Annotated in this window: 105 protein-coding genes, 1 tRNA gene, 1 other RNA gene and 2 pseudogenes (1 of these 109 cut by a window edge); 40 read left to right on the top strand and 69 right to left on the bottom strand. The window is 60.0% G+C overall.

Annotated features, from left to right (window positions below):
* From RMQ97_RS11510 to RMQ97_RS11480, 7 genes are all read left to right on the top strand, one after another.
* Positions 1-1699, top strand: partial view of an efflux RND transporter permease subunit gene (locus RMQ97_RS11510; RefSeq protein WP_413661027.1) — the 3' portion only. Its footprint begins 1505 nt before the window's first position; only the last 1699 of its 3204 coding nucleotides appear in the window; the start codon falls outside the window, past its left edge; its stop codon occupies positions 1697-1699.
* Between the two features lie 90 nt (positions 1700-1789).
* Positions 1790-3862, top strand: a complete 2073-nt coding sequence (locus RMQ97_RS11505) for a M13 family metallopeptidase (protein WP_413661026.1) — start codon at positions 1790-1792, stop codon at positions 3860-3862.
* A gap of 171 nt (positions 3863-4033) precedes the next feature.
* The gene (locus RMQ97_RS11500) at positions 4034-6166 is read left to right on the top strand and encodes a M13 family metallopeptidase (protein WP_413661025.1); all 2133 of its coding nucleotides are present in this window, start codon (positions 4034-4036) and stop codon (positions 6164-6166) included.
* Between the two features lie 125 nt (positions 6167-6291).
* Positions 6292-7086 (top strand): hypothetical protein, encoded by a 795-nt coding sequence (locus RMQ97_RS11495; RefSeq protein WP_413661024.1) that lies wholly within the window; start codon positions 6292-6294, stop codon positions 7084-7086.
* Positions 7087-7184: 98 nt separating this feature from the next.
* Positions 7185-8777, top strand: coding sequence for an AbgT family transporter (locus RMQ97_RS11490; protein WP_413661023.1), 1593 nt, complete (start codon positions 7185-7187; stop codon positions 8775-8777).
* A gap of 216 nt (positions 8778-8993) precedes the next feature.
* Positions 8994-9953 (top strand): hypothetical protein, encoded by a 960-nt coding sequence (locus RMQ97_RS11485; protein ID WP_413661022.1) that lies wholly within the window; start codon positions 8994-8996, stop codon positions 9951-9953.
* 116 nt (positions 9954-10069) lie between these two features.
* The gene (locus tag RMQ97_RS11480; protein WP_413661021.1) at positions 10070-10669 is read left to right on the top strand and encodes a gamma-glutamylcyclotransferase; all 600 of its coding nucleotides are present in this window, start codon (positions 10070-10072) and stop codon (positions 10667-10669) included.
* Positions 10670-10709: 40 nt separating this feature from the next.
* Here the strand turns inward: RMQ97_RS11480 and RMQ97_RS11475 are convergent, their stop codons facing one another.
* Positions 10710-12356 (bottom strand): aminotransferase class V-fold PLP-dependent enzyme, encoded by a 1647-nt coding sequence (locus RMQ97_RS11475; RefSeq protein WP_413661020.1) that lies wholly within the window; start codon positions 12354-12356, stop codon positions 10710-10712.
* 105 nt (positions 12357-12461) lie between these two features.
* On the opposite strand from RMQ97_RS11475, the gene RMQ97_RS11470 reads away from it, so the two are divergent.
* The 6 genes from RMQ97_RS11470 to RMQ97_RS11445 all read left to right on the top strand — a co-directional run bounded on the left by RMQ97_RS11470 (position 12462) and on the right by RMQ97_RS11445 (position 19187).
* Positions 12462-12923: an Lrp/AsnC family transcriptional regulator gene (locus tag RMQ97_RS11470; RefSeq protein ID WP_413661019.1), complete on the top strand. Its 462-nt coding sequence runs from the start codon at positions 12462-12464 to the stop codon at positions 12921-12923.
* An 83-nt stretch (positions 12924-13006) separates the two neighbouring features.
* On the top strand, positions 13007-14989 hold the full coding sequence (locus tag RMQ97_RS11465; protein WP_413661018.1) for a methyl-accepting chemotaxis protein: 1983 nt from the start codon (positions 13007-13009) through the stop codon (positions 14987-14989).
* Between the two features lie 571 nt (positions 14990-15560).
* A complete protein-coding gene (locus tag RMQ97_RS11460) occupies positions 15561-16925 on the top strand; it encodes an ammonium transporter (protein WP_413661017.1) in 1365 nt (454 codons plus the stop codon).
* A gap of 110 nt (positions 16926-17035) precedes the next feature.
* Positions 17036-17194, top strand: coding sequence for a hypothetical protein (locus RMQ97_RS11455; RefSeq protein WP_413661016.1), 159 nt, complete (start codon positions 17036-17038; stop codon positions 17192-17194).
* 29 nt (positions 17195-17223) lie between these two features.
* A complete protein-coding gene (locus RMQ97_RS11450; protein ID WP_413661015.1) occupies positions 17224-17889 on the top strand; it encodes a TorF family putative porin in 666 nt (221 codons plus the stop codon).
* 419 nt (positions 17890-18308) lie between these two features.
* Entirely contained in the window at positions 18309-19187 is an 879-nt protein-coding gene (locus RMQ97_RS11445; RefSeq protein ID WP_413661014.1) for a hypothetical protein, read from the top strand.
* 12 nt (positions 19188-19199) lie between these two features.
* Here the strand turns inward: RMQ97_RS11445 and RMQ97_RS11440 are convergent, their stop codons facing one another.
* The 7 genes from RMQ97_RS11440 to RMQ97_RS11410 all read right to left on the bottom strand — a co-directional run bounded on the left by RMQ97_RS11440 (position 19200) and on the right by RMQ97_RS11410 (position 27570).
* Positions 19200-19481: a hypothetical protein gene (locus tag RMQ97_RS11440; RefSeq protein ID WP_413661013.1), complete on the bottom strand. Its 282-nt coding sequence runs from the start codon at positions 19479-19481 to the stop codon at positions 19200-19202.
* On the bottom strand, positions 19429-20652 hold the full coding sequence (locus tag RMQ97_RS11435; RefSeq protein ID WP_413661012.1) for a hypothetical protein: 1224 nt from the start codon (positions 20650-20652) through the stop codon (positions 19429-19431). The genes RMQ97_RS11440 and RMQ97_RS11435 overlap by 53 nt, the downstream gene beginning before the upstream one ends.
* Positions 20653-20656: 4 nt before the next feature.
* Positions 20657-22990, bottom strand: coding sequence for a putative bifunctional diguanylate cyclase/phosphodiesterase (locus tag RMQ97_RS11430; protein ID WP_413661011.1), 2334 nt, complete (start codon positions 22988-22990; stop codon positions 20657-20659).
* A complete protein-coding gene (locus tag RMQ97_RS11425) occupies positions 22990-23625 on the bottom strand; it encodes a methylamine utilization protein (protein ID WP_413661010.1) in 636 nt (211 codons plus the stop codon). The genes RMQ97_RS11430 and RMQ97_RS11425 overlap by 1 nt, the downstream gene beginning before the upstream one ends.
* A gap of 217 nt (positions 23626-23842) precedes the next feature.
* Positions 23843-23919: transfer RNA gene (locus RMQ97_RS11420), tRNA-Arg, on the bottom strand.
* A gap of 127 nt (positions 23920-24046) precedes the next feature.
* On the bottom strand, positions 24047-26482 hold the full coding sequence (locus RMQ97_RS11415) for a glycoside hydrolase family 3 N-terminal domain-containing protein (RefSeq protein WP_413661009.1): 2436 nt from the start codon (positions 26480-26482) through the stop codon (positions 24047-24049).
* Positions 26483-26580: 98 nt separating this feature from the next.
* Complete coding sequence (locus tag RMQ97_RS11410) at positions 26581-27570, bottom strand: P1 family peptidase (RefSeq protein WP_413661008.1); 990 nt, start codon at positions 27568-27570, stop codon at positions 26581-26583.
* A gap of 64 nt (positions 27571-27634) precedes the next feature.
* On the opposite strand from RMQ97_RS11410, the gene ggt reads away from it, so the two are divergent.
* Complete coding sequence (gene ggt, locus RMQ97_RS11405; protein ID WP_413661007.1) at positions 27635-29383, top strand: gamma-glutamyltransferase; 1749 nt, start codon at positions 27635-27637, stop codon at positions 29381-29383.
* 69 nt (positions 29384-29452) lie between these two features.
* Here ggt and RMQ97_RS11400 read toward each other — a convergent pair whose 3' ends face one another.
* Positions 29453-29806: a MerC domain-containing protein gene (locus RMQ97_RS11400; RefSeq protein WP_413661006.1), complete on the bottom strand. Its 354-nt coding sequence runs from the start codon at positions 29804-29806 to the stop codon at positions 29453-29455.
* 149 nt (positions 29807-29955) lie between these two features.
* Between RMQ97_RS11400 and RMQ97_RS11395 the strand changes: the two genes are divergently transcribed.
* Positions 29956-30582, top strand: coding sequence for a ZrgA family zinc uptake protein (locus RMQ97_RS11395; RefSeq protein ID WP_413661005.1), 627 nt, complete (start codon positions 29956-29958; stop codon positions 30580-30582).
* A gap of 22 nt (positions 30583-30604) precedes the next feature.
* Here RMQ97_RS11395 and RMQ97_RS11390 read toward each other — a convergent pair whose 3' ends face one another.
* The gene (locus RMQ97_RS11390; RefSeq protein WP_413661004.1) at positions 30605-32146 is read right to left on the bottom strand and encodes an ATP-binding protein; all 1542 of its coding nucleotides are present in this window, start codon (positions 32144-32146) and stop codon (positions 30605-30607) included.
* 206 nt (positions 32147-32352) lie between these two features.
* Between RMQ97_RS11390 and rpmH the strand changes: the two genes are divergently transcribed.
* From rpmH to dapD, 7 genes are all read left to right on the top strand, one after another.
* Positions 32353-32487, top strand: a complete 135-nt coding sequence (rpmH, locus tag RMQ97_RS11385; protein WP_413661003.1) for a 50S ribosomal protein L34 — start codon at positions 32353-32355, stop codon at positions 32485-32487.
* Between the two features lie 18 nt (positions 32488-32505).
* Positions 32506-32907, top strand: a complete 402-nt coding sequence (gene rnpA / locus RMQ97_RS11380) for a ribonuclease P protein component (RefSeq protein ID WP_413661002.1) — start codon at positions 32506-32508, stop codon at positions 32905-32907.
* A gap of 27 nt (positions 32908-32934) precedes the next feature.
* Entirely contained in the window at positions 32935-34725 is a 1791-nt protein-coding gene (gene yidC / locus RMQ97_RS11375) for a membrane protein insertase YidC (protein ID WP_413661001.1), read from the top strand.
* A gap of 95 nt (positions 34726-34820) precedes the next feature.
* The gene (gene yihA, locus RMQ97_RS11370; RefSeq protein ID WP_413661000.1) at positions 34821-35390 is read left to right on the top strand and encodes a ribosome biogenesis GTP-binding protein YihA/YsxC; all 570 of its coding nucleotides are present in this window, start codon (positions 34821-34823) and stop codon (positions 35388-35390) included.
* A 29-nt stretch (positions 35391-35419) separates the two neighbouring features.
* Positions 35420-36424, top strand: coding sequence for a DUF1036 domain-containing protein (locus RMQ97_RS11365; RefSeq protein ID WP_413660999.1), 1005 nt, complete (start codon positions 35420-35422; stop codon positions 36422-36424).
* Between the two features lie 61 nt (positions 36425-36485).
* Positions 36486-37166 carry a pyrimidine 5'-nucleotidase gene (locus RMQ97_RS11360; protein WP_413660998.1) on the top strand — a complete coding sequence of 227 codons (681 nt, stop codon included), beginning with the start codon at positions 36486-36488 and terminating at the stop codon, positions 37164-37166.
* 2 nt (positions 37167-37168) lie between these two features.
* Positions 37169-37993: a 2,3,4,5-tetrahydropyridine-2,6-dicarboxylate N-succinyltransferase gene (gene dapD, locus RMQ97_RS11355; RefSeq protein ID WP_413660997.1), complete on the top strand. Its 825-nt coding sequence runs from the start codon at positions 37169-37171 to the stop codon at positions 37991-37993.
* Here dapD and RMQ97_RS11350 read toward each other — a convergent pair.
* On the bottom strand, positions 37974-39176 hold the full coding sequence (locus RMQ97_RS11350; protein WP_413660996.1) for an NAD(P)/FAD-dependent oxidoreductase: 1203 nt from the start codon (positions 39174-39176) through the stop codon (positions 37974-37976). The two genes, dapD and RMQ97_RS11350, sit on opposite strands and share 20 nt — an antisense overlap.
* Before the next feature lie 117 nt (positions 39177-39293).
* On the opposite strand from RMQ97_RS11350, the gene RMQ97_RS11345 reads away from it, so the two are divergent.
* Both RMQ97_RS11345 and RMQ97_RS11340 read left to right on the top strand, forming a co-directional pair.
* Positions 39294-39632, top strand: coding sequence for an aspartate decarboxylase (locus tag RMQ97_RS11345; protein WP_413660995.1), 339 nt, complete (start codon positions 39294-39296; stop codon positions 39630-39632).
* 8 nt (positions 39633-39640) lie between these two features.
* Positions 39641-40243 carry a hypothetical protein gene (locus RMQ97_RS11340; protein WP_413660994.1) on the top strand — a complete coding sequence of 201 codons (603 nt, stop codon included), beginning with the start codon at positions 39641-39643 and terminating at the stop codon, positions 40241-40243.
* 7 nt (positions 40244-40250) lie between these two features.
* Here RMQ97_RS11340 and RMQ97_RS11335 read toward each other — a convergent pair whose 3' ends face one another.
* On the bottom strand, positions 40251-40715 hold the full coding sequence (locus RMQ97_RS11335) for a cupin domain-containing protein (RefSeq protein ID WP_413660993.1): 465 nt from the start codon (positions 40713-40715) through the stop codon (positions 40251-40253).
* A gap of 51 nt (positions 40716-40766) precedes the next feature.
* Between RMQ97_RS11335 and dapE the strand changes: the two genes are divergently transcribed.
* Positions 40767-41936, top strand: coding sequence for a succinyl-diaminopimelate desuccinylase (gene dapE / locus RMQ97_RS11330; protein WP_413660992.1), 1170 nt, complete (start codon positions 40767-40769; stop codon positions 41934-41936).
* Complete coding sequence (locus tag RMQ97_RS11325) at positions 41930-42502, top strand: hypothetical protein (RefSeq protein WP_413660991.1); 573 nt, start codon at positions 41930-41932, stop codon at positions 42500-42502. Before dapE ends, RMQ97_RS11325 begins: the two co-directional genes overlap by 7 nt.
* Here the strand turns inward: RMQ97_RS11325 and truA are convergent.
* The 3 genes from truA to RMQ97_RS11310 form a co-directional block, all read right to left on the bottom strand.
* Positions 42499-43266: a tRNA pseudouridine(38-40) synthase TruA gene (gene truA, locus RMQ97_RS11320; protein ID WP_413660990.1), complete on the bottom strand. Its 768-nt coding sequence runs from the start codon at positions 43264-43266 to the stop codon at positions 42499-42501. The genes RMQ97_RS11325 and truA overlap by 4 nt on opposite strands.
* Positions 43266-44198: a methionyl-tRNA formyltransferase gene (gene fmt / locus RMQ97_RS11315; protein WP_413660989.1), complete on the bottom strand. Its 933-nt coding sequence runs from the start codon at positions 44196-44198 to the stop codon at positions 43266-43268. The genes truA and fmt overlap by 1 nt, the downstream gene beginning before the upstream one ends.
* A 93-nt stretch (positions 44199-44291) precedes the next feature.
* Positions 44292-44873, bottom strand: coding sequence for a hypothetical protein (locus tag RMQ97_RS11310; RefSeq protein WP_413660988.1), 582 nt, complete (start codon positions 44871-44873; stop codon positions 44292-44294).
* A gap of 127 nt (positions 44874-45000) precedes the next feature.
* On the opposite strand from RMQ97_RS11310, the gene RMQ97_RS11305 reads away from it, so the two are divergent.
* A complete protein-coding gene (locus tag RMQ97_RS11305; protein ID WP_413660987.1) occupies positions 45001-45975 on the top strand; it encodes a glutathione S-transferase family protein in 975 nt (324 codons plus the stop codon).
* Positions 45976-46005: 30 nt separating this feature from the next.
* Here the strand turns inward: RMQ97_RS11305 and def are convergent, their stop codons facing one another.
* Positions 46006-46530, bottom strand: coding sequence for a peptide deformylase (def, locus tag RMQ97_RS11300; protein WP_413660986.1), 525 nt, complete (start codon positions 46528-46530; stop codon positions 46006-46008).
* Positions 46531-46584: 54 nt separating this feature from the next.
* Entirely contained in the window at positions 46585-48030 is a 1446-nt protein-coding gene (gene rmuC, locus RMQ97_RS11295) for a DNA recombination protein RmuC (RefSeq protein ID WP_413660985.1), read from the bottom strand.
* Positions 48031-48161: 131 nt separating this feature from the next.
* On the opposite strand from rmuC, the gene RMQ97_RS11290 reads away from it, so the two are divergent.
* Both RMQ97_RS11290 and RMQ97_RS11285 read left to right on the top strand, forming a co-directional pair.
* A complete protein-coding gene (locus RMQ97_RS11290) occupies positions 48162-49292 on the top strand; it encodes a GNAT family N-acetyltransferase (protein ID WP_413660984.1) in 1131 nt (376 codons plus the stop codon).
* A 93-nt stretch (positions 49293-49385) separates the two neighbouring features.
* Positions 49386-50534, top strand: a complete 1149-nt coding sequence (locus RMQ97_RS11285; protein WP_413660983.1) for a PQQ-dependent sugar dehydrogenase — start codon at positions 49386-49388, stop codon at positions 50532-50534.
* A gap of 69 nt (positions 50535-50603) precedes the next feature.
* On the opposite strand, the gene recR is transcribed toward RMQ97_RS11285, so the two are convergent.
* From recR to RMQ97_RS11260, 5 genes are all read right to left on the bottom strand, one after another.
* Complete coding sequence (gene recR, locus RMQ97_RS11280; protein ID WP_413660982.1) at positions 50604-51212, bottom strand: recombination mediator RecR; 609 nt, start codon at positions 51210-51212, stop codon at positions 50604-50606.
* 9 nt (positions 51213-51221) lie between these two features.
* The gene (locus RMQ97_RS11275) at positions 51222-51545 is read right to left on the bottom strand and encodes a YbaB/EbfC family nucleoid-associated protein (RefSeq protein ID WP_413660981.1); all 324 of its coding nucleotides are present in this window, start codon (positions 51543-51545) and stop codon (positions 51222-51224) included.
* Complete coding sequence (locus tag RMQ97_RS11270; RefSeq protein WP_413660980.1) at positions 51542-53356, bottom strand: DNA polymerase III subunit gamma/tau; 1815 nt, start codon at positions 53354-53356, stop codon at positions 51542-51544. Before RMQ97_RS11270 ends, RMQ97_RS11275 begins: the two co-directional genes overlap by 4 nt.
* Positions 53357-53385: 29 nt before the next feature.
* Positions 53386-53484, bottom strand: an RNA gene (ffs, locus tag RMQ97_RS11265) — signal recognition particle sRNA small type.
* Positions 53485-53559: 75 nt separating this feature from the next.
* Complete coding sequence (locus RMQ97_RS11260) at positions 53560-53784, bottom strand: hypothetical protein (protein ID WP_413660979.1); 225 nt, start codon at positions 53782-53784, stop codon at positions 53560-53562.
* 125 nt (positions 53785-53909) lie between these two features.
* Here RMQ97_RS11260 and nudC point away from each other — a divergent pair, with 125 nt between their 5' ends.
* On the top strand, positions 53910-54827 hold the full coding sequence (nudC, locus tag RMQ97_RS11255; protein ID WP_413660978.1) for an NAD(+) diphosphatase: 918 nt from the start codon (positions 53910-53912) through the stop codon (positions 54825-54827).
* 96 nt (positions 54828-54923) lie between these two features.
* Here the strand turns inward: nudC and RMQ97_RS11250 are convergent, their stop codons facing one another.
* Together RMQ97_RS11250 and RMQ97_RS11245 are read right to left on the bottom strand one after the other, a co-directional pair.
* On the bottom strand, positions 54924-55493 hold the full coding sequence (locus tag RMQ97_RS11250) for a carboxymuconolactone decarboxylase family protein (RefSeq protein WP_413660977.1): 570 nt from the start codon (positions 55491-55493) through the stop codon (positions 54924-54926).
* Between the two features lie 368 nt (positions 55494-55861).
* Entirely contained in the window at positions 55862-56371 is a 510-nt protein-coding gene (locus RMQ97_RS11245) for a porin family protein (RefSeq protein ID WP_413660976.1), read from the bottom strand.
* A gap of 388 nt (positions 56372-56759) precedes the next feature.
* Here RMQ97_RS11245 and RMQ97_RS11240 point away from each other — a divergent pair, with 388 nt between their 5' ends.
* On the top strand, positions 56760-57512 hold the full coding sequence (locus tag RMQ97_RS11240) for a c-type cytochrome (protein WP_413660975.1): 753 nt from the start codon (positions 56760-56762) through the stop codon (positions 57510-57512).
* Between the two features lie 66 nt (positions 57513-57578).
* Here RMQ97_RS11240 and RMQ97_RS11235 read toward each other — a convergent pair whose 3' ends face one another.
* From RMQ97_RS11235 to RMQ97_RS11225, 3 genes are read right to left on the bottom strand one after another with little or no spacing between them, the layout of a single operon-like run.
* Positions 57579-58454: a C40 family peptidase gene (locus tag RMQ97_RS11235; RefSeq protein ID WP_413660974.1), complete on the bottom strand. Its 876-nt coding sequence runs from the start codon at positions 58452-58454 to the stop codon at positions 57579-57581.
* A complete protein-coding gene (locus RMQ97_RS11230; RefSeq protein WP_413660973.1) occupies positions 58394-58795 on the bottom strand; it encodes a MarR family transcriptional regulator in 402 nt (133 codons plus the stop codon). Before RMQ97_RS11230 ends, RMQ97_RS11235 begins: the two co-directional genes overlap by 61 nt.
* Positions 58796-58831: 36 nt before the next feature.
* Positions 58832-60181 (bottom strand): leucyl aminopeptidase family protein, encoded by a 1350-nt coding sequence (locus RMQ97_RS11225; protein WP_413660972.1) that lies wholly within the window; start codon positions 60179-60181, stop codon positions 58832-58834.
* A 112-nt stretch (positions 60182-60293) separates the two neighbouring features.
* On the opposite strand from RMQ97_RS11225, the gene RMQ97_RS11220 reads away from it, so the two are divergent.
* Positions 60294-61103: a tetratricopeptide repeat protein gene (locus RMQ97_RS11220; protein ID WP_413660971.1), complete on the top strand. Its 810-nt coding sequence runs from the start codon at positions 60294-60296 to the stop codon at positions 61101-61103.
* Between the two features lies 1 nt (position 61104).
* On the opposite strand, the gene RMQ97_RS11215 is transcribed toward RMQ97_RS11220, so the two are convergent.
* The 10 genes from RMQ97_RS11215 to RMQ97_RS11170 form a co-directional block, all read right to left on the bottom strand.
* On the bottom strand, positions 61105-61602 hold the full coding sequence (locus RMQ97_RS11215; RefSeq protein ID WP_413660970.1) for a hypothetical protein: 498 nt from the start codon (positions 61600-61602) through the stop codon (positions 61105-61107).
* 62 nt (positions 61603-61664) lie between these two features.
* Positions 61665-62657, bottom strand: a complete 993-nt coding sequence (locus RMQ97_RS11210; RefSeq protein WP_413660969.1) for a type II secretion system F family protein — start codon at positions 62655-62657, stop codon at positions 61665-61667.
* A gap of 3 nt (positions 62658-62660) precedes the next feature.
* Positions 62661-63650 (bottom strand): type II secretion system F family protein, encoded by a 990-nt coding sequence (locus RMQ97_RS11205; protein ID WP_413660968.1) that lies wholly within the window; start codon positions 63648-63650, stop codon positions 62661-62663.
* A gap of 3 nt (positions 63651-63653) precedes the next feature.
* Complete coding sequence (locus tag RMQ97_RS11200; RefSeq protein WP_413660967.1) at positions 63654-65108, bottom strand: ATPase, T2SS/T4P/T4SS family; 1455 nt, start codon at positions 65106-65108, stop codon at positions 63654-63656.
* Positions 65109-65114: 6 nt separating this feature from the next.
* On the bottom strand, positions 65115-66605 hold the full coding sequence (locus tag RMQ97_RS11195) for an AAA family ATPase (RefSeq protein WP_413660966.1): 1491 nt from the start codon (positions 66603-66605) through the stop codon (positions 65115-65117).
* Positions 66606-66624: 19 nt separating this feature from the next.
* A complete protein-coding gene (locus RMQ97_RS11190; RefSeq protein WP_413660965.1) occupies positions 66625-67305 on the bottom strand; it encodes a CpaD family pilus assembly protein in 681 nt (226 codons plus the stop codon).
* Positions 67306-67316: 11 nt separating this feature from the next.
* Entirely contained in the window at positions 67317-68777 is a 1461-nt protein-coding gene (locus RMQ97_RS11185) for a type II and III secretion system protein family protein (RefSeq protein WP_413660964.1), read from the bottom strand.
* Between the two features lie 11 nt (positions 68778-68788).
* Entirely contained in the window at positions 68789-69616 is an 828-nt protein-coding gene (gene cpaB, locus RMQ97_RS11180) for a Flp pilus assembly protein CpaB (RefSeq protein WP_413660963.1), read from the bottom strand.
* Positions 69617-69733: 117 nt separating this feature from the next.
* Complete coding sequence (locus RMQ97_RS11175; protein WP_413660962.1) at positions 69734-70228, bottom strand: prepilin peptidase; 495 nt, start codon at positions 70226-70228, stop codon at positions 69734-69736.
* A 149-nt stretch (positions 70229-70377) separates the two neighbouring features.
* Positions 70378-70536 (bottom strand): Flp family type IVb pilin, encoded by a 159-nt coding sequence (locus RMQ97_RS11170; RefSeq protein WP_413660961.1) that lies wholly within the window; start codon positions 70534-70536, stop codon positions 70378-70380.
* Between the two features lie 272 nt (positions 70537-70808).
* Between RMQ97_RS11170 and RMQ97_RS11165 the strand changes: the two genes are divergently transcribed.
* The 3 genes from RMQ97_RS11165 to RMQ97_RS11155 are packed head-to-tail and all read left to right on the top strand — an operon-like array spanning position 70809 to position 72353.
* Complete coding sequence (locus tag RMQ97_RS11165; protein WP_413660960.1) at positions 70809-71276, top strand: pilus assembly protein N-terminal domain-containing protein; 468 nt, start codon at positions 70809-70811, stop codon at positions 71274-71276.
* Between the two features lie 14 nt (positions 71277-71290).
* Complete coding sequence (locus RMQ97_RS11160) at positions 71291-71824, top strand: TadE/TadG family type IV pilus assembly protein (RefSeq protein ID WP_413660959.1); 534 nt, start codon at positions 71291-71293, stop codon at positions 71822-71824.
* Positions 71817-72353, top strand: a complete 537-nt coding sequence (locus RMQ97_RS11155; RefSeq protein WP_413660958.1) for a TadE/TadG family type IV pilus assembly protein — start codon at positions 71817-71819, stop codon at positions 72351-72353. Before RMQ97_RS11160 ends, RMQ97_RS11155 begins: the two co-directional genes overlap by 8 nt.
* Here RMQ97_RS11155 and RMQ97_RS11150 read toward each other — a convergent pair.
* The 8 genes from RMQ97_RS11150 to RMQ97_RS11115 all read right to left on the bottom strand — a co-directional run bounded on the left by RMQ97_RS11150 (position 72350) and on the right by RMQ97_RS11115 (position 79623).
* Positions 72350-73099: an aminotransferase class IV gene (locus RMQ97_RS11150; RefSeq protein ID WP_413660957.1), complete on the bottom strand. Its 750-nt coding sequence runs from the start codon at positions 73097-73099 to the stop codon at positions 72350-72352. The two genes, RMQ97_RS11155 and RMQ97_RS11150, sit on opposite strands and share 4 nt — an antisense overlap.
* Positions 73099-74439: an aminodeoxychorismate synthase component I gene (gene pabB, locus RMQ97_RS11145; RefSeq protein ID WP_413660956.1), complete on the bottom strand. Its 1341-nt coding sequence runs from the start codon at positions 74437-74439 to the stop codon at positions 73099-73101. Before pabB ends, RMQ97_RS11150 begins: the two co-directional genes overlap by 1 nt.
* Positions 74436-75206 carry a tyrosine-protein phosphatase gene (locus tag RMQ97_RS11140; RefSeq protein WP_413660955.1) on the bottom strand — a complete coding sequence of 257 codons (771 nt, stop codon included), beginning with the start codon at positions 75204-75206 and terminating at the stop codon, positions 74436-74438. Before RMQ97_RS11140 ends, pabB begins: the two co-directional genes overlap by 4 nt.
* A 39-nt stretch (positions 75207-75245) precedes the next feature.
* Positions 75246-75782: a hypothetical protein gene (locus RMQ97_RS11135; protein WP_413660954.1), complete on the bottom strand. Its 537-nt coding sequence runs from the start codon at positions 75780-75782 to the stop codon at positions 75246-75248.
* Between the two features lie 81 nt (positions 75783-75863).
* Positions 75864-76637, bottom strand: coding sequence for a MipA/OmpV family protein (locus RMQ97_RS11130; protein ID WP_413660953.1), 774 nt, complete (start codon positions 76635-76637; stop codon positions 75864-75866).
* Between the two features lie 56 nt (positions 76638-76693).
* Positions 76694-77953, bottom strand: a complete 1260-nt coding sequence (locus RMQ97_RS11125) for a helix-turn-helix domain-containing protein (protein WP_413660952.1) — start codon at positions 77951-77953, stop codon at positions 76694-76696.
* A gap of 12 nt (positions 77954-77965) precedes the next feature.
* A complete protein-coding gene (locus RMQ97_RS11120) occupies positions 77966-78601 on the bottom strand; it encodes a hypothetical protein (protein ID WP_413660951.1) in 636 nt (211 codons plus the stop codon).
* A gap of 137 nt (positions 78602-78738) precedes the next feature.
* Positions 78739-79623: a LysR family transcriptional regulator gene (locus tag RMQ97_RS11115; RefSeq protein ID WP_413660950.1), complete on the bottom strand. Its 885-nt coding sequence runs from the start codon at positions 79621-79623 to the stop codon at positions 78739-78741.
* Between the two features lie 111 nt (positions 79624-79734).
* On the opposite strand from RMQ97_RS11115, the gene RMQ97_RS11110 reads away from it, so the two are divergent.
* Entirely contained in the window at positions 79735-80106 is a 372-nt protein-coding gene (locus RMQ97_RS11110) for a VOC family protein (protein WP_413660949.1), read from the top strand.
* 56 nt (positions 80107-80162) lie between these two features.
* On the opposite strand, the gene RMQ97_RS11105 is transcribed toward RMQ97_RS11110, so the two are convergent.
* A complete protein-coding gene (locus RMQ97_RS11105; RefSeq protein WP_413660948.1) occupies positions 80163-81626 on the bottom strand; it encodes an AMP nucleosidase in 1464 nt (487 codons plus the stop codon).
* A 182-nt stretch (positions 81627-81808) separates the two neighbouring features.
* On the opposite strand from RMQ97_RS11105, the gene RMQ97_RS11100 reads away from it, so the two are divergent.
* On the top strand, positions 81809-84385 hold the full coding sequence (locus RMQ97_RS11100) for a bifunctional aspartate kinase/diaminopimelate decarboxylase (RefSeq protein ID WP_413660947.1): 2577 nt from the start codon (positions 81809-81811) through the stop codon (positions 84383-84385).
* Between the two features lie 104 nt (positions 84386-84489).
* A complete protein-coding gene (locus tag RMQ97_RS11095) occupies positions 84490-85557 on the top strand; it encodes an acyltransferase family protein (RefSeq protein ID WP_413660946.1) in 1068 nt (355 codons plus the stop codon).
* 63 nt (positions 85558-85620) lie between these two features.
* Here RMQ97_RS11095 and RMQ97_RS11090 read toward each other — a convergent pair whose 3' ends face one another.
* The 4 genes from RMQ97_RS11090 to putA form a co-directional block, all read right to left on the bottom strand.
* Entirely contained in the window at positions 85621-86655 is a 1035-nt protein-coding gene (locus RMQ97_RS11090; protein WP_413660945.1) for a ribonucleotide-diphosphate reductase subunit beta, read from the bottom strand.
* Between the two features lie 203 nt (positions 86656-86858).
* The gene (locus RMQ97_RS11085) at positions 86859-87761 is read right to left on the bottom strand and encodes a lipid A-modifier LpxR family protein (RefSeq protein ID WP_413660944.1); all 903 of its coding nucleotides are present in this window, start codon (positions 87759-87761) and stop codon (positions 86859-86861) included.
* 184 nt (positions 87762-87945) lie between these two features.
* Positions 87946-89835: a ribonucleoside-diphosphate reductase subunit alpha gene (locus RMQ97_RS11080; protein WP_413660943.1), complete on the bottom strand. Its 1890-nt coding sequence runs from the start codon at positions 89833-89835 to the stop codon at positions 87946-87948.
* 283 nt (positions 89836-90118) lie between these two features.
* Positions 90119-93244, bottom strand: a complete 3126-nt coding sequence (gene putA / locus RMQ97_RS11075) for a bifunctional proline dehydrogenase/L-glutamate gamma-semialdehyde dehydrogenase PutA (protein ID WP_413660942.1) — start codon at positions 93242-93244, stop codon at positions 90119-90121.
* A gap of 240 nt (positions 93245-93484) precedes the next feature.
* Here putA and RMQ97_RS11070 point away from each other — a divergent pair, with 240 nt between their 5' ends.
* A complete protein-coding gene (locus RMQ97_RS11070; protein WP_413661236.1) occupies positions 93485-94552 on the top strand; it encodes a glycosyltransferase family 4 protein in 1068 nt (355 codons plus the stop codon).
* A gap of 88 nt (positions 94553-94640) precedes the next feature.
* Here the strand turns inward: RMQ97_RS11070 and RMQ97_RS11065 are convergent, their stop codons facing one another.
* From RMQ97_RS11065 to phnC, 4 genes and pseudogenes are all read right to left on the bottom strand, one after another.
* A complete protein-coding gene (locus RMQ97_RS11065) occupies positions 94641-95693 on the bottom strand; it encodes a substrate-binding domain-containing protein (RefSeq protein ID WP_413660941.1) in 1053 nt (350 codons plus the stop codon).
* Between the two features lie 155 nt (positions 95694-95848).
* The gene (phnE, locus tag RMQ97_RS11060; RefSeq protein WP_413661235.1) at positions 95849-96646 is read right to left on the bottom strand and encodes a phosphonate ABC transporter, permease protein PhnE; all 798 of its coding nucleotides are present in this window, start codon (positions 96644-96646) and stop codon (positions 95849-95851) included.
* A 333-nt stretch (positions 96647-96979) separates the two neighbouring features.
* Positions 96980-97867, bottom strand: a pseudogene (gene phnD, locus RMQ97_RS11055) (phosphate/phosphite/phosphonate ABC transporter substrate-binding protein); the annotation flags it as partial.
* On the bottom strand, positions 97867-98682 hold the full coding sequence (gene phnC, locus RMQ97_RS11050) for a phosphonate ABC transporter ATP-binding protein (RefSeq protein ID WP_413660940.1): 816 nt from the start codon (positions 98680-98682) through the stop codon (positions 97867-97869). The pseudogene phnD and the gene phnC, both read right to left, overlap by 1 nt.
* 69 nt (positions 98683-98751) lie before the next feature.
* Here phnC and RMQ97_RS11045 point away from each other — a divergent pair, with 69 nt between their 5' ends.
* Positions 98752-99234: a prepilin peptidase gene (locus RMQ97_RS11045; protein ID WP_413660939.1), complete on the top strand. Its 483-nt coding sequence runs from the start codon at positions 98752-98754 to the stop codon at positions 99232-99234.
* Here RMQ97_RS11045 and RMQ97_RS11040 read toward each other — a convergent pair.
* From RMQ97_RS11040 to RMQ97_RS10970, 15 genes and pseudogenes are all read right to left on the bottom strand, one after another.
* Positions 99231-99791 (bottom strand): hypothetical protein, encoded by a 561-nt coding sequence (locus RMQ97_RS11040; RefSeq protein WP_413660938.1) that lies wholly within the window; start codon positions 99789-99791, stop codon positions 99231-99233. The two genes, RMQ97_RS11045 and RMQ97_RS11040, sit on opposite strands and share 4 nt — an antisense overlap.
* Positions 99763-100515 (bottom strand): type II secretion system protein N, encoded by a 753-nt coding sequence (gspN, locus tag RMQ97_RS11035; RefSeq protein ID WP_413660937.1) that lies wholly within the window; start codon positions 100513-100515, stop codon positions 99763-99765. Before gspN ends, RMQ97_RS11040 begins: the two co-directional genes overlap by 29 nt.
* Positions 100516-100517: 2 nt before the next feature.
* Positions 100518-101018, bottom strand: a complete 501-nt coding sequence (gspM, locus tag RMQ97_RS11030) for a type II secretion system protein GspM (protein ID WP_413660936.1) — start codon at positions 101016-101018, stop codon at positions 100518-100520.
* Positions 101015-102238: a type II secretion system protein GspL gene (gspL, locus tag RMQ97_RS11025; RefSeq protein WP_413660935.1), complete on the bottom strand. Its 1224-nt coding sequence runs from the start codon at positions 102236-102238 to the stop codon at positions 101015-101017. The genes gspM and gspL overlap by 4 nt, the downstream gene beginning before the upstream one ends.
* On the bottom strand, positions 102235-103242 hold the full coding sequence (gene gspK / locus RMQ97_RS11020; RefSeq protein ID WP_413660934.1) for a type II secretion system minor pseudopilin GspK: 1008 nt from the start codon (positions 103240-103242) through the stop codon (positions 102235-102237). The genes gspL and gspK overlap by 4 nt, the downstream gene beginning before the upstream one ends.
* Positions 103239-103901, bottom strand: a complete 663-nt coding sequence (gene gspJ / locus RMQ97_RS11015) for a type II secretion system minor pseudopilin GspJ (protein WP_413660933.1) — start codon at positions 103899-103901, stop codon at positions 103239-103241. Before gspJ ends, gspK begins: the two co-directional genes overlap by 4 nt.
* Complete coding sequence (gene gspI / locus RMQ97_RS11010; RefSeq protein WP_413660932.1) at positions 103901-104260, bottom strand: type II secretion system minor pseudopilin GspI; 360 nt, start codon at positions 104258-104260, stop codon at positions 103901-103903. Before gspI ends, gspJ begins: the two co-directional genes overlap by 1 nt.
* Positions 104260-104775 carry a Tfp pilus assembly protein FimT/FimU gene (locus tag RMQ97_RS11005; protein ID WP_413660931.1) on the bottom strand — a complete coding sequence of 172 codons (516 nt, stop codon included), beginning with the start codon at positions 104773-104775 and terminating at the stop codon, positions 104260-104262. Before RMQ97_RS11005 ends, gspI begins: the two co-directional genes overlap by 1 nt.
* Complete coding sequence (gspG, locus tag RMQ97_RS11000) at positions 104775-105224, bottom strand: type II secretion system major pseudopilin GspG (protein WP_413660930.1); 450 nt, start codon at positions 105222-105224, stop codon at positions 104775-104777. The genes RMQ97_RS11005 and gspG overlap by 1 nt, the downstream gene beginning before the upstream one ends.
* A gap of 9 nt (positions 105225-105233) precedes the next feature.
* Positions 105234-106481 carry a type II secretion system inner membrane protein GspF gene (gene gspF, locus RMQ97_RS10995; protein ID WP_413660929.1) on the bottom strand — a complete coding sequence of 416 codons (1248 nt, stop codon included), beginning with the start codon at positions 106479-106481 and terminating at the stop codon, positions 105234-105236.
* The gene (gene gspE, locus RMQ97_RS10990; RefSeq protein ID WP_413660928.1) at positions 106468-107979 is read right to left on the bottom strand and encodes a type II secretion system ATPase GspE; all 1512 of its coding nucleotides are present in this window, start codon (positions 107977-107979) and stop codon (positions 106468-106470) included. Before gspE ends, gspF begins: the two co-directional genes overlap by 14 nt.
* A 1-nt stretch (position 107980) precedes the next feature.
* The gene (gspD, locus tag RMQ97_RS10985) at positions 107981-109939 is read right to left on the bottom strand and encodes a type II secretion system secretin GspD (RefSeq protein ID WP_413660927.1); all 1959 of its coding nucleotides are present in this window, start codon (positions 109937-109939) and stop codon (positions 107981-107983) included.
* Entirely contained in the window at positions 109939-110808 is an 870-nt protein-coding gene (locus tag RMQ97_RS10980) for a type II secretion system protein N (RefSeq protein ID WP_413660926.1), read from the bottom strand. The genes gspD and RMQ97_RS10980 overlap by 1 nt, the downstream gene beginning before the upstream one ends.
* A 438-nt stretch (positions 110809-111246) precedes the next feature.
* Positions 111247-113922 (bottom strand): TonB-dependent receptor domain-containing protein, encoded by a 2676-nt coding sequence (locus RMQ97_RS10975; protein WP_413660925.1) that lies wholly within the window; start codon positions 113920-113922, stop codon positions 111247-111249.
* Between the two features lie 73 nt (positions 113923-113995).
* Positions 113996-114223 (bottom strand): annotated as a pseudogene (locus tag RMQ97_RS10970) (hypothetical protein); the annotation flags it as partial.

Raw genomic sequence — 114223 nt, 5'->3', positions numbered from 1 at the left:
TTTCCTGACCGGTATTCAAAAGGGCATTGCCGACAGCCTACTGGTTGTGGCCCGCCGCATCTACCGTCCGCTGGCCAAGCTGGCCATTCGCGGGCGTGGCATCACGACATCCCTGTTCCTCTTCTTCTGGCTGGGATGTTTTGGCCTGCTGTCGACGGGCTGGGTGGGCACATCCTTCATGCCGGACATTGAAAGCGAGATGATCCGAGCCAGTGTCTCCCTGCCGGAAGGCACACCGTACTCGCGTTCCCTGGAAATCCGCGACCAGCTGGATTACGCCATGAACACGACCCGGGACGAGATCGCCCAGGAGTATCCGGACGCTGTTCCGATCTTCGAAGGCTCGGCCTCCATCACCAGTGATGGTCGGGTACAGGCCTGGATCATGGTCGCCGCACCGGAAATCCGGCCTGGTGGCATGGCTACCTCCGATGTGGCCCAACGTATCCGTGACCATATGGGTCCGGTTCCGGATGCCGAAAGCATCTCGCTGCGTTCGAACATGAATGCCCAGAATCCGGGCATCCAGTTCGCCATCTCGGCCGCCAATCTGGACGATCTACGCTCTGGCATGGAAGATCTGAAGAACCAGCTGCGCGAATACGCCGTGCTGTATGACATCACCGACAATCTGCAATCGGCCCAGGAAGAAGTCCGCTTTTCCCTGCGCCCCGATGCACAGGCCCTCGGCCTGACCCTGTCTGATGTCGCCAATCAGGTCCGCCAGGCCTATTACGGCATCGAGGTCCAGCGTCTGCCGCGTGACGGTCAGGATGTGCGTGTGATGGTCCGCTATCCGCGTGAAACCCGGACCTCACTGGACAGTCTGCGGGATCTGCGGATCCGCACGAATGATGGCCGCGAAGTGCCGCTGGGTGCTGTTGCCGACCTGGAATTCGCCCCGGGCCTGGCCCGGATCAATCGCCGCGACCGCATGCGGACGGCTGTTGTCAGTGCCGAAGCCCGCGATGGTGAAGTTCTGGGTGATATCCGCCGCGAACTGGATGCAGACTTCTTCCCAGAGTGGGATCAACGTCATCCAGGTGTGAACCGTCGTGTCACTGGTGATGCCGAAGGTGAGGCGGACTTCCTCGCTGAGGTCGCCATCCTGCTGTTGTTCATGGTTGGTGCCATGTATCTGCTGCTGGCCGCCGCGTTCCGGTCCTACTTCCAGCCGCTGCTGATCATGTCAGCCATCCCGTTTGCCTTCGCCGGCGCCGTGGTAGGCCATGTTGTCATGGGGCTGAAAATGGACCTCTTCTCGGTCTTCGGGGTCGGCGCCGCAGCCGGCGTGGTCATCAATGACAACCTGGTTCTGGTGGATTTCGTCAATCGACTGCGCCGCGAGGGTGTGGGAGCCTTCCAGGCTCTGGTGGATGCGGGTGTGGCTCGTTTCCGCCCGATTCTGCTAACCTCGGTCACCACCTTTATCGGCATCCTGCCGATGATGATGGAAAACTCCACCGACGCCGCCTTCCTGAAATCGATGGTGGTCTCCCTGGCCTACGGCGTCTTGTTCGCCTTCTTCCTGACACTCTTCTTCGTGCCGGCCCTGTACGGTATTGGGGTCGACATTGCCCGCTTCTTCCGCGGTCTGTGGAGAGGTGAACGCCAACCGGCGCTGGGTGAGAACTACAGCGATACCGATTTTGATCACGGCGAAATGCCGGGTCATCTCAAAGACGCGCCTGCGGAATAATTCGGCGCTTCAACCCGCCCCGCCGATCCCCATCAGGGTCGGCGGGGCTTTTTTCACTTTTGTCTAGAGATCTCGTGGGGAGAGACGACAATGAAGAAACTTCTGACAAGTGCCGCTGCGGTGGCAATCATCGCGGGCGGTCTGGGTACCGTCGCACTGGCGAACAACGCCGCCAACACCACCACCACTCGAACCGTCGCCGCCGATATCGGCGAATGGGGCTTTGATATCGCCGGCATGGATACCGGCTATGCGCCGGGCGATGACTTCTATCGTTACGCCAATGGCAGCTGGCTGGACTCGACCGTAATCCCGTCTGATCGCTCGAATTACGGCATGTTCACCGAACTCGCCATCGAGGCGGAAGCGGACGTCAAGGCGATCATTCTCGACCTTGCCGCCAGTGGCGGCGCCGAAGGCACTGTGGGCCAGCAGGTCGGCGACCTCTACGCCTCCTGGATGGATACCGAGACCATTGAAGCGCGCGGCCTGACCCCCGCCCAGCCTTATCTCGACGAGATCGCTTCCGCCGAAACCCTCGACGATATCCGCGCCCTTTTTGCGACGACCTATCACCAGTCGCCATTTGGTGCGGGCATTATCCCTGACCCGGCCGATACAACACGCTACACGGTCTTCGTGGGACAAAGCGGACTCGGTCTGCCGGACCGCGAATACTATCTGGACATGGATAGCGAGCGTTTTGGCGAATACCGCACCGCGTACATCGCCTATATCGCGCAAATTCTAACTCTGGCCGGCATCGCCGATGCCCAGACCAAGGCCGAGGCCATCATGGCTGTGGAAACCGCGATCGCGGAAGGCCACTGGACCCAGGAAGACAGCCGCGACATCCAGAAGATCTACAATATGCGCACCCTGGAAGAGCTGGACGCCCTCGCTCCCCAGCTCGATTTCCCGGGCAGCATGGCCGCCCTGGGCCTGGACAGCGTGCCGGCCTATCTCGTCGCCCAGCCCAGCGCCCTGACGGCTGCGGGTGATGTCTTCGCCAACACGTCGGTGGATGTCTGGAAAGACTATCTGACCTTCCATTTCCTCTCGTCTTTCGCGGGCAATCTCCCGGCCGCCTATGACGAAGCGCGTTTCAATTTTTACAGCGCTACGCTGAACGGCATCGAGGAACAGCGCCCGCGTGACCGTCGAGGCGTCAACCTTGTCGGTGGACAGCTCGGCGAAGCCGTCGGCCAGGTCTATGTCGAGCGCCACTTCCCGCCGGCCAGCAAAACCGCAATGGAAGAACTGGTTGCCAATCTGACCACCGCGTTCGAGGGGCGGCTGGAAAATCTCGTCTGGATGGATGAGGCCACGCGCGAACAGGCGCTTTTGAAACTGTCGACCTTCGAGCCCCGGATCGGTTATCCGGATGAATGGACCGACTACTCCGAGCTGACAATCGAAGCCGATGACCTTTTCGGCAATACAATGCGTCTGGCCGAATTCGGCTGGAATGAGCAGCTGGAAGACCTGCAGGGTCCGGTTGATCGTGATGCCTGGCCTTACCCGCCGCAGACGGTCAACGCCTCCTACAATCCGTTGATGAACCAGATCACCTTCCCCGCCGGCATTCTTCAGGCCCCCTTCTTTGATGCCGAAGCTGACCCGGCCATCAATTACGGTGCCATCGGAGCCGTGATCGGCCACGAGATCGGGCATGGTTTCGATGATCAAGGCCGTCGTTTCGATGAAGCCGGCCGCATCCGCGACTGGTGGTCGATGGACACCAATGCCCAGTTCATGGAACGCGCCGGCCGTCTCGGTGCTCAGTATGACGGTTACTCGCCGATCGAGGGCTATAGCGTGAACGGTACCTTCACCATGGGCGAGAACATCGGCGATCTGGGCGGCCTGCAAATGGCCTACACAGCCTATCGTCTGTATGTGGACGAGCATTATGATGGTGAAGCTCCGGTGATCGACGGCTTCACCGGAGATCAGCGCTTCTTCCTGGCCTGGGCCCAAGTCTGGCGCCGTCTCTATCGCGAGGACAATCTGATCTCGCGCCTGACAACCGACCCACACAGCCCGTCACAGTATCGCACCAATGGCGTCGTCCGCAATCTGGACGCCTGGTATGAGGCCTTCGGTGTCACCGAAGAGAATGCCCTTTACCTGCCGCCTGAAGAGCGCGTCAAAATCTGGTAGGGTCCGACCCTATCCAACCGAAGAACCCCGGCCCTCGCGGTCGGGGTTTTTTGTGCCCGAAGACTCGTCTGGTCTGGTGATAAAAGTGACGTATCCGTCATTTGCCACGCTAACGACGCGCACTAGTGTAGAGGTGGGGATTTCAAAACCGATTTTTCGGGGGAGATAGATATGAAACAATTCCTTATGGCTGGCACCGCGCTGGCCTTCATCGCGGCCTGTGCGCCTGCGAGCGAAGACACGACGGCTGAGACCACAACGGCTGAGACCACAACGGCTGAGACCACAACGGCCAACACCGAAGTCGAGACCGCCCAAGTGGGCGTGGGCGATCCGTCCACCGGCACACCACGGCTTGGCACCTGGGGCATCGAGACGGAAAATGTCGACGCCGCCATTCATCCGGGCGACGACTTCAACCGCTTCGTCAACGAGGCCTGGCTGCAAAACACCGAAATGCCGACCGGCTTCTCGCGCTTCGGCTCCTTCACCGAGCTCTATCTTCTCTCGGAAGAGCGGATCGAGGGCATTATTTCGGACGCTGTCTCCGCCAATGGCGCCGCAGGCACTCCGGAACAACAGATCGGCGATCTATACCAGTCCTTCATGAACCAGGATTTGCTGAGCGAGCTGGGTTTTGAACCGGCCCGCCCGAAACTGGATCTCATCGCGGCCGCGGTCTCGCACACCGACATCGCCGACCTCATGGGTCAGCCCGGCATTGCCTCCATCTTTGGCGCAGGTGTAACCCGCGACCAGGGCAATCCCGACCGTTACATCGTGGCCATGAGCCAGTCCGGTCTCGGCCTGCCGACCCGCGACTATTATCTGGAAGACAACGAACGCTACCAGGCCTTCCGTGACGCGTATGTCGAATACATTTCCGATGTGTTCGAGATGATCGGCATGGATGGCGGTGATGATCGGGCAGCGCGCATTCTCGAGCTCGAAACCGCAATCGCGGAGATCCACTGGACCCGTCAGGACAGCCGCGACCGGACCCGCACCTATAACCTGATGAGCATGGACGATCTGGCCGCCCGCGCGCCGGGCTTCGATTGGCCGGTCTTCTGGGAAGCCATGGAGTTTGCCGATCAGACCGAGATCGTGATCCGCCAGGACACGGCGATTGACGGCCTGGCTGCACTGTTCACGGATATCCCCGTGGACACCTGGAAAGACTGGATGACCTATCGTTACATGTCATCCAACCGAAACCGTCTGACGCCGGAATTCTACGAGCGTTCATTCGACTTCTGGAACCGCACGCTGTCGGGTGTGGACGCTCCGCGCCCGCTGGAATCGCGCGGTATCCAGTACGTCAATGGCTCTATGGGCATGACCGTCGGCCAAGTCTATGTCGACCAGTATTTCCCGCCGGAATACAAGGCACAGATGGAAGTACTGGTGGACTATCTCGGCCGTGCCCTGCGCGAACGGATCGAGACGCTAGAATGGATGGATGACGAGACCCGTGAAGGTGCCCTCTACAAGCTGGAGAACTTCACGCCGAAAATCGGCTATCCGGATCAGTGGCCGGACTATTCTTCCATCGAGATCAGCGCCGATGATCTGTTTGGCAATGCCGAGCGCATCGCAGCCTGGGCACGCGCTGACAGTCGTTCACGTCTCGGTGGCCCGATCCGTGACTGGGAATGGGGTATGAGCCCGCAGACGGTGAATGCCTATTACTCCTCCACGGCAAACGAGATCGTTTTCCCGGCCGCCATCCTGCAAGGCCCCTTCTTCGATCCTCATGCTGACCCGGCCGTCAATTTCGGCGGTATCGGCGCGGTGATCGGCCACGAAATGGGCCATGGCTTTGATGACCAGGGCAGCCGGTCTGATGGCGATGGCGTTCTGCGCGATTGGTGGACAGCCGATAGCCGCGCCAATTTCGACACACTCACAGATCGCCTTGCGGCCCAGTACAGCGAATTCTCCCCGATCGAGGGCGAGTTTGTGAACGGACGCCTGGCTCTGGGTGAAAACATCGGTGATGTGGGCGGCCTCTCCATGGCCTTCCGCGCCTACCAGCTCTACCTGGAAGATCATGGCGGTGAAGCCCCTGTGCTGGAGGGTTTCACGGGTGAGCAGCGCTTCTACATGGCCTGGGCCCAGGTCTGGCGGAACCTGATGACGGATCAGGCCATGCTGCAGCAATTGCGCCGTGGTCCGCACTCTCCGGCCCAGTACCGCATCAATGGTGCTGTCCGGAACCAGCCGGGCTGGTATGAAGCCTTCGGCATCACCGAAGAGCATGAGCTGTACCTGCCGCCGGAAGAGCGTGTCTCCATCTGGTAAGGCGCACCTCGCACTGACACACAGAAATCCCGGCAAGCTGGCTTGCCGGGATTTTTTCTTGGTTTGGCCCGCATTCCGCCCGGTTTGACCGTTTCTCTCCACCCGGGCTGGGATGGAGGGACATGATGAAACACCTTATGATAGTGGCCTGCGCTGCAGCTGCCCTTGGGCTCGCAGGCTGCGAAACGGTTCAATACACATCCGGCGACGACTATCTCGCCCGCTATGCAGCGGGACCTTATGAGACCGGCCAGCCGGGTGAGAACGCCTACTCATCCACCGATCTCGACGCCGAAATCCGTGAGATCGCGTCGATCAACCCGCACATCATCCTGCCGGCCCGTTTTGGCCTTGCCCGGATCGAACGCGGACAACTGACCCAGGCCTCGTTGGCGGAAATGCAGCTCTGGCAGGAGTTTGCAGAGCAAGACGCCGCCGGCATGGGCGATTTTGTTCCGCTGAGCCCGCTTATCATGAGCTCTGTGGCCCAAACGGATGTGCACGGAGCCAATCGCAATCGGCTCCTGATGGACAATCTCCGTCGTGGTGCCGCGCGCCAACACATCGACTATCTACTGGTCTATGAGGTCGCCTCCAGCACCGATACACGGCAAAATGCGCTGTCGGTGACCGATTGGACGGTAATTGGCCTGTTCATGGCGCCGTCACGCAATGTCACCATCAATGGAACCGCCTCGGCTATCCTGCTGGATGTGCGCAACGGCTATCCCTACATCATGGCCAGCGGCTTCTCCGAGGACAGTCGCACCACAACCGCCACCCGGGCCTGGGACAGCCAGGCCCAGCATCACGAAGCGATCCAGATGGTGGCCATCAGTGATTTGATGAGCGATCTCTCGCAGGGTTTCATCACGCTGCAGGAACAGGCACAACTCGCCCACCAAACCGCGCAACCGTGAGGTTTCAACTGTTTCCCCTTGTATCGCACTGTTGATTTTGCACCGCAGACGCGGTGCACTCACCCTCAAAGAGTATGCGGAACAAGGGGAGACCGCTCATGGCCGACGCATCCGCACCGGAACCGCGCCGCAATCTGTTCACCCGCTTTCTCGACTGGGTCGAGTGGATGGGGAATTTGTTGCCGCACCCGGTGAGCCTGTTCGCCCTGCTGGCGATCTTTGTCATCCTGCTGTCCGGCGTTGTCGGCTGGCTCGAGCTGGCGGTCGTCGACCCCCGGCCGGCGGGCGCCCGGGGTGTGGCTGAAGACGGCATGATCCGCGCGGTCAGCCTGTTAAACGCTGACGGTTTCCGCCGGATCTGGACCTCAATCACCGCGAATTTCACAGGCTTTGCACCGCTCGGCGTGGTGCTTGTCGCCATGCTGGGTGTGGGTGTCGCGGAGAAATCCGGCCTCCTCTCAGCCGCGGTCCGGGGCATGGTGCTCGGTGCACCGCGCCACCTGGTCACTGTGGCCATCGTCTTCGCCGGCATTGTGTCGAACACCGCCTCGGAAGTGGGATATGTCGTCCTGATCCCGCTGGCGGGTGCGATTTTCTACGCACTGGGCCGTCATCCGCTGGCCGGCATGGCCGCTGCCTTTGCCGGTGTATCGGGCGGGTATAGCGCCAACCTGCTGATTGGCACGATCGATCCGCTCCTTGCGGGGATTACCCAGGAAGCCGCCCAGCTGGTCGATCCGGACTATATCGTCCTGCCCACCTCGAACTGGTATTTCATGGTCGCTTCGACCTTCCTGATCACGCTGGTCGGCTCACTCGTCACGATTTTCATCGTCGAGCCCAAGCTGGGCGCGTACGACAAATCCGGCGCGGATCAGACCCTGCTCGACGAGCGGATGATGGAATCCCTCACCGCGCCAGAAAAACGGGGCCTGTGGTATGCCCTTGCCGGCTTCATTCTTGTGCTGGCCCTGATGGCGATCACACTCATTCCCGAATGGGGCATTCTGCGCAATCCGGACACGGGCGACCGATTCAATTCGCCTTTCTTCCGCGGATTTGTCGTGTGGATCCTGATCTTCTTCGTGATCACCGGATTTGCCTATGGGCGCGGAGCCGGCACGATGAAAAACGACCGGGACATTATTGACGGCATGGCCACGGGACTCTCCAGCCTCGGCCTTTACATCGTCCTGGTATTTTTTGCGGCGCAGTTCGTCGCCTTCTTTGGCTGGACCAATCTGGGTTCGATTACCGCTGTTGCCGGAGCCAATTTCCTGCAGAGCACGGGCATGACCGGGCCATTGATCTTCTTCGCCTTTATCCTGATCTGTGCCGTGATCAACCTGTCCCTCGGATCGGCCTCGGCGCAATGGGCGGTGACCGCCCCCATCTTCGTACCCATGCTGATGATTATCGGTTTCTCGCCTGAAGTGATCCAGGCGGCTTACCGGATCGGCGATTCCTCGACCAATATCGTGACCCCGATGATGAGCTATTTCGGGCTCATCCTGGCCTGGGCGACCCGTTACAAGAAGGATCTTGGAGTGGGCACCATGATCGCAATGATGCTGCCCTATTCAATTGCCTTCCTGGTGACCTGGAGCAGCTTCTTCTATCTCTGGGCCTTTGTTCTCAAACTGCCGGTCGGGCCCGGCTCTCCCACCTTTTACCTCATTCAGGCACAATAGACGCGAACCTCCCCTGAGGAGAAATACAGTCAATCAACAAACAGAAATTGTTGTTTGATATACTTCTCAGGGGAACACGCAATCAAGCCAAACAACCATCAGGTGAAACTCGAGTGGTTTGGCGAAATTTTCCTTCCGATTGCGGATTAATTAAGGTTAACGTCTCCCCTGTTTCAGGCTGTCTTGGCGCACGCCATAGTATTCGGGGGAATTTACATGAAACGTCTTGTCTTGAGCGCGGCTATCGCGCCGCTTTTGCTGACCACTGAAGCCTTTGCTGGCGATCGTGAATGGCTACCGCCGAACCCGCCTGCAGAAGCCATGCAAGGCGAGTGTTATGCCCGCGTGCGGATCGCGCCAGAATTTGATGCCTATACCGAAACCGTCACCACACGTGATGCCTACGAGCAATACACGGCCCTGCCGGCGAGCCTTCGCACGGAAGTTCGCGAATACATCGCCCGTGAGCCCGGTTTTCGCTACATTGTTCACGAGCCGGTCTATGAAAACGTGACCGAGACTGTTCTGGTGCGCGAAGGTTACACCGAATATGTGGTCCAACCGGCCCAGCACGAAACCGTCACTGAAACCATCATGGTTCGCGAGCCGCAAATGGTCTGGCGCCGGGGTTATGTCCAGGGTGCCTCCATGACCCGCATCGATGAGGAAACCGGCGAAGTCTGGTGCCTTGTCGAGGAGGAGGGCGAATATCGCACGGTGACACGCCAGGTCATGGTGCAACCGGCCCACATCCAGGAAATCACCCACGATCCGGAATACTCCTCTGTGACCCGCGAAGTCCTGGTCCAGGAAGCGCGCGTGGAAGAGGTTCCGATCGATCCGCTCTATGACAGCTATTCTGTCCAGGTCGTCGACCAGGCGGCCCGTCTCGACCGCCACACGGTTGATGGTCAGACCGAGAACGTCACCCGCTACACCATGCGTTCGCGCGAGCGCTGGGAATGGCGTCTCGTGGATTGCAACGACATCGATCTGCCAGGTTACAATCCGCCGTCCCACGGGGGGCATCCCGCCGTGGCCCAGAGCCAGCCGCAAGCTCCGGCCAGCCAGGGCAATACCTATCTCTATGGGACCAATCAGACGGTTGAAACCGAAACCTATTCGGAAGAACTTCCGGTCGCCCAATCAAGCTATCGTCGGTCGTCGCGCCACTAATCGCGCCACTAATCGCGCCGAGTGCGCCGAACACAACAGGCCGCATGCCCGAAACCGGGTGTGCGGTCTTTTTTTGTCCGGGCGTGCAGCTTAGATGATGGAAACAGGAGTCTGATATGTCTCGATCCGACTACATTCTAGGGTATGGCAGCCTGCTCAGCGCCTATAGCCGTCAAACCTATTCCAACATGCACGGTGACGCCGTACCGGTGACCGCCAAGGGCTGGGTGCGCGGCTGGACTGCGACGTATCCCGACGAAAACGCCACCTATCTGGGGGTTCGGCCCGACCCGTCCTCCTCCATGCGAGCAGCCCTTATGCCCACGGTCATCGATCCGGCGCTGCGACTTAGAGAGCGCGGGTATGATTTTGTCGAACTGGAGCAGAGCAGTCTCACCCCTGACCAGCCGGACATCTCTCTACCCGATGGACGGTACTGGATTGTTGTCAATCGCGACCCCGCCCCCGCACCGGCCGCCTGCCCGCTTCCACAAACCTATGTGGATACGTGTCTGATCGGTTGTCTGGAAATGGGCGGCGAAGACCTGGCCCGACATTTCATCGAAAACACCGAACACTGGACAACGGCCTGGCTGAATGATCGCGATCATGCCGAGAAACGCTATCCGCGCCACTCACCCCTTGATGGTTCGACGCGCGATCTGATCGATCAGCTGCTGGATAATGCGGGCCATCTTCATCTGCGCCAGGGATAGAGCGCCCCGACCGCTCAAACCACAATTCAGCGTCCAGGCCCTAGGCGGGTGTCCGCTCCGGGTTTTCCAATCCTTGAACCAGACCCGCAGCTTCAGAAAATGCGGTATTGAGACGCTGCTCCAGCGATCGCGCCTGCTCCGGGCGACACCGGCAGATCGGGTCGTCCGCGCGCGCGGCCTGTTCGCCCAGTACATGCGTCGGCAGTCCGGGCAAGGCTTCATCCATGGCTTCGGCAAGCCGGCAGACCCAGCGACCGGTTTGCGGTGTGTAGTCGTAGAGCGCTTCGAGCGCATCTGCATGATCGGCCAGCATATTCACGGCCTGAACCAGATAGGAGATTTCAGCCTCGGACATCACCCAGTGCAGGCTGACCCGGCACCAGCCCGGGCGTGCTCCGGCCTCACCGCCCAGCACACGTGCCCGCAATTCCCGGCTCATCGTGTCATCCAGGTCCAGTAGATCATGCCCGTAAGGTCCTGCACACGAACACCCTGCCCGGCTCTGGATACCGAACACGTCATTGAGCAAAACCGTCACGAGGCGTGGATGAAGCCGCTCACCACTGGATTTCAGGAGGGTGAACGAAACAATTCCGATCCGCGCTGCAGGTTCAAGTGGCCCGAGAATTTCAATGCGGTCATTTTCGCTCCAGCTCTCGAACGCCCGGGCCACCGCCGCATGCTCGCGTTGCTCGATCACCTCATGGCCGATATCGGCTTGTAGCTGCAGGGCCAAGGCCGCTCGAACCAGTTGCGGCACGCCCGGTGTCCCCGACATTTCCCGGGCTTCTGCGCTCTCGATAAAATCATGGCTCTCGCGCGACACCCAGACCACCGTTCCCCCAGCCGCCTGGGTGGGAGGCAGGTCAGATCGATAGAGGTGAGGCGCCATAACCAGCACACCGCACGCGCCGGGGCCGCCGATGAATTTGTGCGGAGAGAAATACACCGCATCAATAGACGCTTCGGCATCATCGAGCGGGCACATCTCGATTTTCTGGTACGGCGCGCTGGCCGCACAATCGAGAAGAATGACAGCCCCATTCCGGTGCGCCAGACGCGCGATCGCCGCGATGTCTGTACGGACACCGGTGACATTTGATGCAGCAGAGACCGCAACGATCTTGCGACGCCCCTCATAGATCGGGTCGGCGAGATGCTCCGCCATGGCGGCCATATCCAGACGACCGCTTGCATCCAGCGGGACCCGCACGACATCGGCGAGGCTCTCCCGCCACGACAATTCGTTGGAATGGTGCTCATACGGCCCGATAAACACCACCGGGCGCGCCTCACATGTCACATCATCAAGCCTGTCCCGGGTGGCAGGCGGCAGAGCCAGGCCCAACACCTCCTGCAGCTTGTGAATAGCTGAGGTCGCACCGGCGCCACATGTCATGACGATATGCTCGGGACTGGCTCCCAGATGCTGCTTGATCCGCGCCTTCGCATCGCGCATCCAGCTGCCGCTCACGCGGCCCGTCCAGCTGTCTTCGGTATGAGGATTGGCATAGAGCCGGGCCAGGGTGTCCAGCGCCTCGTCAATGGGGGTGAAGTTCCGGCCCGACGCCGTGTAATCGGCATAGATGAGGGGTTTGATGCCAAAGGGGGTCCGCAAGACATCACCCCGGCCGACCAGCCCCGCCTGAACCTCTTCGACACTCGCACCCATGACATTGCCCTTCATTCTCAAACTGAGAGCCATCCAATCATGGAAAGAGGAGTGCATGTTGCCAAAATCCGGCCAAATCAGGATAGAATATAGTGATGACAACTACCGGAAGGGCATCTTATGGACATTGATCACTATGACCAGGCGATTTTGAGGTTATTGCAAACTGATTCCGATCAGACCCTGCAAACCATCGCCGAGACGATCGGCCTGAGTGCCACGCCGACGGCCCGGCGGATCCGCTTGCTGAAAGAGGCCGGCTATATCCGCAAGAATGTCACGCTCCTGGATGCCGACACGCTCGGCCTCAATGCCACGCTGTTTGTCTTCATCAAGACCAGTCATCATGATGCGAGCTGGCTCGACCAGTTTGCAAAAGGTGTCGCGAGAATGCCCGAGGTGCTGGAATTCTACCGGATGAGTGGCGATGTCGACTATCTGGTCAAGCTGGCCCTGCCCGATGTGGCGGCTTATGACGATGTCTATAAAAAACTCATCGCCATCGCCCCGCTGTCAGACGTCAGCGCCTCCTTCGCCATGGAAGCGATCAAGAACACGACAGAGCTCCCGGTATACCCGTAAATCTGATATTGGTTATCAGGCGTTAACCCCTTGAAAACCACAGAGGCGAAGACTTCGGCCCAAATCATGAGTCGGAGACGCCCATGCTTGACCCACAGATCGCGGATTCCCGAACCGCCGACACTCGCCCGCTGATTGAAGCATTGATGGCATTCCTGATGCCGGGCGGCCCAGACACAGATACCTCCCACACGATCTGGGACACGCTATCTCCCCGCCTGCCCGACCATCTAAACCACTTCTATCAAGCCGTTCGTACGACACCGGAACTGGCCAGCTTTATTCCCCCTGAAGCCGTAGACCGGCTTAAATCCGCTCAGACCCGCCACTGGGGGCACCTGATCAAGGATGATCCGGACATCAGTTTTGAAGGGCGTGCAGCCCGGATTGGCGAGGCTCATATCCGGATTGGCCTGCCAACCTCCTGGTACGTCGCCAGCTATGGCCGCATCTTACTCAACCTGACGGACGACCTCATCGACTCGTCCGGACGCAATCCCAAACGGCTGCGCAGTGAACTCAAGACCCTGATTGGACGGTTTATCCTGGATATGGCCTTGGCCCAGGATGCCTATGATAATGGCGTCGCGCGCGAACATCGCGACACGACACAACAGGAGAATGATCTCGCCAGCCTGACCAGTGTCGCCAACACCATTGTTGATCTCAATGACGTCACCCTCAACATGGCCGTCTTGTCCAACAACTCCAATGAAGCCATTGCCAACAGCCAGGCGATTGCCGCCGCAGCCGAGCAATTGGTCGCTTCGGTCGAGGAGATCGCGTCGAACTCAAATGGTGCAGCCCAGGATGCAACCCAGACACGCGACAGTGTCCGGGAGAGCATGGAGGCCATGCAACGCGCATCCCAATCCATCTCGGATGTCGCGCGGGCGTCCGATGAGAGCACGGCCAGTCTGAGCGCGCTGCAGGAAGCCTCTGAACAGATCAGTGGTTTTCTCGGGGTCATCCAGAGCATTGCCGATCAGACCAATCTTCTCGCTCTCAACGCCACCATCGAAGCCGCACGTGCTGGCGAAGCCGGCAAGGGCTTCGCGGTCGTCGCATCGGAAGTGAAATCTCTCGCCACCCAGGCGGCCAAGGCGACGGATGACATTGCCCAGCGCATCACAGCGTTGCAGGCCGGAATGGCCTCGATCCAGGACAGTGTCGACAGTTCCCGCGGTGCGGTTGAGAGCGGACAGTCCACGATTGACGCCGCCTCCTCGACCATCAACGCAGTCGGCAATCAGGTTCAGCTCGTCACCGAGCGCATGCAGGATATTTCACAGATCCTGCACCAGCAAAAAACGTCCAGCCAGGAGATCTCGAGATCCATCAACGGGGTGGCTGAACTGGCGACGGATAATGGGGAACGCCTGTCGGATATGAACCGGGCGCTTCAGACCTCAAATGACAGCTTCCTGAAAAATGCCGAAGGCTGGTTCCGGGCAGATAGTCACAGATCACTGTGTCAGATGGTGAGAATTGATCACATCATGTTCCGCAAACGTGTCGTGGATGTCGTTCTGGGACGCGATGACTGGCAGGCCCAGGACATGCCGGACCATCATGGCTGTCGTCTGGGACGCTGGTATGATGCAATGGATAACGCCGCCATACGCAATCACCCCGCCTTCAAGGCTGTGGAGGAACCCCACGCGCGCTTCCATGAGCTGGCCATCCAGGCAGTTGATACATTCCGGGCGGGAGAGCAACAGGCCGCGTTCGATATGCTGGCGGATCTCGATCGGGAATCGAAGATCGTCCTGGCCGAGCTGGACACGCTCTCCAAGGCCCTCGACGACGAATTGGCAGGTGCCGACAAGCGCGCCCATATGCGTGAGCCATCGGACCAGGAAACCCTCCTTCTGGTTCGCAAGGGGCAGGAATGCCGGGTCAATCTGATCAATCGCTCGCCCGGAGGGTTGTGCATTGATGGCCTGCGCGGGGCGCAACCCGGTGAGACACTCCGACTGACGTCAGAAGGACAGGACTGTCTGGGTGAGATCGTCTGGATAGACGAGGATCGCGGCGGCATCCGGATCATCAAGGGTCAGATCTAACCCGAAACCTGGCCGATGCGGTCGAAACCAGGTTCTGAGCGCCCTTCTGCTGCATAAGGTGGCAGGAGGGCATTCTTTTTGGGCATTCCCGAAACCACCACCCACGACACGAGCATGAGGTTTGACGCCTGCCGTATTCTTGCCAAGAGTTTTAACGTTCGGATAACACTGCGCTGCAGCAAAGCGCCCTAAAACGACGTTTCCTGACGCCAAAAACCCTCACCTCCCGCCCAGTGGATTCGAATATTTTTTCGAATGGAACGCCTTTGTGGCATTTTTGCGCCTATAATATTTTGCATATCTTCATTTATGAGAATTTTGTTGCGGCGCACCACGCCCCCGTCTAGCGTCGTCACATAAGAGATGCAAAAGCACACTTATCCACAGATCGCACCCTGATCATCCGGCCTCTCCCACGGGATGAGGTGGATTTTGACCCGGTTCTGGCGCGACGCCGCGCCGTCCACTGGTCGGATCCCGATTGAGAAACCGTGACCCGCGCCGGGAGGCGTGGACGGCCATGCTGCGCGGACTTGCAGTGGGCCACCGCAAGAAAGACCAGGGGGATCATATGTTTGATCGTAAATCTCAGCTCAAGAAGCGTTTGCTTCTGGGCGCTCTCGCCGCCACCGGACTGGGCATTCTCGCCTCAGCCCCGGCTTCGGCAGAGGTCTCTGAAGAGACCGCATTCGTCTTCAATACGCTTCTTTTCCTGATTGGCGGATTTCTGGTGATGCTGATGGCCGCGGGCTTCGCCATGCTGGAAGTCGGATTTGTGCGGACCAAGCACGCCGCTGCCATCTGCCTCAAGAATATCGCGCTCTACTCCATTGCAGGCCTGATGTTCTTCGCCGTCGGCTATAATCTGATGTATGGCGGTGATACGCCCTTCTTCGGCCATGCCTGGCCGTGGTCGCCATCGGAAACGGCTGCGGATGAAAGCATCGCCCTGGATACGGGATATGCGGCCGCCTCGGACTGGTTCTTCCAGATGGTGTTTGTCGCTACTGCAGCGTCCATCGTTTCCGGCACAGTCGCCGAACGCGTCAAGCTGGGCTCCTTCTTTATCTTCGTGATCGCCCTGACCGGCTTCATCTATCCGATCCAGGGTGCCTGGGAATGGGGTGGCGGCTGGCTGGATGCCGATTTCGGCTTCTCTGACTTCGCCGGATCCACGCTTGTTCACTCGACCGGTGGCTGGGCCGCCCTGGCCGGCGCCATCCTGATCGGTGCCCGCTCTGGCCGTTTCGGTCCGGATGCCCAACCCATGGAACCGTCCTCCCTGCCGCTCGCCACACTAGGTACATTCATTCTGTGGTTCGGCTGGTTCGGCTTTAACGGTGCGTCGCAGCTGGCCCTGGGATCCGCTGTTGATGCCGTGGCTATTTCGCAGATCTTCGCCAACACCAATATGGCTGCAGCCGCAGGTGTCGTGACCGCCTACGTGCTGTCTTTGCTGCTCGGTCGAGGCAAGGCCAATCTCGCCTATTGCCTGAACGGTGCCCTGGCCGGTCTTGTCGCCATCACCGCCGAACCTCTGACACCGACCATCGCTGACGCGATCTGGATTGGTGCGATCGGTTCGGTCATCGCCACCTTCGGCGCCAAGCTCCTTGAAGCCGTGCGTATCGATGACGTGGTCGGCGCCATCCCGGTCCACCTCTTCGCCGGCATCTGGGGCACAATGGCCGTACCCTTCACCAATGGCGACGCCACCTTCTTCGGTCAGGCCGTGGGTGTGCTGGCGATCGGTGCCTTTGTCTTCGGTACAAGCTTCGTCATCTGGCTGCTTCTGAAGATGACGCTCGGCATTCGCCTCTCACCGGAAGCGGAAGTTGTCGGCGGTGACATCTCCGAACTCGGACACGCGGCTGGTGCCGTCTTCCTGAACGCCGGCACGCCGGCCCCTGCGGGAAAATCCGAGGCTCTGGACTAGCCGGGGCTGATGGACAGGCAACCGGTGCGGGATTTCCCGCACCGGACGCCACCCAGGCCAGAGCCGCTGAACTCGCCCCAGACATCAACGCTGAAGGATCAATGGAAACCATGATGGAACCAGATACCGCATCGCAAAAGGCCACGGCCTGGCGTCGTTCTGCTCCCAAATCCGGTCCCGGTCTGAAGGCCAACCGCATCGCGCTGAAACGCACTCCGGACCGCGTGTCCAGCCCCAGCGCGCCGCGTTTTCCCACTGCAACCCGCTAATCATCTGTTTCAAGTTCTAGGAGTTTGTCATGAAAAAGACCCTGACCCTTGCCGCCCTGTCCGCCGCCCTGCTGACCGGTGCCGCCTCTGCCCAGATCACCGGCAATGTGGCTTTGAGCACCGATTATGTCTTCCGGGGCATCACACAAACCGATAACGGCCCGGCCATTTCCGGCGGTTTCGACTATGAACACGAGAGCGGCTTTTATGCCGGCACCTGGGCGTCCAGCGTCGATTTCGGCGACGACACCACCATGGAGATCGATTTCTATGGCGGTTACACCTTCTCTGCTGCCGGCTTCGACTGGGACATCGGCGGTCTGCTCTACGCCTATCCCGACAGCCCGGACGACCAGAACTTCTTCGAAGCCTACGGCAATGTGAGCAAGGATATCGGACCGCTCACCTGGTCGGGCGGTGTGGCCTATTCCCCGGAATTCTATCTCGACACCGGTGAAGCGGTATACCTGTCCACGGGACTGGCCATGGAGATCTTCGAAGGCATCACCCTGGACGGGGCCATCGGTGTCTCCCGCTTCTCCGATGAATTCGATTTCCTGGACTATGAAGACTATCAGATCGGTCTGTCGGGCACTGTGCTCAACGATATCGGATGGGATCTGCGCGTACACGAGCTGTCAGATGGCGGCAATGAAACCGTGGTCTTCACAATCTCCCAGTCTTTCGGCGGTTAAGTCACAGAACCACACGAAAGACGGCCCCGGATGGCAACATCCGGGGCCTTTTCGTTGAGTTTAGGTGATCACCTGTGCCATTGCCAGTCGACCAGAGACAGGACACACGACCGGAGGGCGGATCGTGTGCGCGCCCAGCACAGTGCGGGGTAAGGGGCTCCCGAATACCGGCGCTCGCGGCTGTGAGATCACGGGGAGATAAATCCCGACCGAGAGCGGCGCAGTTGCACTGTGTGGACGCGTACCCGAGACGCGGTGGCATGGCCTGCCTGTATCGCCACCGCAATCAGTCTCATGACGAAAGTATTAACCACGAGACAGGTGCTGGCAAGCTGAATTGAAACGTTTGCATCCCGTATCCAAAGAATGATTTATGCGTGGAGGAAATACACCCTGTGGCGCGGGTTCGGGAGACTACCATGCTGTCCTGGCTGAAATACCTTTTTGGAACGTCCGAGACCATCCCAGCACCTCGCGATCCGGACGACACCAAACCTCCCTATACGACCATCACCCGATATGACCCGGCAAGCGTCAAATCCTTCTGCCCGCTAATGTGTCCCGGTTATGAGGTGACAGGCAATTTCACCCTCCAGGAGATCGAGATCATTGTGCGCGAGACGGCCCCCCGCCATCCCGGCGCCTACCTCCTGGCAACACTCGATGACCTGCACCAGGCCTTCTACACATCAGGCCACGCCATCCACGCCCACGATCTCGACAGGACGGATGGCCATGACATCTCCGGTCTCCCGGCCTCCTGTTTCGAAGCGGGAGAACACAGAGGTCATTTCTCTACGCCGGAAGAATTACCCATTCGGCTGGCGAATATGGAACACCAAATCGGTGCTATCCAGTTTCGCGACCTCAAAACCCGGAGATACTGGACCCCGCCGGACGGCCCGATACCCAGTGTGTTGAGTGTTGATCTCAGTTCTGTGCCACGGGAGAAACGATCTCTGATCCAGATTGTACCGGTTTCGCGCGCCGCGGATGCTCTCGTCGCTTTGCCGAATGGCTACTTCCACGGTGACTTCAGCCCCGCCGAGAACCTGGTTCTCGCACGTTACCTCGAAGAGGAGCATGGCTGGCGACTGTTCGGGGTCGGTGCGACCTATCTGGGTTTTCTGCGCGACACGCCCATGCCTCAGACACAGCTGGCTCGCCTGAGCTCGGATCTGGCCGAAATGTACAAACCCGCTGATCCTGCAACGACAGACGCAGAAGCACCGGCCATCGCCATTCAAGAGATGCTGGCCGGTCGTACCGTCTTCTATCTGGGTTATGGAGACCGCTAGTCCTGTTTTGTATTAGACCGGGAAACAGATGAATTTAGCCACCGTGAAGGGAACGACGAACAAAGTCAGCGCCACGATCACGCCAGCAAGGACCATATAGGCCATACCATTCATCTTCAGCTCGCCCAGCTTCAGGCGTTGGGACAGCCAGCCCGACACGATGAATGTATCGACCGCGATCGGTGGCCATAACACCCAGTGGGAGAACTCGGCCGCCGCCCGAATGCCCTCAACCCCGGCTTCAGTGACGCAAACGCCATCCGACCTGCAACTGGGTCCGTGACTGGTCTTCATCCAGACCGAAACTGGCAAACCGCGGACGATCAGTCTCGATGTGAAGGAGTTCGACAGACAGGGCCTGACCGTTCTCACGACGATAGCGCCAGGCCGCCAGCCCGGACCAACCGTCTTCACCCCAATTGGCGACACCCGCAGAACTGTGATCCTCGATCTCGAATACTTCGGCACGGACAGACACTGTGTGCTGGTCCATCTGCGTCACCCACATGACATAGGCTGAGGCAAAATCGAGGTCGATCTCGTGTCGGCCGGGAAGGAGCTGCTCTCCCACACGCGTGGACCCGCGCATGGCCTGGGCCAGAACACGCTGATCCGCTGTCCACTCCCAGTCCAGACCCATGTTTACAAAGTCGGTTCTCCACGCCCGGCTGGTCCGCGTGCGCGTCGCCAGGTCGGCGTTATTGTCCCAGTGGATCGCGTAGAGGTTCACGCCCGGTCGTGGAGACCAGTCGAGGCGCAGGTAATGCCCCGGCTGATCATCGCTCTCTTCGAACGGGCGCACGGTACCGATATGTCCGGGATAAACGACAACCTTGTAATCACCGCCAAAATTGGTCTTCACATCGTGAAGCCCCCAGCCGCGATACCGCAAGAAGACCCCGGATATGTCATTATAGCCAAACAGTCCGCCCGTGGCCGACAGGAGATGGTCGCCGAGTTCGCGCTCGACCGAGACTTCTAGCCCGGCCCCCTTCACCTCCTCGCCAATCCAGCTATTGATCGCGGAGGGCGTCAGGGAGAACTCTGTCGCCCACGCCTCTTCCTCATGCTCGAGCGAAACGGGTGGATAAAAAACACCGGCCCGACCCGACCAACGCCAAGCTGAACGCGGAACCGGGCGATACCGAACAAAACCCTCGACCAGGCCGACAGGGTCGGATTGGTGCTCATCATACTGCACATGAACATAGCCACTCAGCGACCAGTGGATCTGGGGCCGCCAGACCAATCCGGCCTCCGCGAGATGAAGGGATGCGTCTGTCCCTCCGTCTCCAAACCGGGATTTGCCGATCCCGTCCTCGGTCCAGCTGGCCGGCCCATCCGTGACCGCGGCCCGCAGATCAAGATACGTCGCCACACGCTCTTCACCCCACCAGTCGGACTGGGCCTGCGCGACCGAGCTGACCAGCACCCCGGCCAGCACTCCACTTACAGCGCGTTGCATCATGTTATCCCCGTGCCTCCAAAAGCGGGTTGTCGGCGTCCGCGGACCCGGCACGTTCGTTCCAACTGTGTGCGAAGGCCTGAAGTGCATCTGCCGGGATGGCCTTGGAGATGTAATAGCCCTGGGCGTAGTCGCAGCCGAACAGCTGCAAGGCGGTCAGGGTTTGAGCATCCTCAACCCCTTCAGCCGTGACTTTCAGACCCAGGCTGCGGGCCAGCTCGACCGTTGAACGCACCAGAACACGGTCCTGCTCATTGGAGGCCAGCTCCATGACAAAACTCTTGTCGATCTTCAGCTCGTCGACGGGAAGGTCCTTGAGATAGGTCAGGGATGAGAACCCAGTGCCGTAATCATCTATCGACAGCGAGAAACCCGCATTGCGCAGGCGGTGCAATTGCACCAGAGCTGTTGCGGGATCGTCCATGACCGCCGTTTCGGTGATTTCCAAAACCACCCGCCCGGGTTCGGCATCGCCCGCCCGAACAGCATTGATCACAAAATCTGTGAAGCTGGCATTGGCCAGAAGACGCCCCGACATGTTGATACCGATGGTCAGATCCAGACCTGCCGCCGACCATCGCTGTTGATCCAACAGAGCCTGCTCCACGACCCATTCTGACAGGGCGATGATGTGACCGGTTTCCTCTGCCATCTCGACAAACACGTCCGGCGGTACAAAACCGCGCTGAGGGTCGATCCAGCGCAGCAGGGCCTCGACTTCTGTCACTCGTCCGGATCGGGTCTCGACCTTGGGCTGGTAGTGCAGCTGCAATCCCCCGGCCTCAAGAGCCGCGCGCATATCGCTCATCAAGGACAGGTTTTCGGCCGGATCCTGAATGCGTTCAGGATCATGTACGATGCTCTGCAGACCCTCCGCCTCAGCATGGTCCAGTGCCAGTTCCAGACTTTGCACCAGACGGTCCACGCCCTCATCCACCACCCCGATCTCGACCAGGGCCAACGTGGCATTGACGTCCACACAGACATCATCCAGCGCCACCGCGACACCGAGGGTGCGATGCAGTTCCGCCGCCAGAACCGTCAGATCTGCATCCGGTTCACGCGGAATAAGGGCAACCAGCGTGTCCAGGCTCAACCGGGCCACCTCCGCCTCGCCTTGGCGCAGACGCTCGGCGATACAATTGAGATAGTCTGCCGAGAGATCATATCCGATCGCCGCGCGCACATTGGCAAATCGTTTCACCCGAAGGCCCAGAAGCAGAGTGCCGGCCTTGCGTTCGGCCTGTTCCAGTACAGACAACAGGCAGTCCTGCAGACCCCGGCGGTTGGGCAGCCCGGTTTCCGCATCGTGCAGGGCCATGTGGGTCATGGCATCCTCGCGGGCGGAGATCTCTTCTGACATCGTGTTGAATCCGGCTGCGAGTTCGGCAAACTCGTCATGACTGTCGACGCGCACGGACGTTCGCTGTCCATGTTTCAAACGGTCCACAGCCCGGGTAAGGGCCGCAAGGGGCCGCGTCACCCGTGCGGACAGGAACCAGCTCCCTCCCGCCAGAATGGCCATGCCGACCACGCCAAGCCCGCCAATAATCCAGAACATCTGGCGATAGGGCGCAAAGGCCACATCCCGCGGGTGGGTCAGGACAAGCGTAATCGGCGCACTGGTCTCCATGACCGGCAATGCCACAAAATGAGCGAGAACGGACTCACCGTCCATCTCGATTGAGCTCACCGGGTGATGCCCGCCTTCCAGGGTCTGCCCCAGTGCCTGATCGGCGAACTCTGCATCGGCTCCATGACGGATACGTGCCTGGATCTGAACGGGAGAGAGGCCTTCCAGCTCGGTGGTTGCTGCGGCATCGAGCTCCATCGCGAACACGACCCACCCCGCAAGCAGCGGCGTGCGCACCGGTGCAGACACCAGAATGTGCGGCCGTTCATCCAGAACCGCGGCACCCGAAACCGTGAACGCCTCGTCGAGCTGGTCAAAATAGTCAAATACCTCGCCGGTCCACCCGTCCGTTGAGGCGGTGATCTGTCCATCGAGGTCCACGACAAAACCCCGGCTCGCACCGATACGGTCGATGATATTGAACAGCGCTGACTCAATCGTGGCCGCATCCTCGGTGGCGACCGCCGCGCGGAAGCCGAAATCACCGGACAGAACCAGGGCGTTTTGTTCCAGCTGAGCACCGCGCAGGGCCAGCAGGCGTTCGAACACAGCACCACTGGCGTCCAGCTCACGCTCGACAGACCGTGTTACTCCGTTCACGACTGCGGCCTGAACAATAGCAATCACCGGCAGGAAAATGGCCAGAAACAGGACCGAATACAACAAGGTGAGCTTGGGCTGGAAACGCCATTTGAGAGAGACCATCAATAACGACTCCGGCGTTGGCGGGATCGGCGCAGATCCAGCTCATAATCCATCACGACCCGCTCACCGCTGAGTTCAATCTGGGCCTCGTAGACCTTGTCACGGCCGCGCAGATCGGGATGGTGGATCTGGAGCCGGTATCGGCCATCGGGCACGTCCGGAATTATGACTAGCCCGCTGTGATCGGACATCACCGCCCAGGGTGTATCCACCACATGGATGAACCCCACCATATTGTCGTGAATATTGCAGCCAATAGCGACGGGACCGACCTGGTCAAACCGGACCGCTTCGGACTGCCCGCCGGCAATCAGGCGCAGGTCAAACACTTTCGCCGGCGAGAAAGAATAGACGTGGTGGCCGGTATCATCATCATTTGGAAAGGAGACGGCGCTGCCCACGGGCGCGATCAGGATACCCGGATCAAACTGCAAATGCCTCTGGCGCACTTCCAGATCCGGCTGTGGCTCAACACTCGGGGTCTGCACGTCCAGAGCGTGGAGCGTGACCAGAGCCGCACCGACGCCCTCATTCTGGGCATTGCGCAAAAAGAGCGAATAGTCGTCAGCCTCGGCCACGGGCCGGGCAAGCATCACGAGGGCCAGGCTGACCCAGAGCACGAACAGGTGTTTCATGCCCCCGTCACTAGGGTAAATTGTTTAATGTCGACTTAGGCTGCCCCCTCCCGGACCGAGCTGGGGCGAGTTCAAGGATCAAGTTTGCGTGAAATCGGGAAATGACACGCCGGCCGGTACAGACTTTACACCCCATAGCCTTGAGACGACCGCGCCGGGCGGTCAACCCGCCTCATCGGAGGCGTGAGCGAAGCGAATTGCCGTGAGAGCGAAGTAATGGCGCACCGGGGAGGATTCGAACCCCCGACCCCCAGATTCGTAGTCTGGTGCTCTATCCAGCTGAGCTACCGGTGCAGGCCGTGTTTCCGGGATGTGTCCCGAAGAGGCGCGGAACCTACTCGGGGTCCGGGGGCTTGGCAAGGCCCCTTTCCGCTCGATTGCAGCTGATCGTGTGATCTTCTGCAGTCCCTTGAACACGGGCCTATTCTTGCGCTCCATCCGGGGCAATCGCCTCGAACGACGCCGTTTGACCCGACTGGGAATCCGAGGCGGCGATCACAGTGAACCGCCCCGGTTCCACCACGCGCTGCATGTCGAGATCCCAGACCCCCATCGCCATGGGCGAGATCTCGAAGGTCACGGTCCGCGTCTCGCCAGGTTCCAGGTGGAGGCGCTCAAAACCGACAAGCTCCCGGATCGGCCGTGTCACAACCGAGGCCTCGTCTCGCAGATAGAGCTGAACGACATCCTCTCCCGCTCGGCTGCCGGTATTGGTGATATCCACCTCGACCCGAGCGGGATGGCCGGCCGTGATGCGCTGCGCAAGCGGGCGAGGCGCCGAGATCTCGAACCGGGTATAGGACAGCCCGTACCCGAAGGGATAAAGCGGGGTGTGGTCGTCAAACAGATAGCCGCGCCGCGCTGACGGTTTGTAGTTATAGAAGACGGGCAGCTGTCCCACACTGCGAGGTATGGAGACCGGCAAATGCCCGGCCGGATTGACATCGCCCAGGATGACATCCGCCACGCCATGCCCGGTTTCCTGACCCAGATACCAGCCTTCCAGAAGGGCATCGGCCCGTTCGGCCAGTTCTGTCACCGCAAGCGGGCGGCCGTTCAGCAGGAGGACAATAACGGGTTTGTCGAGCTCAAAGAGTGCCCGGGCCAGGTCCATTTGCTGACCAACAAGCTGGAGATCTGCCCTGTCGCCCAGATGCCCGTCAGACCAGGCCTCACGGGAGAGCTGCTCATTCTCCCCCAGGACCAGCACGACCACATCGGACTCGCGCGCAATCGCGACCGCCTCTTCGATCAATCGAGCATTGATGTCGGGATCGACAAGATCCACCTCATCCGCAGCCCATTCCCGGCTTTGTGTCACACGGACGCCTTCGGAATACACGACGTCAAAGCGACCCTCGCCGGCTGACTGCAAACCTTCAAGCACGCTGACAACATGGCGTGGCTGGTCTGAATAACCCCCGATCGGGGTATCCACAGCATGCGTGCCAATCACCGCCAGCTGCCCCAGCGTATCGGCATCCAGGGGCAGGGTTTCATTGCGATTCTCGAGAAGAATGATCGAGCGCGCCGCCGCGCGCCGCGCCAGTGCCAGGGCGTCTGCATTGGCCGTCAGCACCTGCGCCCGGTCTGCATCAGCATAGGGGGTTTCAAACAGGCCGGCCTGGAATTTCAGATACAGGATACGGCGCACCGCTTCATCGATCTGCGCCTCGTCCACACGCCCCTCCTCGACAAGCCGGGACAAGGTGAGGAATGCATCGCCGTGCGGTAATTCAACATCAATTCCCGCTTCGAGTGAGCGCAAGGCGGCCTCATCAAGCGTTTCAAACATGCGGTGCCGGGTCAGCGTCTCGCGAATACCGAAATAATCACTCACGACCAGGCCTTCATACCCCCACTCCTCGCGCAAAACATCGCGCAAGAGCCAGGAATTCACATGGCTGGGGACACCGTCGATCTCGTTGTACGAGGCCATGATCTGCTGGACAGGCAATTCCCTGACGAGCCGCTCAAACGGAGGGAAGAAAATGGTCCGCAATTCCCGCTCGGACACCTGGGCCGGACCCGTATTGATCCCGTTCTCCGGCTGACCATGCCCCGTCATGTGTTTCAAGGTGACAAACACCCGATCATCCGCCAACGGAAGAGCTTCACCTTGATAACCGCGCACGGCCGCGAGCCCGACCTCAGAGACCAGAAACGGATCCTCACCATAGGTTTCCTCAATCCGTCCCCAGCGCGGATCTCGTGCCACATCTACCACAGGCGCCAAGGTGGAATGCACTCCGCGGACCCGCATTTCCCGAGAGGCCACAGAAAACACGTCTTCGATCAGCGCCCGGTCCCAACTAGAAGCAAGCGCCATGGATTGCGGGAAACTGGTCGCATTAGGCGCGGCATAACCATGCAAGGACTCTTCATGAAAGAGCAGCGGAATGCCCAGGCGCGTCTCCTCCACGGCCCAGCGCTGGGCGGCGTTGACGTAAGCCACCGTTTCCGCCTCATCGCGATTGGACACGCCGGCATTTGCGCCGGCTGCGGTGGTCGCTGTTTCGATGCCCTGACGATCCGAAGGGCGTGAGATCTGCCCCAGACCATGCGGATAGTTGGCCCGGGCCTGCTCTGCCGAGAACTGCCCGTCGGGGGTCTGGATTTCGTTCTTGTTCTGCCAGATTCCGATCATCTGGGCGATTTTCTCGTCCAGCGTCATGCGCGAGAGCAGGTCTTCAACGCGGACCTCCACAGGAAGGGATGCATCGCGATACGGCACGAGTTCATTCTCTGTCTGGAACGACGACGCCTCCCCGCACGATGATAGCGGTATCAAAACCAGTCCCAAAAAAAAGGCCCATCCCCTGCGCGGCAGGCGGACCAGACGGTGTGTGTTGGTCATGATCGGTTCTCCCTCCCCGGATCACCTCTAAGCGGATAGTAGATTGACTACGTTGTCAATTGCAAACACGAACCCTGAAATCTGAAGGTGGCGCGGTCCTAGCGCCGCGCTTCATAAACACCGCGGGCGACAGCCCGAGCCAGACAGTCCGCGGCGATGGAGCCCAAGCGCGCGAGTGTCAGCTCGGCCGCGTCTCCCAGCACCACCTGCCCCGTGGACAATGCGAAGACCACATCACCATCAAACGGAGTGTGGATGGGACGGATCGCGCGAGCCAGCCCGTCCTGGGCCATAATGGCAAAGCGCTGGGCCTGGGCCGGTGTCAGCGCCGCATCCGTGGCCACACAGGCAATCGTCGTGTTTTCACGCGCGCCCGGATTGATCTTGGCCGCCCCCCAGTCATCCAGTGACAGGCATTGCTGAGCAGCTACATCCGGTCGGCGGCCGCCGAATTCGCCATTCTGCTCGACAGGCCAGGCCCAGTAGATATTGTCCTGTCCCGGCAGGGTCACAGACCCGAAAGAATTGACACACACCAGTGCACCGACCGTGAAGCCGTCATCCGTGACCCAGCTGGCCGATCCCGTGCCACCGGCATGCGCCCCCGCACGTGCACCATGGCCCGCACCATGGGCGCCTTGTGAAAAATCCACATCAACACGATCCAGCGCCTCACGGGCTAAGCGCCGATAAGGCAGGTCCTCGCCCCAGTCCTTGTCCCCGCCATTCGCCAGATCATAGAGAATGGCGCCGGGAACCACTGGCGATCGCGGAACGCCGGGCAATTCCATAAGCCCAAATCCACGCCCTCGCGCACCCAGCGCCGCCACGACGGCATCCCCCGAGGCCAAACCATAGGAGGATCCGCCGGACAGGACGACGGCATCCACCGCATCCACCAGCGTATGTGCGGCCAGGGCGTCCGTTTCACGCGTTCCCGGCCCGCCGCCGCGCACATCCACGGCACACACAGCGCGCTCATCCGGCAGGATGACCGTCACCCCTGTTTTCACACGCGTGTCCTCGGACTGACCGACTTTCAGGCCTGCCACATCAGTCAGACTGTTTCGAATACCTGGCGCTGCCATAATCGGCCTCTTATCTGTGAATGAACCGCGCTATGGTGCCGGGAGTTTGGCGAGGGGCAAGTCCATGAATCGTTTTTTCTACACGCTTTCTGTCAGCGCACTGGCATTGGGTCTGGCGGCCTGCGGGTCTGCCGATACGCCACAACCGGTGGACAACACCCCGGGCACGCCGTCGCAACCCTCGACAATGGCGGGACCAGCCATGGTGTCCGCTGCCAATCCACACGCTGTGGAGGCCGGTCTAGAGGCCCTGCGCCAGGGTGGTGATGCGATTGATGCCGCCATAGCCGTACAGAGCGTATTGGGTCTGGTCGAACCGCAAAGCTCCGGTCTCGGGGGTGGCGCGTTTTTGCTCTATTTCGATGCGCAGTCCGGTGATCTCACGGTCTATGATGGTCGTGAAACGGCGCCCGCCACAGCCGGCCCCGACCTATTCCTGGACGAAACGGGGCAACCCCTGGGCTTTTTCAATGCCATCTTCTCGGGGCACTCGGTGGGGGTTCCTGGTGCCATTCCCATGCTCGCCCGCGCCCATGCCGATCATGGTGAACTCGACTGGGCCGCCGGATTTGATCACGCTGAAGCGCTCGCCGATGAGGGTTTTGAAATCTCGCCCCGCCTGGCCGGTTTTATCGCGCGCATGGCCCCCCGCACGCCGCTGGATGAATGGCCCGCCCCGCGCGCCTATTTCTTTGATGCAGAAGGCGATGCCCTGCCTGCCGGACATGTCCTGAGCAATCCGGCCTATGCCGACACCGTCCGGGCACTGGCTGACGATCCTCGCGCCCTGCATGAAGGGCCCATTGCGCAGGAGATTATTGCGGCTGTCCAGGCCGAGCCACGCCCGGGCACACTGACACTGGCAGACCTGGCGGCATATGAGCCGCTGGTTCGCGAACCGGTGTGTCGGACTTATCGCAGCTATCAGATTTGCGGCGCCCCTCCGCCTGCCTCTGGCGGCACCACCGTGAATGAGATTCTGGGTCTTCTCGAAGCCTATGACATGTCCGCAACCGGGCCGGACACGCTGGAAGGTTGGCGCCGTTTCATCGAGGCCAGCCGCCTGGCCTATGCTGATCGCGATGCGTATGTCGCCGACCCGGCCTTTGTTGATGTGCCTGTCGAAGGGCTTCTGGACGCCGACTATATCAACCGCCGCTCTGCCCTGATCGATCGCGACACGGCCATGGACACAGCGCTTGCGGGCATTCCGGACGGGGTAGACGCACCTGCAGAGGATGCAACTCCCGATGTCCCGGGCACCAGCCACTTTGTGGTCGTGGACGCGGATGGCGATGTCGTTTCCATGACGACGACCGTCGAGAGCGTGTTTGGCTCCCACCGCATGGCCGGCGGATTTTTCCTGAACAATCAGCTCACCGATTTCTCCCGCACACCTGTGGATGCCGCCGGTCGCCCGATCGCCAACGCACCGGAAGGCGGCAAGCGGCCGCGCTCGTCCATGTCACCCACGATCGTGTTTGATGAGAACGGAGATTTTGTTCTGGCGACAGGGTCGCCGGGCGGATCATCGATCATCGCCTACACGGCCAAGACGCTGGTCGCCATGCTCGATTGGGGCCTGACACCCCAGGAGGCCATCGACTTGCCCAACGTCGTGGCCCGCGGTGACGTCGTGCGTATCGAAGACGGCATGGACCCGGCCATTCTGGACGGCCTAGCAGAGCTCGGCTTTACGCTCGATGCCAATCGCGGTGAAAACTCCGGCTTACATATCGTCCGGCAGATGGATGACGGCACGCTGATCGGCGGGGCCGACCGTCGCCGCGAAGGTGTCGCCCGGCAGCCCTGATCCCGTCAGGACCGCCCCCGCTCCATCGGCGTTCCACGACCGCGTCTGGGACTGTATTTAGGACAGTGTTCAGGATCGGCGAAACATGGCATCGCCACGCTGCCCGAAGAAGTGTGCCAAGGCCAGGCCGCTGGCACCTGCTACAGTGATGACACGTTCGACGGTCTCACTGACTTCGGCCAGCGCGCCCGTGAACAGGAGCGCCAGACCCGCAAAGGCGAGAAGCTTGAGCACCAGACCACGCGACCAGTTGCGCATGGCCCAGAGCGTCACGACGAGCGCCAGGCAGGCCAGCAGGAGGTGAACCCATTCCTGCTCCATCCAACCCAGGGCGGGGCTCAAGGCAATCAGGATCGGTATCCCGAGACAGTGCACCACACACAGACCGGACAGGCAGATACCGAGAGTGTCTTCACGTCGCATGGGATACCCCTGTTGAACGAAACGCTGTAAGGTTGTGATCGGCACCGCCAATACGGCTGATCGCCTTGAATACGCCTTTCGTTATAGTGTAACATCCCGTGGTTACAAGGCCGGAGATCCAGCCGCCACAGTTTCAGATCGAGGTTTTCATGTTCCTCCCGCTTGCCCTGACCGGGGCTGTTTTCGCGCTTCAGCACGTCCATGGGGTCGGCACGGCCGGCATCGCAGCCGATGCCAATGGTCGCGTCGAAATCCTGCTGGAATTGCCTTCAGACACAGCTTTTGGCTTCGAACGCGCTCCGCGGTCCGAGGAGGAGATGGAACACATCCAGTCCGTGACAGCGAGCCTGACCCGACCGGAGATTTTCGGGTTCAACACTGATGCTGGATGCCAGTTCGTCAGCGCGCAGGCCCGTAGCGTTGATCCGGAACCGCTGGATATTGCTCCGGCCACTGACGCTCACGAGACACATGACCATCACGACGGGCACGACGAGCATGCTCATGAGGAGCACGGCCACGACGACCATGCTCATGAAGAACATGGCCACGACCATCACGGTCATGATCATGCGGCCCCAGCCGAAACCACCCACTCCGATCTCGGCTTGAGTTATGTCTTTCAGTGTGAAAACGCCCTGCGCAGCCTGGACCTGACAGGCGTGTTCAACACCCTGCCGCGTCTGGAGACGCTGGACGTGACCTATCTGGATGATCGCCGTCAGACTGCAGCGGAACTGACGCCGACACGCACGCGCATCGATCTGGGTCGCTGATCCCGCTTACGGCTGCGCTTGACTAATCACGGCGGGCGGTGTCCGGCAGGCAGACTGCAAACACCGTCCCGCTCGGGCCGGTGGAAACCAGTTCAAGCTCACCGTCATGGGCCCGGCTGAGCTCACGTGCGATGGCAAGCCCCAGGCCCGTACCGCCCTTGCGACTGGATCCCGTGAAGGCCTGGAAAAGATTGTCCTGTGCCTTCTGGGGCAGACCCGGTCCGGTATCCTCGATTTCGATCCGCCAGATCTCGCCGACCCGCTCTGCCCGCGCACTCAGCGCCAGGTCTCGATCGGGTTCGCGCACGGCCGCGTCCCGCATGGCCTGAATGGCATTACGGAAGAGATTGAGAAAAATCCGGTGGGCCTGGTCCGCATCCAGGGAAAGCTCCAGGTCGAGATCAACATGGTTTGACCATGCGACCTGCCCCTCTGACATCATTGCATCCCCGGCGGCTTCATCGAGCAGGTCGCTGACAGCCACCCACTCAGGATCGGGCGGTGTCTCGTCAGCACGACCGAATGCCAGCGTCGCTTCACACAGGCGCACCCCGCGATCGACGGCGCGCACCAGGCGTTCGCCCATTCCCCGTACGCGCGGATCAGAATCACCCGCAAGCCGGTCGGATACGAGCTGGGCACTGGTCAGAACATTGCGAAGATCATGATTGATCTTGGCCACCGCTGCTCCCAGAGCCGCGAGCCGTTCGCGTTCACGCAGGGCGAGACGGATATCCACCTGCATGTCCGCCAATTCCTGTTCGGCCTGGCCGATTTCGTTCGGACGCCCCGTGGGACGGATCATCCGGTCCGGATCGTCCGGGTCCGCACTGAAGCGAACCATCGCCCCGGCCAGTCCGCGCATCGGGCGCACAAAAAACGCAAATAGCGCCCCGTAGACGACGCCCCCTCCTCCCAGGGCCACAAAGATCCCGACGAGCCAGAAACGACGGGTGTAAGCCTGCAGGTCCGTCTTCAGCGGCGCCTCCACCACAATCACATCCAACACTTCCTCGGGCGCATCATCCTCAATGTTTTCCGGGTAGGCGCGGATCCGCAGATACCGGCCATCAGGCGCAAACAAGGTATCGATGGTGTCGGTGACATGGGTCCAGAAACCAGCTGTGCGAAGATCGCTTTCCACCAGGGGACCATCGATCGGACCGCCATAAAGCACGAGCTCATTCATTCCACCCCGCACCCGCGCCACGGCTATCGCATCGGCGCCACGTAGCAAGGTGCGCACATCCATATCGCCCGGACCATTTCCAGGCGCCAGGTCTGCGGCAAGCGCTGTGAGGTGGGCCGCCTCGATCCGCTCCATCATCCATTGCTGACGATACACCGCAGCGGTCATGAAATAGACAAGGATCAGGCCGACCGCGAGAAACCCCAGCGTGACCCACAACAATTGCCCGGCCAGGCTTTCGAACGCGGCACGGAAGGTCGACCGAAGCGCCTTTGACAGCCCCGCTCTGCCCGAGCGCACCGGCGACACCGCTGCGGTATCGGAAAGACCCTCAACGGACTGACCTGACTCGGATTTGGAATGGGTATCGTGCATGACTCCCTGCGCAATAGCCTACGCTCGCGGTCTCAACAAGCCTGATCCCTTCGGGAGCGGGGCGAAGACAAGGGGTGACATGACAGGCACAGACTGCAAAAATGCCCTTCACTCTGCTGCGCTCAACGGTGCAGCCCCTTGACGGCAGGCTCTACCCCGCGTATTAGCCGCCGCTCGCATTTTTGATCGCCTGTAGGAGCGCGCCCGTGAAACGCACATTTCAACCGTCCAAGCTCGTCCGTAAGCGTCGGCATGGCTTCCGTGCGCGCATGGCCACCAAAGGTGGCCGTAAGGTTCTGGCTCGCCGTCGTGCCAAGGGCCGCGCACGCCTGTCCGCCTAAGACAGCTTCTGCCTGACGATGACACTCACGCCGCCAGCCCTCACTCGGCTGAAAAAGCGGCGTGAGTTTTTACATGCCGCAAAGGGCCGCAAGGCGGTCCGGTCCGGCGTGGTGATCCAGGTCAATGCCAATGGCACACCGGATCAATGCGGGGCCGGCTTCACCGCAACCCGCAAGATTGGCAATGCCGTGATCCGGAACCGGGCAAAAAGACGCCTGAGAGAGACCGCGCGGCTGCTACTCCCTCTCCACGGACAGCCCGGCTTTGACTATGTATTCATTGCGCGGGCCTCAACGCCTGATCGCGACTGGCTACGCTTGCTGGCCGATGTGGAGAGCGCATTGACCAGCTTGGCCCCGTCGGGGGGCGGGACAAAGCCAGATCAGACATCATCCAGACCGCAAGGTCCGGGGCGATAGCCGACCAAGAAGGGGCCGTGTCGTAACATGGGCGAACACCGCAATCTATTTCTGGCCATTGGCCTGTCCGCGATCATTTTGCTGGGCTACCAATTCCTGGTCCTTGGACCACAGGCCGAACGTCAAAGAGCCGAGCGTGCCGCCGAACTGGCACAACAGGCGATGGAACAACAAGACGGTGAACTCGCGGAAGGTCTGACCGATGGTCTAACCCAGGCCGCAGACTCCCGCCCCACCGGTTTCAATCCCAACGGTGCCCGGATCAATATCGACGCGACGGACGTGGTCGGCAGTTTCGCTCTGACAGGAGCCCGCCTCGATGATCTGCGCCTGCGCCAATACGCTGTCGCGGTGGATGATGAGACGCGTGTGACCCTGCTCAGCCCGGAAGGCCTGGACAATGCCTATTTCGCCCGCGATGGCTGGTCCCGTGTCGAGGGCAGTCAGTTGTTCGACATCACCCGCGCCGACAGCGAGTGGGAGATCATCTCCGGCGACACGCTAACGGAAACAACACCGGTGGTGATCGGTTTCACCGCCGACGGGGTCGAGATCCGCCGCACACTGACCATCGATGAACACTATATGGTCACCTATGAGGACACGGTCACCAACACCACTGACAGCCCGATCAGCCTGGCACGGTTCGGTGAAGTGCGCCGCTATGGTGTGCCGGAGTATTTCCAGAACTTCTTTATTCTCCACGAAGGCCAGATCGGCGTTGTGGATGGTCGTCGTCACCAGGTGAAATACAACAATATCGATGCCGGCGATGAAGAGACCTGGATCGGCAATGGCGGCTGGATGGGAATTACCGACAAATACTGGCTGGCGGCCGCGATTCCGGACCAGACGGTGCGCTTTGGTGGCGAGTTCAGCGCCAGCTCGGAAAATGGCGAACTGGTCATTACCTCACGCTATGTCACCCAACCGATCGCGCTTCAGCCCGGCTCCAGCCACAGCTCCACATCACGTGTCTTCGCCGGTGCGAAGGAAGTGGACGTATTGCAGGCCTATCAGAGCGATCTGGAGATTGATCATTTCGATCTGGCCGTTGACTGGGGCAATTTCTGGTTCCTGACCCGCCCGTACTTCATTTTGCTGAACTTCTTCAGCGGCTGGTTGGGCGGTATCGGTGCTGCCATCCTGGCCGTGACCGTACTGGTCAAGCTGATCTTCTTCCCGATCGCCAACCGTGCCTATGCCTCGATGGCGAAAATGAAGGCCGTGCAGCCCAAGGTGCAGGAAATCCGCGAACGCTTCGCCTCTGACCAGCAAAAACAGCAACAGGCGATGATGGAGCTCTACCGGAACGAAAAGATCAATCCGGTTGCCGGGTGTCTGCCCATCCTCATCCAGATCCCGATTTTCTACGCGCTCTACAAAACCCTGTTCGTGACCCTTGAGATGCGTCACCAGCCATTCGTGGGCTGGATCAACGACCTGGCCGCTCCGGACCCGACCACGATCTGGAACATCTTCGGTCTGATTCCGTGGGATCCGAGCGGTGTCTGGCTGATCGGCGGCTTCCTAGCTGTGGGACTGTGGCCGATCCTGATGGCGGTCTCCATGGCCGCGCAGCAGGCGCTGAACCCGCCGCCGCCGGATCCGATGCAGGCGCGTATCTTCGCCTTCCTGCCCTGGGTCTTCATGTTCATGCTGGCCAATTTCCCGGCGGGTCTGGTGATCTACTGGACGTGGAACAACCTGCTCTCGGTGGGGCAGCAATATGTGATCATGCGACGCCACGGGAATGAAACCCAGCTGGACAAGCTGATCGCGCGCTTGCGCAACGGCTCCAAGGGAGATGAGTCCTGACTGATAAGGACACGGATTCCGATAACGCAGACCTGCCGTTCGGCCTGGATCGCCAGGCCGGACACCAGCTCTTTGCGCGTCCCTCCACCTTTCTGATGGGTGCGGTATCGCTCGACCACCTGCCTGCGCCGGACAAGGTGGAGGTTGCCTTTGCCGGTCGCTCCAATGTTGGCAAATCCTCGCTGATCAATGCCATCACCCGGCAAAAAGCCCTGGCCCGGACGTCCGGTGAACCCGGCCGAACTCGCGAGCTTAACTTCTTCGAGACCGCGGGTGGCGAGATGCGCATTGTCGACCTGCCGGGCTATGGTTATGCGCGTGCGCCCAAGGATGTGGTGGAACGCTGGACCCGACTGACCAAGGCCTTCCTGCGCGGTCGTGTGAACCTCAAGCGCGCCTTCGTGCTCATCGACAGCCGTCACGGCATCAAGGATGTCGACAAGGGCATTATGGACGTTTTTGACGAGGCGGCCGTGAGCTATCAGATAGTCCTGACCAAGCTCGACAAGCTGAAACCCGGCCAGGCCCAGCGTATGATTGAGGAAACAGAAACCGCAATCATGAAACGCCCTGCAGCCTTCCCTCGCCTTGTCGCCACTTCCAGTGCAAAACGAACAGGACTGGATATGATACGGGCTGAAATTGCGGCTCTGATCCAGCAATAGGCGCGTTCGGCAAGTAAGGAATTGGCATGATGGCGTTTCGTTTTCTCTCCCTCGCCCTCTGCCTGTCTGCACTCATTGTCTGGGCTCCATCGTCCGCCCGGGCCGACGAGATGTGCAATGAGACCAGCTATATCGTACAGGTCGCCACGGCCTGGCCCGTGGAAAACGGTGTCACAGTGCGTGGCTGGACACGGGTGCGGCCCGATGAGTGCGAGGAATTGCCCGGCACGGAGGACCTCGACCCGGACATTCCGGTTTACATCTATGCCAAAACCTCGGCGGCCTATCTCGGTGGCGTACGCGAATGGCGTGGCACCGTCTCGCTCTGTGTCGACGAAACCGATTTTGATATCCTTATGAACACCCAGTGTTCCGCGCTTGGTCTGGCCACCCGCGAGTTTTTTGTTCGTGAGGGTGAGCAGCGCAATCGTACGATTCTGGCGGAACCTGAGGATTTCGGACGCCGCGCCGATGAGGCGGGCCTGCAGCGCCTGCTCCAGGCCGCCGGCTTCGAGGTTGCCTCCGTCGATGGTTATGTCGGACGGCGCACCAATAACGCCGCCGCGGCCTTTCGTCGTCAGCAAGGGCTGGGGTCCGGTGTCACAGGGCCTGCCCTGCTTGATGCTCTGGAAGCGGCGTCCTTGCAACGCAATGCGCGTTCGGGTCTTACCGTGTGCAATAATAGTGGCGGTGATGTCTCTGTGGCTATTGCCCAACGCCGCGAGGATATCTGGGAAGCCAGAGGCTGGTGGCGCCTGTACATTGGCCAATGTGCACGCGTCTCGGCCGATCACCTGGGCACCGACAGCATGTTTGTCTACGCCCAGCGCGAACGTGATGACGCTGTTCTTCCCCTGTTGGGTGGAGAGGATGTGTTCTGCATGGCGCCGGCCCGCTTCTTGGCGGAAGGACGCGATGAGTGTGAAAGCCGCGGATACCAAGCCGTCAATTACCGCCGGATTCCCGCTCCCGAAGACGGGGGTGTGCAGATGACGCTGACGGAGATTGATTTTGTCGCCACAGGCGATAACTGATCCAAGCTATCCTGGCTCCTTACGCCCGTCATCTGGAAAGGGTGCGCCCATGTGCGCCGACATGACCCATATCACCCACTGGGTGTTCGATCTCGACAATACGCTCTACCCCTCCGATGCGGCGGTGATGAGCCAAGTCGATCAACGCATGACAGACTATGTCTCGCGGCTGCTGGATGTGGACCGTGAAACAGCCCGCGCGACCCAGAAGCATTACTGGCGCACGTATGGCACCACGCTCTCCGGTCTGATGAAACACCACCAGGTCGACACTCGGGAGTTCATGGATTTTGTTCATGATATCGACGCCACGGTGATCACACCGGATCCGAGATTACGAACCCATATCGAACGCCTGCCGGGTCGCCGCCTGATCTATACCAATGGATCGGTGAAACACGCCGAAAACATTCTCGGTCATCTGGGCATTGCCGATCTGATGGAGGATATTTTCGACGTCGAGGCCGCCGACTTCATTCCCAAACCGCATCCCGACGGATTTGCGCGCTTCGTGGACCGGCATGCCCTGCCAACGGCAGAATCGGTGATGTTCGAGGACAGTATCCGCAATCTTAAAACAGCCCACGAACTGGGCTTCACCACCGTATTGGTACGTGCCAAACCCGGGCCGCGCGACGAAGAAAGCGCCGCCCCTGACGATCACCCGGACCATGTTCACTTCGCAGTGGACTGCCTGCCAAGTTTTCTTGGCGAAATCCGGACGGCTGAAACGAAAGACTGATCATGACCCAAGACCTGCAAACCACCATCGAAACCGCCTGGGATAACCGCGACGCCGTCACCGCCGAGACGACCGGCGAGGTGCGTGACGCTGTTGAAGCTGCCATCGGCCTTTTGGACAGCGGTGAAGCCCGCGTCGCCAGCCAGTCCGGAAACGAAGACTGGGTGGTCCATCAATGGCTCAAGAAGGCCGTCCTGCTCGGTTTTCGCCTCAACCCGATGGGGCTGGTCGAGGGGGGGGTCGCCAACGGAAAATGGTGGGACAAAGTTCCGTCCAAGTTTGAAGGCTGGACCGAAGCCGAGTTTGCGGCAGCGGGTTTCCGCGCCGTTCCGCCCTGTGCTGTACGTCGGGGCGCTCATATCGCCAAGGGCGCCGTCTTGATGCCGTCCTATGTCAATATTGGCGCCTATGTCGGTGAAGGCACGATGGTCGATACCTGGGCGACGGTGGGAAGCTGTGCACAGATCGGTAAACGCGTCCATATCTCTGGCGGCGTGGGCATTGGCGGGGTTCTCGAACCGCTTCAGGCAGGTCCGGTGATCATTGAGGATGATGTCTTCATCGGAGCGCGCTCGGAAGTCGCCGAAGGCGTGATCGTGCGCGAAGGCGCCGTCCTGTCCATGGGCGTTTTCCTGGGTCAATCCACCAAGATCGTCAATCGCGAAACTGGTGAAATCACCCGCGGCGAAGTGCCGGCCTATTCCGTCGTCGTGCCGGGCTCCCTACCCGACCCCAAGGGTGGTCCCTCACTGGCCTGCGCCGTGATCGTGAAGACTGTCGACGCGCAGACCCGTTCGAAAACCGCGATCAACGAGCTTTTGCGTTAAGCCAGTCAAGCAAACCGTTCGCGGCGGCCCGGCCTGTCGCGAACGTGGCTTGCAGTAGATATCCGCCGGTCGGAGCGTCCCAGTCGAGCATTTCTCCGGCCGCAAACACGCCCGGGCGATCGCGCAGCATCAATGTCTCTCCAAGCGCATCGCGCCTGACACCTCCAGCGGAGGAGATCGCGCGCTCCAGTCCCCGCATGCGTTCAACGTGCAAGGGGATGGCCTTGATCCGCCGAGCAAGCTCCAGCTCATCACGCGGCGGCATCCCCGCCTCACGCACCAGGCTGGCGGCCTGAGCGCTGAGACCCAGCGTCTTGGTCAAACGGGTGGAAAGACTGGCCCCCTTGCGGGCCCGGGTCAGCTTGGCTGTCACCGCCTCCACGGTCTGTTGCGGTCGAAGATCGACCGAAATCTCGCAATCCCCACACGCCAGACCCGCTCGCAAGCTCGCACCCAGCGCATAAATAGCACCGCCTTCAAGACCGTATTCCGCGATCACCATCTCACCCTGGCGTGAAACCTCTCCGCAGCGCACGGCGATGTTCTTGAGCGGTGCCCCGGCAAAGCGGGTCTTATGAACCTCACTCCAGCCAATCTCCACGCCGGCATTCGAAGGCTCGAACGGCGTCACCTGATCCGCGCCCAGACGGGCCACCCAGCCTCCGTCCGCCCCCAGTCTCGGCCAGCTTGCGCCCCCCAGTGCCAGGATCAGACCGTCCGCCTCGACGCGAGTCTGTCCATCCGGTGTCTTAAAAACCAACTCCGCCCCGTCCCAGCCCTGCCAGTCATGACGCAGGCGAAACACCACCCCCTGGTCTTCCAGTCGCCGCCGCCAGGCTCGAAGGAGCGGAGAAGCCTTCATGGCTTTGGGAAACACCCGGCCGGACGATCCAATAAAGGTTTCCGCGCCCAGCTCATCAGCCCATGCGCGCAGATCCTGAGGGCTGAACGCCTCGATCATGGGCTCCAGCCAGTCCGCGGCATCATGATAACGCGACAGGAAATCCCGCCGCTCCTCGGAATGGGTGAGATTGAGCCCGCCGCGCCCCGCCATTAGGAATTTGCGTCCCGGAGTAGGCATGCGGTCATAGATCTCCACACGCTGGTCCTGCGCGACAAGTGTCTCGGCGGCCATAAGGCCGGCGGGACCCGCTCCAATAATGACAAGAGGACGATCGGACATACCTCTAACTATGCGGCGTCGGGGGCGTCTGCCAAGCATGCTGCGCTGATGCGCCGCTACACCGACAAGCTCGAATCTGATCAAGTGGGATCAAACACCGAAACAAAGAGGGCTGCCATGACTGATGAGACCATCCAGGATAAATCCAAGACCGATCCGTCTGCCCCTTATGGGTCTGCGGTCAACCCGTCAGAGTTCGACGTGATCAGTCGCCTTGGACAGGACGAACCCTATTTCATCATTCGCGGCGGAGATCCGCTGTCTGATGCCCTGGTTGAACTGCACGCCTATATTGGCGCCGGACAGTCGGGTGCCGCCCATGACACGCTGGAGCGGATTCTGGCCCTGACCGCCGAGAATCCACCGCGCCCGGTTGGCTCTCCCAAATATCGTGAGACCTTCAAGATCTCTGTCTCCATGGAACGCTATCGCGAGACCCATGGCCGATCCCACTAGGTGACATCATGACACTGGATGACCTGCTGACCCATGCCCGAACACGGGATCAGGACTGGGTGGAAAACACCGACGGGTATTCGGGTGTCCGGTGTCAGGCCTATCTGGACAATGGTGGTTTTCTGCCTTGCCTCCGATTGATGGACGGCAGACATCACATCACGGATCTTGTCGAGCGTCTGGATGGAACAGCGCCAGACGCCCCCAGTCCTGATCGCGCAGCGTTTGAGAGCATGCTTTCCAATGAGATCTGGAGCTCCAACGCCATTGGCTACTGGATGATTGAGCGGGTGGAACCTAGTCCGAACGCCCTTCCCCTGGCTTTGCGCGAAGCCATTGGACCCCCGATAAACCGGGATTTATGGGCCTGGGTGTTCGAAATGCAGGATGGCGCTCGGTTCAATTACGGGTCCTGCGGGGCGTTCGATTTCCTGCAATTGCCCGATGGCTACGGGTTTCAGGATGTAGCGAAGGTACTGCCGCGCAAAGTGGTCGACCAGCGCGGCAAGCTTCGAACCTTCAATTCACAGGACAAGAGTTTTCAGGGCCTGCCGTTTTACAGCGAGATGAAGTCCATGCGCTGTTGGCTCCCGCTTTCTGAGACGTCATGAACGCGGCCTAGAGCGGGTCATCCGCCTTGTTAGTGAAGATCGCCGGGCTGGAATACCGTCCCGGACGCACGCCCAGATCCACGTCGGGATAATAGGCCCGATCCACATCACTGCGGGTTCCGACCGCCAGAAAGACACAGTCAGCCTCACTGCGGTTTTGCAGATGGTGGGCATTAGCCTCGCCCGCCGGAAACAGGGCAACATCGCCGGCCCGCAAGATTTGCTCACCGTCATCTGTCACGAGTACTGCCTCGCCAGCCAACACATAGACCGCTTCATCCTCATCCGTGTGCCAATGGCGTTGCGATGACCACGCGCCCGGTGCCAGCCGAACCTGGTTCAGGCCGAATTGCGTCAACCCATCCTGGGCACTCAACCGTCGCGTATGACGCTGTTCACACGCCGCGCTGAAGGGGGCCGGATAACCCGATCCGGATTGTTCACTGACAGAATTGGCCGCAAATACTCGCATATCCTGCATCCTCCTGCTGGCGCGCCGCGATGAAGCGACTATCTTGCGGATATGGATACGCACTTTGACCTGCACAACCCTCTCCCTCTGGCCCGCCGCCTGATTGAACGTCCGTCTGTGACCCCCGTCGATGCGGGGGCGCTCGACGTATTGCAAACCGCCCTGGAACACCTCGGATTCGACTGCCGTCGCATGCCTTTCGGCGAAGTGGACAATCTCTATGCCCGCCGGGGTCAGGCCAAACCCTGTTTTCTATTTGCCGGACACACTGATGTAGTGCCTCCGGGCCCGGACGCGGAGTGGCAGCACCCCCCGTTTGCCGCACATACGGATGCGACCCAGCTGTGGGGGCGCGGCGCCGCCGACATGAAGGGCGCCATTGCGGCCATGGTCGCGTCAGTCGCCCGGTTCGATGCCAAACACCCGAACTTTGCCGGCTCTCTTGCTTTCCTGATCACGGGCGATGAAGAAGGGCCGGCCGAAAACGGGACGCGCGCCGTGCTCGAAGCCCTCGCTGCGGAAGGCGAACGCTGGGACCATTGCCTGGTAGGCGAACCCACCAATCCCAATCAGATGGGGGATACGATCAAGTCCGGTCGCCGGGGCAGCTTGAACGCCTGGCTCACGGTCAGGGGACGCCAGGGCCATGTGGCCTATCCCGAACGCGCGGAAAATCCGGTGCCCGTGCTTATTCGTCTGCTCGACAAACTGCAGTCACGTCATCTCGATGATGGTCATCCCCCCTTTCAACCCTCCAATCTGGAGGTCACCACAATCGATGTCGGTAATATGGCGACCAATGTTATTCCGGCCGAGGCACGGGCCCATTTCAATATCCGGTTCAATGTCTCCCACACCGGTGATGAGCTGAAACGCTGGATCGAGGATGAGACGGCTCTGGTCGACATGAATTTCGACGGCGAGATTGATCTCTTGATCAAGATTTCCGGCGAGGCCTTTCTGACCCCGGCGGGCGATTTCACCGACCTGATCCAGGACGCTGTGGAAGGCGCGACGGGACGCCGCCCTGCCCTGACCACGGGTGGAGGCACTTCGGATGCCCGTTTCATTCGCTATTATGCCCCCGTCGCAGAGTTTGGCTTGGTCGGCGCCACCATGCACCAGATCGACGAACGCGTGGATATTGCCGATATTGAAACGCTTTCGACGATTTATACTGATCTTCTCAGCCGTTATTTCGAGACACCGCCCGCATGCTGAAACTGATTGCAGAAGCTGTTCTTTCCATACGCGGCGTCGAGCGCATGCTCACCTTCAAACCCGACTGGACAGACTATTTCGGTTTCACAGAAGGTGCCGTCTGGCGTTCGTTCCGGGCTGTCTGGATCGGATTGATCTTTCTCTGCGTGATGATCGCCGCAGACTGGCAAGCCGATGGGGCCGTGGATGTCCTGTTGTACCTGACCGTCTATTCGGCCAACTGGCTCGTCTTTCCCATTGTGGCCGCCTTTGCTGCGCGACTGCTGGGACTGACGCAGGGGTTCGGGCGTTGGTTGATCCTGCATAACTGGACCGTGCTCGGACTTTATAGCCTGTTGGCCTTGATGGCTCTTTTGCGCCTGTCAGGCTTGGCGGCGCCGGACATACTGTTCCTGCTGACCATCGCCTATCATGTCTTCCGGATGTATGCGCACTGGCGCGTCGCCCATGCTGCCCTGGGGCTTAACCCGTTCCAGGCCGGCATCGCCGCCCTTATGCCCTTCCTGGCGGGCAATGCTGTGCACGAAGCCGTTCTGACGCTGATGACTTCTACCCCGGCGGGTTAGCCGTCAGGCACGGCTGACTGCGCCTCAGGATAATCCACCGCCGTCAGATACAGGCCATCGGGTGGTGCGACCGGGCCGCACCGCTGCCGGTCAGCTGCATCCAAGGCCGCCTTAAAATCGGCGGGTGTCCATTTCCCCGTGCCGACTTCCACAAGCGACCCCGTCAGAGATCGCACCTGGCGGTGCAGGAATGAGATCGCGCTGACCGTGATCTGGACTTCCTCGCCATACCGCGCCACCGCGACCTTATCGATGCTTTTGACCGGACTGTCCGCCTGGCACTGCGCGTCGCGAAACGTCGTGAAATCATGCTGGCCGATCAGGGCCTGTGCAGCGACATGCATGGCATTCGCATCGAGGGTCTGGGAGACGCGCCAGGCCTGTCCCCGATCCAGGGTCAGCGGCGGACGCCGGTCTATGATCCGATAGAGATAATGCCGCTGAACGGCCGAGAACCGGGCGTGAAACGCATCAGACACGGCTTCGGCCTCAATGACAGAAACGGGATGCGGTTTGAGGTGGTAGTTGAGGGCATCACGCACCTTGTCGGCACCAAGGTCCTTGACCAGATCGACATGTGCCACCTGTCCCAGCGCATGCACACCGCTATCGGTCCGCCCGGCGCCGTAAACGAGAACATCAGACTGGTCGAGCTTGTGCGCGGCCTCTTCCAGACACTGCTGGACAGACGGATGTTGATCCTGCCTCTGCCAGCCCGCGAACGGGCGTCCATCATACTCGATTGTCAGCTTGTAGCGAGGCATCAGTCGAGTTCTGCTCCCACAGCCACAGGTGTTCCCCGCAGGAAGTCTTCGGCCATCATTGCGCCCTTGCCCTCACGCTGCAGACGCACCAGCCGCAAGGCCCCCTCACCGCAGGCAATGGTCAGATCCTCATCGAGAACCCGGCCCGGATCTCCGGACCCGTCGACCGCTTCAGCCATCAGGAGTTTCACGCGCACCGGGCCTTTCTCACCCGCCAGCTGGAACCAGGCTCCGGGAAACGGCGACAGGCCTCGAACATGACATGACAGCTCGCTCGCTGATCGTGACCAGTCAATCCGCGCCTCGTCTGACGAGATCTTGCGGGCATAGGTCACACCCTCAGCCGATTGGGGCACCGGTTCCAGTGACCCCCGCGACAGCGCCGACAGGGTCCGTGACCACATCAGGGCACCGGTCTCCATCAAACGGTCATGGAGCGTGGATGCCGTGTCATTCGCCTCGATCGGCACCGTTTCAGAGAGCAGGATCGGACCGGTGTCCAGACCCGCTTCCATCTGCTGGATCTGCACGCCCGTCAGGGTGTCACCCGCCATGATGGCACGCTGGATCGGAGCCGCTCCGCGCCAGCGCGGCAACAGGGAGGCATGCAGGTTCAAACAACCATATCGCGGAGCGTCCAGCGCAGCCTGCGGCAGGATCTGACCATAGGCCACCACCGCTGCCACATCGGCCTCCAGCGATGCCAGGTGGTCGATCACCTCCTGAGACCTGAAGCTCTGGGGCGTAGACACCGGAATACCCAGCACCTCGGCCAACTGGTGCACCGGTGTTTTCTGCTCGCTTTGCCCCCGCCCCCGACGACGCGGCGGCTGGGAATAGACATGCACGACCTGATGACCCGATGCGGCAATTTCAGCAAGAGATCGCGCGGCAAAATCCGGCGTTCCCATAAAGACGACACGTAGGCTCATGGCTCACCCCTGGTCCTGTGACCGACTGGCATTGCTTCTGCGTCCTGATACGACACGGCACAAAGCCCGGCCAAGTCAGGAGCGCAGACCCATTCAGTGAGCGCTCGCCGCCTCCGTCTCGTCATATCCCCACGCCGGAGGTGGTGTCGGAACCGGATGGGTCAGGTCAAACACCGCCTCAAAATGGCGTTCCGGCCGGTTGAGCGCGTACACAAAGCGGGTGGTATCAAGGCTGACCGTCCAGGTATTCTCCATGGAGGCCGGAATGTTTTCACGCTCGAACAGGGCCTTGGAAAACGCATCGGCCGGGAAATCCACCGAACCGGCAACCGGCCCCGAGGAATCGCCGCCATACTGGGTCAACACATCTTCATGGCCGTCTTCGTGACGGTGATCATGTTTGAGCCGCAGGCCGGTCGCGGTGCGCGAGATCATCCAGGTGCGCGAGCGGTTTTCACCGACATGCAGCGGAATGCGCACCCGGTCGCTCTCGCAATCGCGGATATGAATGGTCAGGGTCTGCGCGCGCCAGTCTTCGTCCTGCGGGTCCTCGCTGACGATCCGGCCTTCAAAGGATTGCCCGCAATAGGCCGACAGGGCGTCCACAAGATCGGGTTCGGATGCCGCACCGCAGGCCACCAGGCCCAGGGGTAAGAACAAACAGATCGCGCGCATTCATCTCTCCCTTGAAAGCCCCCAGCCTAACTCCATACACAGCGGAAACAATGCCTTTCCGTGACGCCCGATTATCGCACGACGCAAACAGGATATGACCGTGTGGGTCAAACAATGGAGAGACAGGATGGGCTTGCTGGTCGACGGTCAATGGCACGACAAATGGTATGATACCAAGGCGTCGAAGGGGCGTTTTGTCCGGGCCGAGGCTCCGCTGCGAAACTGGGTCACGCCCGACGGATCAGCCGGCCCCACGGGGCGGGACGGCTTCAAGGCAGAACCCGGCCGGTATCACCTTTATGTCTCCTATGCCTGCCCGTGGGCCCACCGCACCTTGATCTATCGCGCACTCAAGGGGTTGGACGAGATGATCTCGGTCTCTGTGGTGCACTGGTACATGGCTGAAAAGGGATGGACCTTCGCCGAGGATGCCGACGGGATTGTGGGCGATGATCTGTTCGCCAAGGATTTCATGTACGAAGTCTATCTCCAGTCCGAGCCGGACTACTCCGGTCGTGTCACCGTGCCCGTGCTGTGGGACAAGAAAACCCATCGCATCGTGTCGAATGAGAGCTCGGAAATCATCCGCATGTTCAATTCCGCCTTTGACGGTGTCGGTGCGAAAGCGGGCGATTACTATCCGCACGACCTACGCACAGAGATCGACGCCATCAATGAGCGTGTTTATGCCACTTTGAACAATGGTGTTTACCGGTCCGGATTCGCGACCACACAGGACGCCTATGAAGAGGCTGTCCGCCCCCTGTTCGACACGCTCGACTGGCTGGAGGAGCGCCTTGCGCGACAGCGCTATCTGACCGGCGAAACTCCCACCGAAGCAGATTGGCGCACCCTGCCCACGCTGTTACGCTTCGACATGGTGTATTTCGGCCATTTCAAATGCAATCTGCGCCGGATCACCGACTATCCCAATCTGTGGGGTTATACGCGCGACCTATTCCAGCAGCCGGGCATTGCGGCGACGTTCAACGCCCATCATGCCAAGGCGCATTACTATGCCAGCCACAACACGATCAATCCCACGCGCATTGTGCCTGTGGGACCCGAGATCGATTTCATGGAACCGCACGGGCGCGGTTAGCTTGCCGCGACAAACGGCAAGACGACTGGATCAGGCGGCGTCGCGAGACTTGGACTTCTCCGCCTTCTTCACTTTCTGAACCGCGCGCTGGCGCTTCAGGCGCGAGAGGTGATCAATGAAGAGCACACCTTCCAGATGGTCCATCTCGTGCTGGATACAGGTGGCGAACATGCCTTCGGCGATTTCTTCCACCTCATTCCCATCATAATCAAGATAGGTGATCTTGATCCGGTCCGGACGATCGACCGTGTCGTAATATCCCGGCACCGACAGACAGCCCTCTTCATACGGGCGCAGCGAATCGGACGGGTCGGTCAGGACCGGATTGACGAAGAATTTCGGGTCCTTGCGCTCATCCGGACCAGACAGGTCCATGACAATGATACGTTTGGGCACACCCACCTGGATGGCCGCGAGACCAATGCCGTCAGCGGCATACATCGTCTCCAGCATGTCATCCATGAACGCGCGCAGATCATCATCCACCCCGTCTACGGGTTGGGAGACCTCTTTGAGGCGCGGGTCGGGTACGGTTACAATCTCGCGAATAGCCATGGGGCCAAGGTAATCGCCTGCGGTTGATCATTCAAGAACACCCGGCGGTCAGGCTCAGTTCTCGTCCGGGCCGGCAAGCGCCGGTGCCTGCATCTCGCCATCTCCTCCCGCGCCCGAAGCCGCCACAAGGTCCTCAGGCAAGGCCTTCTTAGTCTGGGCGCCCAGGGTTTTCAGCATCTCCGCCTGGCGGATCACATTGCCACGCCCGGCCACCAGCTTGCCCCGTGCGTCCGACCAGGCAGCCTGGGCCTGATCGATACGATTGCCCACAGCATCCAAGTCAGAGACAAAACCCTCGAACTTGTCATACAGTGCCCCGGCCCGTTCAGCGATGGCCCGGGCGTTCTGGTTTTGTCGATCAATGGTCCAGAGATTTTGAACCGTACGCATCGCCATCATCAAGGTTGTGGGCGTCGCGATCATCACCCCGTGCTCCCAGGCAAAGGTCGAAAGCTCGGGGTCATTTTGCAGCGCCAGCGAGGCCGCCCCTTCCAGCGGAATGAACATCAAGGTGAAGTTCACACCTTCATACAGGGCAGCATAATCCTTTGCGCCAAGCGATTTGATATGCGCACGAACCGAGGTGATATGAGCCTTGAGAGCGGCGCCGCGCTCTGCCTCACTCGCATCATCGCGCACGGTCTCCTTGAACGCGGTCAGCGAAACCTTGGAGTCGATCACCAGTCTCTGAGCTCCAGGCATTTCCACCACGATATCAGGGCGAAGACGCCGACCATCCTCGGAGGACTTGGTTTCCTGAGTGAAGAACTCATATCCCTCGCGCAGTCCGGCCTGTTCGAGAATGTTCTGCAAGACCAGCTCGCCCCAATCGCCCTGGGTCTTGGAGGACGAGGTCAGGGCCCGGGTGAGGTTGTGAGCTTCGTCCGACATGCGTTTGGCATCCGAGTGCAGTGTCTGCATGACGGTTGCGATCTGCGTGGTCTGGGCTGTGCGTTTCTCGGAGTCCTGGGTGACCTGCTGCTCCAGCTTGCCCAATTGTTCCCGCAGGGGTGTGAGCAGAACCTGGAGGCGCTCAGTGCCCTGCTTGTTCAACTCGGCACCTGAGGTTTTGAGGATGTCTTCTGCCGTCAGGCGGAAGGTTTTTTGCATTTCTTCTCGTGCCGATTTCACCTCGTCGAGACGCTGGGAGTGATGCGACTGCATGCTTTTGTGCTCGGCCTCGAGCACCGCAAGCTCACGCGCCAGATTCTCCTTGCGCAGGCTCAGGGCCTCGATTTCACGCCCCTGAGTATCGAGCCGCTCACGCGCGTCGCTCAGATCGCGCGTCAGGGCCGTCAATTCAGCTTCCTGCCGGGAAATCACCACATCCCGATCTGCAATCTTGGTGGCGAGCCCGTCCATCTCGCGGGCCTGATCCGCCAGGGCCTCGGTATGATTGACGACGGACGCGCGCTGCCCCTGCCAGAGAAAACAGAATACCAGGGCCAGGCTGATCCCCGCCGCGGCTGCCGCACTTAGTCCCAGGAAAATCGGATCCATCACATCCACCGAATCAAAACCACCAGACGCCGAAGATTAGCACGCCCCGATGGACAGAAACGGTCACCCCCTGTGTTTCCCCGTGGGCATTTATCTTGCAGCAGACACCGCCGGGACACGAGGAGTTGCGTATGTCGATCACGATCAAACGCTTTGACGAGCTAAGCGCTGCCGACAAAGAGCAGTGGAATCAATGGGCTGCACCGAGCGGCCAGTTGATCAGCCCCTATCTGCGTGCGGAGTTTGCCGGCACGATTGCCCGATATCGGGACGATGTGCGCATTGCCGTTCTGGAACAGGATGGCACGACCAATGGCTATTTCGCACATCACACGCCTCAGAATGGTGTCCTTCGACCTGTCGGTGCCCCGATGAGTGACTATCAAGGTGCCGTCATCCGCCCTGGAGCGCGCGCACATCCCACGGATTTCCTCAAGGCGACCGGCAGCTCAGCCATTGTGTATGACAACTGGTTCTGCCCCCTGGGCGGCGTGAAATCTGCGCGTCGGGAGCGGGACGGGTCTGTTGTGGTGGATCTGAGCGCCGGTGCAGACGCCTATTTCTCGGCCCAACGCAGCCAGTTCAAGGATCATTTCAAGAAGACGGCTCGCCGCTTGCGCGCGGCTGAACGCGACTTCGGACCCGCTCGTGTCGAGATCGGTGACCCGTGCGGCTCTGCGTTTGACCAGCTTGTCGCTTGGAAGCGCCAGCAATACCGCGATACCGCCAAGCTGGACGTTATGGGGATTGATTGGGTGATGAATGTGCTCGATCACCTGCAGCAATCCAGCGAGAACGGTTTTGGCGGTCTTACTGCCGCGCTGTGGTTCGGAGACCGCCTGGCCGCTGTCGAATTCGGCATCCAGGCAGATGGCGTCTACCATTCCTGGTTCCCGGCCTATGATCCAGAGCTTGCAAAATATTCGCCGGGACTATTGCTCATGCACGGCATCTTCGAACAGGCCCAGGATATGGGTCTGAACCGTGTGGACCTGGGCCGCGGCGGCCAGCACTACAAGAAATACTATGCGAGCTATGAAGTGCCGCTGGATCAAGGGCGCGTTCTCACCTCCGGCTTCGCGGCTCTGGCGATTTATGGCTGGGAGGCGGCGGAGAAAGCCGCCCAGGTCATGCCCGAACGGGTTGCCGATATCCCGGCCCGCCTGCGTCGACGTTGGGCCCAGGTCTCGGCCTATGAGCGTCGGTTGGGACCGCGTCTTGCCTCCATGGCCCTTGCCATGCGTCAGCCCCAGGCGGCCTAGGCATTATTCCACACCCGCTTACGGGCTCGTGACTTTGCGGAAAGCCTCTTCCGACCTAAATTGCGCGTCGGACAATCAAGAGGAGTTCCGCCGATGCGCGCATGTCTGACCGGTCTGGCCCTGACGCTCTGCCTGAGCACCCCGGTTCTGGCCATCCAGGAGGGGGGTGAACCCGTCCTGATGGAAACCGAACAAGCGGATTTCCTCGTCGAGACCGTGGCAACGGGGCTTGAGTATCCCTGGTCGATCGCCTTCCTGCCTGATGGCAATGCGCTGGTGAGTGAACGGGAAGGACGTCTTCGCCTTCTGCAGGATGGTCAACTGGTCGAGACGCCGCTCGCCGGTCTGCCCGCCGACTTGCTCGTGGAACGCCAGGGCGGCCTGCTGGGTCTGGCTCTGCATCCCGAATTTGAAACGCAACGCTGGGTCTATTTCGCCTATGCGGCCGGTGCACCACAATCCAACCGCACAGTGCTTGCACGCGGCTGGTTGGCCGATGATCTCGGTTCCCTGAGCAATGTGGAAACCCTGTTCCAGGTGAATTTCGAAAAGGAACGCGGCTTCCACTTCGGGGGTCGGGTGATCTTCCTTGAAGACGGAACGCTGTTGCTGACGCTCGGGGATGGAGGCCTGCACCGCGACCAGTCCCAGAATCTGGAAAACCACCTCGGCACAATCATCCGCCTCAACGCCGATGGCAGTGTGCCGTTCGACAATCCCTATATGGGTGTGCGCGGAGCCCAACAAGAAATCCATTCCTACGGTCACCGCAATGTGCAGGGTATCGCCATCAATCCGGCCACCGGGGCGGTCTGGGCTCATGAACACGGCGCGCGTGGGGGTGATGAAATCAATATTGTCCAGCCGGGACTGAATTATGGCTGGCCGGCTGTGACCTATGGGATCAATTACGACGGCACACCGATCTCTGACGCCACTCAGGGCGAGGGATTTGTAGATCCGATCTGGTATTGGGTGCCCTCGATCGCCCCGTCCGGCATGGATTTCTATGTGGGTGAGGCGTTTGCCAACTGGCACGGTGACCTATTTGTGGGAGCTCTAGCCGGTAGCCGTCTCATTCGCTACGAAGTGCGCGGCAATCAGATCATTTCCGAGGAAGACCTGCTGGAAGATCTCGGTCAACGTATCCGCGATGTCAAAACCGGACCCGATGGCCTGGTCTATGTACTCACCGATGATCTGGACGGACAGGTCCTACGTCTTCGCCCTGTGAGCCAGTAAAGGGTGAGCCAGTAAAGGGTGAACCTGTAAAAGGTGAGCCCGCACCCTGGCTTTCGCACGGGTAACGGATCAGGAGACGCTGGACCGGCTGCGGAACGCGGCCGCCAGCGTCCCGTCGTCCAGATAATCCAGCTCACCGCCCACCGGAACGCCGCGAGCGAGTGAGGTGAGATTGATGTTACAGTCTGCCAGCTTGTCCGCGAGATAGTGCGCCGTGGTCTGTCCGTCGACCGTGGCGTTCAAGGCCAGAACGATTTCCGTGACCTGGTCGGCCCGCGCCCGTTCAATCAGGCCCGCCATGTTCAAATCCTCCGGCCGCACACCATCGAGTGCGGACAGGACGCCGCCCAGAACGTGATAATGCCCCTTGAACGCACCTGCACGTTCCAGCGCCCAGAGATCACCCACGGTCTCGACGACACAGATGACATGGCCCTGCCGCCCCGGCGCGGAACACACCGTGCAAGGGTCACTCACATCCAGATTGCCGCATATCGAACACGGCTTGATTTTCTCTGCGGCCTGGGACACTGCCTCGGCCAGCGGCAACATCAACGCCTCTTTACGGCTGAGCATGTGCAAAACGGCTCGTCGGGCCGAGCGCGGTCCCAGACCGGGCAGTTTCCCGAGCAGGCTGACAAGACGTTCGATTTCCGGACCGGCAGAGGTGGCAGACATCGGATATCCCTAGAACGGCAGTTTCATGCCGGGTGGCAGGGGCAAGCCGGACGCCGCGTCCTGCATCATCTCCTGCTGCAAGGCTTCCGCACGGCGGCGGGCATCATTGTGGGCTGCGATGATGAGATCTTCGAGAACCTCTGCCTCATCCGCTGTTAGAAGGGACGGATCGATCGACACAGCGCGGGCATCACCCTTACCGTTGAGCGTCACCTTCACCAAGCCAGCACCGGCTTCACCGGTCACTTCGGTTTCTGCAAGTTTTTGCTGGTTTTCCGCCAGCTTGGCCTGCATTTCCTGTGCCTGCTTCATCAGGCCCATCATGTCCTTCATGCGTCATTCTCCTTGGCAGCGGCGCCGGGCGCTGCACGCGCCTCGCCTTCAACAACCTTGACCAACTCCGTTCCGGGGAAGAGGCGCATCGCCTCGAGGACCGCGGGGTCCTGTTTGGCCCGATCGAGCCGGGCCTGGCGATCTGCCGCCCGTTTTTCCGACCACGTCTGCCCCCCCTTGGCAGCACGGTCCGCCAGCACCACCCAGGCCGCGCCGGTCCACTCCTGGAGCTTGCGCGCGATGCGCGGCGCCAGATCCATGGGCGCATTCTTCTCAGGCTGAAAGGTCATCTGACCCGGCTTGAACATCACAGGTCGACAATATCGTTCGACATCCGACTGGAGCGAGATATCCCTGCGGGCCGACAGCATGGTGATGAAGGTTTCAAAACTGTCCGGTCCATCCTGGATACCGGCTCCGGGCGGGTCCAGTTCGACGGGAAGATCCTGCGGAGCCGGGCGCGCCTCGAAGCGCTGGGCCTCAGGCTTTCCCGGCGCCTCCATTGATCCACCCGGCGCAGCGTCATTGACGCCTGCCGGTGCACTGGCGTTTCCAGGTGCACTGGCTGTCGCGGGAGGGTGCGAGGCGAGCAGGCGTGCGGCGTCTTCGGGCGGCGGTAGCATTGATGCGGCGGCGAGACGCAAGAGGGTCATTTCTGCGGCCGCCAGTGCATCAGGCGCCGCCCGGACATCATCCAGCCCGCCCAGCAGAAGTTTCCACAAGCGGGTGAGCTGGGCCAGTGTCTGGCTCTGCGCCAACGTAAACACGCGTTCGGCGGTTTCGCGGGACTCGCCAATATCCGCATCGGGACCAATGGCCTTCATACGCGAGGCTGCATGGACAAAATCAAGAAGATCCCGGGTAATCACGACAGGATCCCCCCCGGCATCATAGAGATCTTCCAGCTCGGCAAGCGCGTCCGCCGTTTCACCCCTGACCGTTTTCTCCAGAAGGTCGAGCACGCGGGCCCGGTCGGCCAGCCCCAGCATGTCGCGCACCTGCCTGACATCAACCGGCGTCTCGCTCTCGGCGCCTTGTACGATGGCCTGGTCGAGCAGTGACAGGGCATCGCGCACCGAGCCTTCCGCCGCGCGGGCAATCAGGCCCAGACCATCCCGGTCAACGCGCGCCTGTTCCTTTTCGCAGATATTGGCCAGGTGATCCGTCAGCACCTCGCGATCAATACGCTTGAGATCAAAGCGCTGGCACCGCGAGAGCACTGTGACGGGAACCTTGCGGATCTCCGTCGTCGCGAAGATGAATTTCGCGTGGGCAGGCGGTTCTTCCAGGGTTTTGAGAAGGGCATTAAACGCCGAGGTCGACAACATGTGGACCTCGTCAATGATGTAGACCTTGTAGCGCGCCGAGACGGGCGCATACCGGACACCATCCAGAATTTCCCGGATATCATTGACGCCCGTGCGGGATGCGGCGTCCATTTCCATCACATCCACATGGGCCGAACGCGAAATGGCATCACAATGCTCGCCCGGCTCGCTGAGAGACATGCTAGGCGCATCTGCCTGCTGGGTGCGATAGTTGAGCGCTCGCGCGATGAGACGCGCCGTTGTGGTCTTGCCGACCCCGCGCACACCCGTCAGCATGTAGGCGTGGGCAATACGTCCTGCCGCAAAAGCATTGGTCAGCGTCCGGACCATGGCCTCCTGGCCAATAAGGTCTTCAAACCGGCTGGGACGATATTTCCGGGCTAGAACCTGATACCCTTCCGACGCGGCATCCGGCAGATCCAGGCCGGGCATCAACATGCTCTCCGCCCCTTGATCAGCATCGGAATGGGGCGTGTCGACCATGGGGGATCCCGTCGTGTCTCGGAAACTCAAGTGGAAGACCGGACAGCGACCCGAGACAAAACTCGTTACGGCTGCTTCCTTCCGGACCTGACCGGGTTGGCGAGGATCTCGTCCACCGCCGATCTTCCATCCCCTATATCGCGCGGGCGCGCGCAGAGCGCAAGAGAGTGGATCACAAACCTGACCATCGACACACAGCCCGCTTAGTTACACGCGCGCGTGTCAGACGACTGCATGATCGCGGATTGAAGAAAAAGCGCATGATCATCGAGCGCTGCAATGAGCTGATCCTCCCCGCCCTCTGCCAGAAGTAGTTCACGCCAGTACGCAATCACACGGCTCTGGGTCTCCAGCCACTCGCGAACGGCATGTCCGCAAGGCCCCGCATTCATCGGGCTCTCGGGCTGGCATTGATGGAACAGACTCATCTTGCACCTCCTGTTGAAACCTCATTATTTGCGACTCATTCTCATATGCAAGATATTTTTCTCAGCACACCCCGTGCCTGAATGACGCAGACCGATTATCTAGGGCTCAGAACCGGAGAGACATCATGAATGATCGCGCCCGCCTGCCCGCCGACAAACCGATGATATTTGCCGGCAATCCACTCGACCGGGGCGATGCCCTGCGGCGCGATGAAACGGCTCTGGCCCAGCTGCCAGACAGCCCGTCGGCACGCTATATTCTGTTCTCGTCACGACGCCCGCTGGTCACCTCGACCGGTGCGCTTGCCTGGCTGGAACGGGATGCCGCACGTGCGCTCGCGCCGGACGGTGAGGCTTACTTCCTTGGACACTGGGGCGAATTTGCCTGTTTCGCCCTGGCCGCACCAGATGAGCTCGACAGTGTTGAGGCGGGCCAGTTCACCGACACACGCCAGGCGGTCATGGTTATGCCTCCATCGGAATCAGGGGTGTTGGCACAGGGATTGGCCCTGGTGAACTGGCATGCCAGCCATCCCTATTGTTCCCGGTGCGGCGGTAAGACCCGCATCGCGGCCGGTGGAGCCAAACGGATCTGTACCCAGTGCGAGGCGGAACATTTTCCACGCGTTGATCCGGTTGTGATCATGCTGGCAACGGACGGTGATCATTGCCTTCTGGGTCGCCAGGCCAGCTGGCCTGTCGGTATGTGGTCAGCCCTCGCAGGATTTGTTGAACCGGGTGAAACACTTGAAGAAGCCTGCGCCCGCGAGCTCCACGAAGAGGCTGGCGTGAAAGTGGATATGGCCGGCATCCAGTATGTGTTCGGACAACCCTGGCCTTTCCCGTCATCACTGATGATCGGACTGACGGCACCCGTCACCAATACAGCTTTGACCGTGGACACACATGAACTGGAAGCCGCCCGGTGGTTCAGCCGCCAGGAGATCCGCTCGATGATGGAGGGTACACACGCGGAGGCCAGCATCCCGCCTCGGCTCGCCATTGCCAGCCGGTTGCTGGAAGACTGGATCAATCAGGACTGAGCCACCTGGAGACCAAGGTCTTCGCAAAACGCTCCAGATATTAGTCAAAAAAAGGGGGCTGAGACCAGCCCCCTTCAAGGTCGTCGACTGTGTGTCTTACTCGGCAGACGCCAACTCGGGACGAGTCCAGGCGAAACCTTGGAAGACACCGTCGAGCGGCGTTTCTGCGATATGATTGGTGTAGTTGGAGAGCGTCTTCAAAGAGACACCCAGGACCACGTCCAGCACATTGCCCTTGGTGTAACCGGCGGCCAGGAAGGCATCGATCTGGTCGTCGCTGGCATAACCGCGTTCACGGACCACAATCCGGGTGAAGGCACTCAGGGCTTCCAGCTTGGCGTCCGGGAGAGTTGTTCCATTGCGCAGGGCTTCCAGAACGTCTTCGGCCATGCCGACCCGTTGTGAAATGCCCGAGTGAGCCGCGACACAATAGGTACAATTGTTTTCGAAATTCACCGTCTGCAGGACAACCTGCTGCTCGACCGGGGTCAGATCCGTCTTGCCGAAAATGCCGGAGAGAGTGGCATAGGCTTCAACGGCGGCCGGTGAGGCCCCGAGGATACCCATCAGATTGGGCAGGAAGCCGTAGTTTTCTTTCACGGCCTCGAAGGTCGCCAGAGACGCTTGCGGGGCGTTGCTTTCATTGAGAACGTCAAATCGGGACATTGTGCGCATCCTTTCGCTGTCCCGACGCTGCCTAGCCGGGGGGATCTGGGCAACGCCGGGGAGTATCGTCCGATGACGAGCTATTTGGGATGCAATTTCAGGGATTAAACCGGGCTAGACCACACAGCCTCTTCACGCTTTCGCGAGTTAGAACACGGACTAACCCGTGCCGGCGTCACAACTGGAAACGGTGAAAATACGCGGTGGAGACGCCTTGATAATCCTCCATGCCATACCGGTCGTAGTCAAAACGAACACCTGAACTCGCGAGAAGCTTGATTAAATCCGCGCGGGTTGGCCTTGCACGCATAGAAAAGCCGGCTCCCTGGGGAACCGGCTTTCCAATTGATCAGACGATCTGTCAGGCCTTAGCCACCGAAACGGTGAACGTAGGACAGGGAGAAACCGTCAAAATCGTCGAAGTCGTAACGGGTGTAGTCGAAACGCACACCGGAACGCTCGGTGAAGAAGTATTCGGCACCCACGCCGAAGGCAGCAGCACTGTCATCATCGGAAACGGTGATGTTGGCAACGTCGGCGTCGATCTCGGCATAGGTGTAGCCAGCGCGGGCAAACACGTTGAGCTGCTCGGTCACCGGATACTGCGCCACCAGGAAGCCAGAGAAGGCATAATCCATGGAGATGTCGACATTGGTGCCAGCGATGTTCACATCATCGTCGGTCAGGCCGAAATTGGCTTGGCCTTCAACACCAAAATAGTCATTGAAGTCGTAACCGGCGCGCAGAGCGACGGTGTTCAGGTTGACGATGTCCGCGTCGATGTACTCGTAGCCCGCTTCCAGGGTCCAGTCCTGGGCTTGGGCACCGGCGGCAACAGCGATGGCGGAAACGGCAGACAGCGCAATGGTACGAAGCATGGTGTACTCTCTATTTTTTGAATTAACTCGGGGGTTTGGGTAGCGACGACCAACACCTGCTGGCGCCGCTCGTCGGGCGCTATTTCAGATCTGGACGGGCCGAACACAAGAGGGACAGGTGCACCAAATCGTCTTGTTTCCGCAGTTGCGAACAGGCTGTTGCACAGACTCCACAACCTTTAAATCCCATTCACATACAGGCTAACTTCCCGTCAGAATCCGGCCAGCTAGATGAGCCCTAGATGAACCGACCATTCAGAGCTGAGACGCTATGTCTCACCCGATTTCATGGGCTTGACCTGCGTTCCAACGCTCAGACCGGTTGCCTGTGCGAGCGGCTCATGCCAAACACGGGCGGATTTTCAACCTGTCTGACTCGGGGGCGTCTATGGGCGATCTCTTCTGGAACAAAGTATTTGGCGTCGTTATCGGCGGTGTGCTTGTCGTTATCGTAATTAGCCAGCTGGGCGGCATGCTGGTCGGCTCCCACGACTCTCTGGCCTTGGACGAAGAACACGTCGCTTATCCCGTCGACTGGGACGCCCTGGGTGGCGCAGGCGCACAAGACGTCGAAGAAGTCATCGAAGGCCCGACGGATTATGGCGTTCTGCTGGCTTCCGCTGATTTGACCGCTGGCGAACGTGTCGCGCGTCGCTGCACGTCTTGCCACACATTCAATGAGGGCGGTGCCACGGGTACCGGCCCCAATCTGTGGAACACCGTGAATCGACCGGTCGCCAGCATTGCCGGCTTTGGGTACTCCGCTGCCTTGCAAGGCTTGGGAGGCGACTGGACCTATGAAGCTCTGGACGGTTTCCTGGAAAGCCCGCGCAATTATGCCAACGGCACAGCGATGTCCTTCGCCGGCCTGCGCAATGAAGCCGACCGAATCAACCTGATCGCGTACTTGCGCTCCCTGTCCAACGATCCCGCCCCGCTCCCTGCACCGCTGGCTGCGGCTATCGATTCAGTTGAAGACACAGCGGGCGAAACCGCTGCCCAGGTCGAAGATGCTGCTGAAGCCCTTGGAGATGCAGCAGAGACGCTCACCGAGAGCACCGATGCTGACGCGGTCGAAAACATCGCGGACGATCTGCAAGAGGCTGTAGAAGACACCGTTGAGACAGACGGCGATCAATAGCCCTGATCACTCGCATACAGATTGCACGAAAGCCCGGTATCAAACCGGGCTTTTTTGTATCTAGTCTCAGAACAGGCCGGGTGGAGAATAAAACGCCAGACGGACCCGATTGCGAACGGGGTTTTCTGCAGCCCGAATACGCGCCTCAGCCTCTGAGAACGGCTCAAGCGTCACATCCATGAAGCCGGCATTGGCATGCAAGAAATGTTCGCTATCGGTCATCAGACCGACATGTCCGGGCCAGAAAACCACGTCTCCTCGTGCCAGTTCCGCGCCTGCAGGCACGATAGCGCCATGGTCAAGCGCCCAGGCTTCCTGCTGGTCGGCATCTCGCGGAATGGCCACACCCGACGCGGCGAGCGCCATCTGCACCAGGCCCGAACAGTCCAGACCCAGGCTCTCCTTCCCACCCCACAAATAGGGCGCTCCGAGAAAACCTTCAGCGACGGCCACGAAATCATCCGCCGTCTCATCAAGCCTCGAACAATGCGCCGCCGTGACCCAGCCCAGACCTTCCACCTCCACAAAACGCCCGTCGCGACGCCCGGCCTTGAAGCAGGAATTCAGGGACAACAATGCGCGCGGCGCTGATTTGAAATCAGGCTCGCTGAACACATAAGTCCGAAGGACCGAGATACGATGATCGACCGGACGGCATGTCTGGCTCAACCCGGCCACATCCACCCAGCCGACATAATCATCGCTGCGGGATTGGCCCCAGGCCCAGCCATCAACGACTTCCAGGACGGCAAACGCGTCCCCGAACAACAGCTGGTCATCCATGGCACCGTCAGGGTGCGGCTGGCGTCGGATCGGTGCGGCTGACACACTGGCCTGATAGAGCACCGGGTCAACAAATCGCTCGGCCTCGACCTGACCTTCTAATGCGCGGTCGGCAAGGTCGGGGCGGGCGAGCGTGAGGCGGGGATCCAGCGAAGACATGAGGCAGTTTCCTCGGCACGGTGAGCGACATTCTCGCCATAGTCGTACAGGAAAACGGCGCCTTTGACAGTGCGATGCACGGAGATATCACGCTTGTCGCGTCGATCCTTCTTGCGTCGGACAAATCCGTGGTTTTCCAGTACCGTCAATGCCCGGGAGATTGCCGGTTTGGGCATATCCAGATCACGGGCCAGGTCCCGCACGGCATGCGGGCCCGGGCGCATGAAAATCGCCAGCAAAAGCGCGAACTGACGCCCTGTCAGGTCCGGCTGTTCGCCTTTCACCGTATCGCTCGACACACGATGCATCATCTCAAGCGACATCATTGCATGGGACACCATGCTCCACTCCCTGAACGCCTCTTCGAGGTTGAGGCGCTAATCTAGGAAGCGTTTCTTAAGCATATGGTAAATGGCGCGCGATGCTTGGGACTCTCCGCCTTTCGGACGGCCGGGGCGATCCTTCGGATTCCAGCCAAAGATATCAAAATGGACCCAGGGTGCGGATGATGGCGCAAATCGGCGCAGGAAGAGTGCGGCTGTGATCGACCCGGCGAAAGGCGTATCCGCGCCATTGACCAGGTCAGAGATGGACCCGTCCATCCAGCGATCATACCCCTCCCACAAGGGCATGCGCCACAAAGGGTCAGCCGTGGTTATTCCCGATTCGGCCAGATCCAAAGCCAGCTCGTTGTCATCCGTATAGAAGGGCATGACCTCCGGTCCCAGGGCCACTCGGGCTGCGCCCGTCAGCGTCGCCATATCAATGACCAGCGCAGGATCATGCTCACCCGCCTTGGTCAATGCATCCCCGAGCACCAGACGCCCCTCGGCATCGGTATTGTCAATTTCAACAGTCAGACCCTGGCGGCTGTCCAGGACGTCACCGGGCCGGAAGGCGCCCGCGCCCACGGCGTTTTCTACAGCCGGGACAAGAACGTGCAGGCGGATATTCAGACCCGCCGACATGATCATGTGCGCCAGACCGAGAACATTGGCTGCCCCGCCCATATCCTTCTTCATAAGCCGCATATAAGCCGCGGCCTTGATATCCAGACCACCGCTGTCGAAACATACACCCTTGCCGACCAGGGCAATGCGCGGGTGATCCGGATTGCCCCATTCCAGCTCGATCAGACGGGGCGCTTCCGATGCAGCGCGCCCGACCGCGTGGATCATCGGATAATTCTGGGTCAGCAAATCATCGCCCGTCACAACCGAAACCGTGGCGCCGTGGCGCTCGGCCAATTTCCGTGCCGCTGCCTCGAGACCCTCCGGCCCCATGCGATCGGCAGGCGTATTGATGAGATCGCGGCTGAGCATCACCCCTTCAGCAATACGCCGGGCGTCTTCAGTGTCTGCTGCCGCCGGCGGACACAGGCGAGCGAGCTCGATCCCAGCCGGCTTGAACCTATCAAATGTATACCCGCCCAGAGCCCACGCGGTGGTGCAGAGCGTGGGATCCCATCCATCGGGCAAATTCGCGATCGACCAATCCCCGGCGGGCAGGGTTTTAGCGGCATGGCCCAGAACAAACACATCCGTACCCGATCCAATGCCCAGCCAGGCTGCAACTTCCGCATCGCCCGGCAGCAATACGATCTGCCCCGGCTTGCCGGTGAAACGGGCCGCGAGGCCACGCTGGGCGTCAGGCAAGGCCTGGATAGCCGCTTCGGCATCCTGGGCAGAAACGAGACGGACGAAGGACGAAGCAGTCTTGGCAAACATCTTGGATATCACCTGGGTCAAGGGCCTGGAGCGCGGTTTAGAAACGCAGTGTTAACCCATTCTTGAACTCCATGGCGCAGTTTCAAGGGTAACTCACAGTCAGGAACCCGCCATGCGCCGTGTCAGCCTTGTCTTTCCCTGTCTTCTTCTTGCTCTGGGGGCCTGTGCCACCACGGACCGCACCGCAGCGGAAGATGCGCTGGCCGCTGACCTGGAAAGCACAAACATCATTCCTGCCAGTTTCGACGAACGCCAGGCCATTCGCAGCCAGGATCTGTTGACGCAAGCCGCGTTCTGGGCGGAAGCGCATGATCTCAATCCATCTGATCTTGAAGCCGCTACGGAATTGTCCATCGTTCTGCGCAAGCTGGGTAATCCGGTACGCGCCGCCGAGATCGGACGTCAGACCCTAGCCCTCTATCCGGACAATCATGATCTCTTGCTTGCTTATGGGACAGCCCTGGCCTCGTCCGGCCGAGGGGCCGCGGCCCTTGAGCCGCTCAACCGGGCACTGACGCAGCGATCAGATGACTGGCGCGTTCTCAATGCTTTGGGTGTCGCCTATGACCAGGCTGGCGATCCCGATCAGGCCCGTCAGCACTTCCAGCGGGCCCTGGACTTGGAACCTGCAGAGGCGTCAATCCTGTCGAACCTTGCCTTGTCTCACGCCATGTCCGGCGATCCAGCAACAGCGGAACGCCTGCTGCGTGAGGCGATGATCCGCCCGGGTGCCGATGCCACCATCCGTCAGAACCTGGCCCTCGTCCTGGCCCTGCAGGGGCGGTTTCAGGAAGCGGAAGACATGGCGAGTGTGGATACCAGCCCGGACATGGTCGACGCCAACATGGCGTATATCCGTTCCATGCTGACGACCACACGCCGGTATGATGCCTTGCGCACTGCGGCGACCGGTAGTCGCTAATCTAAAAATCCATTTGTGATTTAAGCGGCGGAGGTGGCGGCGGGGGTGCCGTCTCGTTTTCCTCCACTTTCTTGAGCGGAAAATCCCGGCGCACGGTCGGGCTGACCAGCGTGTGGTCAAACCGGAAATCCTCCACCAAGGCACGTAACTCCAGCGGAGCCTTGCCGGACTTGGATGCTTCCGCCGTCCGGTAGAGCGCATAAAGCCGCAGATAACTCTTGTCATCACGCGACAGCGAGGTCTCATCGAGGCGGGCGCAGATATCGATCAGCTTGTTGAGGGCATGCTTCTGACGCCCCGTTTTCAGATCGATCACGGCGCTGGCCATCTCCACCATCCAGCCGACATCGGCGAAGTGGGTTTTGGGCGCCGTGGACAGGGCCTTGCGGGCGGATTTCAGATCATCCTTGACAATAAGCCGAAGCGCCGAAGTCGCGGCCTCGCGCGCGCTTTCAATGTTTGCGCGCCGTTTTTCTGCTGATTGTCGCCCCGAAAACATGGGCTGTGTCCACCTGTGCAACATGGTCTACGCTATTCAATTAGCGCGCCAGAACCGATCCGTCACATACTATTGATGCGAATAATAGCCGGTCCGAGGATGACCACAAACAGCACGGGCAGAAAGAACACGATCATGGGCACGGTCAGCTTTGCCGGGAGCGATGCCGCCTTTTTCTCGGCAGCCGCCATGCGCATATCCCTGTTCTCCTTGGCCATCACCCGCAATGCCTGCCCCAGCGGCGTACCATAGCGCTCGGCCTGGATGAGGGATGTGCACACGGCCTTCACGCCGGGGTGATTGGTACGCCGCGCCAAGTTTTCATAGGCCTGACGCCGTTCCTGGAGATAAGAGAGCTCGGCGGTGGTCAAGGAAAGTTCTTCGGCCAATTCAAGCGATTGTGTGCCAACTTCGGTCGAAACCTTCTGGAAGGCCGCCTCGACGGACATGCCTGATTCGACACAGATCAGGAGCAGGTCCAACGCATCAGGGAAGGCTGACATGATGGATTGCTGGCGTTTCGCGGCCGTGTTGGACAGGTAGAGGTTGGGTGCATAATAGCCGAGCAAGCCGAACCCGAAGGCGAAACAGTAACGGGTAATGCTCGGCAAGCCGAAATCATTGACCATGAACAGGTAGAACAGCGCCCCAATCAGAAGAAGGATCGGCGAGGCCAGGCGGAAAAAGTAAAACGCCACCACGGGTCTGTTTCCGCGAAGCCCCGCCTGTTCCAGCTTGATCTTGAGGGCGGGGTCCTCAAAAGCTTTCTGAAGATTGAGGGCGTCTACGACCTGGCGCATCATGCCCTTGGCTTCATCGCCGCGGATCGAACCGCTATTGCGCTCACGATGCGCAGCGTCAATGCTCTCACGGCTTTTGCGTCTCAACTCCTCACGACGGTTCTGCACGGCCTTGATACGCTTGTCTGTCTTGTCACCGGACAGGGCGGGCGCCGCTACTGTGAGAACTGTCGCGAAGACCAGAGCTCCGGCGACCAACGTCAGCAAATTGGTCGGGTCGATCAGAAAATCGCGTATGTCTTGAAAATCGAACATGGATCAAATCTTGAAATTGATCATGCCGCGCATCACAAAAATGCCGATCGCCATCCATGTGGCCCCACCCAGCAGCATCAGCTGACCGGTCGGATGCGTGAACAAGGTGCTCATATAAGACGGGGTTGTGGCGTAGACGATACCCAGAACACCCGGCGGCAGGGAGCCGATAATCATCGCAGAGGACTTGGCCTCCGATGACAGAGCGCCGATTTTTTCGCGCATCATCTTGCGAGAGCGCAGCACCGTCGAGAGATTGCCCAGGGCTTCAGCCAGATTACCCCCGGTCTTTTGCTGGATCACCAGGACGGTGGTGAAGAAGTAGAGTTCTGGCAGGGGCATGCGCTCACACATGCGGTTGAGGCCATCTTCCAGCGAAACACCCACTGCAATCCCCTCGACCAGGATCTGGAATTCCGATTTCAGGGGTTCGGGCGATTCCGTCGAGATTATCTTCAGACACTCATTGAGCGGCAGGCCGGATTTCACGCCGCGGACGATCACATCGAGTGAGTTGGCAAATTCCTGGGTGAATTTCTTCTGCCGACGCCCGCGCAGAAAACCCAGCCACCAACGCGGCAGTCCAAGGCCGGCAATGATCACCGAGCCGAATGTCAGGATCAGGTTCTGGCCCGTGAAAAACATCACAACCGCCGCTAGCACGGCGGCAACCCCGGAATAGATCCAGAACGTCGTCGGCTCGAGCGTCAAACCGGCCTGCTGGATGCGAGCGCGCAGGGTCAGCGTCTTTTTACGGGCATCCCGCTGACGCTGTTCCATATCCTTGAGGCTTTCCTGGATCTGACGCCGTTTCTGGGCCGCCTGGTCCAGCGCAGACGAGTGGCGCTTGCCACGCTGTAATTGCCCACCCGAGATCTGGCCGACACGCTTGCGCGCCTTGCCATCACCGGCAGATCCCGCAAACACCCAACCCACGCCGCCAATCGCAAAAAAGGCCAGCGCTGCGACCAGGATAAATGTCATGTCCGACATGGATCAGGCCTCCGACGCGTCGAGAGCCTGGGCCAGTTCACGCTCCAGACCGAAATACCGCGCCCGCTCCCAGAATTTGGGACGGGCAATGCCAGTGGACACGTGACGTCCCTTGATCTTGCCATTCTCGTCCTCGCCCTGGATTTCGTGGACAAACAGATCCTGGGTGACAATCACATCGCCTTCCATGCCCACCACTTCCGTGATGTGCGTGATTTTCCGCGAACCGTCGCGAAGGCGGGCTGCCTGGATGATGACATCGATCGATCCGACAATCATTTCGCGGATCGTCTTTGCCGGCAGTGAATAGCCGCCCATGGTGATCATAGATTCGACCCGCGACATGGCTTCACGCGGTGAGTTGGCGTGCAGTGTTCCCATTGAGCCGTCGTGACCGGTGTTCATGGCCTGCAACAGGTCGAAGGCCTCAGGCCCCCGGACCTCACCCACGATGATCCGTTCGGGGCGCATCCGCAGACAGTTCTTCACCAGATCGCGCATGGTGACCTGACCCTGGCCTTCCAGATTGGGAGGACGAGTTTCCAGTCGCACCACATGCGGCTGCTGCAGCTGAAGTTCGGCGGCGTCTTCGCAGGTGATCACGCGCTCATCATGCTCGATGAAGCCGGTCATACAGTTCAGCAGGGTGGTCTTGCCCGAACCGGTACCGCCTGAAATCAGAACGTTACAGCGGCAGGCGCCAATCACGCCCAGAACGCGTGCGCCTTCAGGCGTGATGGAGTTGAAGTTGACCAGGTTTTCCATGGTCAACTTGTCTTTCTTGAATTTCCGGATGGTGAGCGTCGGCCCGTCCAGCGCCAAAGGCGGCGCGATGACGTTCACCCGTGAGCCATCGGCAAGACGCGCGTCACAGATCGGCGAGCTTTCATCCACCCGACGCCCGACCTGGCTCACGATCCGCTGACAGATATTCATCAGCTGACCATTGTCGCGGAAGCGGATATTGGTCTTCTCGACCTTGCCGTCGACCTCGATGAAGACCGCATCGGCGCCATTGACCATCACATCGGCAATATCATCGCGGGCCAGCAAGGGTTCCAGCGGGCCGTAACCCAGGACATCATTACAGATATCCTGGAGCAATTGCTCCTGTTCGGCGATCGACATCGCGACATTCTTGATCGAGATAATCTCGGTCACGATGTCGCGGATTTCCTCCGCCGCCGTTTCCTGGTCCAGTCGCGCCAATTGACCCAGATCGATGGTATCGATCAGAGCATTAAAAATGGTCGTCTTGATCGCGTAGTATTCTTCGGACCGTTCGCTTTCCGCGGCGACGGGCTTGGGCCTGGGCGCCGGTTTTGGCATCGGCTTGGCGGCCGGTTTCGGATTGGCCTTTACGCTCGCCGGACGCGCCTCCGTAGCGGCCGGAGCAGGTGCCTCGGCCGGTGTGGGTGCTACTCGGGGCGTGACACCCCCCGCGCGTTTGCCGAACATCTAGACCTAGCCTCCGAACAGTTTCGCCAGGAAGGATTTTTGTGGCATGGCCGCCGGAGCCCGACCTGTAAGCACACCCGCGAGATGGGAAAAGCCTTCCGCAGCCCGGGAGCGACCATCCAGTTCCGAAATCATCTGACCATTATTGGCAGCCTTACCGAATAACTGCGGCTCAAACGGCAAAACCAGAACGGGGGCTGTGCCCAGAGCATCCGCGAAGTCCTTGACCGGAATTTCAGGACGTTTGGGAGTGCCTGCCATATTGATGATCACGCGCGGTGGTTCGTCATTGGGACGGGCCGAATGCACGAGATCGATCAGATTCTTGGCATTACGCAGCGATGCCAGATCCGGAGTGGCCGTGATCACCACCTCATCAGACCCGATCACCGTCTGGCGCACCCAGGGAAGCCACAGATGCGGCAAATCCAGAATGACATAGGGCGCCTGACGTCGCACGAGTTCCAGCACGCTGTCATAGGCGTCCGGCGCAAACTCCCAGTCCTTGTCCAGGGTGGCAGGCGCTGAGAACAGGCTGAGACGATCGGTACAACGCACCAGAAGACGATCAAGCAGGGCCTCGTCCAACCGCTCCGGTTCCGACAGGGCATCACCCAGCGTCTGGGCGGGGTCCTGATTGAAGTCCAGCCCGGCGGTTCCGAACGAGAGATCCATGTCCATCAGAACGGCGTCAGCATGAATGCCTTCAGTCAGGCACCAGGCTGCGTTATGGGCAATCGTGGAGGAACCCACACCGCCCTTTGCGCCAATGAAGGAAATGGTCTTGCCCGCAAACGGTGCTTCGGGATCCAGAAACAGCTCGGAGATGGTGCGGATCAGGTGCAGCGGTGACATGGGCGGCACCAGATATTCGCTGACCCCGCGCTTGATCAGCTCACGATAGAGCGTGATGTCATTGGCGGCGCCAATGATGACCACCTTGGTGTCGGGGTCACACACGCTGGCGAGTTGTTCGAGCTGGTCGAACAGGCCCCTGCCTCTCATACCGCTTTCCACGATCAACAGATTGGGCGTGCTCTCGTCGTGAAAGCGCTCAATGGCGACCGGCAGTCCACCAAGTTCGACGGTGACATGCGCCTTGGCCAGGCGACGATCATCCGCAGCATTGTGGATCAGAGCCCCGGTTTCCGGACGTTCGCAGAATGCCGCAATCGAAATACGCGGTACGGGCTGGTCCGGGATCTCGCTGTCGATTTCCCCATACAGAGCCTCGCCGGCCGGCATGGTCAGACCCGCTGCAGCGATCTCGTCGCGCAATTCCTCAAAGGCCGGATTGACCTCCGCGGGCGCGTCTGCAACCGATTGGGCGTCAGCCACAAAAGGATCGATTTGATCCGTCCCGGCGCCAAAAGCCGTATTGTCCTCCGCGACCGGGCCCTCACCCAGCAGCAGCGCTTCAACTTCGTCCGCGGCCAGGAACGGATCCTGTCCATCGAGCAGGGGATCTGCGTTCATGGCGTGTTGTGCCTTACCCATGTGACGTCCTCCTCCCCCTCTAATTGCTGTTCACCTGCGAGGCGAGACCGCTTTCGCTGTCGCCGCGCTCGGTGGCGGTGTTTTGACCGGCCCGATACCGGTCGATGACGGTCTGACGCCGTCCGCTATCGCTCGGTTCCTGACCACGCGGAGCAATAAGATCATGCGGATCGGCGATCATCGCCGCCAGATTGGCCGCCATTGCACAGCCGAAGCGGCGGTGACGGACATTGTCGAATTCAGTGGCCAGATTATCCCAGCCTGGCTCGCAATCGGGTCCGACGGCCCGATACCGCGTGAAGCTGAAAATCACCGGTGCATGCCCTAGGCCCCGGGCGTCATAGGCCCCGCCCGTAATCTGCCGCCAGTCGATACCGGCGTCGTAGAACTGAGTTCGGGCCAGGGCGATCGCCTGCATGGCGGCCTGCTCATTGCTCCCGCCCTGAGGATAGGAAATCACCAGCGGTCCATGGCCGCGCGCCTTGTATTCGTCGGCCAGCACAGAAATCGCGTCGATCTGCGCCCAGGTCAGCCCGTTGTCTGCCGGATTGACAGGCATATCGAAACGCATGGTCTCGGCTTCCGCCGTGGCCCGCGGCAGGCTTGAAATGGAGGTATCCGCCGGGATCGCGCACGCGCTCAGCAAGCTAAGGGACGCCGTGAGACCGGCAAGGATGAGACGGGTCGAGGTCAGTGTCATCGTCATCACTCCTAGTCGAACAGGAAGCCGATCGGGCCATTCCAGGCGCGGTTTCCAGTATCGGATCCCGGTACGGAATAGGCTCGGTTCAGGCGGGCAAACAGAAGGCTGGAGGCTTCGGACGCCGTCATGAACCCGTCCGCCGGTGTCTCCAAAGCGTTGGGATTGGCGGGATCCACCAGATAAGGCGTAACCAGGATCACCAGTTCTGTTTCCTGGTTTTCATAGTCGCGACTGCGGAACAGGGCGCCCAGCACCGGAATATCCATGGCTCCGGGCATGCCATCCAGATTTTGCCGCGTTTCCTCCTGGATGAGGCCCGCCAGGACAAGACTGCCGCCCGAAGGTAGTTCAACAGTGGTCTCCGCACGGTTCACCGTAAGCGACGGAATGGTCAGACCATCCACTGTGCCGACAATGTTTCCGTCATCATCGGTCACAACACTCTCGGAGAAGGTCAGCGCGCCCTCGGTGGACAGCTCGGAGACTTCCGTGGAGATCCGCAGGCTGATCCGCCCTTCCGACATGACCACCGGCGTAAAGCCCAGGCCCACACCGAACGGTTTGAATTCGATGATGATATTGCCTTCACGGTCGCGACCGACCGGGACCGGGAATTCACCACCGGCCAGGAAGTTGGCGCTCTCACCGGTGATTGCGGTCAGATTGGGCTCGGCTAGTGTCCGCACAAGGCCGACACGCTCCATGGCCTGGACAGCGGCGGAAACACCATCAATGGCTCCGCCACCCGTATTGGTCCAGTCCACGCCCGCTGTGACACCATTGAGGAAACGGCCCACCAGGGAAAACTCGTTCTGGGTCGCGACGGCAAAGTCAAACTCACCCGATGTACCGGTTGTGGCCAGGTTGACGCCCAGCTGGCGAACGATCGTCCGGTCCATCTCCACGATGCGGACTTTCAGCATGACCTGTTCACGACCTTCGATCTCCAGCATGGAGAGAATGTGTTCCGGGTCCTCCACCCATCGCTGGGCAATCCGCAGGGCAGCATCCGCTGAGGCTGCGTTCGGCACACTGCCCGACAGGACGATGTGATCATTCATCGCTTCGGCTGTCACACGGCTGTCTGGCAGGAAGCGCTGAAGACTGTCCTGCAGGGGCGCCAGGTCCCGCTCGACCCGGATGTCCAGATCCAGAACCAGATCCCCGGCGGCATTGAAGAAGAAGGCATTTGTCTGGCCGACACCCATACCCATCAGATATGTCCGCCGCGGCGTGCGCACCACCGCATCCGCAACCTCCGGATTGGTCACAAGAACATCGGAGACATCAGACGGCAGGTGGACCACGGCAGCCTTGCTGAGCGGCAGCGCCAGGCTTTCGGACACCGGACCCTGGCCGGGCTCTCGGATATAGACCTGCATTGTATTGCCGCGCTCATTGACCTGGGCCTGGCTCGCCATCGGCGCCAGGAGGCTCAAAGCCAGAGCGGAGAGGAAGGGACGCATCATGGTCAGTATCCTCAGTTGTCGCCGCTCATCGCGACCTGCTGGGCATGCCCATAGCGGATCAAGGTCACGGAGCTGGAACGGTTATTGTCAAAACTGCTGGAAGCACCGGCATCATCATTTTGAACGAGGACCGGGCCGCCGCTGGCATCAGTCATGGAGCGCAGGATCAAGGTCACTTCGCCACGCGCTACGGCCAGAGAAACAGCGCGGGCCTGGTCAGGCGTCAGTTCGAGCGTCGCCGTCTCACCAATGACGGATTCATCTTCATCATCGCCCTGGAAGCTCTGGTCGATCGCCAAGACACGGGCATTTTCAACGAGGGTTTCTGCGGAAAAGAAACGGCGCGAGGAGCGGCCGGTTTCTTCCTCGGCCTGGAAGGAGACAATCACATCCACACGGTCATTCGGCAGGATAAAACCACCCGCGCCGGTTTCCGCCGAGATCGGCACGGCAACGGCCCGCATGCCCGGCGACAGAACGGCGGACATGAAACCCGCCTCGCCTTGCTGAACCAGGCGGCGACCGGTGATCGGCTCACCCTGCCCGATTTCATTGCGCACCACCGCGCCCACATAATCGGATAATTCTTGTCCGCGCCCTTCAACGATATAGCCCGGGCTCACACCCTCATCCGGCCAGGTTTGCCAGAAGAGATCACCTGCGCTCACCCGCTCGCCAATCGGAAGATCATTGCGTGCCACCAGGATCCGGACCGCCGGGCGCTCTTCCACAACCGCTTCCACAACGGGTTCGCTGGACATGGTCTGACGCACAAGGAAGGCGACAACAATGGCCGCCACACCGGCAGCGACGAGGATAGCGATGCGGACCGCGTTCATGACGCATTATCCCTTCAAGACGCACAAATACGGTCACAATCTGACGCTGAAAGTCTCAAGGGCGCGTTAATGATGTCGGTTCAATCCCGCCTATCCTGCGATTTCACTGTAAGGCGTTCAAACCCCAGCGAAAAACGCATGCCCCGGTAAGACGATCAACGCCCCCGCCGCCAGCGCGATTCCGTAGGGAACCGGAGCGCCATCTTCCAGAGCCGAGCCTTCGATCCAGCCTCCGGGAACCGGCAACATCGGCACGGTGCGTCTCAGGGTCAGGAGCAGCAGGGCCACTCCACCCCCGGCGAGAGCCGTGAAACCGATGAACCAGCCCGTGTCTGGCCAGCCAAACCACAGGGCCGCAGCCGCAATAAGCTTGGCATCTCCCCCGCCCAGCGTGCCCGTGGCAAACAGGAGCATGCCCAGCAACAGCGCGGCAAACCCCGTCAAGGCGTGCAGACCCAGCTCACTCCAGCCGAGACCTGAAAAGGGAACCGCCACCACAAAGGTCAGGGCGACCAGACCGCACAGCCAGTTTGGAATCGTAAAGCGCGTAGCATCGAAATAGGCCGCCATCATCATCAGGACGGCAAACAGATACAGGGCGATCTGGCTCATTGGGGCACTCCCTCATGCGGTGTCCCCAGACGTCTAGCGCCTCAGCCTTAATATTCAGTTTTCCGGATGCGATTCCGAAGTATAGATAAAACAAAGAGGCCGCCCGCAATGCGGACGGCCCTTCGCTTGATTGCTTTTGACTGAGCGACTTAGAGCGCGTCAGCAACAGCCTGCATGTTGGTCTGAACACCAGCACCCAGAGCGGTGACAGCGCCAATGATGACAACAGCGATGAGAGCGGCAATCAGGCCATACTCAATAGCGGTTGCGCCAGACTCGTCTTTGAAAAAGCGATTGATGAACTTCATTTGTCTTCTCCCGTGTTAGGTATCGCACCCTCAGAAGGCATCCATCCCGACCCCTCCTGAACGATGCCCACTAAACACGAGAAGAATTGCCACCAAGTAAAAATCCATGCTTACCAAATTCTTTATATCAGAAACGGGCATCTATAGTTTACACATTACTAATGACCCAAATTGACACACATGAAAATTTGTGGAGCTGGATTTAGAAAGAATTCACACGCGCGCGAGAGGATGGCCGCCATAGATCAAGACGAGTGCGCGGAGTTCGACCCATGTTTCGCAAATGCCTGGCCCTTGTGGCCCCTGTTATTGCCCTTGCGGGTCTGACCGCACCGAGCCTGGCCGATATGACACTGCCGGCGGAACATGCCCGCATTGTACGCCTGCCCGCGGAAGCCTCCGCCGTGGTCATCGGCAATCCCTCCATTGCGGACGCCATGGTCCATGATGGTCGTACACTGATCCTCACCGGTCGCCTGCAAGGCCGGACCAATGTGATCGCGCTCGATCGGATTGGACGGGTGATTTATTCCGAAGACATTGTGGTTTCGCTCGACAATCCCGATCAGGTCGCGCTGTTCAGAGGCCCCAACCGTCATACGCTGAGCTGTGGTGATACGTGCAACGAGATTCCGCGCGTCGGCGACGAGACATCTCGCACCACAGCCCTGACCCAGCAGCAGGATGATCGCCTCACCATCGCCCAAGAGGCCCTGGGCGAAGACACTCTGCCGCAATAAGCCACCCGAACACCATGATCCGGTCTTTTTCCAGCTTCCTGCGACGCTATCGGCGGGCCCGTTCCGGGGCTACGGCCGTGGAGTTTGCCCTGATCGCGGGACCGTTCTTTTTCCTGCTGTTTGCCCTGATGGAGATCGCCGCGATCTTCTTTGTCGGAGCGGTTCTGGAAAACGCCATGCTGGAAACCGCACGCGATATCCGCACGGGCGCCGCGCAGGGCGCCGGCATGAGCCGCGCCGGCTTCACCGCCGCGATTTGCGATCGGATTGCCGTGATCGGGAATTGTGACCAGCTGGAAGTCGATGTGAAGGTGTTCAACGGCTTTGGTGACGTCCAGCAGGACAGTCCGATCAATCCGGATGGATCTCTCAACACCGGCGGCATGGATTTCGAGCCCGGTGACGCAGGTGATATCGTTCTGGTCCGTGTCTACTACAAGTGGGAAGTCATTCTGCCCGATTTCGGCGGCTTCCTCACCAATATGGAAAACAATCAGCGCCTGGTCACGGCCGCGACCGTATTCCGGAACGAGCCGTTCGATGACTAGTCTTTTGCGTTTCCTCACCCGTTTTCGCCGCCATGAAGCGGGCATTTCCGCGGTCGAATTTGCCCTGATCGCCCCGCTGATGCTGCTGATGTATCTGGGTGCGGTTGATGTCAGCGTGGCGCTGACGATTGACCGCAAGATCACATCGACGGCCAGCGCCATGGCCGATCTTGTGGCCCAGGATGATGTAATAACCGATCAGGAAATGGCTGATATCTTCGCGGCGGGTCAGGCCATTCTGGTCCCGTTCGACGGAGCACCGCTGCAGGTCCGTGTCTCCAATGTCTATATGGACATGAATGATGATGTCGAGGTGATGTGGTCGGACGCCGAGGGCATGTCCCCGCTCGCAGTGGGATCAACGCCAAGCATGCCCACAGGTGTGCTTTCGCGCAACACGTCCGTGATCATGGTGGAAGTGTCCTACGAGTATAACACCGTCTTCAATCAGCTCGGAATTGGCAGGATCGATATTGCAGAAGAATTCTACCTGCGCCCGCGCCTGACCTCTTTCGTGGCTCGCGACTAGCCAACCCCGACTATCCGGCTGACCTCGACCTCTCCCATCAAGGCATTGGTGAGGGTGATCCGGTCAGCCGCCAGCAGGTCTTCAAGCGGGTATTCGCCTTCGATCACGCCCCGTTCCTCCAGGACCCGCGCACGCATCGTACCGGGAAGAATGCCGCACGCCTCCGACGGCGTGAACCATTGGCCCTCCCGTCGCCAGAAGAGGTTGGCACAGTCTGCAGACGCCAGCCGCCCCGCTTCATCCCGCATCAAGGCCATATCCGCCCCCATGCCATCAGCCATGCGACGCGCCTGGAGACCATCTGTGTAAGACAGGGTCTTGTGCACCGATGCCGGACTGGTGGAATTGCGGCAGATCGAGACCAGGCCCAGGGAGACACTGTCGGGCGGCGGCGCCAGAGGGGATGCGGTCATCCACACCTGCGCGTTCTCAGTCCGGGCAGGAGCCAGACCTCGCGCCATTTCGCCCCGGCTGATGGTGAGGCGCAAGGCGGCCTGGGCGAGGTTGTGCTCGAAACACAACGTGCGAGCCGCCTGAGCGAGATCATATCGGTCAAACGGGTTCTCAAACCCCAACACGGCACAGGACCGTGTCAGACGGGCTCGATGACGCTCAAGGCCGGGAATCTCCCCGCCTTCAAACCGCAGGGTTTCAAACAACCCGTCCCCCAACGTGAACCCCCGGTCCTGCAAGCTCGGCCTGGCGATGGTATCGGCGACCATCTCGCCATTCTGCCAGATCCGCATCACAGCCCCTCCATTGCACCGTGACCTGTAATGGCCTGGAACAGGCCGGACGCCTTCGTCAGCGTTTCCTGATACTCGGCTTGCGGATCGGACTCGGCCACGATTCCCCCGCCCGAGCGGATCACCACCGACCAGTCAGGCCCGGCCCGCTCAAACATCACAGTCCGGATCATCACATTGAGATCGAGGGTCTGCGTGCCAGACATCCACCCCAGCGCGCCGCAATACGCCCCCCTGGCCTCCCCTTCCAGTTCCGCAATGATCTCCATCGCGCGCACTTTCGGCGCTCCGGTAATCGATCCGGGCGGGAAACTGGCTGCCAGCAAATCCAGCGCGTCAGTGCCTTCAGCCAGTCGCCCGGTCACGCTGGACACGAGGTGATGCACATTCGAATAGGTTTCGACACCGCACAATTGCGGCACCTTCACGGACCCTGTCACGCACACCCGCGAGAGGTCATTGCGCATCAGGTCCACGATCATCAGATTTTCCGCGCGGTCCTTGCCGCTGTCGAGCAATTCCGCGGCGAGCGCCTGGTCCTCGTCAGGTGTCGCACCGCGCGGTCGCGTCCCCTTGATCGGCCGGGTTTCAACCGCGCCCGCGGTGACAGCGATAAAGCGTTCTGGGGAATGAGTTGCCAGAACACGATCGCTCGACAGGCAAAAATACGCCGCATGGGGCGCGGGACTGTCCTGCATCAGGCGTCGAAACACATCGTATGGCGTGTCATGTGCCCCCAACATCCCGGAGAAGCGCTGCGACAGGTTTAGCTGGAACACATCGCCCGCATGGACGTAATCGCGCGCTTGTCGGGCTCGCTCGATATAGGCGTCACGTGACCATAAGGGGCTCAGCTCACCCCCAGCCGGGACTGGATGAGACGGGATTTCCCCTGACGCCTGCCCCGCTTTGATGACGGCCAGAAGCTGGTCCATCGTGGTCTGGCACTGCCCCTTCAGCCAAACCGTCTTGGAGGTTTCGTCAAACTCCAGCCAGGCCGGATAATAGCCCATGGCCAGATCCGGTGCAGCCCGTTCAAAGGTCGGCAATCGCTCAAAAGCACCGGCCAGGTCATATCCCAGAAGCCCGGCCCAGATCCCGCCCTGCGGACCGTATCTGACCTGCTGCGTCCATGCATCATAGGTCTCGCGGTCCTGCCCTTCACACACCTCGCCAGGCGCGATGAACAGGCGTGATCGCCCCGACACCGCATCATGCAGCAGTAATGACCAGGGTGTTTGGGCGAAGGGCGCGAAAGCATTGACCGGATCGAACCAGTCCAGAGTCTTGGACAGGGCCTGTGTCTGCGCGACCTCCGGGCCGCCTGTATGCGACGTCACCGGTCGAGCCAATGCGCCTTGAGCGCTTCGATCTCGTCCTCGGTAATGCCCAAGGCGCCGGTCAGATAGTCGTGCGACGAACCAATGGTCGCAAAGGATTCATTGAGGAAATCGGCATGGACACCGAGGAAGACCCGCATGGCCTCTTCATCCACCTCCAGCCCCATATCCTTGCGCAACCGTCCCTGAAAGGCCGGGACCAGGCGATCATAATCCACCGCCGTATTGGTGAGGAGATAGTCCTCCATGACCACATCCCGGTCCACACCGAGCGTATCAAGAACCAGGGCGCAAAACAGGCCGGTCCGATCCTTGCCCGCCGCACAATGCACGAGGAAGCCGGACTCGGCATCGCCGTTCGCCAGAGCCCGGAAGGCATTGCGAAACACGATCTGATTGCCCTCTTCAGTGGGGATACGCTGATAGGCGGAGAGCATGTAACCACGCACGGTGTCAGGCGTGATATCGCCCTTGCGCAGAAATTCCAGGTGCGGCGGTTCGGGATGATCATTCTGATCAGACGACAGGGTGGTGACACCGGGCGTCTCGAGCCAAGGAGACGGCATCTGATTGCGTTCACGTGGACGGCGCAGGTCAGCCACCACAGCGATATTCAGTCCGTGAAAATGGTCCAGATCCGCGTCGCTGGCATGGGCGAAATGACCGGACCGGAAGAGGCCCGGGCGAATAACCGCGCCATCAAGGCCGGTATACCCGTGCCAGTGGCGAAAGTTATAGACATTATCAAGCAGAGTGACTCGTTCCATATGATGGAGGTACGCCCTCACACCCGGCGGGGCAAGGGCTCACTGGACACGAAAATTTCCCAAACGGGGCAGACAGACGCCCAGCCCATGCACCGCAAGGACACTCCACAATGCGAGGGGACGCGCCCAAGCGACGGGCAGTCCCGGACCGATCATCAAGACGATGGTCAGAACACGAAAACTGATCGCCGCAAAACCAAGACTGAATGAAAGGGCCAGCCAGAATCTCGCCGCGCCGATCTCGGCAGTATCCGCCATCCAAACGGCCCGCAGGCAACTGCCAAGCCAAAGAGCACCCCAGACCACCCGCCCCAGACGTTCGGGCCAATAGGGCGGGTCACCGGCCATGAGGGCCGCGCCCGAAAACACACACCCCAGAACCGACAGGGCATAGAGGCTCATCAACACCGGATAACGGGCCGGGTCGCGTTTCGATTGTACCAGTACCATACCGCAAATCAGTGCTGCCAGCCCCAACCCGCCATGCAGGGGGGACGCCGGGCCAGGGCCGGCAACACATTCAGGTGAGCCCGTCTCGCTGGGACCGAGACCACAGGACAGGCTGATCCAACACATCAAGCCGATCCCGGTCCACAGGAGCAGGGGGAGGCCCCAGCGACGCACCGGACTCACCATCTCTTCAGGCCGCGATCCGGGTCAGAAGCGGCGCAGCAAGACGAGATGCCCGCCTGCGACATGATCCGCGTCAATGATCGGGCTGTCCTTGGCACTATCTGAGAGGAATTCCACGTCCGCCCCTGCCACCAACAGCCAGTTGGTGTTGATTGCATAGGTGAACTCGGCCTCCAGGACGGGGGTCACGCCTGCATCCACGGCATAGGCCGGACGCCCCTGGCGCGCCTCCTCGGCGTAGACCCCGTAAAGATAGGTCGACAAATCCTGGTCCTGCCAGCGACCCCCAACCCGCCAACCCAGGCTCATCCGGTCCGAGATCTGGTGGTCCATGCCCACGCGCAGGCTGGCTTCCTGCCCACCATGGGCATCGGTGACATCAATGAAATAGTCGAATTCGGCGACAACCGGCCCGCGCTCGAACTGTGCAGCTAGGCCGACTTCACCCGCCATATCCCGGCTCATGTCTTCCAGCCCGGTCACCTCGCCGGGGTCGGCAAAACCGAAACGGGGACGCGCCCGCACGTCCACCTCGAACCCGTCGCGTTCAAAAACCTTGACCCCGAGCCCGTCTACACCGGCCGAGATGCGCTCACCCTGATAGAGGATTATGGGCACCGGGCTGACATCGAGATCACCGCTTTCACCCAGAAAAGGAATGGTCTCCACCAGAACACCGGCGCCGACATAGACTCGTGCGCCCTCATTCTCCTGCGCATACCCTTGTCCTGACCCAAGACCCCAGACCAGTGGCACCAGCGCGCTTACCCACATCAATCGACGAAGCTTCATCATCATCCTCAACTCACTGAGAGGATCCGCAAAAGGCGGGCCCTCGAGATGAGCGGGATATGTCAGGTCTCGGAAGGACGGTCGCCCAAGCCTGTAGGATCGGTCATTACAATGTCCGAACCGTCCGGCCCGGACATGCTGGACGCCCCCGGGTCCGGCAACGCCTCAGGCCAGTCGAGAGGATTCCGGCGCCAGTCCGTGGGCGTGACACCGGTATGTTTGCGAAAGGCCGCATTGAAGGTCGAGCGGGAGTTGAAGCCTGTCGCATGAACGATATCGAGCACGCGCTCGCCACTGCGCAAGCGATGACAGGCCTCACCAATGCGCCACATGTTCACAAAATCAAAGAAACTACGCCCCAGATGCTCGTTTAGGGTTTGGGAGACATTGTTCTCGCTGACATGGATCATGTCGGCGAGACGACGCAAGGACAGCCCACTATCGCGATAAAGGCGTCCCTCCGCCATCGCCGTGTCCAGACGCGCAGCGATCCGCGCCATTCTCTCCGAGGACAAGGCGCTTTTGGAATACTTGGCGGGTTGGGTCGGCAAGTCCGGTGCGTCTGTGACGGCCTGTTGGAAAACAGTGGCCTGGTTCAGTCCGAAATAGGCGGTCCCGCTGACCCAGAACAACTCCAGAATCGACACGATATTGCCCTCAATAGAGTCATCAATCGCCACGACCTCAACCAGGGTGAAGAAAATTCCGACCAACCAGGCAAAGGTCAGCGCGAGAAGAATATTGCGGAGCCAGAGCAGGGATTTGTTTTCCAGATTGGAGAACACATTGCGGATGGTCACCGAGTGTCGCCCCAGATGCCGATAGGTCAGCACAAGGCTAATAAAGGCGACGGCCAGAAAGATGAAATCAATCGCCTGGACCGCCATGCCGGCCAGGCCTTCGGGAGGCGCACCGCTATCCAGGCTGGCAATCTTGTCCTGCGCGGGTAAGCCATACCAAGGCAGCAAAAGAAGATAACCCAGCGGCACTAAACCGCCATACATGGCGATCCGGCGTACAGTCAGCTCAGGGCGCAAGGGATTGGTGACGTCCCGCACATACAGCAGGATCGAGGGCCCCATCAGGATGATGATTGGCCAGATCAAACCCGCCATCCAGGGGTGAGCGTCATAGACCCCGCCCAGCGCCGCCAGATCATCGATTTCCGACAGGGCGGCGACACCCAGGAAGGTCATCAACCCGACCCGAACGCGCACATCCTCCGCAGGTCCCCGCATCAGCAGCAGACAGGTGAACAAGGCGACCCCGATGATCATCGCCGCAAAAATCGTCTCAACAAAGATCAGAGCTTCAAGACTCATGAAAGCGGCTCCTCAGCCGTCAATGCCTGCCTCGCGCAGGTCTTCAAGCAGAGATCGGTACTGCGCGATCAAATAGCGCTCCTGGGACGCCAACTCTGTAAAACCGATCGCGGTGAACTGGAGTACGGGCCGCAAATCCGCCTCTTCCATCACCTCCGGACCGGCAAACAGAAGATCGACAATCTGGCGCCAGGTCGATTCCACGCCATTGGCCTGCATGTCATAGACGCGCGCTGTCTCGGCGACCACTTCATAGGGAAGCACATCCAGACGCCCGTGCTGTTGAGCATGGGTCCAGGCAAAACGCGACAGCCCCGGCGCATTGATCCCCTGCGGCATGATGCGGGCTGACTCACCGAAGATCGTGCCGGTCACGGGTGTCTCGCTCGCATCAATCTCGGCCAGACGGTCACCAATACGCGCCGCGACCGCCTCGTGATACGTCGCAACCCGTTCGAGCTGGGTGATGTTCGATTCAATTTCTGCAACAACCCGCGACATGGCCTCGCGTGCAGCCCGTCGATCCGCCACATCCTCACGCCATTCATTGACGATGAAACCCAGCACAACGGCGAACACGATCAGTCCGGCCTCAATGAGGGCGCGGCCCAGCCAGGGCGGTTTCGGGATGGAAATGGGCGAGGTCATCACATTATTCCTGTATGGAGTTCGTCACCTGGTTCGATTAAACGGGACGCCAGAACTGGCCCGCCGACACGGTCGGGACATCTGGCGCATGCCAGGTCCTCCACCGCATACCGTGCCGTCTCACACCCCGCCACCCCCTAATCCTCAGCCCTGGCCCAGTAGGGATCCGTACTGAAGGCCTGCGCGAGATAGCCCATCAACACGGACACGCGTGGCAGGGTACGCAGATCCATGTGCGTGAGAACCCAGAGTGTGTTTTGCGATGCATGCGGATAGGTGAAACAGCGCACAAGATCCTCGCGCCGTAGATCATCCGGTAGCAAAGCCACGCCCTGCCCCTGAGCGGCCAACGACGCCATCACCGTCAGGTCATCACATTTGAGAGGAGACAGGGCCTGTCCGTCCTCAAGAACACGACGATAGGCGGGGTAGCGAGCAAGCGGCCCTGCGGGCGCGATCAGGCGGTGTCGGGCGAGGTCCTCGAGCTGGGCCAAAGGGTCGTGGTTCACCAGATAGTCCGGTGACGCGTAGACCGACCAGTCAATGCTCAATACCCTGCGCCCCCAGAGGTGGTCAGGCGGGCTGGCTGAGACCCGCAGCGCTATATCCGCCGTGCGATCGGCCATGTTCACTTCCTGGTTGGACACCAAGAGCTCAACCTGGATCGCGGGATACATCTTGCAGAAGTCCGCGAGATAACGCGGCACAACAGTCTCTGCAAAACTGCGGGGGACGGTCAGGCGCACCAGACCCTCTGCACCTGTGTCACGCCCGGCGATACGACGTCCGATATCGTCAAAGCCCTGCGCAATGTCGAGCGCCAGATCCTGCATATCCCGTCCGGCATCGGTGAGGACATATCGCCCCCTGATCCGGTCAAACAGACGGGTTCCCATCTGTTTTTCCAGGAGCGCCATGTGACGAAACACCGTGGCATGGCTCTGCCCCGTGCGCGATGCCGCCCGGACCTGCGACCCCGTTTCACAGACAGCAAGAAAGGTTTTGACGAGATTCCAGTCCACGGATCACCATTTCATAGATGAAATACCCGCTCAAATTTTTGCCTATCCCGCCCGAAACTGCAATGCACCATATGCAAGCCGATCCACCCCTCACAGCCTGGGAGCTCTGTCATGATTGGCTATACATCACTTGGTACCGACGATCTGGTCCGTTCTGAACGTTTCTACGATGCGTTTTTGTCAGAGCTGGGCGCACACCAGATCATGAAAATGAACGATTTCATCGTCTGGGCCCCGCATGAAGGCGGCCCAGCCTTCTCGATCCACATTCCCGAAAACGGTCAGGCCGCCACCATTGGAAATGGCGTCATGATTGCGCTCTCGGCGAGCTCGCCCACCCAGGTCGATCTCCTTCACGCCAAAGCCCTCGAACTGGGCGGCACGGACGAGGGGCAGCCGGGATATCGGGCTGATGGGTTTTATGCCGCCTATTTCCGCGATCTCGACGGAAACAAGCTGAACATTCATCATCTGGAGAGCTAGAACCCGACGCCCAACAGGGCCGGCGTTCGCCATGAGCAGAACGCCGGTGCCTGTGTTTATCGGAAGGGCGGCTCGTCGAAACTGCGCAGCTTGCGAGAGTGCAGAGCCTCGCCACCATCCTGCTTGAGCAGTTCCAGCGTCTTGATACCGGCACGCAAATGCTCGGACACCGAGCGCTGGTAGAACAGGTTCGCAGCACCTGGCAGTTTCAGCTCACCGTGCAGCGGCTTGTCCGAGACACACAACAGCGTACCGTACGGTACCCGCAGGCGCAGGCCATTCGCGGCGATGGTGGCCGATTCCATATCCACAGCAATGGCACGCGACTGATTGATGCGTTTGGCCGCTGCCGCGTAACGCAGTTCCCAGTTCCGGTCGGCATAGGTTGCAACGGTCCCGGTGCGCAGGCGACGCTTGAGATCCTCGCCCCCATCCCCGGACACATCAGCCACAGCCTCTTCCAGTGCGATCTGGATTTCGGCGATCGGTGGAATCGGCACCTCCAGCGGCAGATCGTCATCGAGCACCGCATCATAACGAAGATAGGCGTGTGCCAGCACATAATCGCCCAGACGCTGGGAATGGCGCAGCCCGCCACAGTGACCGATCATCAACCAGCATTGCGGTCGCAGAACAGCCAGGTGGTCTGTGATATTCTTGGCGTTGGACGGACCAACCCCGATATTGACCATGGTAATGCCCCGGCCGCCCGGTGCCTTGAGGTGATAGGCCGGCATCTGGAAGCGTCGCCAGGGCGCTCCTTCCACCACCGCATGGGCATTGGGTGTGTCCGCATCCACAGTCACAAAACCGGCGGCTGAGAAACTCTCATAGTGATTGTCTTCCTTCAGCTGACCGATGGCCCAGCTGGTGAAGGCATCCACATAGCGGTGGTAATTGGTGAACAGGATGAATTGCTGCACATCCTCATAGGGTGTGCCGGTATAGTGTTTCAGCCGCTGCAGCGAGTAATCCGTGCGCGGGGCATCAAACAGGGCCATGGGCCGGTCCGCACCCGGCACATGAAGATGCTCGCTATTGGGCACTTCATCATTGATCTTGGAGAGGTCCGCATAAGGGAAATGGCGCACCAGTTCGGCCGGTGTCGCGGCATCCATGTCCAGACCTTCAGCGCCATCCAGCACGTAGGAAAAGGGGATCTCCACCTCGGATGGCCCCACTTCGAGCGTAATGTCATAGGTCTCGATCAGCAGGTCGAGCTGCTGACAGAGATAGTCCCGAAACAGCTCGGGGTGTGTGAAGGTCGATTTATAGATACCCGGATCGGTAAATTTGCCAAAGGCCCGACTGATCGGCGGGGGCGGTCCGTCCGGCGCGTAATTCACGCGCAATTCCGGATAGACAAACGCCTGTTCGGCTCGCAGGGCGGCGACGTCGATCTTTTCGCCACTCAAAAATGTTTTCAGGGCCGCGCGCAATCGGTCTACGGCGGCAGTATAGAGGCGGTCCAGCTCGTCGACGGCCTCTTTCGGTGTGTTCACTATCTTATATTCGGTCATCGCGGCGATATGACATGAAACCGCCCTGCTCGTAAATCGGAATCCCGCAGCCTCACGCAAGCCTGATTTTGGCGCGATCTGAATGTTCACATTCGCGTTTCAGCATTGGCCTGGGGAAAACTTCTCTGTATTCACGCCGGTTCGCGGATTTTTGCCCGCTACGACTGAAAGAGAGACACGTCATGACCAACACACAAACCTGGATCGTCCTGAAATTCGGCGGCACCAGCGTTAAATCGCTGGCGGATTGGCGTGTCATCTCCAAACAGGTCACGGCCCGCCTGGAGGCCGGACACCGCGCCCTGATCGTCCACAGCGCTCTGTCAGGCATTTCCGATGCACTGGAAGACCTTGTGATCGCTGCTCTGGAGAACGAGGCTGAACCGGTTCTCGCCGCCATTCGTGCGCGCCATCTCGATCTTGCCAGCGAGATGGAACTGGACGGGGCCGCCCTGCTGGACAGCTATTTCACCGGGCTGGAACGTCTGTCCGCCGGCATCAGCCTGACCGGCGATGCCAGTCCGCGTCTGCGTGCCCGCATCATGGCGCACGGTGAGCTGATGGCCACCACACTCGGCGCAGCCTGGCTGAACAAGACCGGCCTTCAGGCCCACTGGCTGGATGCCCGCACAGCGCTGCAGGCTTTACCCTCAGACCCGGTCTCCTCCTATCTCAATGCCGATTGCGCCTATGACACCGACACGGCCCTGCAAGCCCGGCTGGACGATACCGGCGCTCCGGTAGTCATCACCCAGGGCTTTATTGCGGGTCGTGAGGACGGCGATACAGCCATTCTGGGCCGAGGTGGATCAGATACGTCTGCGGCCTATTTCGCCGCCAAGCTGAATGCGGATCGACTTGAGATCTGGACCGATGTCCCCGGCTTCTTCTCCGCCGACCCGCGCCTGACGGGATCCGCCCGTCAGATCCGGGCACTGTCCTATGAGGAAGCCCAGGAACTGGCGTCCATGGGCGCCGGCGTCCTGCATCCACGCGCCATAGCGCCGGTCCGCAAGGCCGGTATCGCCATGCAGGTTCTGTGTACCCATCAACCCGAACTGGACGGGACCCGTATCCAGGCAACCCCCTCGGAGGATGCGCCCCGCCTGAAAGCCGTATCAGTGAAACATGGCGTTCGCCTCTTCACGCTCGACAATGACGGCATGTGGCGGACGTCAGGCTTTCTCGCCAAGGCGTTCGAACCCTTCGCCCAGCATGGCGTCTCTATTGATCTGGTCTCCACGTCGGAAACCTCTGTCACCCTCTCCCTGGACGAGGACCCGGCCCTCACGCCGGAAGTGCTTGACCGGTTGCGCTCAGATCTTGAAGCCATCGCTCGTGTCGAGTTGATCGAGGACTGTGCGGCGGTCAGCCTGGTCGGGCGCGGTGTCCGAGCCCTTCTGGCCCAATTCGGTCCGGCCATGGAGGCCTTTGCGCATTATCCGGTTCGCCTGGTCAGCCAGGCCGCCAATGACCTCAATCTGACCGTGGTCGTCGACGGCGACCAGGGCAAGGCCTTGTGCCGTCGCCTGCATGATCAGCTCATCCAGCCCAAACCCCGCGATGTGACCTTCGGCCCCAGCTGGCGCGAACTCCAGGCCCAGGCAGTGGACACGCCGAGCGCCTCATCACCTGTGTGGTGGCGGACCAAGCGACAGGCTCTGCTCGACCTGTGTCCCGCCGACAGCGCTCTCTATGTCTATGATCTGGAGACAGTCAAAGCCCGGGCCAGCGCCATATCCGGACTGAAAAACCTGGATCGCGGCTGGTATGCCATGAAAGCCAATCACCAGCCCGATGTGATCCGGACTGCGGTTGAAGCGGGGCTGGGTGTGGAATGCGTCTCCATGGCCGAGGTCCACGCCGCGCGCGCCGCTGTGCCGGACCTGGGGCCGGATCGGATCCTCTTCACACCCAATTTCGCCTCGCGGGCTGAATATGCCGAAGCGATCGAAATGGGGGTCCATCTCACCCTCGACGGCCTGCACCCGCTCCGCCATTGGTCCGAGATCTTTGCCGGTGCGGAGATCACCCTGCGCATCAATCCGCAGCGCCCGGAAGGCCACCACAAACATGTGCGCACAGCGGGTCCGGAAGCCAAGTTCGGCCTGCATGCAGACGAACTGCCCGAAGCGATCGACCTGGCCCGCAAAGCCGGCGCCATCATCACCGGCCTGCATGTCCATTCCGGCTCCGGCATTTCCGATCCGGAACACTGGCGCCGGGTCGGCCTGTTTCTCACAGAGACAGCCCGGGATCTGCCGGATGTCAAAATCCTCGATCTGGGCGGCGGTCTGGGCGTGGATGAGGCCTCCGGGCCGCGCCGCATCGATACGGATGCGCTGGATGTCATGCTGGGCGAATTGAAGACCGCCTATCCGAACTATCAGCTCTGGCTTGAGCCGGGCCGTTTCATCGTCGCGGAATCCGGAGTGCTGCTCGCCCGGGTCAATCAGGTCAAACACACACCAGATGCCCGCTTCATCGGCATTAACACCGGTATGAACAGTCTTATCCGCCCGGCGCTCTATGGCGCCCGGCATGATATCGTCAATCTGACGCGCCTGGATGAGCCCATGGACTGGGTTGCCGATATTGTCGGTCCGATCTGCGAGACTGCCGACCGTCTCGGTGCCCAGCGTCTGATGCCACACACCGAGGAAGGCGACATCATCCTGATCGGCAATGGCGGCGCCTATGGCAGGGTCATGGCCTCGACCTATAATTTGCGCCAACCCGCCGGTGAGGCGGTGATCTAACCGCGTCTCACCTCCATGATTGCCCCGCCCGATCTCAGCTCTATGCTGCGGGCGGGGTTTTGTTGGACCGGAATGGGTACGCGGCGATGAATACACATGAGTCCATGAGCGCACAGACGTCTGTGCGTGCCTATCGACCGGCGCTGGACGGGCTTCGGATTGTCGCCTTTGGCCTGGTCGCGCTCTATCATCTCACGACGATCGAGGCTCGGTATGGCGATGGCAACCTTCTATCGCCCCGTCTGCTGCTCGGCGTGTCCGGAGTTGATATCTTTTTCGTGCTCTCCGGCTTCATGATGGGGCAGCTCTTTATCGGACAACCTGCAAACCGGCGACCGACACCGCTCCGCTTTCTGATTGACCGCGCCTCGCGGCTCTTCCCGCTCTACTGGGCAGTCAGCCTGGCCCTTCTGGCGGTTTGGCTGGTTCAGCCCGATCTGGTCTTTGGCAGTCGTTCGGAAACGCCGGACCTCATCCGGTCCTTCCTGTTATGGCCCGCCGACACGGCGCCCCTGCATGCCGTGGGCTGGACACTGGTTCATCTGGCCTTTTTCTATCTCGTCTCCGCCGCATTGCTGGCCCTGCCAAGACGCTGGCTCTGGCCCGCGCTGGGGATCTGGGCCGGGTTCACACTGGTGCTCTATGCCGTCGGGGCCGGACAATGGACCGCTGAGACCCGTCTGATCTCCCATCCGCTGGGACTGGAATACATTCTGGGCCTTGCCCTCGCCCTGCTCCCCACCCCTTCACCGGTGCGCGCACGCCTTCTGGCCATCATGGCGGGCATGATCATGCTGACTGTCGCCGTCGGCGCGGCCCTGATTGACCAGGATCTGCGCCTGCTTGCTCCCTTGCAAAGGGTCGCGCTTCTCGCGCCTGGCCCGGCCCTGATGATCTATGCGCTCAACGCCTGGACGCACTCGCAACCCTCATCACGCTGGCTCAGCCTGGCCGGCGTGGCCCGAGCGGGATTTGCGCTTTATCTGACCCATATTCTCGTGATGAGCGTCATCGGGCGGATCTGGTCGCCCTTCGCCTTGCCCGGACTTTTGGACAATATGCTCATGATCCCGGTCATGCTGATCGCCAGCCTGGTCGCGGCCATGCTCACCGAACGCCTGTTTGAAACCCCGCTCGCACGGCTTATCCGGCAGCTTGGCCCTTCACGCTGACACACAGAAAACCCCGCCTGGCACGGCCAGGCGGGGGTTTTTTATCCGATTCATCGTGAGACCCTATTCAGCCTCGGCGGTCTCCCGATTGGTTTTCATGTCATCAAACATAGACCACACACCCTCATCGCCGTGCCAGTCACCCTGGGTGGCCCCCTTGGAATACTCCGTCGCACGCGCCTCGAAGAAGTTGGCGTGTTCAACTCCGTTGAGGATTTCCGTCAGCCAGGGCAGCGGGTGTTCCTTGACACCATACAGCTTGGGCAGGTCGAGCTGCCCCAGGCGCCAGTCCGCAATATAGCGGATATATTGCTTAATATCGTCCGGCGTCATGCCTTCGACCTCACCCATCTCGAAGGCGAGCTCGATGAACTTGTCTTCAAGACCGACCACAGTGCGGCAGCACTCGACAATGTCGTCCTTGACCTCCTGGGTCAGGGCGCCGGTCTCCTTGGCAAAGGCATGGAAGAGCTTGATCATGCCTTCACAGTGCAGGCTCTCATCACGGATCGACCAGGTTACGATCTGCCCCATGCCCTTCATCTTGTTGAAGCGCGGGAAATTCATGAGCATGGCGAAGGAGGCGAAAAGCTGCAGTCCTTCTGTGAAAGCCCCGAACATGGCCACCGTACGCAGGATATCAGCTTCCGATTCAACACCGAACCGCTGCATGTAATCATGCTTGTCCGCCATCGCCTGGTATTCCATGAAGGCGGAGAATTCGCTGTCCGGCATGCCGATGGTTTCCAGCAGCAAGGCATAGGCGGCAATGTGAATGGTCTCCATATTGGAGAAGGCCGACAGCATCATTTTCACTTCCGTCGGACGGAAGACGCGGCTGTAGCGCTCCATGTAATTGTCATTCACTTCGACGTCCGACTGGGTGAAGAAGCGGAAAATCTGGGTCAGGAGATTGCGCTCCTTGTCAGACAGCTTGGTCGCCCAGTCCTTGCAATCCTCGCCGAGGGGCACTTCCTCGGGCATCCAGTGAACCTGTTGCTGCTTCTTCCAGAAGTCATACGCCCACGGATAGCGGAACGGCTTGTAGGAGTGACTGGTGGTCAAAAGACCGGGTGTATCCGGGGTAATGATGGTCATGGAAACCTCGCCTGCGTCGAATCGGCGTCGCCTGCGCGACACACAACATATTGCGCCCAAGCCTACCGAAACGTCTACACCTTGTTGTGGATCTTCCACATCTTCGCGATCATGTGTCGCAGCTAGGGTGCAATTCAAACGCGATGATAGTGCTTTTATCGAGCTGATGTCCGATCATAAGGCGCTGACATTCAGCGTCGAACCTACCAGGTCCAGTTGACCGAAACCGCGCCGAAATCCTCGGTCTCTTTATATTTCTCGACGCCCGCGACGTATTCATACTCACGTCGGACATAGGCAAGCGAAATATCAGCATCGCCCATCCGCAGGGCCACACCGGCCTGACCATCTCCGACCACCTGGCGCTGGGTCAGATCGAACGCTTCGCGCAGATCCATGCCTTGCGAGGGATCATACATCAACGCCCGGCGATCAGCCCCGGCAAAGACGAACCAACTGGCACCAGGCTCTTCATCGCTGCCCAAATACTCGCCGATGCGCACTTCAGCGCCGGCGCTGGTAGCTGAACCATCCGGTCCGACACTGACACCGGCATGCGGGGTGACGGACACATCCAGCTGATTGCCCTCGCCCGGTGAGTCAAAAGATCGGCTGTAATTCACGGCCACCGTCGGGCGATGGTCTTCGTGTTCGACAACAACCGGCGAATTGCTCACACGTTCGGGTACAAACAGGTCGTAAGCAGCACCGGCACTGGCATCATCAAGAACGGAGACCTCGATTGTTCCGGCATTGCCCAGATCAATCCGACCGGTGGGTGTGACACTCATGGCTGCCAACGCATCGCGGCCCTCGATACCGGAGCTGGACGACAAGGCCGTCAATGCGACACGGGCGGCTCCCGGTGATAAGGGACGAACATTGCCTTCAGCCATGAACTGGCTTTGCACGAGATCACGACTGGAGACAAACCCGCCGTTTCCGGACGAGCTTGAGAAACTGTGGGCAGAAGCCGGAGCATTGGCTGAGGTTGTGCTCACGACGCCGGAAGAGGTCGCAATACCGGGCGTGGACATCAGATAACTGACGCCACCCAGTGCGACCAATCCCGCACATAGCAATTCGCTGCGACGACCGAGAGCCATCGTTATCCCCCTTGTTGTGACTATAAAACAGGGTCTGTGTGACAGTTTCACCCTGTTTCCCGCCACAGGCGAAAAGAGTTAACACATTTCTGCGCAATTCGTCCAACAGCGCCATAAATAAAAAAAGAGCCCGGCACGAAGCCGGGCTCTCAGGCACACGAAAGACTTGCGTTTTGTCAAAGACTTACTGGCAAGCCAGGCATTCTTCATAATCGGTGGGCGCCGCTGCTTCCATCGCTGCCTCGGCATCAGATTTTTTACCTTCTGCCCCGGCATAGGCCGCGCGCTGGACCGATTTCGAACGGCAATAATAGAGCGATTTCACGCCCTTCTCCCACGCTGTCCAGTGCAGCATGTGAAGATCCCACTTGTTGATATCCCCTGGCAGGAAGACGTTCAGGGACTGGGCCTGGCAGATATAGGGCGTACGATCGGCTGCATGCTCGATCACCCAGCGCTGATCCAGCTCGAACGCGGTCCGGAACAGCGCTTTTTCGTGTTCGTCCAGGCAATCGAGATGCTGGACCGAGCCTTCATGCTCCAGAATGGAGGCCCAGACCGCCGGACGGTTCTCGCCCTTTTCGTCCAGGATGGCCTCCAATTGCGGATTTTTCACCGTCGTGGAACCGGATAGGGTTTTGTGCGTGTACACATTGGCTGGGATCGGCTCGATACCTGCAGACACCCCGCCACAAATGATGGAGATGGAGGCGGTCGGCGCGATGGCAAGCTTGTGAGAGAAACGCGCTTTCACACCCGACAATTCAGCATCCGGGCAGGCCCCACGTTCTTCGGCCAGCTTGACAGACGCCTTGTCAGCCTCCTGGCGGATGTATTTGAATAGGCGCGTATTCCAAGACTTCGCCATAGCCGATTCAAACGGCACATTCATCTGTTGGAGGAAGGTGTGGAGGCCCATCAGGCCCAGACCCACGGAACGCTCCTGGATGGCGGAATAGACCGCCCGGTCCATTTCTTCCGGAGCACGATTGATGAAGTCCTGGAGCACATTGTCGAGGAAACGGAAAATGTCCTCGATGAAGGTCTCGTCGTCCTTCCACTCCATGTATTTCGCCGCATTGAGCGAGGACAGGCAGCACACCGCCGTCCGCTCCTGGCCGTTATGGTCAATGCCCGTCGGAAGCATGATCTCAGAACACAGATTGGACTGACGCACTTTCAGACCCAGCTTGCGCTGGTGGGCCGGAAGTGCGTTGTTCACCGTGTCCGAGAAGATGATGTAGGGTTCACCAGTCTGCAGGCGCAGTTCCAGGATTTTCTGCCACAGCTTGCGTGCATTGACGGTCTTGAGCACCTCACCCGTTTTCGGGGATTTCAGCTCGAATTCCTCATCATCGCGCACCGCTTCCATGAAAGCGTCGGAGATGTTGAGACCATGGTGCAGGTTCAGGGATTTGCGGTTGAAATCTCCAGACGGTTTACGGATCTCGAGAAACTCCTCGATTTCCGGATGGTTGACGTCCAGATACACGGCTGCGGAGCCACGACGCAGGGACCCTTGGGAGATCGCCAGAGTCAGGCTGTCCATAACGCGGATAAAGGGAATAATGCCGGAGGTCTGACCGTTCTGGCCCACTTTCTCGCCGATCGAGCGCACATCACCCCAATACGTCCCGATGCCGCCGCCATTTGAAGCGAGCCAGACATTTTCGGTCCAGCTATTGACGATTTCGTCCAGGCTATCACCCACTGTGTTCAGGAAGCAGGAGATCGGCAGGCCGCGATCCGCGCCGCCATTGGACAGAACCGGCGTGGCCGGCATGAACCACAGGCGCGAGATGTAATCATACAGACGCTGGGCGTGCTCGTAATCATCGGCATAGGCCTCAGCCACTCGGGCGAACATGTCCTGATAGGATTCACCGGGCAGCAGGTAACGGTCTTCCAGAGTCTTCTTGCCGAAATCGGTCAGGAGGGCATCCCGCGACCGGTCCACTTTCACGCTCTGAACCACACGCAGCTCGACCGTCTCCGTGCTCTTCGGCTTGCCGCGTCGACCCGTGGTCGGCTTGGCAATGGAGGCGTGTTGGATGGCCGAATCGAAAGGCGTCATGTCACTTCTGCTCCCAAAATCCGGAGACACATTCCCCGGGCACGCGAAAAATCGCTCGCGTGTCATACATACCGTTAAAGACCGAAAAAAGTCTGCATAGTGTGCCGCTGTCCCCAGCTGACCCAACATATAGTGGCTCAGCTCAAAATGACGGTCAACGGCCAGAATGGGTTCATCCGGGGATTTTTAGTTAACAAGCTGCTAACGCCCCGAATGCGGGCTCAACTCCCATTAACGGGAGTTAAGACCCGATTCACCAATATGCACAGTCAGATTCAAAGCCTCAGGAGAGGTTGAGCAGTTCAGGGTCTCCGCCTTGTGCAGAAATGTTCACTGTAACAGTTCGCTCACCCGCAAAGCGGTGGAGATAATGCGGTCCACCGGCCTTGGGACCCGTGCCAGACAAGCCTTCCCCGCCGAATGGCTGGACCCCGACGACAGCGCCAATCATGTTGCGATTGACATAAATATTACCGGCAGGCACCGCAGACTGAATTTCTTTGTGGAAAGTTTGCAGACGGGAATGAATCCCCAGCGTCAAGCCATATCCCTTGCCTGCGAGCTGTGCAGCAAGTTGCTTAAGCTCGCTCCGACGATACCGAAGAATATGGAGTACCGGGCCAAAAACCTCCCGCTCCATCGAATCGAGATTCGAAAGCTCGATCATCGTAGGAGCGAAGAAACATCCACGCGCCTCCAGCTCGCCCAGATCGAGACGTTTGAGCACCTTCTCCTCTGACGCCATGCGTGTCACATGCGCCATCAAGCCGGCCCGAGCCTCCTCATCGATCACCGGACCGACATCCGTGGACGGCTCAGACGGGTCTCCCAGACACAATTCATCCATCGCCCCTGCCAGGGTCTCGATAAAATCATCGGCCGTCTCTTCGGGCAGAAAGAGGATGCGCAGGGCCGAACAGCGTTGACCGGCGGATCCGAAGGCCGACTGGATGACGTCATCCACCACTTGCTCTTTCAGGGCCGTGGTATCGACGAACATCGCATTGAGCCCCCCTGTCTCTGCAATCAAAGGCGCAATGGCCGCATCGCGCGCGGCCAGCGCCCGATTGATCAGGCGAGCCACCTCGGTCGAGCCGGTAAAGGCGACGCCTGTCGTCCGCGTATCTCGCGTGAGCGCGGCGCCCACACTTTCCCCCTGGCCGGGCAGAAGGTGCAGCACATTCTCAGGCAGGCCGGCTTCACGGAACAGTTTGACCGCCTCATAGGCAATCAACGGCACCTGTTCAGCCGGCTTAGCGAGAACCGTATTGCCCGCCGCGAGTGCCGCTGCAAGTTGTCCGGAGAAGATCGCCAGCGGGAAATTCCACGGACTGATACAGACGAACACTCCGCGCCCTTTAAGACCGAGATGATTCGTTTCACCGGCCGGGCCAGGCATGCGTGTCTCGCCTTCAAACTCCCGTTCCGCCTGGGCGGCATAATAACGGAAGAAGTCGACGGCTTCGCGCACCTCGGCAATCCCGTCTTCCAGCGTCTTGCCAGCCTCGCGGGACATCAAGGCGCACAGACGCAATGTGTCTGCTTCCAGTGCGTCCCCCATCGCGCGCAGGATAGTTCCGCGCGCAACACCGCCCCGGCGATCCCATTCACCCTGGGCGGCGTCTGCCAGGTCGAAGGCCTCGGACACATCAGCTTCACTCGCCTCCACGACCGTACCGACCAGGCGCGCGCGATCCGCAGGCGAAAGAATATCCACGCTCTCTCCCGAGGTTGCGCGTCCGCCAATCAAACCTGTCGCCCTGATCGGCCCTTGAGCATCGAGCCGGTCCAGCGCCTGGGCAAAGTCATGTCGAGTCTGTTGCTGGCTCAGATCGAAGCCTCTCGAGTTGATGCGCGCCTCGCCATAGAGAGCCATAGGTGCAGGAATGCGGGGATGGCGAGCAAGATTAAACGCCGCGTCAAACGGGCCACGTGCCACATCCGTAGCCGGTACAGCATCATCCAGGAAGGAATGGACAAAGGAGGTGTTGGCCCCATTCTCCAGCAAACGACGCACCAGATAGGGCAACAGGTCTTCATGACTGCCCACGGGCGCATACACTCGGACATGCCGCGGCCCGAAGGCGTCGAGAGCGGCCCGGTAGAGCGGTTCGCCCATGCCGTGCAGGCGCTGGAATTCATAGGCCTCGACGCCCGCCTCGAGAGCCAGCTCCCGGACCGAACACAGCGTGTGCGCATTATGGGTCGCGAACTGGGAATAGATGGCCTCCGGCGCGGACAGCATGCGGCGGGCGCAGACCAGATAGTGCAGGTCCGTGGCCGGCTTGGTGGTCCAGACCGGGAAATCAGGCCAACCCATCTGCTGGCTCATCTTGATCTCGGTATCCCAGTAGGCGCCTTTCACTAGACGCACGAGAAAGCGTCGACCGGTCTCGCGGCCCAGATCAATGATCTTGCCGATCACCGCCTCGGCGCGCTTCTGATAGGCCTGCACAGCCAGTCCCAGACCGTTCCATCCTGCGAGACTGTCCTCTCGCGACAGCCGCTCAAGGATCTGCAGGGAGATCACAAGTCGATCAGCTTCCTCCGCATCCATGCAGAAACCGATATCGTGAGCCCGTGCAGCCTGGGCCTGTTCCAACACCCGCGGATACAGCTCGGCCATTACACGGGTTTCATTGACGGCCTCATAGCGGGCATGGAGCGCAGAGAGTTTCACTGACACTCCGTGTACGGCCTCGATGGGCCCGTCACCACGGGCTTTCCCCACCGCTTCGATCGCATCGAGATATCGCTTGTGGTAACGCAGCGCATCAGCCTCTGTACGAGCCCCCTCGCCCAGCATGTCGAACGAACACAACGCCCCCTCGCCCTTCGATCCGCGTTTGAGGGCTTCGGGGATCGTGCGACCCAGCACAAACTGCTCCCCCATAATGCGCATAGCCTGCATGGTGGCGGCCCGAATGACCGGTTCGCCGGCTTTCTGGGTCAGCTTGCGCAGATAGCCGGTCGGGTTCGCACGCGCCTCCGGTTCGACATCGATAATGCGTCCGGTCAGCATGAGTCCGAGGGTGGAGGCGTTGACCAGCCAGCTTTCCGACTTTCCTGCGTGCTCAGACCACTCACCGCTGGAGATCTTCTCGGCGATTAGTTTGTCGGCTGTTTCACTGTCAGGCACACGCAGAAGCGCTTCGGCCAGACACATCAGGGCCAGCCCCTCCTTATTGGATAGGCCAAACTCCTGAAGGAAGGATTCCATCAAGCCTTTGGCCTTGGTCGAACGGCGAGCCCGTTCAACGAGGTCTACAGCCTGATCCTGGATCCGGCCCTGGGCTACAGCATCCAGATTGATTTTGCCGAGAAGTTGCGAAACACGATCATTCTCGTCAGCGTGTTTCAATGCATCAAGTTCGTCCCAATTCAGGGTCAACGTGGAATGGGTATCCATGGTGTCTCACTCCCGAGCCAAAACGGCGTTATTTTGAGCGGAGAATGATCCCGCAAAACCTCCTCGGCAAGTCTTGTGTGCGGTGACCCTTCGCGCAGCCCCTCGAATGCGCTAAGACGCTGTCAGGCCAAGTGAGTGGCGGACAGGAAAGATAGCGGAAACATGGACGTGGAACAGGTCGAAAACGGGACGAATAACGACGTCGAGACGTCTGGCGCGGAGGATCGTCCGCAGCGCATCATGCTGGTCACGGATGCATGGGAACCGCAGGTCAACGGTGTTGTCCGGACGCTGTCGAGAACAATGGAAGAGTGCAAGGCGCTCGGCCATGACGTCGAAGTGATTCACCCGGGTCTGGGATACAAGACCTTTCCCTTGCCTACCTATCCCGAGATCAAGCTGGCCGTGAATGCCCGCGGCGATATCGCGCGGCGGTTTCGGGAATTCGAACCGGAAGCCATCCACATCGCGACAGAAGGACCGCTGGGCCAGGCCGCACGGGCCATCTGCAAGAAGTGGAAGCTTCCCTTCACGACCAGCTACCACACCAAATTCCCCGAATACGTCAACGCCCGGTTCAAATTCATCCCGCTGGCTGCGGGTTATGCCTTCATGCGCTGGTTCCACAATGCCGGCGGCCGCATGATGGTCACGACCCCCTCCATGCGTGACGATCTGGCTGAACGTGGCTTCAAGAATATCACCCCCTGGGCGCGCGGCGTGGATGTGGAACTCTTCAATCCGGACAAGCGTAAGCTGAACGGCGAAGACGTTTACGACGGGCTGGAACGTCCGATCTGGGTCAATGTCGGCCGCATCGCCGTTGAGAAAAACATCGAGTCCTTCCTCGCACTCGACCTGCCGGGCACCAAAGTGGTGGTCGGTGATGGACCGCAGCGCGAAGAACTGGAAACCAAATTCCCTGAGGCCGTCTTTACCGGTTCAAAATTCGGAGATGAGCTGGCTCGCTATTTTGCCGACGCGGATGTGTTCGTCTTCCCGAGCTGGACCGACACGTTCGGCCTGGTCAATCTGGAGGCCATGGCGTGCGGCACACCGGTCGCGGCCTATCCGGCCCACGGCCCCAAGGACATCATCCCGGGGTCCGGCGGCGGTTTCATCAATGAAGACCTGCGCCAGGCCTGTCTCGACTGCCTCGAAATCGACCGCGCTGCACCGCGTGCCCACGCTGAAAAACACTCCTGGAAACAGTGTGCCATCGATTTTGTGCACAATCTCAAGCCTCAGCCCAAGCCCGAACGTCGCCGGTTCTGGCAACGCCTGCGCCGGCGCAATGATCTGGGCTAGTCTCGCCAGACAGCGCTCCAAAACAAACGCCGCCTTTAGCTGAAGGCGGCGTTTTGCATTTCAAGACCAGTGCGGCATAGGTCCGGACTTATTCCGGCGCCTGTGTCATCGGCTCCAGCGCACGGGAGGACCGCGCCACTTCGTCACGCTCGTCTTCCAGGAGCGGGATCAGCCCCCGGTCCGAAAGATATCCGAACTCACCCCAGGCATCTTCAGAGGTAAACTCGGAGACAAATTCGGCGATGCCCGGCACGATCGGTGCGTGCTGGTTCTTCACATAGAAGAAGAGTGACCGCGACACCGGATAATCGCCTTCGGCAATGGCGTAGAATTCCGGTTCCACCCCATCGATCAGCGTGCCGATCAGGCGGTCGGAATTCTGGTCCAGGAAGGAATAACCGAACACACCAAAGGCCGTCGGCGTATTGACAAGGGTCTGTACAATGGCGTTGTCATTCTCGCCTGCATCCACCCATTGACCGTCCTCACGGATCCGGCTGGCAATGGCGTCAAACCGGATCGGATCGCTTTCTTCAAGTTCCGCCATACAGGCCAATCCGCGCGCACCGGCCTGCAAAGCCAGTTCCACAAAGGCATCGCGCGTACCCGAGGTCGGCGGCGGACCGAAAACCTCAATGCGTTGCCCCGGCAGGCTGGCATCCACATCCGACCAGGCCGAATGAGGATTGTCCACGAAGCTCGAACAGGTCTCGTCAGCCGGGACCTGGTCAGCCAGGGCCAGCCACAACTGGGTCAGGGTCAGATCCATGGCCGCCTGACCATTATCAGCCGCGGCCAAAACAATGCCATCATAGCCAATCCGGACTTCGGTGATCTCACGCACACCATTGCTCTGACACAACTCATACTCAGAGGTGAGCATGCGCCGGGACGCATTGGTGATATCGGGATGTTCCGTTCCGACACCGGAACAGAAGAGACGCAGCCCGCCGCCGGACCCGGTGGACTCCACGACCGGCGTTGCAAATCCGGTCTTGGCTCCAAACGACTCCGCCACGGCCGTCGAGAATGGATAAACGGTCGAAGACCCGACAATGCGGATCTGGTCCCGTTGTTGAGCCTCGGCGGATACACTGATCGCAAGACCAGCCGCCAGGGCGATAAACGCCTGCGTTTTCATAGCGGAACCCTTCTAGCCCGCGAGCCGGTTGCCCGGATCGAGTTGTTGGACGACCGGTCTCCCCACCTGTCGAACCATCCCCAGACCAATACACAATTGGCCGCTTTGAAAATCCAATAGCGGCCAATCATGACACTTCTGGGACACGTCTGTGATTAAACGAGACGCTTACGGAGCAGTTGCGAGAACAGATCGATCAGGCTCACCGCAATCACGATCACCAGAACAATCGCCGCCGTACGTTGATAATCGAACGCTCGAACGGCTTCGAACAGGATCTGACCGATACCGCCCGCGCCAATGAGACCCAGAACCGTGGCCGAACGGGCATTGGACTCAAAGCGATACAAGCCAAACGAGGTCCAGAGCGGGGCAACCTGGGGAATCACCGCCCAGATCACCTCGTGCAGCGGTGACGCTCCGGTCGCACGCACACCTTCGACTGGCCCGGGATCGATGGATTCAACCGCCTCGGAGAAGAGCTTGGCCAGAACACCGGTCGTGTGGACGGCCAGGGCCATCACACCAGCCAGAGGGCCCAACCCGACAGCAGCGATAAAGACCAGGGCAATGATCAGCTCGTTGATCGAGCGGAAGACATCCATCAACCGTCGAACCGGCTGAACGACCCAGCCTGGCGCCACATTCCGCGCGCTGAGAAGACCGAACGGGATAGCAGCCAGTACGGCAATGAATGTGCCCCAGATAGCGATCTGAACGGTCACGATCATCTGTGGCAGAGCCTCGCCAATGCCTTCGCTCAGCTCGTGCCAGTAACTGCCGCGCGATTGCGCATCAAACAAATTCTCCGGGAAGAAGCCGGCGATGAATTCACCCATATCCCCCGCGTTTTCGACGAGAAGATAAGCCCGATCCATATTGGCCGCGTTGAAGCTCCAGACCAGAATGACCACCACACCCGCACTCAGGGCTGTGTTCATCGCACGCTGCATGAACGGAACGCGCGGCCCCGGGCCGCGTGGAGCTGTCGCCCAGAGCAAGGCGACGAACAAGCCGGCCGCCAGGACCACAATCACCAGGATCTGGGTCCAGGCACCGGAGGCCTGTGCGCCTGTGTCGGTCCCCGTCTCGCCGATTTCGGCCGTATCGGCGGAGCTGACCAGCGTGGCCAGTTCGGAATTGCCGGCCTCGACCGAGGCCAGACGGGCTTCAAGGTCAGCGATCTGCGCCGCACGGTCCTCTTCGCTCAAATCCGGGTCATTTCGTACAGCCGTCAGATTGCGGACAATCTCCAGCTGGACGATCGGATCGAGGTGAGCATTGGATGAGGGCAGGAAAGTCCCGAAAAAGAGCGGCGTCAAAATGGCGCGCGCCTCGGCGATCTCCTCCGGCGTGCCCATGCGACCATAATTCATGAAGAAGTATTGCAGTCGCCGCTTGGCTTCATCATCCAGCTCGCGACGCCAGATGATGGGATCGGTCTGGATCATCGGCGAGCGCCAAATTTCTCGGACCTGCGCACGAACATCCGGCCGACTGCGGGCAATCACTTCCAGATTGGTCGTGTTATTGGTCGCGACATCAACCAGACCGTTGGCAACGGCCAGGATATTCGCCTCATGACTGGCATTGGTGACCGAATTGAAACAGGCATTGGGATCGATCCCGCGCGGTGCAAAGATAAATGCCGACGGCACCAGGAAACCGGATGTCGAATTGGGATCGCCCATGCCAAAATCGATCGATCCATCACAGCTCAACAGATCGTCCAGTGAATTGATCTCGCTCTCCACCGGGACGAGGAGAACCGAGTAATACCCCTCGGCCCCATCGGGGTAGGTTGCTTTGGCAAACACTTCCCCGCCCGACAGGCGCACAGCCTGTAGACCGGAGAAATTGGAGAACCAGCCAAACTGCACGCTGTCATAGCGCATGGCCTGGATCATGCCGGCATAGTCAGACGCGAAATAGGGCTGGATGTCGTAGCCGGTCCATTCCGACATGGCATCGATCAGCGGACGCCAGTTGCTTTCAACACCGGCCGTCGATTCGGTAGCAATAATCCCGAAATTGAGCGTGCGGCGCTCGCCGCTTTCGCCGCTGGCATCCGTTTCGGCGGATACATCCGTGTTTCCGGCCGGAGCACAGGCGGCCAGCGTCGCAAGAGCGAGACCGGCCAGAAGGGTCGCAAACAGGCGTGACAGAGCGCGCATCACTCTTCACCTCCATAAAAGGCGGCCTCGTATTCCGGACCGTAGATTTCAATCAGCTTGTCCTTGGTGAGCCCTTCGCTCGGCCCGTCATAGACAATATGTCCCTTGTTCAGGGCGACTGTGCGCGCGCAGTAGCGGCGCGCATAATCGACCTGATGAAGGGTGACTACGACCGTCAGGCCGTCATCCGCATTCAGCTCGGCCAGAAGCTCCATCACATTGCGGGCCGAAACCGGGTCCAGCGATGCAATGGGCTCGTCCGCAAACAGGACCTCGGCTTTCTGGACAAGGGCCCGCGCGATGGCACCACGCTGTTGCTGCCCTCCCGAAAGATTGGACGCACGCCGACCGGCAAAATCGGCGATCCCCACACGTGTCAGGGCATCCATGGCCGATTGCTTAACCGCTGCGGGAAACAGGCCTAACGCCCCGCGCCAGACCGGCAAATGCCCTAACGCGCCCAGGAGCACGTTCTTGAACAGGGTCAGACGGCCAACGAGATTGAATTGCTGGAAGATAAAACCCAGTCGAGCCCGGCGGTGGCGCGGCGTGCGGGCCAATTTTCCACCGGCCTGAACCTTGTCACCCAGCACCGAGATCGGGCCGGAGGATGTATCAGCGACCTGCAGGCCGGCAGCGACACGCAAAAGCGTGGACTTGCCTGACCCGGACGGCCCGATAAGAGCCACCATCTCGCCCCGGTCCACACTGAGATGAACGGCGTCGAGCGCTCGAGTTTCGCCAAAGGTCATGGAAACGCTTTGCGCTTCAACAGCCTTGGAGTTTTCGCGGACAGGCGCGGCGGCCTCGGACATTGTACTTGACCCTTTGCTACGGCATAGGTGTTCGCATAAGCCCTATCTCCGTCATGTGACAAGTCTGCGATGCTTTACTTAATTGGTGCCACAGCTCTTTTATGGTCGGCCCTGGCCTGGCTAAGCTGGGTGGATGCGCGGACCTATCGTCTCCCCGATCGAGTCACACTGCCACTTCTGGCCGTCGGGCTGCTGGTCAATCTTGTCCTCACCCAAACGCCTGTTCTGGCACTGGCCGGCGCACTGATCGGTTATGGCCTGTTCTGGGCCGTGGAGACCGGATTCCGCTATCTGCGGGGCGTGGATGGGCTGGGTCGCGGAGACGCCAAACTGCTTGCGGTGGGCGGCGCCTGGTGCGGCGCGGGGTTTCTGCCGGTGATCTTGCTGATCGGAGCGGGCAGCGGTGTGTTGTTCGCGGTTCTGCTCGCCGTGATTCGCCGCCAACCCCTGCACGGTCGAATCCGGGTCGCCTTTGGCCCGTGGCTGGCTCTTGGCATAGCACTGAGCTGGTGGGCCCGTGCGTTCGCGGGCGCCGACCTCGTGTTTGGCTAGCCCGTCGGGAGGCTGCCTGCGGATGAGGTATTCTCGTCCGTCGCACACCGACTGGCCCCTCGGACCGGTTGGACCAGCAAGGAGCCGTCCGGGCGGGTCACACGCAGAAAGCCCTCGGTGAACAGGACATCACTCCCGACCGCCGAATCCGCCTGAGCCGTGAGTGTCAGACTGTCAAAATGGCCCGTTTCACCCACTCGACGCTCATAACGGTCTCCGATCACAAAGACCGGTTCTCGCACATCCATCGCGTATTCCAGTGTGCGACCGTCGAGCTGGATGCGCAGGATGCCATAACTCAAATTCTCAAAAGCGATGAAGGGACGCTCCGGACCCGCTGACCAGAAAAAAATCCCGCATTCACCCGCGACAAGTCTTTGCGGTGCGAGTGCCTCGGCCAGCGCCGCCGGAGCGGCAGCCGGTGCTGCGGGCGCAGTCGCAAACGGTGGCGGAAGAGCCGCTTCACCCTGTTGGGTCGGGGTCGCACAGGCTGACAGGAAGGCGGCGACCAGCACTGCGAGTGTGGATCTAGCGCGGATACGGTGTCTGCCCGACATGTTGCCATCCCCCTGATGTCTGGCTGAACCCCATCAAAGCCAGCGCTTCAGCCAGATCTGCGCGCTGGGTTTCAACCGTCAGTGTCCAGTTATATCCGGCAGCGTCAAACACAACCCGGCCCTCAAACGACATGTCCGGCGTGTCTCCTGCGAGGTCGATCGCGGGACGTCCCTCATGGCAAGCCAGATAGCCTTCGATCTCGGGCGCGACCACGCCATACAGCTGACCAACCGGCACCAGCGCCCCGGACTGAACCAGACCGCGGGCCTCCACGCAGTCGCCCTCGTCCAGAACCAGGCTCTGGATCCTGACATAAACCGGATCTTGCGGATTTATGCCCGGCAGGTCCGTGATGCTCAGTCGGCCCAGGTCCACACGCAAATCAAGATCTTGTGCCCGAACCCGCGAGCCCGACAGAGACATATAGGCATCCCCGCGCAGCTGAGAATCCGAAATCGCGACATGGCCCGCTGCCTGCCCGGAGAACAGAGCGAGCGGATCCAGCTGAACCTGGATGCGATCCACCGTGTCGCCGGCGATATGGGCATTGAAAATCCGCCCGTCCCAGACGCTCCCGAAACTGTCGCCGGTCGCCAAAGGTCCCCCCATAAGCGACGTCACCAGTTTCACCGGCATCAGCACGACCAGCCACAGAACCGTCAGACAGGTCAGAACAAGACCCAGGCGCAGCATCAATCCCAGGTGAGTATTGGCCGTCAACATGGCTATTGCCCCCCGCGACGTTGCAAGACGAGATAGGCCTCGACGTGGAGATCATCGAGGCGGTCAATGGTGGAGGTCACCACTTCGATGTCGTGATTGGCATCCAGTTCGACGAGCCACTGCATCAACCTGCGCGTTTCGGCCCGCGTGATGTTCACCGTCAGCTGACCATTGTCCGAGGGCACAAGGCGCGCGATCGGAATTTGATGCCCCAGGGCCAGTCCGCCCACTACGGTGCGCAAGGGCCGTTGATCGGTTGCGGTCGGTCCATTTTCCTGACGTAGATCCCGCAAGGTGGCAATATCGGCTTCGATCCCGCGGAACATGCGCATCGCCGCCGCATAATTCCCTTCAGCCCGCGCGTGGGCATTGAGCAAAGGATGGACAATCAACATCTGCCCCAGAATGACAAAAGCCAACAGCCCCATCACGCCCAGCATGATCTGTTCGCGTGGGCTGCGATCGCCCCAGGCCTGGAGAAGCGGTGTCAGGAAACGGTTCATGGCAGCCTCAACACAAAATCACCCTCAATACCCTGGTCGGTCTCACGGGACCCCTGGTCATCCAGACCAAGTCCCAGCTGCCCGGCACGCTCGGACAGGGCATCGAAGTCGGAAAACTCGTCGTAAATCGCAGACACAGACAATTCCAAACGCTCACGATCAAATCGCACATGGTCCACCCGGATCTGATCCATGCCCTCAGTCAGCTGGTCCAGCCCAGCCATCAGGTCGAGGAAAGAGCTGGAATCCTGCCCCAGGCCAGCATCCGCCAGACGTCGATCCAGAATGCGGCGTGCGGTCACCGGTGTGATTTGAGCGCCCACCTCATCGCCGAAAGCCGCATCAAAATGTGCGACACTGGCAGTGTCATATCGATCTGCCTGCCAGTTGTAGTAGACCATCTCGGCCGCCATCAGCAGACCTGCACAGACCAGTACACCGGCGGCCATCACCCCTGTTCTCCGCAAAGGCCGAAGCACGCTGCTCCATTCGAAGCGGGCCGACAGCCCTGCACCAAACAGTCCCGGCAATGCGTTCAGATCGCTGTCATCAATTGCGGAAGCCCGCATATCCAGCGGCATGTCGGTCAGTGTGTCGACATGCGGACCGGCCAGACCGAGTGCGGGTGACACAGCAATGCGCTGGTCATCCAATCCATGCACCAGCGCCGACAGAACCTGATCGAACAGGCGCTGATCTGCGGCACCCCCCCAGGGTTTGCCGGGCTGAACGACATCGTGTCCGTAGAGAAACACAACAGAACCTTGCCGATTGAACAGGCTGAGTGCGGCCCCTTCCGGCGCCAGAGCCAAGCAATCGGGCAATGTGTAGATTGGTCGAACCAGAGCCGGCGCCAGCCGCTGGAACCATGCGGCCACCCGGTCCTTGTCCACAGCACAAGCCACTCGTCCGTCTTCTCCCTTGCGACCGAGCGTAATGAGCGTGGACTCAAGATCCGACGCGAGCTCGTCTTCCAGCAAGAAAGGCGCAGCCTGCAGGGCCTCCCGTTCGTTACGCGCCGGCACATCCAGCCGGGTTGTGTAGATCAATTCAGAGGGCAAAAGACAGAGCGTCCGATCCACGCCCTCGAACGCTGGAATGGACAGTGGCGCGTCGGCCTCGACCTGGCCTGAGCGCACACGCCCGCGCGTTTCGCGGTTGATCACCGACCATGACACCTTGTCGTCAGGCATCAGGTGAAGGACTAGATCCAGGCTCATGAAAAGATTCCGTAGCGTTGTGTCAAACGGATCGGCTCGCTGCCAGCCCGTGCCTCGATGACTTCACTCAACCGGTAGCGTTGCCCGGCATACAGGACGTCAATGTCGATTTCAAAGTATTGAGTGGTTACGGCGAAGCGCGCCTGCAGTGAACTGTCCAGGTCAAGTGCCTGGATCTCTTCCATCTGCCAGAATTCCGTGACTGCCTCGAACCCGTCTGGCGGACGTTTTGACAAGACGGTCTCTGCCACCGCGCGGCTGATCTGCCCCCCCAGCGCGGCCCGCATCAAAGGCACATCATCCAGGCTGAGCGTATTCAGATTGATCGGTAGCGGGTCCGTGTCCGGACGCGTGCACACAAATGGTTCGATCTGTTCGTAGGCCCGAGGCGTCATCGACCGCAAGGCCAGCATTTCCTCGCGCTCGACCATAAGAGTATTGCTCGGACGCCGCGGTCGCAGCAGCCGGTCATAGGAGGTGTCTTCCGCCCCCCCGCCAATCGGGCGACTGTCCGTGTCGATCCAATCGGCGACCTCAGCTGATAACTGAACGGACAAGCTTCCCGGCAGTCCGACGGCTTGCATCAGAACTTCCAGACGCCGTTGTTCCTCTGGCACAACCTGCCGATAACCCTGCTCATCGACCACCACCAGGGCATTGAGGTTGAAGCAGTTATTGCCGTCACGAATATGCCCAGCCAGCTGGCCGTCCTCGATCGGAAAGATCTGGGGGCCATCCAGCCAGGCTGCATCGGGCCGAAACGCTGTGTCGGGGGCCTCCACCAGACGGGCAACCAGGCTTTCCGCATAATCGCGTGCGCCGAGCGCATACCAATGCGCCTGATCCCGCACCTCCATATTGATGGAGCGCCTTGCTGAGAAACGCATATCCGTCGCGAGAGAAACGGCGATCAGACTGATCAGGCTGATCACCATGAGGGTCGCCACAAGACTTGCGCCACGTTCGCGGCGCTTGGAACGGGAATGGTCGTGCTTCTTCTTCATGGGGCGAATGCGCCTCCGGGCGTGATGAGAACATGTTCGATCTCACCAACACCAGGCATCTCGTAACGCAGCCTCACGGCGCGAGGCAAACTGGTGTTTGAGCCTGACGGGGGCACCAGAAAACTGCGCGTCCACGATGTGCCACTCAGGATTTCCAGCTCAAACGCTTCAACGCCGTCCAGCAATATGTCGGTTTGGATATCCGTCTCTTGCGTCGGGTCGGGATAGCCGTAGATACGACGCACTAGCTGGTTTCCTTCCAGCAAATACTCCACTCGCAGGAGCGAGCTGCGAGGCCTTAATCGACCGGGATTGGCCGCCCCCCGACGGGTAAACGCCAAAACAACAGTCTCGTCCCGATCGGCCAGATCAGGAATGCCGGTCTCGGCAGCGGCAAACACATAGGGGCTGGTCAAACCGTCTGCATCACGGGTTGGACGCGCGACTACCTGTCCCAGGTCGTCCCGCAAAACGGTGCGCACCCGGTCAAGCTGCGCCACCCTGTCCATTGCTGCACGCGCGACTTCTTCGCTGCTGATGGCCGTGGACATCATCATCACCGAGGCCGACGCCACCAGCGAGAACACAAACACCGCAACCAGGATTTCAAGAAGCGAGAACCCGGCCTCGCTCCGGACTGGATCAGGAAGCCGGGCCATTATGATCGACCCCGCCGAAAGGTTTCCATTTCGACCAGAACACGCTGTTCCCCTTCAGGGCGGACGATGAGCGTCACCCGGACAAGATCCGGTGTTCCAGACGGCGTCACCGACAGGCGCCAGTCATAATTCTGCCCCGCCAATTCATAGGTACCGGAGCGGCCTTCCGGCGCCCCCGGCCGCAATATGTCCATGTTGAGCAGGTTTTCCGCGGCCAAAAGGGCAAGGCTGCGCTCTTCCACCTGGGCCGCATTGCGTGTCGTTGCCCCCATCAGATTAAGCAGCGACACACCCGCCAGGGCCAGAACGGCGATCGAGACAAGGACCTCAATCAGGGAAAAACCGGCCTCGCGTGCCATCAGGCCTCTCCCTCACCCCGAACGCGAATATCGCCCTGGGAGGAACGCGTAATGAAGACACGGTCACCACGATGATCCAGCCACAGCTCGAACGGCTCGTTCAGCCCTGCCGGGTCGAACCAGAAAAGCGGCAGGAGCATAAGCTCCTCGGGTTCACTTTCATCCAGCCAGACAGGTCGATCCTGAACACCGATACGCACCCGTTCGGCCAGATCGTGGTGGGAGAGGGTCGGCTGCCCCTGAACCGGCCACCACCGACCGTCGAGATAGAAGAGAAAGGCATAACTCTCCCCATCCGCTCCCAATGCCAGCCCGGTTGGCAATCCCGTCGCAATCGCCTGGTCATGGGCATGATGCAGGCTGAGCACCAAGGTTTCCGTTTCCACGCGCAAGGGAGACCGCCCCACTCCGATGCTCAGCACCACCGTTGCTGCCATCAGGCTAACAATCGTGATGGCGACCAGAACCTCAAGGAGTGAAAACCCGGCCTCTGTCTGTGCGCGGACTTGGCTCATCAGCCCTGCCAGTTCCCGATATCGGCATCGAGATCCTCACCACCTTCGCGCCCGTCAGCGCCCAGCGAGAAGATGTCGATCAGACCATTTTCACCTGGATAGACATACTGATACGGATTGCCCCACGGATCGTCCGGCAGGCGACGGATATAACCGCCTTCCCGATAGGAATCGACATTGCCCGGAGCCTCAACAAGCGCATTGAGGCCTTCCTCCAGCGTTGGGTAACGGCGCTGATCCAGACGGAATGAGTCCAGGGCCTGTTCCAGGGCCGCAATATCCGCGCGGGCCTTTTGAACCATGGCCTGGTCCTGGGCCGGCAGAACATTGATCGCAATAATCGTGGCCAGAAGGCCGATGATGACAAGCGTCACCATGATTTCCAGCAGCGAGAAACCGGCTTCCGGATCACGCTCTCGCTGATCCTCGATACGGTCTTGAGCAGACATGACCCTCTCCTATCCCAGAAACATTGTGTTGAGCTGCAAGATGGGCAGCATAATCGACAGAACGATAAGAACCACGATGATACCGAGGCCCAGAATAATCATCGGCTGCAGCAGGCTGAGCCCGACAGTGACGGACCCGTCGATTTCCTGTTCCAGCTGATCTGCGGAACGTTCAAACATATCCGCCAAAGCCCCGGATCGCTCACCCGCTGTCACCATATGCAGCATGAGGGCGGGGAAAATCTTCGACGTTTTCATGGCGTCGGACAGGGCCCGGCCCGTCTCTACATCGCGAATGATTTCGCTCACTCTCGACGCCAGCGCCATATTGGACATCGCTCGCTGGGCCGCCCGCAAAGCCTCAGGTAGGACGGCACCGGAATCGAGCAAAATTCCCATGGTGCGCGCGAAGCGCGCCGCCTCTGTTGTGCGCATAAAACCTCCGATCATCGGAACGCGCAGGACAAACCCGTCGAACGGTTTCTTGACCGCGGGGCGTTGCAGCATCACCCCCAACACAACACCTCCTGCAAACATGATCCCCACCAGAGGCAAGGCCCAAATCTGCATGAATTCGGATAGGGCAATCATGATGCGGGTCAGCAGCGGCAAAGCCATGCCCATGCCCGTGAACTGCTCGGCGATCCGCGGCACCACGACCGTCATCATCAGGGTGACAACCAGCAGCGCGACAACAGTCAAAACCGCCGGATAGATCAACGCACCAGTGATTCGATTGCGAATGGCCTGGGCCTTTTCCAGATAGTCTGACAAACGTTCGAGCACGCGTCCGAGCGCTCCGGAACCTTCGCCTGCTGAAACCAGTGCCCGATACACCGGCGGAAAAGATCCCGGGAAGGCCGTGAGGGCTTCAGACAGTCGTCCACCCTCCATGACCCGGGCCCGGACCGACAGAAGCGCACGGCGGACATGATGCTTGTCATGTTGCCCACCGACGAGGCTGATCGCTTCGGCGACCGGAAGTCCGGCCTCAATCAACGTCGCCAATTGCCGGGTCACCAGCATGAGTTCGCGCGGAGAGAGGTTTTTCGCGCGCAATCGGTCCAGAAGGTTTTCACCCCCGCCGGACGCGGCGTCTCCCGATCCGGCTTTGCGCTCATCTGCTCGCCCAACGGCAAGCGGAGCCAAGGACTTGCGACGCAAATCCCGTCGCGCGGCCTGTTCCGTGTCCGCCGTGATGACGCCGCGCACCTTGCGTCCCGTCTGATCGAGGGCCTGGTATTCAAACGCCGGCATTGCGCGACCCCTCATCGCGACAGACACGCATCACTTCGGCCAGGCTGGTTTCTCCGGCCAGTGCCATGTGACGTCCATGCAATTGCAGCGTATTGCGCGTCTTGAAGGCGTAGTTGTTCATCTTGTTCTCGCGCACATCATCATGAATGAATTGGCGCAGCTTATCGTCTACCACCACGATCTCGTAGAGGCCGGTCCGGCCGATAAAACCAAGATGATTGCAGTGGTCACAACCCTTGGGTTGGTAGAGCGTAACCTCTTCATCATTTGATGCGCCAAGCCAACGGCGCTCAGCTGGAAGCGCCGGATAAGCTTCACGACAATGCGGGCACAGACGACGAACTAGACGCTGAGCGACAATTGCCGTCAGCGTAGAGGCGAGAAGATAACTCTCCACACCCATATCCCGCAAACGCGCGATCGCAGCAATCGCGGAATTAGTGTGAACGGTTGAGAGCACGAGGTGCCCTGTAAGCGATGCCTGAACCGCGATCTCGGCTGTCTCCACATCCCGGATCTCGCCGACCATGACGATGTCGGGGTCCTGACGCAGGATCGCGCGCAGACCGGCAGCGAAGGTCATGCCCACCTTGGCATTCACCTGGGTCTGGCCGATACCATCGATCGCATATTCGATCGGATCCTCAACTGTGAGGATATTGCGGGTCTGTTCATTGAGGCGATTGAGCCCGGCGTAGAGTGTCGTGGTTTTACCGGCACCGGTCGGGCCTGTGACCAGAATAATTCCGTTTGGCTGGGCCAGCGCGGTTTCAAACGCTTCCTGGACATCATCCGGCATGCCAAGATCTGCCAGACTGAACCGGGTTTCCGAATTGTCGAGAAGACGGAGCACCACACGTTCGCCATGGCGTGAAGGAAGGGTCGAAACCCGCACATCCACAGCCTTGCCACCCAGCGTTAGGGTCAAACGACCATCCTGCGGCACACGGCGCTCGGCAATATCCAGTCGCGACATCACCTTGATACGCGACACCAGAGGCGAAGCCAGTTTCGGTGCAACACTGGCGGTTTCCTTGAGCACACCATCGATCCGATAGCGGATCGCGACGCGGTCTTCAAACGGTTCCACGTGAATATCGGACGCCGCTGTTCGGATGGCCTCGGCGATCAAACCGTTGATCAGACGAATGATCGGCGCATCAGACTGGCTGTTGAGCAAGTCCTCATTGGCCGGCATGTCATCGATCAGCTGGCTAAGGCTGTCCGCCTGTTCGTCAGCCTCTCGCGCGTCCTCGTCCAGACCATCGAAAGCGTAGATGTCCGACAGGGCCTTGTCATACCGGCTTGCGTCCATTTCACGCACCGGCAGTGTTCGACCCACCACCCGGCGCGCTTCAAGCAGCGCCCGACGGTCGGCACCGCTCCGCACCAGGAACACCGGTGGTGTTCCTGGTTCAAAGGCGATTCCTTTTTCCCGGGCAAAGCTGTAGCTGATCGGCGGTACCGGCTTGTCGACCGGAGTCTCGGTGTCGGCCATTCTATTCGTCTTCTGCCGCGGAGAGCGGAGTATCATCCATCAAGACCCGAACAATGTCTTCCAAGCTGGACGATCCGTCCGTGCTGGCGGCACGCTGTTGTCCGGAGATATAGTCATAACGGCGATTGGTGAGGGCCGCCATGTCTGCTTCCGAACGGATAATCGTCGGGCGGATGAACACCATCAGATTGGTCCGCGTAGAGCTTTCACCTTCAGAGCGGAACAGGCGCCCGACACCCGGCATATTCATCAAACCCGGAATGCCCTGGATGGTTGTCTGATCGTCCTGCTGGATGAGACCGCCCAGAACGATGATCTCGCCATTGTCAGCCAAGACCGTTGTGGTGATCGAACGCTTGGACGTGATCAGATCTGTGGATCCGGTCGTGACAGCGCCCAGAACGCTCGAGACTTCCTGGAAGATATCAAGGCGAATCGTATCGCCATCATTGATCTGCGGCGTGACCGTGAGCTTCACACCCACTTCCTCACGATCGATCGTGCGGAAGGGGTTGTTGTTGTCCGAGCTCAGCGTCTCGCCGGTCGTGATCGGAATTTCCTGACCAGACAGGAAGGATGCTTCCTGGTTGTCCATCGCCACGATGGACGGCGTCGCCAGGACATTGGATTCAGTGTCACTTTCAACAGCATTGAGGATGACACCGAATAGGCGGCCATCACTGTCTTCCCCGCCAAAGCCCAGAGCGGCTCCTTCAAAACCCAGTAAGGAGGTCAGCGCGGCATCTCGCAGCGTGTTGTCCGAACTGGTTGTCGTGCCATCGGAGTTGGAGGAGGTGTTGTCAAAGGCCAGCGCGCCGGTCAGAGCCAGCAGGTCCGGAGATGTGTTGGAATAGCGGGTCATGACGAGCGGCGCGTCACCACTATCACCCCCAGTCAGCAGGAATTGCACGCCCAGATCTTCGGCCATGCCGTCGGAGATCTCGACAATAATACCCTCGACCAGAACCTGCGGGCGACGCACATCAAGCTGGCGGATCACAATCTCCAGCTCGCGCTGCACGTCGGGATCCGCATTGATCACCAAGGAGTTAGTCGGACCGTGGTAGGACACCGTCGGTCGACGCCCCGTTGAGTCTTCGCCGGTGAAGCTCTCAACCACTTGTTCGAGGATCGGCAGCATGTCCGAGCCGTTCGTGTGGCTCAGAGCCACAACACGGAAATTCTGGTTGGACTGGCTGACCGCGTCCACCCGGCGGACCAGGGTGATCATGTCACGGACCGCATCCGGATTGCCACGCAAAAGCACCGTGTTCGAGGCCGGGATGGGGGCGACGGTGACGTTGAATGTGCGATCATCATCACCCGATGCATTACTCGTGCGGACCGTCTGGATGATGCGAGCCATCTCGCCCGCGGAGACATTGTTCAGTTCGACCATTTCAAACACGGAAGTGTCGCGATCGAGATCGTTGATGACTTGCAACATGCGGCGGACGTTTTCCGCATAGTCCACCATCACGACCGAGCTGGCACTTTCCATGCCGTTCACGAAGCCCGAAGCCCCGACCATCGGGCGCAGAACATCAATGGCGTCACGTACACCTACATGGTCGAGACGCACGACGGTGGTCACATAACGATCACCGCGCAGATCATCCGTCACCGGGCTTGTGTTGCGGGCGCCCAAATTGTCCGGGACCACCTGGAAAGCGCCAGAAGAGGTCGGCACGACAGTGTAACCATGCACGCGCATCGTCGAGAGGAAGACCTGGAAATATTCCTCGGCTGAGAGGGCCGACTGGGATGTGATACTCACTCGTCCGCGAACCGACGGATCAATGATGAAGGTGTATCCGGTCACGGACGACACATCCTCGATCACCGCCTGGATTTCGGCATCCTCGAAATTGACCACATGGTCCTGGGCCGGAGCCGACGAGCTCATCAGGGCGGCTGCACAAACGGCAGAACCGATCAACACTTTCAAACGCGCAATCATCAGGGAAGATCCACTTCAAGGGTCATGTTGGTGCTGTTTCGAACGAGGCTTATCGTCAGCGTGTCGCTTTCCGTTGCCTCTTCCAGGAAATCTTCAAGGCTGGAGATCCGGGACAGTTCCACGCCATTAATGGCGGTCACCAGATCATTGGGGTTCAGATTCATGGCTTGCAGAAAGGCCGGATTGCCCTGGCTGAAGCGATACCCCACCAGAATATTGTTTTCATACTCCGCGACCGGTCCCAGCATGCCCATGATACCCCGCTGCTGCGGCGGTATCGCGCCCACGCCGGGCGGACGAGACGCCACAGCCTGTGCGGGCGGAATCTGTGGCGAGCGCGCTGTCGGGGCCGTAGAATTGCCCTCACGATCGCGCAAATAAAGGCTTTCGGTCACGCCTCGGCGGCGGATAATCACGTGGTCGACGTGAACTTCGAGCAGTTCAACGCCGTCCATGATGGTCTCGCCGGCCGAATAAAAGCCCTGCAAATTGTCCGGCGTGAGAATGATGGCTGCGCCCTCGCTCGGACTGGACCCGCGGCGCAAACCTTTCAATTCAAGATTGAGGGAGGTTTCGGGCACAAAGGTTTGTTCGATCACTTCCACCTCGCCGGAGCGGCGATCGGTAAACAGCGCTGTCGCTGCCAGTCGTGACAAGTCTGCGCTATAGCCTGACGGGGATCGGCTGACTTCACGATCAGCCGCTTCCAACGCGAAATTCTGAGCCGAAGCACCAAAAATGATAAACCAGAAGGTGCGCGCAATCAGATAGGCCAGACCGATGAGCAGAGCCAATTCGGCCAGTAGACGGCCCCGGCGGAGCCATGGCCCCGGTCGAGCGGATCGATTTGCGACACTCAGCTCTTGCATGGCGTTCTGTACCCGAACTCATCCCCTGGCGTCGACAGGATCAAGAATCCGCGCGCCTGACACCTGATTGCCCCGGTCACGAGAGGACCGCAAGCCTTGTCTGCCGGACCCTCATCCGGAAATTCACTCAGTGACAGGGACAGCCGTCTATCGGCCAAGCCCCGTCGTACTGTCTCTGCCCTCACAGCCGGTCTCCCCCCTTCAATCCTGCAAAACCAGTCGGTTCCGTGGGAAGGTTCAGGACCTGGATCGTCCGAGATCTGCAAAGGTGGGCGGTCCGCCCGACCGCGTCAGAACCGGAAACCATAACCCAAAAGACAGGCTTCACCGATTACACGGCGAGTACGTCACATTTACGACGCTTCGCATTAATTCGAAAGGTAAAAACAGTGAGGCGGGCCTTCCGAAAAAGGCCCGCCTCCTGACAGTTCGGGTCGATTACCAGCTACGGCTGATGGAGAGCGAGAAGCTCGTGCCCACGTCGTAGGTATCGACATTGATGGTCTCGCCGCCGGCAGACTGGGTGGCGGCATATTCGTCGCCCAGAATGTTGCGGACAGAGAAGCCCAGATCCCAATCGGCATCCGCGAACTCAACCGTGTGGCTAAGGACGAGGTCGAGGGAATTCGGAACTTCTTCGACGATCTCGGTCGTGTTGTTGGCCAGGTTGCCAACAGCCCGTGTACGCTCGCCCGTGTAGTTGTAGAGCAGAGCGCCGCGCGAACGGCCGTCAAAGGTCTCGTAACCGACCTGCACGTTGAACAGGTGCTCGGACTGACCTTGCAGCGCACGACCATCTTCCACGAAGGAGTCGGCCGAGAAGACACTGCGCACCGGTTGACCACCCGCACCCTGTGCGATCACGACTTGATCACCCGAGCTCGCAGACACTTCGGACTGGATGTAGGTGTAGTTCGTTTTCACGAACCATTCGCGATCATTGAAGAAGCGAGAGTCAAAGCGATCGGAGAGGTCGAAGGTCTTTTCGAATTCGATCTCACCACCGGTCAGCGTTGCTTCCGGAGCGTTGATGAAGCCCGTTGCCAGGTCATCACCGGTCGGAAGAACGATTTCCTCGATCGGGTTTTCCAGGATTTTGTGGAAGGCACCGACGGTGAAGAACTGGTCACGGCCGAAATAGTACTCGACACGAGCGTCATAGCTCTCGATTTCGGTGTTTTCCAGGAAGGGGTTACCCTGGAAGCGCTGATCCGTATCGGTGTTGAAGAACTCGGAGAACGCCAGTTCGCGGAATTGCGGACGGGCGATCGACTGAGAGTAACCGGTACGGAGCTGCAGGTTGTCGGCAAAGGTCCAGGTCAGGGTGACGGCCGGCAGGAAGTAATCTTCCTCGATAGACGTCTCGACCACACCATTGTCGGTGGCGCTGCTCAGCGGAGAGAAGGTGTCGACGGATTGCGTACCATCTTCGAAGCGGCCACCGATGGCAGCGCGAACGAAGGAGGTCAGCTCAAAGTCGGCACCGGCGTAGAAGGCATCAACGTCCAGCTCGCCCTTGTAGGCTTCTGGGAACAGAACACCACCGATTTCCACGAGGCGAAGGCGCTCGTCGACGATGTTCTGCGTTGCGAAGATGTGATCGATCCGGCTAAAGCGCAGATCGTTCGGGAGGCCCACACCACCCTGCTCGAAGGAGAACGAGCGGGAGAAGGCTTCACGTTCACGCGAGGTGTTGGAATAACCGGCTTTCAGTTCCGTATCCAGGCCGAACACGTTGACCGGCATTTCAAAGTCGATGCCGTAGTCTTGCGTATTGTCCTCGATTTCGGAGAACTGGGTCACGTTGTCGGCAGACGTACCACCATACTGCAGACCGTCTTGCGTGTACTCATAGCGATATTCGCGCTGGTACGGAGCGTCACGGGTTGCGGTGGCGTCAGACACGCGCCAGTCAACAGACAGGTCGTTCAGACCTTCAAAGACATGGCTACCGGTCAGCTGGTTGAACGTGACTTCACGTTCGAACCATTCGAGATTGTCCGTGCGGAACACACCGTTGGACGCGGCGCTGAACTCGTCAAGCGAACGCGTTTCCTTGGAGGTGGAGCGCAGGACCATGCTCAGCAGGTTGATTTCGTGGTCGTTGTAGAAATCCACACCGACAGAAACCATGGCAGACACGTCGATGACATTTTCCGTGGAACGGAAGTTGTCATTTTCTTCGCCAGCCGGAGCAATGTCGTCAAAAGCCGCGTTCGGCGGGCCGTCATTGTAACGGATCACGCCATTCGTCGTACCACCGGTACCACGCAGACCTTCACGGGTTTCCCACTCGTTGGAGTAACCAACAGCACCGATGACACCGAGAGAGAAGTTCTCGAAGTCGTAACGGTCACCAGCGGTCAGCTCGATCGAGCCATTGCCGTCGACGGAGATTTCCTGTGCGACCCACAGCTCTGAGTTCACAAGGGAACGGCCGATGGCTTGTTGTTGTTCAGACGGCAGGTTGTTACCGACGCGAACGTCGTTGAACACAGCCGCCAGTTCAGCCGGAATGTCACGCAGACCGTCGTCGTAACCGAGCCAATCAGTGTCAGACCCGTTATAGGTCAGACCCTTATTGCCGGTCGTGACAGTGTCGAAAGACGCACCGACGGAGACGGACACAAAGCCCTCTTCCGGCAGGGTTGCCGTTTCGATGCCGATGACACCACCACCGAACTCACCCGGGAATTCCGGAGAGAAGGTTTTCTGGACCAGAACGTTCGACAGAACATTGGTCGGGAAGATGTCGAGCGGCGCAGCGCGACGGAACGGTTCCGGAGACGGCATCGGAGAGCCGTTCAGGAGCGTGTTCGAGTAGCGCTCGTTCAGACCACGAACGACGACGAACTTGCCTTGGGTCGTGGAGAGGCCTGTGACACGAACCAGAGCAGCAGCAAGATCGCTGTCACCCGTAGATTCGAGATCATCCAGAGACAGGACAGCGGACACTTCCGACGTCACACGACGGTCGTCCGGGATGTACTGATAGCGAACGACGATGCGATCTTCGATCTCGCCCTGGGCGGTATCTTGAGCGATCGCAGCGGCCGGCACCAACGTGGTAGACGCCAGTAACGCAGCCGAAAGTGCAATTCGATTGGTTTTCATCTTAATCACCATGTGACTGCATTAAACAATGACACCCCTGGCCGGCCGGAGCCGGCCAGGCATGTCGGTTGCGTTACTGTGCCGGACGGAAGGTCCAGCCTTGGTACCACGTGTCGTTGGCGTCTTCGACGGCACCGACATAGTCAGCAGACACGAACCACGGGTCGATGGCGTTGACATCGATCGCAGTCGCAGCTTGCTCCGTTGCACCCGGAACCGGACCGGTTTGACCAACCCAGAACGGGTCGCCGGTCAGGGTGTTGGTGATTTCGGCGTTGTTCGGACGGCCCAGGAAGAAGGT

The sequence above is a fragment of the Maricaulis sp. D1M11 genome (assembly GCF_047308265.1).
In the GTDB taxonomy this organism is placed as follows: Bacteria; Pseudomonadota; Alphaproteobacteria; order Caulobacterales; family Maricaulaceae; genus Maricaulis.
This window is presented reverse-complemented; position numbering and strand designations above follow the sequence as displayed.

What these genes read in the sequence shown, in the direction of transcription:
- RMQ97_RS11505 (WP_413661026.1), top strand. Translation starts at nt 1,790, where the DNA reads ATGAAGAAACTTCTGACAAGTGCCGCTGCGGTGGCAATCATCGCGGGC.
- RMQ97_RS11500 (WP_413661025.1), top strand. Translation starts at nt 4,034, where the DNA reads ATGAAACAATTCCTTATGGCTGGCACCGCGCTGGCCTTCATCGCGGCC.
- RMQ97_RS11495 (WP_413661024.1), top strand. Translation starts at nt 6,292, where the DNA reads ATGAAACACCTTATGATAGTGGCCTGCGCTGCAGCTGCCCTTGGGCTC.
- RMQ97_RS11490 (WP_413661023.1), top strand. Translation starts at nt 7,185, where the DNA reads ATGGCCGACGCATCCGCACCGGAACCGCGCCGCAATCTGTTCACCCGC.
- RMQ97_RS11485 (WP_413661022.1), top strand. Translation starts at nt 8,994, where the DNA reads ATGAAACGTCTTGTCTTGAGCGCGGCTATCGCGCCGCTTTTGCTGACC.
- RMQ97_RS11480 (WP_413661021.1), top strand. Translation starts at nt 10,070, where the DNA reads ATGTCTCGATCCGACTACATTCTAGGGTATGGCAGCCTGCTCAGCGCC.
- RMQ97_RS11475 (WP_413661020.1), bottom strand. Translation starts at nt 12,356, where the DNA reads ATGAAGGGCAATGTCATGGGTGCGAGTGTCGAAGAGGTTCAGGCGGGG.
- RMQ97_RS11470 (WP_413661019.1), top strand. Translation starts at nt 12,462, where the DNA reads ATGGACATTGATCACTATGACCAGGCGATTTTGAGGTTATTGCAAACT.
- RMQ97_RS11465 (WP_413661018.1), top strand. Translation starts at nt 13,007, where the DNA reads ATGCTTGACCCACAGATCGCGGATTCCCGAACCGCCGACACTCGCCCG.
- RMQ97_RS11460 (WP_413661017.1), top strand. Translation starts at nt 15,561, where the DNA reads ATGTTTGATCGTAAATCTCAGCTCAAGAAGCGTTTGCTTCTGGGCGCT.
- RMQ97_RS11455 (WP_413661016.1), top strand. Translation starts at nt 17,036, where the DNA reads ATGATGGAACCAGATACCGCATCGCAAAAGGCCACGGCCTGGCGTCGT.
- RMQ97_RS11450 (WP_413661015.1), top strand. Translation starts at nt 17,224, where the DNA reads ATGAAAAAGACCCTGACCCTTGCCGCCCTGTCCGCCGCCCTGCTGACC.
- RMQ97_RS11445 (WP_413661014.1), top strand. Translation starts at nt 18,309, where the DNA reads ATGCTGTCCTGGCTGAAATACCTTTTTGGAACGTCCGAGACCATCCCA.
- RMQ97_RS11440 (WP_413661013.1), bottom strand. Translation starts at nt 19,481, where the DNA reads ATGAAGACCAGTCACGGACCCAGTTGCAGGTCGGATGGCGTTTGCGTC.
- RMQ97_RS11435 (WP_413661012.1), bottom strand. Translation starts at nt 20,652, where the DNA reads ATGCAACGCGCTGTAAGTGGAGTGCTGGCCGGGGTGCTGGTCAGCTCG.
- RMQ97_RS11430 (WP_413661011.1), bottom strand. Translation starts at nt 22,990, where the DNA reads ATGGTCTCTCTCAAATGGCGTTTCCAGCCCAAGCTCACCTTGTTGTAT.
- RMQ97_RS11425 (WP_413661010.1), bottom strand. Translation starts at nt 23,625, where the DNA reads ATGAAACACCTGTTCGTGCTCTGGGTCAGCCTGGCCCTCGTGATGCTT.
- RMQ97_RS11415 (WP_413661009.1), bottom strand. Translation starts at nt 26,482, where the DNA reads ATGACCAACACACACCGTCTGGTCCGCCTGCCGCGCAGGGGATGGGCC.
- RMQ97_RS11410 (WP_413661008.1), bottom strand. Translation starts at nt 27,570, where the DNA reads ATGGCAGCGCCAGGTATTCGAAACAGTCTGACTGATGTGGCAGGCCTG.
- ggt (WP_413661007.1), top strand. Translation starts at nt 27,635, where the DNA reads ATGAATCGTTTTTTCTACACGCTTTCTGTCAGCGCACTGGCATTGGGT.
- RMQ97_RS11400 (WP_413661006.1), bottom strand. Translation starts at nt 29,806, where the DNA reads ATGCGACGTGAAGACACTCTCGGTATCTGCCTGTCCGGTCTGTGTGTG.
- RMQ97_RS11395 (WP_413661005.1), top strand. Translation starts at nt 29,956, where the DNA reads ATGTTCCTCCCGCTTGCCCTGACCGGGGCTGTTTTCGCGCTTCAGCAC.
- RMQ97_RS11390 (WP_413661004.1), bottom strand. Translation starts at nt 32,146, where the DNA reads ATGCACGATACCCATTCCAAATCCGAGTCAGGTCAGTCCGTTGAGGGT.
- rnpA (WP_413661002.1), top strand. Translation starts at nt 32,506, where the DNA reads ATGACACTCACGCCGCCAGCCCTCACTCGGCTGAAAAAGCGGCGTGAG.
- yidC (WP_413661001.1), top strand. Translation starts at nt 32,935, where the DNA reads ATGGGCGAACACCGCAATCTATTTCTGGCCATTGGCCTGTCCGCGATC.
- yihA (WP_413661000.1), top strand. Translation starts at nt 34,821, where the DNA reads ATGGGTGCGGTATCGCTCGACCACCTGCCTGCGCCGGACAAGGTGGAG.
- RMQ97_RS11365 (WP_413660999.1), top strand. Translation starts at nt 35,420, where the DNA reads ATGGCGTTTCGTTTTCTCTCCCTCGCCCTCTGCCTGTCTGCACTCATT.
- RMQ97_RS11360 (WP_413660998.1), top strand. Translation starts at nt 36,486, where the DNA reads ATGACCCATATCACCCACTGGGTGTTCGATCTCGACAATACGCTCTAC.
- dapD (WP_413660997.1), top strand. Translation starts at nt 37,169, where the DNA reads ATGACCCAAGACCTGCAAACCACCATCGAAACCGCCTGGGATAACCGC.
- RMQ97_RS11350 (WP_413660996.1), bottom strand. Translation starts at nt 39,176, where the DNA reads ATGTCCGATCGTCCTCTTGTCATTATTGGAGCGGGTCCCGCCGGCCTT.
- RMQ97_RS11345 (WP_413660995.1), top strand. Translation starts at nt 39,294, where the DNA reads ATGACTGATGAGACCATCCAGGATAAATCCAAGACCGATCCGTCTGCC.
- RMQ97_RS11340 (WP_413660994.1), top strand. Translation starts at nt 39,641, where the DNA reads ATGACACTGGATGACCTGCTGACCCATGCCCGAACACGGGATCAGGAC.
- RMQ97_RS11335 (WP_413660993.1), bottom strand. Translation starts at nt 40,715, where the DNA reads ATGCGAGTATTTGCGGCCAATTCTGTCAGTGAACAATCCGGATCGGGT.
- dapE (WP_413660992.1), top strand. Translation starts at nt 40,767, where the DNA reads ATGGATACGCACTTTGACCTGCACAACCCTCTCCCTCTGGCCCGCCGC.
- RMQ97_RS11325 (WP_413660991.1), top strand. Translation starts at nt 41,930, where the DNA reads ATGCTGAAACTGATTGCAGAAGCTGTTCTTTCCATACGCGGCGTCGAG.
- truA (WP_413660990.1), bottom strand. Translation starts at nt 43,266, where the DNA reads ATGCCTCGCTACAAGCTGACAATCGAGTATGATGGACGCCCGTTCGCG.
- fmt (WP_413660989.1), bottom strand. Translation starts at nt 44,198, where the DNA reads ATGAGCCTACGTGTCGTCTTTATGGGAACGCCGGATTTTGCCGCGCGA.
- RMQ97_RS11310 (WP_413660988.1), bottom strand. Translation starts at nt 44,873, where the DNA reads ATGCGCGCGATCTGTTTGTTCTTACCCCTGGGCCTGGTGGCCTGCGGT.
- RMQ97_RS11305 (WP_413660987.1), top strand. Translation starts at nt 45,001, where the DNA reads ATGGGCTTGCTGGTCGACGGTCAATGGCACGACAAATGGTATGATACC.
- def (WP_413660986.1), bottom strand. Translation starts at nt 46,530, where the DNA reads ATGGCTATTCGCGAGATTGTAACCGTACCCGACCCGCGCCTCAAAGAG.
- rmuC (WP_413660985.1), bottom strand. Translation starts at nt 48,030, where the DNA reads ATGGATCCGATTTTCCTGGGACTAAGTGCGGCAGCCGCGGCGGGGATC.
- RMQ97_RS11290 (WP_413660984.1), top strand. Translation starts at nt 48,162, where the DNA reads ATGTCGATCACGATCAAACGCTTTGACGAGCTAAGCGCTGCCGACAAA.
- RMQ97_RS11285 (WP_413660983.1), top strand. Translation starts at nt 49,386, where the DNA reads ATGCGCGCATGTCTGACCGGTCTGGCCCTGACGCTCTGCCTGAGCACC.
- recR (WP_413660982.1), bottom strand. Translation starts at nt 51,212, where the DNA reads ATGTCTGCCACCTCTGCCGGTCCGGAAATCGAACGTCTTGTCAGCCTG.
- RMQ97_RS11275 (WP_413660981.1), bottom strand. Translation starts at nt 51,545, where the DNA reads ATGAAGGACATGATGGGCCTGATGAAGCAGGCACAGGAAATGCAGGCC.
- RMQ97_RS11270 (WP_413660980.1), bottom strand. Translation starts at nt 53,356, where the DNA reads ATGGTCGACACGCCCCATTCCGATGCTGATCAAGGGGCGGAGAGCATG.
- RMQ97_RS11260 (WP_413660979.1), bottom strand. Translation starts at nt 53,784, where the DNA reads ATGAGTCTGTTCCATCAATGCCAGCCCGAGAGCCCGATGAATGCGGGG.
- nudC (WP_413660978.1), top strand. Translation starts at nt 53,910, where the DNA reads ATGAATGATCGCGCCCGCCTGCCCGCCGACAAACCGATGATATTTGCC.
- RMQ97_RS11250 (WP_413660977.1), bottom strand. Translation starts at nt 55,493, where the DNA reads ATGTCCCGATTTGACGTTCTCAATGAAAGCAACGCCCCGCAAGCGTCT.
- RMQ97_RS11245 (WP_413660976.1), bottom strand. Translation starts at nt 56,371, where the DNA reads ATGCTTCGTACCATTGCGCTGTCTGCCGTTTCCGCCATCGCTGTTGCC.
- RMQ97_RS11240 (WP_413660975.1), top strand. Translation starts at nt 56,760, where the DNA reads ATGGGCGATCTCTTCTGGAACAAAGTATTTGGCGTCGTTATCGGCGGT.
- RMQ97_RS11235 (WP_413660974.1), bottom strand. Translation starts at nt 58,454, where the DNA reads ATGTCTTCGCTGGATCCCCGCCTCACGCTCGCCCGCCCCGACCTTGCC.
- RMQ97_RS11230 (WP_413660973.1), bottom strand. Translation starts at nt 58,795, where the DNA reads ATGGTGTCCCATGCAATGATGTCGCTTGAGATGATGCATCGTGTGTCG.
- RMQ97_RS11225 (WP_413660972.1), bottom strand. Translation starts at nt 60,181, where the DNA reads ATGTTTGCCAAGACTGCTTCGTCCTTCGTCCGTCTCGTTTCTGCCCAG.
- RMQ97_RS11220 (WP_413660971.1), top strand. Translation starts at nt 60,294, where the DNA reads ATGCGCCGTGTCAGCCTTGTCTTTCCCTGTCTTCTTCTTGCTCTGGGG.
- RMQ97_RS11215 (WP_413660970.1), bottom strand. Translation starts at nt 61,602, where the DNA reads ATGTTTTCGGGGCGACAATCAGCAGAAAAACGGCGCGCAAACATTGAA.
- RMQ97_RS11210 (WP_413660969.1), bottom strand. Translation starts at nt 62,657, where the DNA reads ATGTTCGATTTTCAAGACATACGCGATTTTCTGATCGACCCGACCAAT.
- RMQ97_RS11205 (WP_413660968.1), bottom strand. Translation starts at nt 63,650, where the DNA reads ATGTCGGACATGACATTTATCCTGGTCGCAGCGCTGGCCTTTTTTGCG.
- RMQ97_RS11200 (WP_413660967.1), bottom strand. Translation starts at nt 65,108, where the DNA reads ATGTTCGGCAAACGCGCGGGGGGTGTCACGCCCCGAGTAGCACCCACA.
- RMQ97_RS11195 (WP_413660966.1), bottom strand. Translation starts at nt 66,605, where the DNA reads ATGGGTAAGGCACAACACGCCATGAACGCAGATCCCCTGCTCGATGGA.
- RMQ97_RS11190 (WP_413660965.1), bottom strand. Translation starts at nt 67,305, where the DNA reads ATGACACTGACCTCGACCCGTCTCATCCTTGCCGGTCTCACGGCGTCC.
- RMQ97_RS11185 (WP_413660964.1), bottom strand. Translation starts at nt 68,777, where the DNA reads ATGATGCGTCCCTTCCTCTCCGCTCTGGCTTTGAGCCTCCTGGCGCCG.
- cpaB (WP_413660963.1), bottom strand. Translation starts at nt 69,616, where the DNA reads ATGAACGCGGTCCGCATCGCTATCCTCGTCGCTGCCGGTGTGGCGGCC.
- RMQ97_RS11175 (WP_413660962.1), bottom strand. Translation starts at nt 70,228, where the DNA reads ATGAGCCAGATCGCCCTGTATCTGTTTGCCGTCCTGATGATGATGGCG.
- RMQ97_RS11170 (WP_413660961.1), bottom strand. Translation starts at nt 70,536, where the DNA reads ATGAAGTTCATCAATCGCTTTTTCAAAGACGAGTCTGGCGCAACCGCT.
- RMQ97_RS11165 (WP_413660960.1), top strand. Translation starts at nt 70,809, where the DNA reads ATGTTTCGCAAATGCCTGGCCCTTGTGGCCCCTGTTATTGCCCTTGCG.
- RMQ97_RS11160 (WP_413660959.1), top strand. Translation starts at nt 71,291, where the DNA reads ATGATCCGGTCTTTTTCCAGCTTCCTGCGACGCTATCGGCGGGCCCGT.
- RMQ97_RS11155 (WP_413660958.1), top strand. Translation starts at nt 71,817, where the DNA reads ATGACTAGTCTTTTGCGTTTCCTCACCCGTTTTCGCCGCCATGAAGCG.
- RMQ97_RS11150 (WP_413660957.1), bottom strand. Translation starts at nt 73,099, where the DNA reads ATGCGGATCTGGCAGAATGGCGAGATGGTCGCCGATACCATCGCCAGG.
- RMQ97_RS11140 (WP_413660955.1), bottom strand. Translation starts at nt 75,206, where the DNA reads ATGGAACGAGTCACTCTGCTTGATAATGTCTATAACTTTCGCCACTGG.
- RMQ97_RS11135 (WP_413660954.1), bottom strand. Translation starts at nt 75,782, where the DNA reads ATGTGTTGGATCAGCCTGTCCTGTGGTCTCGGTCCCAGCGAGACGGGC.
- RMQ97_RS11130 (WP_413660953.1), bottom strand. Translation starts at nt 76,637, where the DNA reads ATGATGATGAAGCTTCGTCGATTGATGTGGGTAAGCGCGCTGGTGCCA.
- RMQ97_RS11125 (WP_413660952.1), bottom strand. Translation starts at nt 77,953, where the DNA reads ATGAGTCTTGAAGCTCTGATCTTTGTTGAGACGATTTTTGCGGCGATG.
- RMQ97_RS11120 (WP_413660951.1), bottom strand. Translation starts at nt 78,601, where the DNA reads ATGACCTCGCCCATTTCCATCCCGAAACCGCCCTGGCTGGGCCGCGCC.
- RMQ97_RS11110 (WP_413660949.1), top strand. Translation starts at nt 79,735, where the DNA reads ATGATTGGCTATACATCACTTGGTACCGACGATCTGGTCCGTTCTGAA.
- RMQ97_RS11105 (WP_413660948.1), bottom strand. Translation starts at nt 81,626, where the DNA reads ATGACCGAATATAAGATAGTGAACACACCGAAAGAGGCCGTCGACGAG.
- RMQ97_RS11100 (WP_413660947.1), top strand. Translation starts at nt 81,809, where the DNA reads ATGACCAACACACAAACCTGGATCGTCCTGAAATTCGGCGGCACCAGC.
- RMQ97_RS11095 (WP_413660946.1), top strand. Translation starts at nt 84,490, where the DNA reads ATGAGCGCACAGACGTCTGTGCGTGCCTATCGACCGGCGCTGGACGGG.
- RMQ97_RS11090 (WP_413660945.1), bottom strand. Translation starts at nt 86,655, where the DNA reads ATGACCATCATTACCCCGGATACACCCGGTCTTTTGACCACCAGTCAC.
- RMQ97_RS11085 (WP_413660944.1), bottom strand. Translation starts at nt 87,761, where the DNA reads ATGGCTCTCGGTCGTCGCAGCGAATTGCTATGTGCGGGATTGGTCGCA.
- RMQ97_RS11080 (WP_413660943.1), bottom strand. Translation starts at nt 89,835, where the DNA reads ATGACGCCTTTCGATTCGGCCATCCAACACGCCTCCATTGCCAAGCCG.
- putA (WP_413660942.1), bottom strand. Translation starts at nt 93,244, where the DNA reads ATGGATACCCATTCCACGTTGACCCTGAATTGGGACGAACTTGATGCA.
- RMQ97_RS11070 (WP_413661236.1), top strand. Translation starts at nt 93,485, where the DNA reads ATGCTGGTCACGGATGCATGGGAACCGCAGGTCAACGGTGTTGTCCGG.
- RMQ97_RS11065 (WP_413660941.1), bottom strand. Translation starts at nt 95,693, where the DNA reads ATGAAAACGCAGGCGTTTATCGCCCTGGCGGCTGGTCTTGCGATCAGT.
- phnE (WP_413661235.1), bottom strand. Translation starts at nt 96,646, where the DNA reads ATGCAGCGTGCGATGAACACAGCCCTGAGTGCGGGTGTGGTGGTCATT.
- phnC (WP_413660940.1), bottom strand. Translation starts at nt 98,682, where the DNA reads ATGTCCGAGGCCGCCGCGCCTGTCCGCGAAAACTCCAAGGCTGTTGAA.
- RMQ97_RS11045 (WP_413660939.1), top strand. Translation starts at nt 98,752, where the DNA reads ATGCTTTACTTAATTGGTGCCACAGCTCTTTTATGGTCGGCCCTGGCC.
- RMQ97_RS11040 (WP_413660938.1), bottom strand. Translation starts at nt 99,791, where the DNA reads ATGTCGGGCAGACACCGTATCCGCGCTAGATCCACACTCGCAGTGCTG.
- gspN (WP_413660937.1), bottom strand. Translation starts at nt 100,515, where the DNA reads ATGTTGACGGCCAATACTCACCTGGGATTGATGCTGCGCCTGGGTCTT.
- gspM (WP_413660936.1), bottom strand. Translation starts at nt 101,018, where the DNA reads ATGAACCGTTTCCTGACACCGCTTCTCCAGGCCTGGGGCGATCGCAGC.
- gspL (WP_413660935.1), bottom strand. Translation starts at nt 102,238, where the DNA reads ATGAGCCTGGATCTAGTCCTTCACCTGATGCCTGACGACAAGGTGTCA.
- gspK (WP_413660934.1), bottom strand. Translation starts at nt 103,242, where the DNA reads ATGAAGAAGAAGCACGACCATTCCCGTTCCAAGCGCCGCGAACGTGGC.
- gspJ (WP_413660933.1), bottom strand. Translation starts at nt 103,901, where the DNA reads ATGGCCCGGCTTCCTGATCCAGTCCGGAGCGAGGCCGGGTTCTCGCTT.
- gspI (WP_413660932.1), bottom strand. Translation starts at nt 104,260, where the DNA reads ATGGCACGCGAGGCCGGTTTTTCCCTGATTGAGGTCCTTGTCTCGATC.
- RMQ97_RS11005 (WP_413660931.1), bottom strand. Translation starts at nt 104,775, where the DNA reads ATGAGCCAAGTCCGCGCACAGACAGAGGCCGGGTTTTCACTCCTTGAG.
- gspG (WP_413660930.1), bottom strand. Translation starts at nt 105,224, where the DNA reads ATGTCTGCTCAAGACCGTATCGAGGATCAGCGAGAGCGTGATCCGGAA.
- gspF (WP_413660929.1), bottom strand. Translation starts at nt 106,481, where the DNA reads ATGCCGGCGTTTGAATACCAGGCCCTCGATCAGACGGGACGCAAGGTG.
- gspE (WP_413660928.1), bottom strand. Translation starts at nt 107,979, where the DNA reads ATGGCCGACACCGAGACTCCGGTCGACAAGCCGGTACCGCCGATCAGC.
- gspD (WP_413660927.1), bottom strand. Translation starts at nt 109,939, where the DNA reads ATGATTGCGCGTTTGAAAGTGTTGATCGGTTCTGCCGTTTGTGCAGCC.
- RMQ97_RS10980 (WP_413660926.1), bottom strand. Translation starts at nt 110,808, where the DNA reads ATGCAAGAGCTGAGTGTCGCAAATCGATCCGCTCGACCGGGGCCATGG.
- RMQ97_RS10975 (WP_413660925.1), bottom strand. Translation starts at nt 113,922, where the DNA reads ATGAAAACCAATCGAATTGCACTTTCGGCTGCGTTACTGGCGTCTACC.